Below are 112,159 nucleotides of genomic sequence, written 5' to 3'. Positions count from 1 at the left end.
AGTTGGCTTTCAGGGAAGTCGGCGGACCCGACGATGATGCTGTCACCCGAGGAGCCGGCGGCGGTGTTGGACGTGCTCATGGGGTCCCCGCCGCCACAGGCGCTCAGGGTGATGGCAGCGACGGCTGCCAGGGTGAATCCGGTGAGGTACTTCTTCATGTCAACTCTCCTGTGATGGGTGCTGCAAGGCATGCAGCGGCCAGATGGGGTGGGTGGAGGTGAATCTTGTGCGCCGAATCCACGGCGCTGGTGTTGTTTAGACCGTGACGGGGGTCTTCACGGGTTCAGCCACAGTGGCCGACTTGATGGTGCGCCGGGTCAATCCGGGTGAGACAACGCGGCGGGTGATGAAAGCGAGAAGCTGGTCGAAGAACAATGCCAGCAGGGCAACAAGAACGGCGCCGGCCACCATTTGTCCGTAATCGTTCTGGGCCTTGCCGTCGATGAGGAGGCGACCCAAGCCGCCAAGCGAAATGTATGCGGCGATGGTCGCGGTTGAGATGATCTGCAACAGTGCGCTGCGGACACCGGACAAAACCAGCGGAAGTGAGCATGGCAGCTGGACATCCGTGAGGATCTTCATGGTACGGAAGCCCATGCCTTTTGCGGCGTCGACGGCGGCGGCATCCACCGCGCGAACGCCGGCATAGGTGTTGGTCAGGATGGGCGGAACTGCCAGGAGTACCAGCACGATGAGACTCGGAAGGACGTAGCCCATGCGGGAGGGGAAGGCTGGCGAAATGAGCAGGACCAGCAGGATCAACAAGCCTACGCTGGGAAGTGCCCGGAGGGCGTTGGCAAGGCCGGCGATCATGAACACGCCCTTGCCTGTCACGCCAATGTAGATACCCAGCGGCACGGCAACGATGGCCGCAATTACCAAGGCAATGAGGGAGTACAGGAGATGCTCAGCGATCAGGGTCGGGATGCCGTCTGCGCCGCTCCAGTGTGCGGGGTCGAACAAGTAGTTCACGATGCCACCACCTTGGGGGTCCACGGTGTCAGCCACCGGTTGATGAGGATGATCAGCCCGTCAAGGATCATGGCCAGGACCACGCAAAGCACAATGCCGGCGATGATCGGGGTGTAGAAACGGAGCTGGAAGCCCTGCGTGAAGAGTGAGCCGAGCTGCGGTATACCCAGCAGGGCGGCGACGGATACGAGGCTGACGTTGGAGACGGCGGCGACGCGCAAGCCTGCGCAAATCACCGGGACACCCACGGGAAGTTCAACTTTCAGGAGGCTCTGGTAGCCGCGATAACCCATGGCCTTGGCTGCTTGGACTGTGTCCTCGGGAACGGAATCGAGGGCATCCGCCACCACACGGACCAATAGGGCCACTGTGTAGATGGTCAGTGCGGCCACAATGTTGAGCGGGTCCAGGATTTTGGTACCCAGGACCAGGGGAAGGAGCACGAAGAGCGCCAGGGAGGGGACGGTGTAGAGCAGCCCTGCAACACCCACCAAAAGCGGGTAGATCCGTCGGCTGCGGTGCGCCCACCAGCCAAGGGGCAGCGCGATGAGCAGCCCCAGGATCAGCGGGGTAACGGCCAGCAGAACGTGCCAGCCGAGCAGGAACACAATGTTGTCGAATTGACGGCCCAGCCACTCGAAGTTCATCAGATCGTCTCCAGGTGTGGTTCGGCCTCGATGGCCTTGACCACGTCCGTTGCAGACACAGTCCCAATCAGTTCGCCATGCTCGTTGACAACCACACCGCGGCGGCTGGGCGAGGAGAGGGCAGCATCAAGCAGTTGCCGCATGGTTCCTGAAGCTGCTGCCGGGATCCCGCTGAGATTCAGGTTCTCCCGCTTCACCTCACCATTGAGAAGCTGTGTCTGAGCCCAACCGAGAGGCTTCCGGCCGCCGTCGACCACCAACACCCAAGCACCCAGCGCCTTGGCACGAGCCTCATCCGCAGAAGCACCGAGGTGAACCACAGCTTCTTCGCCGATAGCCACCGCGCCAGCTGTTTTCGTAAAGCCGAGCGAGCGGTAGCCGCGGTCACGGCCCACGAAATCGGCCACGAACTCGTCGGCGGGCGCAGTGAGTAGCTCTGAGGGGGACGCCATCTGCGCAAGCTTGCCGCCCACGCGCATCACGGCAACCTGGTCCCCGAGCTTAAGGGCTTCGTCAATGTCATGGGTGACCATAATGATGGTCTTGCCGATTTCGCGCTGAAGGCGAAGGAACTCCTCCTGAAGCTGCGCGCGTACTACGGGGTCCACGGCGCTGAAAGGCTCATCCATCAGCATGAACGCCGGATCAGATGCCAGCGCACGGGCAACACCAACGCGCTGCTGCTGGCCACCGGAAAGCTGCCAGGGATAACGTTTGGCGAAGCTCGCGGGCAATCCGACGCGCTCCATCAGTTCGAGTGCCTTGGTCCGGGCCTTCTGCCGGCTTTCCCCGAGCAGGAGCGGCATGGTGGAGACGTTGTCCACGATGGTCTTGTGCGGGAAGAGTCCCGCGTGCTGGATGACGTATCCGATCCTGCGGCGGAGCAACGCTGCGTCCATACCGGAGGTGGGCTGATCATCCAGGTAGATGGTGCCACTGGTGGGTTCGATGAGGCGGTTGATCATCCTCAGGGAAGTAGTCTTGCCGCAGCCGGAAGGACCAACAAGGATGGTCAGCTTTCCGGTGGGGGCTTCCAGGTTGAGGCCGTCGACTGCCACCGTCCCGTCAGGGTAGGCCTTGGTGACATTTTCAAATTTGATCATTACTTTTCCATGCTTTCCTGGGGCACATCATGGTTTCCGTCGGGTTCCACGAGGATGTTGCCGGCTACCTTCACCAGTTCCTCGCCAAATGTGTGGGCCTTCGCCTCGTCCAAGCGGTAGCTGGGCACCACGATGCTGAGGGCTGCCACTGTTCGGCCGCCGATCACAATGGGTGCGGCGACGGCCGTTATGTCGTCTTCAACGCCGCTGCGCACAATGGCGTAACCGCGGCCATTCTGTCCGCCTGTCAGCACCTTGCCAGCGGCGGACCCTTCCAGCGGGATGCTCCTGCCGACCCAACTGGTGTGCCGGACAGAGCGGGTACCTTCGACGATGGCGATGTAGATTCCGGTTTCCCCGGGACCGGGAATACTCAAGTAGCAGGACTCGCCTGTCTCAGCCACAAGCCGCTTCATGTGCGGCGTGCAAAGCGACACCAAGGATTCCTGTCCCAAGGCCAGCGCTCCCAGCTGAATGACACTAGCGCCGGGGCGGAAGTTGCCCCCGGGATCTCGCGTCACGAAGCCGCTGCCTTCGAGGGTGCGAAGGAGGCGGAGCGCGGTGCTGGCGGACAGGTCCACCACCCGTGCTGCGTCGCTGAGGCTGATGGAGCCGTCAGTACAGACTGCACTGAGGAGGGCCAGCGCCCTCTCGACTGTTCGGGTGGAAGAATCAGCTGCCACTGCCTGACCTGCTTTCAAGTGGTCTACATCACCATGTCTTGCCACTTAGTAAAAATCAATTTTCATCAAATGGCAAGAGATTTCTGAAGATTGCGGGGAGTTGCGGTTATGAGACACGCTGACCCTCACTGGGGACCATGCATGTTTCCACCATGTAAATACTCCTCCAGACCCTTGCCATGTAGTGGCATCTGGTTTTTACTTGGTGGCAGTCTTCAAACGGAGGAAAACGTGGAAACCGTCAATCAGCTCCTAGCCTCAATCCAGGATGTGGGCCGCGACGCGGTGCGCGGAGGCTACTCCAGGGCCGTCTATACAACTCCCGAACTCGACCTCAGGCAGTGGTTCATCGAGCAAGCCACACAGCGCGGCCTCGACGTGGAAACGGACCGGAACGGGATTATTTGGGCGTGGTGGGGAAAGCCCCAAGACGGCGCCCTGGTCACCGGAAGCCACCTCGACTCGGTGCCCGGCGGGGGTGCCTTCGACGGTCCGCTCGGCGTCGCTTCCGCGCTGGCCGCCGTCGACATCCTCAAGGCCCGCGGAGTCAAACCGCCGCGGTCCCTGGCTGTCACCGTCTTTCCGGAGGAGGAAGGCTCGCGCTTTGGCGTCGCCTGCCTGGGTTCGCGGCTCCTCACGGGTGCGATCGACGTCGGGAAGGCCCTGAATCTGCGCGACGTCAACGGCGACTCCTTCGCCGACGTCTCCAGTTCCAATGGGCTGGATCCCCGCCATATAGGCCCGGATCCGGAAGCCATGGCGCGCATCGGCGACTTCGTCGAACTGCACGTCGAACAGGGCAAGGGACTAGGGCAGGATGGTCCTGCCATCGCCGTCGGAAGTTCGATCCTGGGCCACGGCCGCTGGAAGATCAGCATCAACGGCCAAGGCAACCATGCCGGCACCACACTCATGGCAGACCGCGCCGATCCAATGGTCGCTGCCGCACAGATCGTCTTGGCCGTTCGGAACACAGCCGCCAAACAGCCCGACGCCCGTGCAACCGTGGGGCGCCTGACGCCCGTTCCGGGTGGGACCAACGTCATCGCCTCGCGCGTGGACCTTTGGCTGGACGCCCGACATCCCGACGACGCCGTGACCGCTCAACTCATCGAAGCAATTTACCGCGCAGCCAAGGACGTCGCCGCGGCGGAAGGTTGCACCGCGACCCTCACTGAGGAGTCCTACAGCGACACGGTGCACTTTGATGCCGGCCTGAGTCGTCGCATCACCAACCTTCTGCCGGGAGCTCCAGTGCTGGCAACCGGCGCAGGGCATGATGCCGGTGTACTGTCCGGCCACGTCCCCTCAGCGATGCTCTTTGTCCGTAACCCCAGCGGCATCTCACACTCACCCGAGGAGTACGTAGCCGACGAGGACGCCTCCGCGGGTGCTGTTGCGTTGGCCGATGTTCTGGAGGGACTCCTATGAGCACGTTCTGGTGTGAGACCGCCATCATCGCAGGCGGTCACGACGGCGGCACCGCCCTTCCGGAGGTAGCTACGGGCGTGCGCGTGAAAACTATCGATGGACGCATCTCGGCAATGGAAAGTGGTGCACAGGCCCAACCCGGCGACACGAAACTGATGGGCGTCGTCTTCCCCGCGGCTGCCAACGCCCATTCGCACGCCTTCCACAGGATCCTCCGCGGCAGAACGCATGACGGGCGCGGAGATTTCTGGGTGTGGCGGGAGCAGATGTACCGGAGCGCGTCGGAACTGACTCCGGAGAAGTACGAGAAGCTCGCCGCTGCAGTGTTCGCTGAGATGGTAGTGACAGGTTTCAGCAGCGTGGCCGAGTTCCACTACGTCCACCACCAACCCGGTGGAGCGGTGTACCCAGAGCCGCATGCCATGGAGTTGGCCCTTGCCCGGGCGGCAATGTCAGCTGGGATCCGCCTTACGCTTCTGGACACCTTGTATTTGACCGGTGGAATTGGCACCTCGCTCAGCCCGGAGCAGGCAAGGTTCGGGGACTCGGACGTGGAGGCCTGGCTGGCCCGGTTAAACTCACTCCGGACCGCCGTAGCAGAGGAGTTTCCACCAGACAAGGTGGCCGTAGGAGCCGCCCTGCATTCCGTCCGTGCCGTGCCCGAAGAGGCCCTGAAGGTTGTTGCCAAGCAACTCCCTGGCGACATTCCCCTTCACATCCACCTGAGCGAACAACCTGCCGAGAACCAAGCGTGCTTGGAGGCCTACGGCACCACTCCCGCGGGTCTTTTGGAACGCCACGGCCTCCTGTCTTCCAGGCTTTCCGCAGTCCATTCCACGCACCTGACGCAGCAGGATATTTCCTTGCTGGGGGCAGCATCAACCACCATCGTGATGTGTCCCAGCACCGAAGCCGACCTCGCAGACGGGATCGGCCCCGCTCGTGAACTTTCCGATGCCGGAGCCACGATCGCCTTGGGCACCGACCAACATGCCGTGATTGACCCTTGGATTGAAATGCGCACCTTGGAACACGGAGAACGGCTGGGTAGTGGGCAACGCGGAAGGTTCTCACCGGGGGAACTGCTGCAGGCCGCGACGGAAGGAGCATCTCGCTCCATGGCAACACCAGTCGCCTCGTCAGCACTGAGGGTTGGCGCGATTTGCGACCTCATGGTGGTCGATCCCGCTTCCACCCGGACCGCCGGATCCCGGCCCCTGCAATTGGCTTTCAGTGCGACGGCCAGCGATGTAACGGAGGTAGTCATCGCCGGTGAATTATTTGCGTCCCACGGGGTGCACAAGCGCCTCGGCGCGCCGGGAGACCTTCTGACTGCAGCACTCAGGGAATTCTCCTAGCGGCACCTTCAGCGCCCGCAGCTTGACGACGGCGGCACTCGACTTGGGTACAAGGGGCGCCGCCTGTCGTCGTGCTATGCGTTCAACTAATGGACTCAACAGCCCCGCCTAACGGACTCAGAGGGCATTCGGAGGCCTCCAGCAAACTCCCAGACGGCAGGCAGGCGGTACTGCGTTAATGATCTGAATACATGTCACGTCCGTCACTTGACTGGAACTTGGCGGATATGACGTGCCACACTGTGTAGCGCGAGTGCACCGGCGTCCCCGTCGGACAGCCGACGACGACCCGTACTTCGCTTCCCAAACCCCATTCCCCAAGGGAGACCCATGTCCAGTTCCAGCACCGAAGGCGCGCCCCCTGTTTCACGGAAGGTGATCGGCCTGGCCGTCGCCGGTGCAGTGGGCGGGTTCCTCTTCGGTTTCGATTCGTCCGTGGTCAACGGTGCCGTGGATGCGATGGCGGACGAGTTCGTCATGAGCGAGGCACTAACAGGCTTCGCGGTGGCCGTTGCCCTGTTGGGCTGTGCCGCCGGCGCCTACTTCGCCGGCAAGATTGCTGACCGGTACGGCCGCATCCCCGCCATGAAGATCGGCGCACTGCTCTTCCTGGTGAGCGCGGTGGGAACCGGGCTTGCGTTCGGCGTCTGGGACCTCATTCTCTGGCGGCTGGTGGGCGGCCTGGGTATCGGGCTTGCCTCGGTTATTGCCCCGGCTTACATCTCAGAAATTTCCCCACGGCATGTACGCGGGCGATTGGCATCGCTTCAGCAGCTCGCCATCACCACCGGCATCTTCGCAGCCCTGCTCTCCGATGCGGTGCTGGCCAATTCGGCCGGTGGTGCGGACGGGACGTTGTGGCTGGGAATTGAAGCCTGGCGCTGGATGTTCATCGCTTGTGCCTTGCCCGCCGCGGTGTACGGCTGGATCGCTTTCCGCCTGCCGGAGTCCCCACATTTCCTTGTGCTCAACGGCAAAGAAGACCAAGCCCGCACCATCTTCAACAAGCTCATCCCGGGCGATGACATCGAACGCCACATCCGCGAGATTCAGGAATCCATCCAGCAGGAAAAGCTCTCCACCAAGAAGGGCTCGCTCCGGGGTAACAGGTTCGGCCTGCTACCAGTGGTCTGGATCGGCATCATCCTGTCCGTGCTGCAGCAGTTCGTTGGCATCAACGTGATCTTCTACTACTCCACCACGCTGTGGAAGGCCGTCGGGTTCCAGGAAAAGGACTCCCTGACGATCTCCGTCGCCACATCCGTCACGAACATCCTGGTGACTTTGGTGGCCATCGCTTTGGTGGATAGGATCGGACGTCGCCCCATTCTTCTGACCGGCTCCATCGGCATGGCCGCGTCCCTCGGCGTTATGGCGTTAGCCTTCTCCTCCGCTGTTGGTACCGGCTCCGAGATCAGCCTTCCGGGCGCTTGGGGTCCGGTGGCCCTCGTGGCTGCCAACGTCTTTGTCATCAGCTTTGGTGCCTCATGGGGCCCGCTCGTATGGGTGCTGCTGGGCGAGATCTTCCCGTCGCGCATCCGTGCCCGGGCCCTCGGCCTGGCAGCCGCCGCGCAGTGGATCGCGAACTTTGCCATCACGCTCAGCTTCCCCATCATGGCGGCAGGTTCTTTGCCTTTGACGTACGCCATGTACGCAGCCTTCGCTGCGGCGTCGTTCTTCTTTGTCATGTTCAAGGTTCCCGAGACGAACGGCATGTCCCTGGAGCAGGCTGAAACGCTGTTCGTTCCCAAGGGCGCACCAGTAGCACCGCTGCCTGTGACTTCCGACGAAGCGAGGTAGCTCAAGAAAAGCCCGGCGGACTGGAACTGGTCCAAATTCGCCGGGCTTTTTTGTGGTTCGTCGGAGGGTTACACCAAGTGTGGTTCTTGGGATTTTAGGTAACCTCGTCCTCCGAAAGCGACCAAGATAGCGATAACCATGGCAACGGCACCAGCGAAAAATGGGACCTGCGGGCCAAAGTGCTCACCTAGCTGGGCTGCTGCGAACGGTGCAAGCGCGCCTCCCATCCAGCGCACAAAGTTGTAGCCGGCGGATGCAACGGGGCGCGGTGAATCAGAGACACCCATGGCCAGTTCCGTGTAAACCGTGTTGTTGATGCCCAGAAGGGCACCTGCCGCAATGACAAGCACGACGACGGCTGTCACCGAGTGCCCAGCGGCCAGCCCCAAGCCAATCAGGTCGAGCATCAGCGCCGCTAATGTTCCGGTCAGGACTTTGACGGCCCCGAACCGCTTCTGCAGCACGGGAGCCACGAACACAGAGAATACGGCAACAGCTATACCCCAGCCGAAGAACACTCCCCCGATGCCGTAGGCGTCCATGCCCAGGATGAAGGGGGTAAAGGCGAGAATGGTGAAGAAGCCGTAGTTGTAGAACAGTGCGCTGGCTGCTGTAGTGCGAAGGCCCTTATGCCCGAGAGCCAGCAGCGGATCCCTGAGGCTGGACTTCTTAGCGGGAGCCGGCGTTTTGGGCAACAATGCGAGCAGCGCGATGAAGGCCGCGGCCATGAGCACTGCGGTGCCGAAGAACGGCGCCCGCCACTGCCAGCCACCCAAAAGGGCCCCCAGCAAGGGGCCGAGCGAGATGCCCAAACCAAGGGCTGCTTCATAAAGGATGATGGCCGTCCCGGTACCGCCACTGGCCACGCCCACGATCACTGCCAAGGCGGTAGCAACGAACAAAGCGTTACCAAGACCCCAGCCCGCCCGGAACCCCACCAGTTGTTCAACGCTGCCGGAAAGGCCGGACAAAGACGCAAACGCCACGATGATCGCCAACCCGATCAGCAGGGTCTTCTTCCCACCGATCCTTGAGGACACGAATCCACTGATCAACATGGCGATCGCCGTCACCAGGAAGTAGCTAGTGAACAGCAGCGAGACTTCACTGGTGGATGCCTCAAGGTTCTTGGCTATAGCCGGAAGAATCGGATCGACGAGCCCGATGCCCATAAAGGCGAAAACGGCCGCAAGCGCGGTGGCCCACACCGCCTTGGGCTGCTTGAGGAAGGAAGCTCTTTCAGCTTCCAAGACGGTTTCAGTGGTTGTTTCGGCGCTTGCTGAAGCGTCAGCCAACTGGCGTGACATTCAATTGCTCCTGTAGGTGCTGGTTTGGTTAGTCGGTGCTGGTTTTCTTAGTTCTGGAACGAGTTGTTGAGCTTGGCGATCACGGGCAAAGCTGCGGCGAGCTGTTCAATCTCGTCGTTGCTGAGGTCCTGAAGCAACTCGGCCACCATCGCGTTGCGTCGCTGATTGGCGGAGTCGAGGGCAGACGTCCCGGCTTCGGTGATGACCACCTGTACGGCTCGTGAATCGTCGGGATCCTGCTGGCGGGTGACCAAGCCTGAACGCTCAAGCTTGATGATTTGCTCCGTAGCGCTGGGGACTTTGATGCCGAGGTTCTTGGCGATATCGCCCACGCGTAGACCGCCGTCGGAAATCATGGACAGCAGGCTTAATTGCGCGGCGGTAAGGTCACCTTCAGGATCAAGTCGCCGGAACATGTACACGCCGAGTCGTAGTGACTCACGAAATTCCTGTGCGATGTCAAGTAAGCGGGGATCATGGGAGCTCATATTTAGGAAGCCTAATAATTAGGGTGCCTAATAGTCAAGCCCTGGCGGACGAAGGGGTCTCCGCACGTGCCCAGGCAAGGGTGGTGCGGACGATCGGTAGCTATGCCCTGTTGGTGTGCTGACTTCCAGCGTGTGGACATCTTCGGCCAACTGCTTTGCCGTCCAGCCCGGGTTTTCCTTGGTGTGGTTGCATGCTTCGCAGAGCCCTGCGCTGTTGCTCACGGTTGTGGTTCCACCTGAATGCCACGGGACAACGTGATCGAGATGCCTGATGGGCGCGTCGCAATAGGGCGTGCGGCAGGTATCGTCCCGGACTTCGATAAAACGCCTCAACCTCGGTGGGAAGAGCCGCGCCTTGGAGTCCATAGTGATGAGTTCGCCCGTGGACGGCGCTGTATAGAGCCGGCGAAGCCACACGGTGAACTCCTCGTCCTGCTTTGGCGCCGGACCACCGCCCGTCGCGGACTCCCGTCCTCCTCCGGATGGGGCAGCCCCTCCAGCGCCAACAAGGGCTCTTGCCCACGCCGCCGGGACTATCCCGTAGCCCTTGAGTCGCGCCGGCTCGCTGTCCCCCTGCAGCAGCGTGCGGTCCGTCATGATGACCTCGAGGCCTACACCGCTAATCCCGCCGCGCCTCCCGGTGATGCGTTCGACGAGGGTATCTGCCATAACTTGTCCGCGAATCCGGGAGTCCCCACCAGAACGTGCCGAGTCTGCCTTGCGGGAAAGCGCGGCATAGACGGCAACCCCGTGAGCTACAGGAAGCAATGCAGTCAGGTATGTCATAGTGTCCGGCGCAGGGCGCAGGGTCACTGTTCGCTCCGTGGCAGCATGACTGGCACGCTGGGCAACGGAACGGGGATCGCGCCGGTAGGTGGCGGCTTTCGCGGCGTCGATGACTGCCTTGTCGCCGGCGCCCTCGAAGGTACCCGTGTCAGGTGCGAGTTCCTGGTCCACTGCCCACCGATCTTCCGAGGAGAGGCACGCTGTCTCTCTCACGAGCAACGAGGCGCGCCATTCGTTGAGCTGGCCCGATTCCAAAGCGGCCATAGTGCGAGGCATCTCAGTTACCAACGCCTTCGCCAGCCCAAGGAGACGGGATCCGCGGTTCGGTGATTCACGCCGGGCCAGTGCAAGCTGAGCGGCGACACCTTGCCCTTGCTCAGAATCGGGAACACCGGCAACTGCCTGCTCCTGCCGTTGCGCAAGATCCAAAGCCACCGCGGCACGGGCCTGGAGGCCGACAGCGGCCGACTTCAAGTTTTCGAGCCCACGGATTTGGTCGATCAGCTCACCGCTGCCGATACCGAGAGGGATGGCAGCAAGAAGTGTGCTGAGTTGAGAAACGCAAGGTACGGAGCCACCATCAGACCCAGCCCTCTCCCCGAGGGCAACTGCGGACGGATCAATCGCTGACTGCTCCCAAATCTTCTCCATGGCCCAACTCTTCCAGCAGCCCAGAGGCACAGTAAGGCGGGAACCTTCCTATGTGGAAAACGGCGAGAAGTCATCGTCCTACAGCGTGAGCTTCATGCCCTCGTGGCTCGCGACAAAGCCCAGCCGCTCATAGAAACGATGAGCCGAAACGCGGGACTTGTCCGTGGTGAGCTGCACCAGCGAGCAGCCACGCTCCCGGGCCTGGTCAATAGCCCATCGGATCATGAGCGCACCCACACCCCTGCCCCCGCGACACCTCAGAAACCCTAACCGCCTCGATCTGCGCCCGCCAGGACCCCTTGCGCGAGAGGCCCGGGATGTAGCTGAGCTGGAAGGTAGCCACAACATCGCCGTCGAGTTCGCCCACCACCAGAAGGTGTGAAGGGTCGGCGTCGATCGCGTCAAAAGCCCGCTCGTAGGGCGATAAATCGTCGGCACTTTCGCGGGTGGCGCCCAGCTGGTCGTCGGCGAGCAACGCGAGGATCTGCGGCAGGTCACCCTTCCGGGCGCGCCTAAGGGTGAAGTTCCCGCGCTCGACGGCGGCGGTGAACAAAGCGGGCACGGCACCGGATTGAGTACTCACCACCCCAGCTTGCCATCCGATAGAACACATCTAGAACTCAGTATTGCTAAGTACCGGTACCTAGTTTTACTATGTAGTGGTAGCTAGTAATACTGAGTAGCGAGGGAGGTGTCCGATGGGCAAACAAATGACGGAGATGCTCAAAGGCACATTGGAGGGCATTGTTCTGGCCCTCCTGACCGGAAAGGCAGCGTACGGGTACGAGATCACCACGCTGCTCCGGGAGCAAGGATTCACCGAGATCGCTGAAGGCACCGTGTACGCACTGCTGGTCAGGATCGAGCAAAAGGGGCTGGTGGATGTTGAAAAGCGTCCGTCCGAAAAGGGGCCGCCCCGCAAGGTGTACACGCTCAATGCGCAAGGCAAAAAGGAACTGAACGAATTCTGGAACACCTGGAGTTTCTTGTCCGGACGGATTGAAGAGCTCCGCAAGGAAGGAAATTAGCATGGCAGCGAAATGGATCGAACTCGTCACCGGATCACTTGAGCAGAAGAAGCAGTACAAGCAAGCCAAGGCCAGGATTAATGCCCTGCCTGAGCCCTACCTGACAGTGGCCACGGCCTTCAACCGGTATCTGATGTACTACGGCGGCGTCACTGAGGGCGACACCATGGTGCAGATGTTCACCGACCTGGCCGACCTATGGGAACGGGCCGCAATTGACGGTACGCCTGTGGGCGAAATCGTCGGCGAAGACCCCATCGAATTCGCCGAAAGCTTCGCCCAGGCCTACGGCGGTAAGCGATGGATCGACAAGGAACGCGAGCGCCTTACCAAGGCAATCGACAAAGCGAAGGAGGCGGGATAATGGCTACTTCGGCAATCCGCGTAAAGGGCATCGAGAAGTCTTACAAGGATCTTCACGTGCTCCGGGGAGTGGATTTTGAAGTAGAGCCCGGCACCGTCTTTGCCCTACTTGGCTCCAATGGTTCGGGCAAGACCACTATGGTGAAACTCCTGTCGACGCTGCTGAAAGCGGACGCCGGCTCGGCCGCCGTCGAAGGCTTTGATGTTGCAACAGAGTCACTCCAAGTGAGGCAGTCCATCAGCCTTACCGGACAGTTCGCCGCAGTGGATGAAGTCCTGACTGGCAAGGAGAACCTGGTCCTGGTGGCGAAGCTGCGTCACCTGAAGAACCCGGGCGGAATCGCAGACGAGCTGCTGGCGCAGTTCGGCCTCACCGAAGCAGGCTCCCGCAAGGTGGCCATGTACTCCGGAGGTATGCGTCGGCGCCTGGACATTGCCATGAGCCTGATCGGCGACCCGAAGGTGATCTTTCTGGACGAACCAACTACCGGCCTCGACCCGGAGGCCCGGCTGGAGGTATGGCAGATCGTCAAGAACCTCGCCAAGAAAGGAACCACGGTCCTGCTCACCACGCAGTACCTCGACGAAGCCGAGCAACTCGCGGACCGGATTGCCATCTTGCATGAGGGTCGCATCATCGCCAATGGCACCCTCGCCGAGCTCAAGCAGCTGCTGCCGCCGGCCAAGGTGGAATACGTGGAGAAGCAGCCGAGCCTGGAGGACATCTTCCTGGCCCTCGTGGGCACCGGCACCAATAACGGCGCCGAAGCGGCTAACAACGAGTCAGTAAAGGACAGGTCATGAGTACCCATTTCTTTGCAGATACCTCGGTCCTGCTGGGCCGTTCCATGCGGCACATCTTCCGGAGCGTGGACACCATCATCACCACTGCGATCACGCCGATCGCCCTGATGCTGCTGTTCGTCTACGTGTTCGGCGGAGCCATCAGGACCGACACCGAGAACTACGTGAACTACCTGCTCCCGGGCATTATGTTGATTGCGATCGCCTCCGGCATCGCTTACACGGCAGTCCGACTCTTCACCGACTTGCAGAGCGGCATCTTCGAGCGGTTCCAGTCCATGCCCATAGCACGCTCATCCGTTCTATGGGCCCACGTGCTGACGTCGCTGGTGGCCAACGGACTCTCGTTGTTGATCATCGTCCTGGTGGCTCTCCTCATGGGCTTCCGCACTTCGGCCAACGTGCTGGACTGGCTGGCCGTCGCAGGCATCCTGGCGCTGTTCACCTTGGCGCTCACGTGGATTGCGATCGTCGCGGGCCTCTCAGCCAAATCGGTGGATGGCGCCGGCGGGTTCTCCTACCCGCTGATCTTCCTGCCGTTCATCAGCTCGGCCTTCGTCCCCACGGAGACCATGCCGGGGCCGGTCCGCTGGTTCGCCGAAAACCAGCCGGTGACGTCAATCGTGAACACCATCCAGGACCTGTTCGCGCAACGCCCAGAGGGCGGCGATATTTGGGTGGCCTTGGCTTGGTGCCTGGGGATCCTCGCCGTCTCCTACGCGGTTGCCACAGCGGCCTACAAGCGCCAGATCGCCTAGCGATCAGAGCGGGCCAGAGACCCTTCATTGCCATGTTCTCTCTCCAGCAGATGTCCGAGGCTGAAACCGCGGCAGCGCGCTAACTCTGGAACACGCAGAGACTACGACGACGGCACCCGGGATTGGGTGCCGACGTCGGCGTTAATTCACATCACCCTCTGCCCCATGTCACCGCGGCTGTGACGGATTGGTGGGAACGCCCTGGGACGGCGGGTTGATCGGCGGGCCGGACGTTGCCGGGCTGACTGGTGAACCCGTACTGGTCCGGCTGACCTCGGGAGTGCTGGGCGACGTGGTCCCGCTGGGCTCAGCGCCGTTCTTGAGCGCATCAAGCCGGTGCTCCAGAATTTGGACGACCGGCAGCCTGTTGCCATGGGCTCGCTCGTAGCTGAGGAGTTGCTCGATCCCACCCTGGTCCAGACCTGAGATCCTGGACGGCAAGGTTCCACTGGGGATGTGATCGTAATCAGCCAAAGGCAGTTCATTGTGCTGAGGGGTGTCGTTCACTGAAGATACCTCCTGTTTTCCGCTGCCGGGCCACGGTCCGGTCCGGCGATCCACATCAGCGATGCTGCCAAGTTAGCAGCGTTTTCCCTCGAAAGTAAGGTTGCTGACCTTACCGAAGCAGGCGGGCAGGGACGTCAGGCGAAGTACACGCCGATACGGTTGCCGTCGATCTCCTCAATGCGGATGTCGATGTCGTAGACGTCGCGCAGCATCTCCGCACGCATGATGTTCGAGGGCGTGCCTTGATGGATGAGCCGGCCGTTTTTCATAGCCAGGATGGTGTCCGAGTAACAGGACGCGAAGTTGATGTCGTGGACCACCAGCACGATTGTCTTTCCGAGTTCATCGGCCAAGCGCCGCAGCAGCCGCATCATTTCCACGGAGTGCTTCATGTCCAGGTTGTTGAGCGGTTCATCAAGCAACAGGTATTCAGTGTCCTGAGCCAGCACCATCGCAATGTAGGCACGCTGACGCTGACCGCCGGAGAGCTCGTCCACGAACTTGTCCGCCATGGATGTGAGGTCCAACTGACGGATGGCCTCGTCAACGTGCTCGAGATCCTCAACCGTTGGCCGGCCACCGCTGTGCGGAAAGCGCCCGAACGCCACGAGGTCACGGACAGTCAGCCGCATGGTCAGATGGTTTTCCTGCCGGAGGATTGCCATGGTCTTGGCCAGTTCCTTGCTGGGCGTCGCCGTGACGCCCAGGCCGGCAACGGACACTCCCCCGGCATCCATGGGCTGCAGGCGGCTGATCAGGGAGAGCAGCGTGGACTTGCCCGCACCGTTGGGACCAATGATGGACGTGATGCCGCCGCGGGGAATTTCGCAGGACACGTCATCCAGCACGGTGGCTCCGCCGTAGCGCTTGGTCACGTTGCGGACGGTAATCATGGATAGACCTCAGCGATCATTTCAGCGAGCCTTTCAGCAACAAGTAGAGGAAGAGGATGCCGCCGGTGAACTCAATGATCACGCTCAAAGCAGTGGCGAAGCCGAACACCCGTTCCAGTAACAACTGGCCGCCCACCAGTGCGATCGCACCAATAAGGACCACGATCGGCAGCAGCCACGCATGCCGGAATCCACGGCAGAGCTGGTAACCGAGGCTGACAACCAAGAGCCCGAAGAACGTCACCGGCCCCACAAGAGCAGTGGAAATCGCCACCAGCAGCGAGCACGCGAGCAGCACCCGCATCACCACGCGTTTGTGATCGACGCCCACGTTGATGGCCACTTCACGGCCCAGCGCCAGCACGTCCAAAGTGTGCCGCATGCGCCACACAGCAACGCATACAAGGGCAATCAGCACAGCGGAAACTCCCAGCAACCCTGGATCCACGTTGTTGAAACTGGCAAAGAACAAGTCCTGCAGGATGATGAATTCGCTCGGTTCCATCAGCCGCTGCAGGAGCGAGGAGAAACCACGGAACAAGGTACCGAGCACGATTCCCACGAGCAACAGCAGGTGCAGCGATCGCGTGGCACCCGTGAACATCCACCGGTACAGGAATGCGCTGAACCCCACCATCAGCAGGATCTCCACCCCGAACTTGAGCGTGGATGGAGCGGTCGCCAGCGTCGCGGCACCGGCAACGAACGCCAAGGCGGTCTGCACCAGGATGTACAGGGAATCGAAACCCATGATGGACGGCGTCAGGATCCGGTTGGCCGTCACGGTCTGGAACAGCAGCGTAGACACGCCCACCGCTACGGCCACCAGCAGCATCGCGGACACTTTGATAGCCCGGCGCGGCAGCACGTATGCGATGTTGCCCTTGAGGTCGATCGTCAGGAAAACGGCAACAAGCACGACGGCGGCAATCGCCAAGATGGCGATCACCAGTCCCGGCGGGGTGCTCCGGATGGCTTCCCGCCACCGCATGCGGGCAGGAGCAGAGGGCGCCGGCGCCATGGACACGGGGTTTTCAGGCATTGCGTTTCCTCAAGAGCAGGAAGAGGAAGAGAATGGCGCCAAGGACTGACATGACCATGCCCACTGGCACCTCATAGGGGAATCGGATGGTCCTGCCGATGATATCGCAGACCAGAACGAATGCCGCTCCAAAAAGGGCTGTCCAAGGAACCGCACGGCGGAGGTTGTCGCCGAACAGCAAGGAGACGATATTGGGGACCACCAGGCCGAGGAATGGCACGGCACCCACCGTGGTAACCACAACAGCCGAGATCAACGAGACGATCATCAAGCCGAGCCGCATGGTGCGGGCGTAGTTGAGGCCCAGGTTGGTGGTGAAGTCCTGGCCCATTCCGGCAACAGTGAAGCGGTCAGCAGCAAAGAGGCCCACCAAGACCAGCACAGCCACGATCCACAGCAGTTCATACCGCCCACGGAGCACGCCGGAGAAGTCACCGATCATCCAGTTGCTGAGGGTTTGGAGGAGGTCGAAGCGGTAGGCGAAGAAAGTAGTGACGGCCGCAATGACGCCGCCAAGCATGATGCCCACCAACGGAATCAGCAGGGTATTGCGTGCCGGAAGCCTGCGGAGAATGGCCAGGAAGAGCGCCGTGCCCAGCACGGCGAACACAGAAGCCACCAGCATCTTGGTGAGGATGGGAGAGTCCGGGGCCAGCACCGTGACCACCAGGATGCCCAGTGTCGCAGACTCCACAGTGCCAACGGTGGACGGCTCAACAAAGCGGTTCCGGGCCATGAGTTGCATGATCAATCCGGCAACGGCGACGGCCATGCCGGCCAGGACCACAGCCAAGGTGCGCGGCACCCTGGAGACCTGGAAGATTTCCCAAGCACCGGCGTCGTTCGCCAACAAGGCGGGCAGTGAGACGTCACTGACCCCAACGAAGATACTGCCGACCGCGATCACAAGCACAACGGCAGCAGCCGCAACCAGGCGGGCGTTCTCGCCAGTCCGGTTGCGGCTTGCTGGTGCCGTGGGGCGCACGGCTGTAGTTGTCACGTCAGGATTTCAGGTGATGCGGTATCAGGCGACGGAGTCGGACACTGCCGTGACCATGGCCTGAACGTTGTTCAAGCCGTAGCCAACGATGTACCAGCCGGCAGGATCGAGGTTGACGATCTTGTTGTTCTTGGCGGCGTTGGTGGACTTCACGAGCTCGTTGTCCAGGATCGGGTTGGCGGTGGAGCCAGCAGTGCCGATCGCGGTGTCGCGGTTGATGACGTACAGGATGTCCGGGTTGGTTTCCTTGATGTATTCGAAGGAAACGGCCTCGCCGTGGGAGCCCTCGGTCTTGACGTCGGCGGCGGTCGGAACGCCCAGGACGTCATGGATGATGCCGAAGCGGGAGCCAGCGCCGTAGGCGGTGACTTCGCCGCCTGAGGTGAGGACGATCAAGCCTTTGCCGGCCGATGCGGCCTTGCCCTTGGTGTCCGCGACGGTCTTGTCTACCTCTGCGAGCCTGGAAGCGACTTCGCCTTCCTTCGTGAAGATCTTGCCGAGCTTCTCCGCCTGGGCCTTGAAGCTTTCCATGGGATTGGCAGCGTCAACCGAGAGGTCGATGGTCGGTGCGATCTTGCTCAGTTCCTCATAGGCGCCGGCGGTGCGGCCGGAGACGATGATGAGGTCCGGCGCGGCAGAGCTGACGGCTTCGAAGTCCGGCTCCTTGAGCGAGCCAACCTTGGCGTACTTGGCCTCGGAGAATTTCTTCAGTGCCTCCGGGTAGCTCGCTACGGGAACGCCAGAGGGTTCGACCCCGAGCGCGTTCATGGTGTCCAACACGCCGAGGTCGAAGGTGACAACCTTGGCCGGGTTCACGGGAACGTTGGAGGTGGAGCCCTGGGCGTGCTCGATGGTGATGGTGCCGGCTTCCCCGGGCTGCGAGGAAGCCGTTGCCCCGCCTCCACACGCCGTAACAGCCAGCAAGGCAGCGCCTGCAGCCAATGCCCCGATGTAGCTCGACAGCCTCTTTTTCACGCCAGCACTCCGCTCACTAATAAGTCATAGATCTGTTGCCTAATTGCTTTTTGACTCTATTAGTAAGGTGAGGCTAACTTCAAAACCGAAAGGCTCTCCAGTGGTTAAAAGTGACAGAACTCACTTGTTTTTCTACCACTGGAGAGCCTTTATGACTTTGCGTCGGAGTGTTTACGCTTCGGCCTGACGATCCTCCACGATCTTTTGGACCGCCGGGAACAGCGGGTGCGACGGCGTCAGTTCCGTGATGCGCTCGACGGCGGCAGTCGCGTCCAGTTCGGACAGCAAGTTGGCGAGCTCCACGGCTTCGTCGTCGCTACCGTCGTCGAAACGGAGGGCAGCCGACATCGCCTCGAGGAGGGCCACCGGCGTCACGCCACGCTCAGCCAACTCCGCGGCAGGGCCCACAAACCTGTCATGCCGGCTTAGCTTCCGCAGAGGCGCCCGACCTACACGATTCACCGTGTCCGGCAGATGCGGGTTGGTGAAACGGGACAGGATCTTCTGCACATACGCTTCCTGCTCGGCCTCCACGAACCCGTGCTTCGCAACCAACAGTTCCTTGGTTTCCTCCAGCACCGCCCGGACCCTCGCACCCACAGCCGGATCAGCCATGGCATCGGAGATCTTCTCCAAGCCTGCTGCGTAACCAAAGTAGGCCGCCGAGGCGTGCCCCGTGTTCACGGTGAACAGCTTGCGCTCGATGTACGGGCCAAGCTCGTCCACGAATGTGGCACCAGGGATCACCGGTGCGTCGCCATCAAACGGCGTGCGGTCAATGACCCACTCGTAGAAGGTCTCCACCGTGACATCCAGACCTTGGCCTGGCGCCTGATTGGGGACGATACGGTCAACCGCCGTGTTGGCGAAAACCGCGACGGCGTCCAACTCCCCGGCGGAATCGTCCCAAGCGGCCCGGATCTCCGTGTGGAGGAGATCCGTGGCGTTGATGGCGTTCTCGCAAGCCATGACCTGCAGAGGTGGCAAGTCTGCGGGCCGGGCAGCCAGCCCGCGGGCAATCACCGGTGCCACGAACTTCAGAATGTGCGGCCCCACAGCAGTGGTGACAACCTCCGCCGTCGAGATTTCCTCCACAACAGCGGCTTCCTGCGAACCCGAGTTGAAAGCGCGGAAACCGGTCACGGTCTTGACCGCCGGGTTCTCGCCCACCTCATGAACGTTGTAGCTGCTGGCCGACGCGAGCTGGCTGATCAGCGCATCCGCAACATCCGCGAATACCACCTCATAGCCGGCCTCGTGAAGCAGCAACCCCACGAAGCCGCGCCCGATGTTGCCTGCCCCAAAATGGACTGCCTTCACTATGCGTTGACCTTTCCGAACAGCTCCAAAACTTCGTCAACCGTGGTCGCTTCCTCCAGCTGGGCCACCTGAGCCTTGTTGGTGAAGATCTTTGCGATGGAGGAAAGGATGTGGAGGTGCTCATTGTTGATGCCAGCGACGCCCACCACGAACTTCACTTGCTTGCCGCCCCAGTCGATGCCCTCCGGGTAGCGGATGATGGACACCGCCGAGTGGTTGATGTGCTCCTTGGCATCATTGGTGCCGTGCGGGATGGCGAGGAAGCTGCCCATATATGTGGACACGGATTCCTCGCGCTCGTGCATGGCGTGGACATAGCTGACGTCCACGGCGCCGCGATCCAGCAGGAGCTTTCCGGCCTCGTCGATCGCTGCGTCACGATCGGTTGCAGTGCCGTTCAGGACAACGCTTTCGCGGAGCAGGACGCCTTTGCCTTCGGCGGCGGCAGCCGGCTCAGCGGCATGCGCCCCGTGCGTGGCGGCTACTGCCGCCTCGACCGCGCTGTCTGCGTGGGCGGCAGCAGGGCCTTCGGTGTTGCTGGTCTTCACCAGTTCCACGATTTCGTCGTACTTGGGGCTGTTCATGAAATTGTCCACCGAGTAATGCACCGCGCTGGACGTGCGTGGCTGTGCACGTTCGGTCAGGTCCTGGTGCGTGACCACAACGTCGAACGTGTCGCTGAGGTTCGCGATGGCAGAGTTTGTGACCTTCACATCCGGGAAGCCAGCGGCCTTGATTTTGTTGCGCAGCACCGAGGCACCCATGGCACTGGAACCCATGCCTGCGTCGCAAGCGAACACGATGTTCTGCACAGGGCGGGTGAGGACGGCGCCGCCTTGGGCACCGGCGTTGGTACCGGTGAGCGCCGAGGAGACGGAGCTCTTCTTGCCCTTCATGGACTCCATACGGGATGTAGCTGCGGAGAGGTCGTCCTCGCCCTTGTTCTTTGAGGTCCGCAGGATGACCGCGGCAATGAGGAAGGACACTGCCGTGGCCAGGACGACAGCGAGAATCACGCCAACGTAGCTGTCTCGGGACGTCTGTGCCAAAACCGCGATGATGGAACCCGGCGCGGCAGGTGCAACCAGGCCGGAATTGGTGATGGCCAGGGTAGCGATGCCCGTCATGCCACCGCCGATGGCAGCCAGGATGATAATCGGCTTCATCAGGACGTACGGGAAGTAGATTTCGTGAATACCACCGAGGAAGTGGATGATCGCGGCACCTGGAGCCGAAGCCTTCGCGGCGCCACGGCCAAAGAACATGTACGCCAACAGGATGCCCAGGCCCGGGCCGGGGTTGGCTTCAAGCAGGAACAGGATGGACTTGCCCTGTTCCAGCGACTGCTGGATGCCCAGCGGAGTCAGCACGCCGTGGTTGATGGCGTTGTTGAGGAACAGGACCTTGGCCGGCTCGATGAATATGCTGGTCAGTGGCAGCAGGCCGTTGTTGACCAGGAACCCGACAACTGCGCCGGCGCCGTCCGTGAAGCGCTGGACTACCCAGGAAAGGCCGTAGAAGCCACCCAGCGCCAACAGCGCGCCCCAGATACCGGCCGAGAAGTTGTTGACCAGCATCTCGAAACCGGGGCGGATCTTGCCGTCCCACAGGGCATCGATCTTCTTCATGGTCCAGGCACCCAGCGGGCCCATGATCATGGCCCCGATGAACATCGGCGCGTCAGTACCTGCGATGACTCCCATGGTTGCAATGGCGCCGACCACGCCGCCGCGGACGTCGTAGACCATCCGGCCACCTGTGTAGGCGATCAGGATCGGAAGGAGATACGTGACCATGGGGCCGACGATGCCCACGTTGGGATCACCCTCGGCGTTCGTGCCGAAACCACCCAGTTCCGCAACTGGAATCCAGCCCTTCTCGATGAACAGGGCCGTGATGAGGCCCCAGGCGATGAAGGCGCCGATGTTGGGCATGATCATGCCGGACAGGAATGTTCCGAACTTTTGGACACCAACGCGCACGCTGGTGCGGGGCTTCGCAACTGTCTCTGTTGCCATGTGAATTCCTAACGTGTGTCCCGCGGCGGCGCGGGGTCAGTCGATATAGATCGAGAGAGCGCAGCCTTTAGGAGCTGCTGGAAATGCGGTGAAGCCATTCAAGGAAGAGCTTCAGTTCAGAGCTGGAAAGTTGGTCCGAATGCGAGGCCTGCAGTGCCGCATTCAGGGCGATTGCCGCAACAACTACGGACGACTTGCCGGAGTCGTCCCCTGCGGCGCCACGGGCGGTGTCCGTGGAGACGGCGAAAATCATGGAATCCCGGGTCATGGTTGAGAGCTCGAGATTCCGTTCCTCCACCGGTTCTGCGATCAGCATGAGCGTGACGCCCACGTTGGCCGCCAGGATGCTCCGCGCCGCTTCCCGGGGCGGCACATTGATCTGTCCGGCGATAGCGGCTTTGTTCAGCATTTCTTCCAGAAGCGCTTCAGCATCGGCCACGATTGCCGGGCGACTTTCCGGCCTGATATTGCCGAACATGACCAAATAAAGATGGGGTTGGCTCAGCCCGAACTGGACGTGGTTGTCCCACATCCGCCGGACGTCTTCCAAGGGCTCCCCGGACGGTGCAAAGTCCCGCTCCCCCGCCACGTACTCTTCAAAGCCGGCTGATACGACGGCGTCGAACAGGCCTTCTTTGTCGCCAAAGTGGTGGTAGAGCGTTGGCGCCGTGACCCCGGCAAGCTTGGTGATCTGGCGCGTCGAGACCGCTGACCCCTCCGAATTCGCCAGCAATTCGGCAGCTGCGCGAAGCAACCGAATTTTAGGCGGAAGCTGGTCATCGAAACTCATAACCGCTACCCTAGCATCTATAGCGTTGCTATATGAAGTGGCTCACAAAGGAATTTTGTAGGCTAGTTTTCGAGGCTCCCGGTGCCGTCGCCGGCGGGCCTGAACCAACAAGCAGGAACAGAGGATTCAGTGCAGAATTTCCAAGGAGTAGGGGTAAGCCCTGGCCGCATCATTGGTTCCGTCCGCCAGATGCCCAAGCCGGTGAGTGAACCGCCGTCGGGAGAGCGATTGGCTGCGGACGTGAGCCCGGAAGACGCCGTCGCGGGCTTGAAAGCGGCTGCGCAGGCCGTCCATGACGAACTCAAGGGACGCGCGGACAGTGCTTCCGGCGACGGCAAAGCCGTCCTCGAAGCCACGGCCCTCATGGCCAAAGACACCATGCTCCTGAAGTCCGCGAGCAAGCTCATCGCTGCCGGATCCTCGGCAGAGCGCGCTATTTGGGAGGCCGGTGCGTCCGTTTCCGAAATGCTGCACAACCTGGGCGGCTACATGGCCGAGCGCGCCACCGACGTCCTGGATGTACGCGCCCGCATCGTGGCCGAACTTCGCGGCGTGTCCGCTCCCGGCATCCCTGCCTCCGACACACCCTTCATCCTGGTGGCCGAGGACCTCGCTCCCGCCGACACCGCAACACTGAATCCCGCGGTGGTGCAGGCACTGGTGACCTCAGGTGGTGGCCCGCAGTCCCACACGGCCATCATCGCCCGCTCGCTCGGCCTGCCGGCCGTGGTTGCCGCGCATGGTGTTGACGACATTGCTGATGGAACCGAGGTCTATGTGGACGGCGCGGCTGGTTTTGTGGCCGTTTCACCCGCTGACGAGCACCGCGCTGCCGCTACGGCCTGGGCGGAAACCTCCGCCACCCTCGCCGAATTCGACGGAAACGGCACGACGGCGGACGGCCACCTGGTGCCGCTCCTCGCCAATGTGGGCGGTGCCAAGGACGCCGTGGCTGCTGCCGCTTTGGGCGCCCAAGGCGTCGGCCTGTTCCGCACGGAATTCTGCTTCCTGGAGCGCGACACCGAGCCCTCCGTGGACGAGCAAGCCGCAGCCTACAAAGCCGTGTTTGACGCATTCCCGGGTAAGAAGGTTGTCCTGCGCACTCTTGACGCTGGCGCCGACAAGCCCCTCCCGTTCCTCACGGACGCCACCGAACCCAACCCTGCACTGGGTGTTCGCGGCTACCGCACCGACTTCACCACGCCTGGTGTCCTGGAGCGTCAGCTCGAAGCCATCGCCCGGGCAGCTTCGGAGTCCGAAGCAGACGTTTGGGTCATGGCCCCCATGATCTCCACGGCCGCGGAAGCCGGACGATTCGCCTCACTGTGCGCCGCCGCCGGAATCCAGACACCTGGTGTCATGGTGGAAGTTCCTTCCGCGGCTTTGACCGCTGCCACGGTGCTGCGCGAAGTCGGGTTCGCCTCCCTTGGCACCAACGACCTCACTCAGTACGCCATGGCCGCGGACCGCCAGCTCGGACCCCTCGCGGAACTCAACACTCCGTGGCAGCCCGCCGTGCTGAGGCTCGTGCAGCTCACCGTTGAAGGTGCGGAGCAGGAAAGCTCTGGCCGCGAAGGTAGTGCCAAGCCCGTGGGCGTCTGTGGTGAGGCAGCAGCTGACCCGGCACTCGCCGTCGTACTGACCGGCTTGGGCGTCACCACGCTGTCCATGACCGCGCGCTCGCTGGCCGCCGTCGGGACTGTCCTGAAAACCGTGACGCTTGAACAGGCCCAGGAGCTGGCCACGCTGGCCCTGTCCGCTCCCAGCGCCACCGAAGCCCGCGACTGGGTTCGCGCCAAGCTGCCCGTGCTCGAAGAGCTCGGCCTCTAACGTCCGTTTCCGACCTTTAGGAGAACCATGCCCGAACGCACAGCAACCATCGCCAGCCGGTCCGGCCTGCACGCCCGCCCTGCCGCCCTGTTCGCGGAAGCCGCTGGCGAGCAGCCCGTGGAAGTCAGCATTGCCATGCAAGGCGAACCTGCCGATGACGCGCTCGACGCCGCCAGCATCCTTTCGCTCATGACGCTCGGCGCCGCTAAGGGCGACGTCGTTGTGCTGCGGGCTGAGGGGGACGGCGCCGACGCTGCGCTGGACGCGCTGGTGAAGCTGCTGGAGACGGACCTGGACGCGGAGTAGCTGAAGCGGGCGGGCTTCTTCTCCTTCTGCACGGGTTGCCCCCGTTTCGGGGGTTCCCTGCCAACCGTGCCGTGCGCACGGCATTGCCCGCAGGGAACCCCCGAATCGGGTAGCTCGCTGCGTGGACGCCCTTGCCCTGAACGCTGGTGAAGGGTTGGCTGCAGAGCTGGCCAATGCCGCCGAGCTTCGGGCATCGCTGTAGGCTGCCCGGATCGGCCGCCCTCACCCGTTTCGTGGCCAGGCCGCACACCGTGCCGTGCGCACGGCACTGCCCGCAGGGAACCATCGAAATGGGCAGCTCACTCAGGCCCCCGGCTCCCACAGGCTAGGCTTCTGCCATGGCATTGATAGCTCCCCGCGTCACGGCCGGTCTCCCCGCCGACGACGCCCGGAATCTGGCGCGCTCCCTCGAGGACAGCAACGACATCACCGTGTTCGTGGATGGCACGGTCCACCGCCTACCGAATGAGGCGAGGGACGCCGTCGTCGACCTCCTCGCGAGACTGAGCCGTGGCGAAACGGTGACGGTGAGCAGCGTCGAGGAAATGCTCACCACATCGCAGGCCGCAGATCTCGCGGGCATCTCTCACACCTATCTGCGCAACATGACCGACCGCGGCGAAATACCGGTGGAGTACCGGGGGACGCATCGTCGGATCCGGCAGGCCGCCATCATGGCGTGGCTTGAAACGCAGAAGAAAAGGCAGCAGGCGGAACTGAGTGCAGGCGATGACGCCGGCTAAAAGAACGAAGCGACCACTTAACCGCCCTCGAATCCCGGCATGCTGTTGAATAGCGGTATGGCTTCAAGTTCCCCTTCGACCGTCTGGCCCGTGGTGCACCATGAACGCCGTGCCCTGCTGCAGGATTTGGAGCCGCTTCCAACAGCTCAATGGCAGACGCCGTCGTTGTGTGCCGGTTGGGATGTGCACGACGTCCTGGCCCACGTCATCGACAGCGCTAAGACGACGCGGCTCAACTTCATCCGCCGGCTGATAGCTTCCCGCATGGACTTTGACCGCGATAACGCCGAGGGTGTGGAGCGCGAAAACACAGGAGAACCCTCGCAGACGCTGAACGGGCTGCGCGCTGTGCTCTCACGGACCTCAGGCCCGCCGGCGAGCTTAGCCACCCGCTTGGTTGAGGCGTTCGTGCACGGAGAGGACATCCGGCGTCCCCTGGGGATCCGCCGCGAATACCCTGCCGAGCATGTGGCCACCGCTCTGAGCTATCAAGTGAAGACCACCACCAAAATGGGTGGCGGCAAGGAAATCGCCGGGGGCTGGCGCTTGGTAGCCACTGACACTCCGTTCGATCATGGCAACGGTCCCACAGTTGAAGGTCCGGCCATAGCCCTGCTGCTTGCTGTGTCCGGTCGGCCGATCAGGCACGACGAAGTGAGCGGGCCGGGGGCTCCGGTGTTCCTGCAGAGCCTGGAAAACCAGTGAACGCGCGGGGCAAGGCGCAGAACAAGGCGGCAACATTCCTGTCCGCCGACGTCGACGTCAGGGGCCTGACCGGACGGATTCTCTGGACGGAGGGCACGCCCCGGCCGGAACCGGGCGCAGAGCCCCTGACTGAGCCCGCCTACATCCTGATTCATGGCATTGGCGTATCGCATCGGTACTTGGCGCGGCTTCACGCAGTCCTGGCCGCGGGCGCGCCCACTTATTCCCTGGACCTGCCCGGTTTTGGCGGAACACCCAAGCCCGGCCGTCAGCTTTCAGTGGAGGATTACGGAGCCTTCATTGCTGAGGCGCTTAAGACCTGTGGCATCGACTCCTACGTGTTGGTGGGGCACTCGATGGGAGTGCAGTTTGCCATCGAAGCGGCTTTGCATGCCCCGGATCAGATCAAACAGTTGGTGCTGATGGGGCCGGTGGTGGATTCCCGGCACAAGAACGTTCGCCGCCAGTCTTTGGCGCTCTTCCTGGACGGGCTGCTCCGCGAAAGCCCGTCGTCCAACTGGATCGTCATCTCGGACTACTTCCGGTGCGGCCCGCGCTGGTACCTCACTGAACTTCCCCTCATGATGAGTTACCGGACCGAGGAACGGCTGGCGGGCGTTGGGGTGCCGGTGCTGATCCTGCGGGGCAGCCGCGACCATGTGGCGGGACCGGACTGGGCGCTGCGGCTATCAAGGGCAGTCGCGCAGGGGCGTTTGGTGGAGATTCCGGGGGTCGGGCACGTGGCGCAACACATGCGTCCCAAGGCCGTGGCGGATGCCATCCGGAGCTTCGTCACCGCCACGACGACTCACCTCTGAGCGCTGACGCACGACGCCGGCGCCTGAGTTGAGTGCCCCCTATTGGGTTGGTTGCGGGCTCGGCTTGTTGAGTTGGCTTGTTGAATTGGCTTGTTGGGTTAGCTGGTCCCGGCTAGGCTGGCGGAGCAAGCACATTAGTAAGTTTGCTTACGAAAGGGCCGATCGTGACTGACAAAACCTCGAATGAAGAAACCCAGGGCTTCGGCGCAACCGGCGCCACAGGGCCGTTTGACACTACGTCCGATGCCGACAGCATCCACGAGGATCCCGATATGCGCCAGGACGAGGATGAGGACCCCGCCGCATCCGCCAACCCGGATCCCCTCGACGGCAACGTCACTGGCCTGGAGCCTGGCGGCGGAGTCCCCCCGGGAGAAACCCCGCCCGCCGAAGGCAGCATGAGCAGCGACCAAGGCCACGAGGAGTAACACAGTCGCCAACCCGCGGCTCCGTTGGTACCAGCGACGTAGCAGCGGGTTGGCAACGTCCTAGCTGTTCGGCAGCTGCAGGATTTCCCCGAGATCGTATTCAGCGGGCTCCTCAAGCTGGGAGTACGTGCAGCTCTCGGGGGTCCTGTCCGGCCGCCAGCGGCGAAACTGCGTGGTGTGCCGGAACCTGTCGCCTTCCATGTAGTCGTACGCCACTTCGATCACGAGCTCGGGGCGCAGCGGCACGAACGAGAAATCCTTGCCGCCGCTCCACCGGCTTTGGGCGCCGGGCATGCGTGATCCCCCGCTAGCTTCGTCCTGGTTGGCCCATTCACCCCACGGGTGCTCGCCGAGTTCGACTTGATACGGCTCAAGCTCGGCTACCAAGGCCTCCCTGCGGGCCATGGGGAACGATGCCACCACTCCCACGTGATGCAGCCGGCCCGTGTCATCGTGAAGGCCGAGCAACATCGAGCCCACAACTTTCGCGGTCTTGTGCCAGCGGAATCCGGCCACTACACAATCCGCCGTGCGCTCGTGCTTGGTCTTGAACATCACGCGCTTGTTGGGCTGATAGGTCCCGGTCAGCGGCTTGGACAGCACGCCGTCCAGTCCTGCACCTTCCAGCTGCACGAACCATTCCTGCGCCCGTTCGAGGTCCGTCACAGCGGGGGTCACGTGGATAGGCGGCTCGGCCTTGGCGAGCGCGCGTTCCAGGATGGCGCGGCGCTCGGAGAACGGCTTGTCCATAAGATTCTCATCGCCCAAGGCAAGGATGTCGAACACAATCATGGAAGCCGGAGTCTTCTCGGCGAGCATCCTCACGCGACTGTCGGCGGGGTGGATCCTCTGCTGGAGTACCTCGAATTCGAGCCTCTTGCCCTCGATCAGGACGATCTCGCCGTCGATTACGCATTTGTCCGGCAGGTTCTTCCTGAGCGCCTCCACCACTTCGGGGAAGTAGCGGGTCATTGGCTTCTCATTGCGGCTGCCCAGGATGATCTCTTCACCGTCCTTGAAAACAATGGTCCGGAACCCGTCCCATTTGGGCTCGTAGTGCCCAACATCGGGGATGGCCGGAACGGATTTGGCGAGCATGGGCGAGACGGGTGGCATCACAGGCAGGTCCATAGACAATGTCTACCTGCCGGTACACCGCGAAGCTAGTGTTGGGCCATGGATATCTTGCTCGCCCGCCCGGAAACTCCAGCATGACTTAGGCTCCCGCGACAGCCCCGAAGCCTAAGTCATAGAACCGCCTCGCTTGGGCAGGCCTACCGCCCGTTACATTAATGTGACTTTACTTTCCTGCTCATGTACCGTCGTAGGGCGACCCGTATCTCCGCTGGGCCGCTTCCGGATTGACGCCGAGCTCTGCCGCAATCCGGGATCCGCCAGACCCGCGGCAGAGGCGGGGGACCCACAGTTCCCGGGCTTGGTTTCCAAGCCCTCGGGGTGAAGCCGCTTAGGCGGCCGGACGGCCTCGTCCGAACCCGACAGCTAACCTCGAAGGCGTTGAGAGGCAACAACCATGTCCCCAACCATGGATCAGCCGCGCCGCGCCCACATTGAAGGCGAGCGCACCAAGCCAACCGGACGCCGTCGGGCCCAACCCAGCGGATTCCCCACCGGAGCACCGGCCGACTCCGCCGCTGCGCCCACAAACCCAGATGACGCAGGCCTGACTAATACAGGCACGACGCCGGAACCCGCCACCGCGGCCATGCCCGCCGTGGCGGCGCCTGCCACTCGTGCGGAAATTCGTGCGGCTGAGCGGGAGCGTGCGGCCCTTGCGGTGATTGCGCCTGAGGCGTCGGCGTCACAGTCGACACCTGAGCCGTCCGAGCAGGCGGAACCCGCTACTGCTGCGATACCTACTGTTGATACAGCGGCCCGGAGGTCGACCACACCGGGACCCCCTACCGCGGCGATCCCCATTGTGACCCCGGCAAGTGCACCCTCGGCCGGCTTGGAGCCGGATTCGCAGGAGTTCCGTGCCCAGGAACCTGCAACCGCAGCCATTCCAGTGGTCCAGCCTTCAGCGCCGGAACCCACCACGACAGCCATTCCCGTGGTGTCTGCCCGCGAAGAATCCACGAACACAACCGAAGCCGCCGGGTTACCCCGCGCTGAGTCACCTCGGGGCAAGTCCCCCGCGCAGGTTGCTGCCGCGGCAACGGCGTCGGCAGCATTGGCAAGCCGCAAGGATGTCCGAACCCAGGCTGCCGCACCCTCTGCTGCCAGGTCCAGCTTGGGGTCCACGTCTTCATTTGGTCGCGAACCACACGCCGCTCTTCGGAAAGCAGCGTCGGTCAGGCACATGAGCCAGCGCATGGCCGTGGTTGCAGGTGCGCTTGGGCTCGTGCTGACGGCCGGGACTTTGGGGCAAGCCCTCGAGCTTCCGTTCTTCGGCCAGGAAACCCCTGCGCAGGAAGCAAGCGCTGGCGACAGGAACTCTGGCTCCGCGTCTCCCGCGCCCAGTGCCTCGTATTCCAAGGCTTCAGCACCATCAGCGTCGCCATCAGCCTCGTCAGTTGCCACAGCGTCCTCGGAAGCCGGCCAGCCCGCGACGTTAGCGGAGGCACCCACGGCCGGGTCGTCGTCGTCGACTCCGACCCCGAAGGTATCCCTCGCGGACCCGGTTTGGGTTCCATCGGCTGTCCCCTCCTCAGTCCCGGCCGTCCCTGGGGTGACAAGCCCAGCCCCCACCCAGCCTTCCCCCGCGCCGAGCGAGGTGCCGTCGGACACAGTCACCACGCCGCCCACCACTCCGACGCCCACAACCTCGCCGACGCCGACGGTCACTCCCACGCCGACGCCAACACCGACTCCAACAGAAACGGCAACGCCGACGTCCAAGCCGCGGCCGAGCAAGCCGCAGGCCGCCTCGGCACCCGAGCCCAGCGAATCCGCGCTTCAGGACATCCTGGATGCAGCCCAGAAAGTTCTCGGTTGAGCACCCGCCTGCCCCGTACCTCCGCCCACGCGGGGTGGCATAGCCGGTACTGCAGCAGCAGCCGGACTGCCACCTTCCGTCGCCGGATGGGACGGTGGAGCTGCCAGCGTTTGCGGCGCTCGTAAGCTCAGATCCGCGGCCGCTTGGCCCAGCGCCGCGCCTTCAGGGCCGAATGCAACTCGAGCCGGATCGCGCCACTCAACGGATCAGCGCCGATGAGTTGGCGGATCCGGCCGAGCCGGTTGTAGATGCTGCTCCGGTGGAGGTGAAGTTTGGCGGCGACGTCCTGTACCGAGCCGTCATTGTCATAGAGCAGTTCCAGGACAGGCAGGAGTTCGCCGTTTTTGCCCTGCTCCTCAAGGGCCTGAAAATGCACCGATCCTGTGTCATCCCAGCCGCCGGGTGCCACCAAGCGATCGAAAAGTTGATAGACACCAACGGTCCGGCTGTCCACGAGTTCTCCTAGTGGCAGGTCCACGGCAGCCGCCTGCGCAGCGACCTTGGATTGACGGTAGGCGCCTGATAGCTGCCGGATGACTTGGAAGGGTTCACTGATGCCCAGGATCACCCTGTCCACCTTGCGGCCAGCGCGCTTCGCAAGCTCCAGTTGATAGTGCACCAGCACCTGGGCATGGTCTGCCCGGCCGCCCGACTCGCGGAACAGGACCACCGAATGCGTCTCCGTTCCGGCGCTGAACAAGGCGGCGTTGACTCCGATAGTGGACTGCAGCGCCGCTGAACGATGCGTCAGGGTAGCTGCAATGGGATCGACGTCGGACCTCGCACCATCCGGGTCGAGAATGGTCACCAACTGCCACGGACCGCGCCCCTGAACTTCCTTCCAACCTGCGACGGCGGCCACAGCGTTCGATTCGCCGCCGCAGGCTGACAGGAACTCCTGCTCACGTCTTCGCCGGAACTCCGATTCGGCGGTATTGGAATCCAGGAGCAAGCCTGCCAACAGGTCCAGTTCGTCCCGCACGCCGGGCAATTCGGCGAGTATCGCCGTCGCACTCTGTTCTTCAAGGTCCAGCTGCACCCACAAGTACCCCACACGGAAACCGCGGACCAAAAGTGGCACGCAGACGCGGCCCAGCATGCCGAGTTCGTCGTTGGCGGGCACCACTACGGGTCGTACGGCCGTAGCGATGCCATGTGCGAGCTGCCAGGCGCTGACATCGCTGGGGACCCGCTTGCTGAGGAGGAAATTTACGCGAACGCGGTCGGCGTGGGACTGGTTGGAGCTATAGGCGAGAAGAACGCCGTCGAGATCTTCCAAGGACAGTCCCCGGCCCAGCTTCAACGCAACGCGTTCAACGATCTGTTCCACGTCCTGCTGCATCTGGCAAGCGTACCAACAGCAGGCGACACTTGACGCTTGGGTGCTCGACAAATGTCGAGCTGAGTTGCAGAAGATCCTTGGCTTTGCGGGCTTTCCTCCTGAGGGCGGCTCCTGGTTCATGTCGCCTGCCTCACAACCGGATTTATTCTGGAATCACAGCCCGCAACACATTTTTCGGCCGAAGTGGCCGCTAACGATGGAGCCCACAAATGATCATCGGTGTCCCCAAAGAAATCAAGAACAACGAGTTCCGCGTAGCCATTACAGCTGCCGGTGTCCACGAGTTCCGCACCCACGGACACACCGTTCTGGTTGAGCGCGGCGCAGGCCTCGGCTCGGGCATCACCGACGAGGAATACTCGATCGCCGGCGCCGAAATCGTCAACGAAGCAGATGACGTGTGGGGCCGTGCGGACATGGTCATGAAGGTCAAGGAACCCATCGCGGCCGAGTACCACCGCTTCCGCAAGGGCCTCATTCTCTTCACGTACCTGCACCTGGCCGCCGAGCCCGAGCTCACCGCTGAGCTCATCAACTCCGGCGTCACCGCTATCGCCTACGAAACCGTCCAAGAAGGCCGCACCCTGCCGCTGCTGGCCCCGATGTCCGAGGTAGCAGGCCGCCTGTCCGTAGTAGTGGGCGCTTCCTCGCTGATGGCTCCGGCCGGCGGCAAGGGCGTTCTCCTGGGCGGCGTACCCGGCGTCCGTCCGGCGAAGGTTGTTGTCCTCGGCGCCGGCGTTGCGGGAACCAACGCTGCCGCCATGGCGCTGGGACTCGGTGCTGATGTCACCATCATGGACATCAACATCAACCGGTTGCGCGAACTCGACGCCCTTTACCAGGGCCGCCTGAAGACCGTTGCCTCCAACGCCTACGAGATCGAGAAGTCAGTTATCGACGCAGATCTGGTGATCGGGTCCGTGCTGATCCCGGGCGCCAAGGCTCCCAAGCTGGTCACCAACGAACTGGTTGCCCGCATGAAGCCGGGCTCGGTGCTGGTGGACATCGCCGTTGACCAGGGCGGCTGCTTCGAAGACACACACCCCACCACCCACCAGGAACCGACGTACAAGGTCCACAACTCGATCTTCTACTGCGTTGCCAACATGCCCGGCGCTGTTCCGAACACCTCCACGTACGCACTGACCAACGTCACCCTGCGCTACGCGGTGGCACTGGCCAATTTGGGAGTCAAGGCCGCCTTCGACCGCGACCCCGCCCTGGCTGCCGGCCTCAACATCGCCGCTGGCCACGTGGCACACCACTCCGTTTCCGAGGCGCACAACCTGCCCCTCGTCAACGACTGGCACACGCTGGTCTCCGCGTAGCTTGAAGCTCGACGGCGGGGTGCGGCTTCCACGCGAAGCCGCACCCCGCCGTCGTGGTTTAACCCCGCGCGAGTTGGGGCTGGACCCTAGGGCTTTCCGGGGAGCGACGGGATCAGCTCCGAGGGAACCGGGACGGGGACGCCGGAGGGGCCGAGCTTCGAGGGATCGATCTTGGAAGGGTCGATCTCCGGCGGGGTCACGGGCAACGCTGGAGGCGTGGGGATGACCCCATTACCGGGCTCTTTGTGGGACGGCGCCTTGGGGGTGTGCGGCGACGCTCCGCCAGGCTGTGGCTCAGGAGCAGGAACGACCGGGTTGCCCGGTGCGGCGGGCGTCGGCTGAGGTACGACCGTGGCAGGAGCTTGCTGCGGCTCTTCCCGGACAGGCAACGGCTCAGGAGTGGTACCGGCCGGGGCATCGGGCTGGGGAGCACTGCCCGAACCGGGGTTTAATTGCGAGACCACCGAACCGATTGCTGCCCCGAGGTGCTGGAAAGCGCCCGGCAGGCCGCCCTCGGAAGCGACGGCAGCGGTTGCGCCGCCAGCCAAGGACACAGCTACGGCGAGGCCTGCGATGGCCGTCCGACGCTTCTTCCGACGCCGGGCGGCAAGTTCGTCCGCGGGCACGCCGTCAGCTGGCAGGTCGTTCACGGGGGCGGATTCAGCAGCAACAGTGGCGAGTACCGCCGTCGGCGCACCCGTCGATGCGGCCGGGCTGCCGACCATGAGGGCGCGGACTGCGTCGGACGGCAAGGGAGCAGCGTTGGCTAGTGAACGGAGCTCAAGGAGTTCAGTGCGCAGCTCGGCATCGTCGGTGAAACCGGAGTCGGCCAGCAGGTGGTCGATTGCATGCCGGTCATGACGTCCGCGCGGCGTGAATTGTTCGCTCATGATGTGCCGTTCCTTAGTAGTGCACGCTTCTTCAGTGCACTCAATGCCCTGCGTTGTAGCTGTTTGACGGCTCCCTGGGACTTACCCATGATCGCCGCCGTATCTTCCACCGACACGTCGGCGACGACCCTGAGGGCCAGGACCTCCCGATAATCATCAGGGAGGTCGTCCAAAATTTCAGTAACGCCCAGGCCGGCAACCCGTCCGAAGGCCTGGTCTTCGGCCGACGGCGACCGCCGCGCGTCCAGGTCCGGTTCGTAGGGTGTCGTCTCGGGCGTTCGTTCGCGTTTGCGATAGTGGTCCACCATCCGCGCATGCGCTATGGAGAACAACAGGGTTTTGGCCCCTGAAAGCCCGCCGTGGAGCGTTTCCAGCTTCGGATACAGGGCAAGGAAGACGTCCTGCGTCACGGCTTCGGGGTCGTCCACGCCCCTTGCCCGGAGGTAGCCAAACACCGGTCCGGCGAAGTTGTTGTAGGCAGCCGTGAAGAGCAGGGCGGGATCGTCCTGATCCGCCTGCACGTATTCATCAGCCAAAGGGTCAAGCACCCGTGGATGCCTCCGTCCCACACACTACGTAGCGGGGCTCCTTGTCCTAAGCCAAGGAGCCCCGCCCTTAAACCGTAACCGCTGCTTGCTTAGCGGACAGAATCGAGCGGTGCGGCCGGAACGTCGGCGGGAACCTGTGCCGGCAGCTCAGGCGTCGCAGGGACGGCAGGCACTGCGGGGACAGCAGGTGTGGCGGGAACTCCCGGCACAGCGGGCACTGCAGGAACGGCGGGAACTGCAGGCGTTACCGGCAGTTCGGACGTCACGGCAGCGTCGACGTCGGCCTCTGCCGTCACCGAGCCGTCAGTCTTCAGGCCGGCAGCTTTACCTGCCTCCACCACGGCCTCGCAGTGCGCCTCCACCTTGGCTTCGCCGCCGGCAGCAATGGTCAAGGACTCGAAACCGGGGACCTTGGCGTCAGACTTCAGGCCGCCATTGAGGAGCGCGGTGCAGAGGCCGAAAGCCTCCGGGGACGTGGCGTCTTCCACCGTTGCTTTGGCATCGGATACGGCGTCGGCGGCCTTGGCCTGGCCGGCTTCGGCGGCCTCAGTTGCAGTTGCCTGCGCGGTCTCGACGGCGTCAGTCGCCTTGGTCTTGGCGGTTTCGGCGGCGTCGGCTGCTTCGGCGGCCTTCTCAGCAACAGGGGCCGGAGCGCCAACGAGGTCATGCGCGGTCTGCTGGATTCCGGTGGGAAGCGCGCCATTGAAGGCAGCGACGCCGGTTCCACCGGCAGCTACGGCTCCGGCAGCCAGGACGCCTGCGGCGACTTTGCTGGTGGCAAGGATAGTGAACAAGGACATGAAACCCTCCGACAAACGATTTTGGGATTGCCCCGGCCGCGGTTGGGTCGCGACCGGATGATCAGCGTGCGGACGTGGCCCGCACTCCCCTTACATCGTTCGGGGCCTCGGTGAGGTTACGCGTTGTCCGAAATTCTTTTTCAGGGCTTGGCGTGCTGCACTTTATCCACATTGGTTAGATGTCCCCATGGCCGCGTCCACTGCAGGCAACTATGCTCAGGAAACGCCTGGCCCGTTGGATGCCCGGCGATCGACAGATCACTACGTCAGGGGATACGTAATGGGGTTGGGTACCTAGTGGGACACGGATTGGTGGGCGCTGACGTCGGGGATCTCCGACGACTTTCGGCAGTGATGGACTCCGAGGCGGAGAAGATCACCAAGCTTCAACAACAGCTCACTGCGCTGATTCAGAACGGCAACTTCTGGCGGGGAAATGATGCTGAACAGTTCCGAAGCCGGTGGCAGAGCGATCTCCATGGACGGTTGGGAGCGGCAGCTGCTTGCCTGCGCACCAACGCCCGCGCCCTGAAACTCAACGCCGAGCAGCAGGAACAAGCTTCCTCGGGCAGTCCGGGACGCGAACCCAAGGGTGGACCTTCAACAGGGCATGGAAAGAGCATTCCCGATGCCCTCGGGTTCACTTTTGATCCCACCAGCTATGGCCCGGTCACGGTCGAGGGCAGCGGCTCGATTGACAGCCAAGCAACCGGCGAAGCCCATGGCTCCGTTGGTCCCGGAGGCATCGCGTTCGGAGGATCCGGCGAGGCTTCCAGCGGAGGTGACATGACCTGGAAGGCGGAGACTGAGTACGGGCCCGTCAAGACCACCGTCACCAACGAAACGTTCGTCGGCGCCCGCGCCAATGGCGAGTTCGGGGCCAGTGTGCCATTCGGACTCGGACTTCCCAATGCCCACGCCAACGGTGAAGCATTCGCTGGCGCGGAAAACATCACCACCATAAAGTCAGAGTTCTTTGACGGCTGGGTCAGCAATACCGCCACGACGCGTGCCATGACAGGAGTCGAGGCGAGCGCCCACGCCAACGCAAGCAGCCCCTTCCTGTTTTCGGCTGGTGGTGAGGGCTTCGCGGGTCAAAAAATCACCATGGACAACAAGACCGAGTTCGCTGGTGGGCTGTTCGCCTTGGGACAAGGCGGAGAATTGCGCGCCGGGGCTTGGGCCAGCGCCGGTGAAGGCGAAATCAGTGTCAAGGGCCGCGATGTCTCAGGTACTGCGTTCAGCGCAGGAGCGGGCGCTGAGCTGACAGGGAGCCGATATGTCGAAGTCCTGGGCCAAACACTGACACTCAACGCGACGGTGGCCGCCGGAGCGGGTGAGGGGCACTTCTTTACTGCTTCCATGGATGAAGACGGGCTCACTCTGGGCGCGGGAGCCAAGCTCACCGCCGAACTGGGTCTGGGCGCGGGTGGCCAGATCACCCTCAGTCCCAAAGGACTTGTGGATTCCGTAACCGGGTTCGTCGACTTCCTGAACAACTGACCGTCGCCACCACACCACCGCCCGAAAGGCTCCAATGTCGCAACAGGTTTTCCCGTCCGCATCCTTCCCCGCCTACCCCACCATCAAACTCAACCCACCGGCCGGGTGGACGCATCAAGTAGTCCCTGATGCCGTGGGGGCGCTGATGGCCCCGGCCTCAGAAGGTCGCTACACGGCAAACGTGGTGATCTCGGTGTCCCGCCGCTTGCCCGATTACCAGCTGAGGGACATCGCTGCATCCGTGGACTCGTTCCTGGACGCCCTGCCGGACGCGGTCCTGCTCGCCACAGAGCCAGTGGTTATCAATGGTCGGGATTGGCACGTGCGCGAGGCACGCTACACGCACCCGCAAGCAGGTTCGCTGGCACAGTTCACAGCAGTGACGGTGGTCCACCAGGACGCCGCAGCGGATGTCGTCCAGTTGACCGGCAGCTGCCAGCCGATTGAAGGCAACCACGACCTCCAGGCCATCTATTCGCTGGTTGCCAGCGCGGACGTTACGCCAGCGCCCTAGCCTGCTCAATCAGCTTCAGCACCGCAACGGAGTCCGCCGGATCCACTGGCGCCGGAAGCGGAGAGGAAGTGCCGCCGTCGTCGAGCTTTTCCGCCAGGATGCGGTAGAACTCGGGGTAGGCGCCGCGCTCCGTGGGGATGGTGGTGCGCTGCCCGTTCCGTTCCAGCGTGCCACTGTTTTGGGGAGGCTCGACGCCGTATTCCGCGTCTGTAGGCAAGCCCCCGCCCAGTACGTAGGGCTCCTGCGGATCGGCGCCGAACTTCACGAAGCCACCTTCGGTACCGAGGATGCGGAATCGCGGGCCGTGGAGGTGGCTGTTGAGGTTGATGGTGACGTGGCTGACCACGCCCGACTCATGTTGGAGTGCCAGGAAAACGTCGTCATCGGCGCTTTCCTGGGGGCGGCGGGCCGTGATCTCTGCGAAGGTAACGGTGGCCGGCCCAAAGAACCGGAGAGTGAGATCGAGGACGTGGGTGCCGAGATCGAACAGGACGCCGCCGCCGTCTTCCGCCGTGGCACTGGCTTTCCAGGCCTTGGCGATCTCCGGCGCCCAGCGCTCCATGCCCACCTCGAACCTGGTCACGGCACCCAACGTTCCGGCGTCGAGCAGTTTTTTCACGGTGAGTGAATCACCGTCCCAGCGCCGGTTTTGGTACACGGTGAGGACACGGCCCAGCTTCGCAGCTATTTGAATCAGTTCCTCGCCCTCAGCGCTGCGGACCGTGAACGGTTTATCGACGACGACGTCCAGCCCCGCTTCCAGCGCAGCTTTCGCGAGTGGGAAGTGGGTTGCGGGCGGTGTGCCCAGGACGACGAGATCCAGTTGGTCAGCCCGCGACAGGATGTCCTGCGGGGTGTTGACGATGTGTGCTTCCGGGTAGCGGGCCTGGGCCTTTGCCTGCCTTGCGGCGTCAGATGTTGCAATGACGGCGAGTTCGTAGGCGGGATTACTGGCGATGAAGGGCGCGTGGAAGACGCTGCCCGACAGGCCAAAACCTGCGACGGCGGTACGGATCGGCTGGGAAGTCATGACCCTAGGCTAGATCAGTAGACCTCGCGGCGGTGGGCGGCGCGGAAGATGATGATGACGAGTTCACCATCATGGATCTCGTAGAGGACCCTGAAGTCACCAACACGAATTCGCCATGCATTCGACTCTGCGGAAAGCTTCCTGACTCCGACCGGACGTGGGTTCAGTTCCAACTCGGCGATGGCCAGCAGTATCTTCCGGCGTACTGGAGCGTCTAGCTTTCGAATCTGCTTGGCAGCCGCGGTACTGAACTCCGCGCGGTATCGGCTCACCGGGTGATGCCGTTTTCCTCCAGAAGATCATTGAGACTGACCCTGGCACCATCATCTTCCGCTTTAGCGGTCCGAAGCGCCTTAAGGTCCGCCTCATCTTCGAGACGTTCAAGCCTCTCGAGGTCCTCAGCACTGATGAGCACCGCGGCGACCTTGCCTCTCCGGGTGATGCTGATCCGTTCATGGCCGTAAGCAGCACGATTGATTGTGTCTGAAAGATGAACTCGGAGGTCAGCGACACTCACGACATAGTCGGCGGTACCCATGAGTCCACCATAGCCGCATCTGTACTTTATGTACATAAAGTACAGATGCGACGCGGGATGTGAGCGAGCATCGGGCTCAAGCACGCGGGAGGTGAGCGAGCGTCGGGCTGAAGCACGCGGGAGGTGAGCGAGCGTCGGAGACGGCGAAAGGCCGGGAACCTCCCGAACCCGTTACAGGTTCAAGGAAGTTCCCGGCCTTCAGGAGACTACTGCCGAGGGGCTACTTCTTGGCGCCCTTTTCCCAGCCGATGGTGGTCCAGTCCGGAACGTTGGAGAGGCTCTTGAACAGGGACGGGCCGTAATTGGCCAGACCTGTTCGCACGAACTGGATCTCCGGACCGTTCATGACCGTGCCCATGGAGAAGTACTTCTCCATGTGCTTCTTCTCTACCTCCACGGCAGCCTTGTTGCGTTCAGTGTCATCGGCGATGGTTGCCAGACGCTTGATCTCGGCGTCGAGCTCAGCGTCGCCAAGGCCGTTCTCGTTGGTGGTGGAGTCGTAGTACTGCTTCACGGCATCAGTGGCGTCCGGGCCCACGGTGTAACCGGAGATAGTCACATCGAACTCACGTCCGCCTACAACCTTGCCGAAGTCGGCGTCACCGCGCTGGTCGATGGAAACGTCCATGCCAGCAGCCTGCAGTTGCTTTTGCAGCGTCTGGGACGTTGCTGCCGTGGTGGGGTCGTCACCGAAGTTGGTGATCTTGAAGGAGACAGGGACGCCATCCTTCTCCATGATGCCGTTGCCGTTGGCCGTGTAGCCGGCGTCCGTCAGGACCTTCTTGGCCGCCTCAGCACCGGTGTCCTTCACGGGGTAGTTGTCCTGGTAATACTCGGAGAACGGCATGAGCATCATGGAGCCCGAGCTCTCTTCGGACCAGTTCAGACCGTTGAAGCGGACATCGCGGATGGCTTTGCGGTCTACGGCGGTGAAGATCGCCTTGCGTACGGCAACGTCGGTCAGGGCCGGCCTCTTGGCATTCAGGTTCAGGCCACCGGCGAACAGTCGCTGGCCGCGACGGATCTCGGAGTTGTTTGTGCCTTCGAGCTGCTTGTAGCGGCCAAGCGTACGACCATTGGCGGCGTCAATCTCGCCGTTCTTGAACGCAGCGATGGTTGCACTCGGCTCCATCTGACGCCAAATGACCTTTTCAAGGACCGGCTTCTGGCCCCACCACTTGTCGTTGGGAACCATCGTTACGGTCTTGGCGGTGGTGTCGTAGTTTTCCACCTTGAACGGACCCGCCATCCATTCCGGATGCATGTTGCCGGCAAAGCCTGTGTTGAAGATTTCAGGCGTGTTGATGGCCGGGTGGATGAGGCCGAAGAAGAGCCCCTCCAGCGGGAAAACCGGCTGGGTGGTGGTGACAATGACTTCTTTGTCGTTGGCCCCGGCCTTAACCGAATCCACGAAAGCGTAGGCGCCCGCGGTCACGATGTCGATGGACTTGTCTTCACCCTTGAGCATGTTCCAGGTGTTTTCGAAGGTCTTTACGTCGATGGGAGTGCCATCATTCCAGGTCGCCTTGTCATTGACCTTGATGGTGATGGTCTGTTTGCCATCCTTGACTTCGCTCCTGACTTCCTCGCAGAAGTCCTTGTTTGGCTCTGCTTTGCCGTCGAAGTCCAGCTTCCAGCAGCCACCGATTCCGCCGCTGTTAATTGACGCGGTGTTTACGGGTGTCATCAGCGCTGAAGTATCTGCGCTGTTGCCCACATTGGAGAAACCGTTGAAGTCCGGACCTATGCTGCCTACTGCCAGGGTGACCGTGCCGCCCTGTTCCAGATCCTTTGCTTCCTTGGCGTTGACGCTAATCAGCTTGCTGATGTCACCGCCACTCTCTTCGGCCTTCTGCGAGGCCGGACCCGACGGCGTTCCCCCGCCGCAAGCGGTCAGCATGAGCGTTGCTGCGAGCGCTACGCCACCGATCGTCGTGTATTTCTTCATGGTTTGCCCTTCATGTTTACGACTGGAAATCTTTGCGAGTTGAATAACAGGGTTTCAATCGATGTGTCATATGTCGTCAGGCATGCACCACCAGCATGTCGGCATCTATCTCTCCGTCCGGGAAGAAGCATGCGAAGTCCTGTGTGTCCTCCTTCTCCGAAGCCAGTGGCGGCTCCAGAGTAAGGCACTTCTCCTGCTTTGCGGCAGGTAATGCGGCAAACACCGGACAACGGGTCGCAAAATTACATCCCTTGGGAGCATCAAGCGGGCTGGGAAGGTCGCCCTGCAGGATGATGCGTTCACGGGTCCGTTCCAGGTTGGGATCAGGAACCGGGATCGCTGACAACAAGGCCCGTGTGTAAGGGTGGCGCGGGTTGTCGAAGACGTCGTCCACGTGGCCGGTTTCCACAATCTTGCCGAGGTACATCACGGCAACGCGGTCCGAGATGTGCCGGACAACGGAGAGGTCGTGGGCCACCATCAGGTAGCTCAAGCCCAGCTCGGCGCGGAGCTTGTCCAGGAGGTTGATGACTCCGGCCTGCACGGACACGTCCAACGCAGAGACCGGTTCGTCCAGCACCACGAGCTTCGGATTGACCGCAAGTGCCCGGGCAATGCCGATGCGCTGACGCTGGCCGCCGGAGAACTGGTTTGGGAAGCGGTTCACGTGGTCCGGCTGCAGGCCCACCAGCTTCATGAGTTCCATGATGCGTTTCCTGATGGCAGCCTTGGGCATCCCGAGGTTTTCCAGCGGTTCAGCAAGGACCTCGTACACAGTGAAACGCGGATCCAGGGCACCCGTGGGGTCTTGGAACACCATCTGCATTTCCTTGCGCATGGCCATCTTGGTCTTGTGGTCTGTGGCTACTTTGTTGCTGACGCCGCCAATCACCACTTCGCCCACCTGGTCCGGGTGGAACTCCATGATTTCCAGGAGGGTGGTGGTCTTGCCACAACCGGACTCGCCCACAATCGAGACGCACTCACCTTCGCGGATATCGAAGCTCAGACCATCCACGGCCTTGACCGTGCCTATCCGTCGCTTGATCAAGGCACCCTTGAGCAGCGGGAAGTGCTTTTTCACGTCCTTGAGTTCCAGGACCTTTTCGCGCTCGACGCGTGGGACGCCGTCGAACTTTGAAACGGGCTTGGGCGGCGCGTGGAAAATCTTGTGGGCGTCAGCGTTACCGGACAGTTCGTCTGCTTTGATGCAGGCTGCCTTGTGTCCAAGCATCTGGCGCTCAACGCCGGGGACGGGGATGAGCTCCGGCTCGCCGTGGAGGCAGGCATCGCTGACCAGCGGGCAGCGGGCCGCAAAGGAGCATCCTGTCACCGGCAACGCGAGGTTGGGCGGTGTTCCCTCGATGGGCACCAGCGACTGCCTGGTGGCGGTATCCACTCGAGGAACAGCGCCGAGCAAGCCCAGCGTGTACGGCATCCGCGGGTTGTAGTAGATGTCCTCCACAGTGCCGGTCTCCACCGGCTTGCCGGCGTACATGACCATGATGTCGTCAGCCATGCCCGCTACGACGCCGAGGTCGTGCGTGATCATGACGACGGCGGCACCGGTCTCCTCCTGCGCGGTGTGCAGGACTTCCAGCACCTGCGCCTGGATGGTGACGTCCAACGCCGTCGTAGGTTCATCAGCGATGAGTACCCGCGGATCGTTGGCGATGGCGATGGCGATCATGACGCGTTGGCGCATGCCGCCGGAGAACTCGTGCGGGAAGGCCTTCAGACGGTCCTTGGGGCTGGGGATGCCCACCATACGCAAGAGGTCGACGGCGCGGGCTTCTTTGGCCTGCTTGCTCATGGTGGGGTTGTGGACCGTGAGCGCCTCGATGATCTGGTTGCCCACGGTATAAACCGGGGTCAAGGACGACAGCGGGTCCTGGAAGACCATGGCGATGTCATTGCCGCGATGCTTGCACATGGCTTTGTCGCTGAGGCCCAGGAGTTCCTTGCCCTTGAAGCGCACGGAGCCCGTGATGTCCGCCGTTTCCGGGAGGAGTCCCATGATGGCCATGGACGTGACGGACTTGCCGGAACCGGACTCGCCCACGATGCCCAGTGTTTTGCCGGGCATGAGGTCGAAGTCGACGCCGCGGACCGCATGGACCACACCATTCTCGGAGTTGAAGCGGACATTGAGGTCGCGGACGCTCAGGACGGCGTCGCCTGGAGCGTAGAGTCCTGCGTCGCGAAGACGTTCGGCGGGAGTGGTGTTGGTGCTCATTTGCCAGCCTTTGCGGTCTTGGTCTTGGCCCGTCCAATGGAGCTGGAGCTGGGGTCGAAGGCGTCACGGAGGCCGTCGTTCATCATGGCCAGCGAACCGGTCAACAGGAACATGACAGTCAGCGGAACCCAGAACATCCATGGGAAGGAGGACACCTGGCCCGTCGCCTGGCCGATCAGGACACCAAGGCTGACGTCCGGGAGTTTGATGCCGATGCCGATGAAGGAGAATGCCACTTCGGCGAGGATCGCACCGGTGATCCCACGGGTGAAGTCCAGGACCAACAGCGAGCCGATGTTCGGGACGAGGTGGCGCCACACGATGCGGCGGGATGGGACACCCATGTACTTGGCGGCTTTGACGTAGTCCCGCTGCATCAGGGACATGGACAGTGAGCGCACCAAGCGGGCGGTGCCCATCCAGCTGAAGAAGAGCAGCACGACGACCAGCAGGAGCCAGCTGGGGAGATCTTTCAGTCCGCCGCTTCCGCTGGTGGCGACCGCGACCACCAGAATGGCGGGCATCATGATGAGCGCTTCAAGGATGAACAGCATGGTCGCGTCCACCTTGCCGCCAAAGAATGCCATGGTGCAGCCGTAGACCGCGGAGATCAGGACGGAAACTCCGCCAACGATCAGGCCGATGAGAATGGAAGTTCGGGTGCCGTCCACAATGAGCGCCATGAGGTCGATGCCGGCCTGCGTCGTACCCAGCAAGTGGTCCGGTGACGGCGGCATACCAATGTTCAAGGGATCAAGGGTGTCCTTGTCCCACGAGGTCAGGAACCCGCCAAAGATCGAGAAGAGGAACAGCGCGAGGAAGATGAACAAGCCGGCGACGGCGGTCCGGTTCCGCATGAAACGACGGAAGATGATCCGCGACTTCCCAATGACGACGTCCTGGTCCGCGACGCGTGACTCGTCGATTTCCGCAATGGGATCGATGATGTTGGTCATTACTGGACCCTCACTCGTGGATCGACCAGCGTGGTGGCGAAGTCGGCAAGGATGGCACCGATCGCGAAGATTACTGAGCCGTAGGCCAGCGTGGCGGTGGCGACGTTGACGTCCTGAAGGCTGATGGCCTGGATGCTCCAGAGGCCGATGCCTGGCCAGGCGAAGATGGCCTCCGCGAAGAAGCCGCCCGTGAAGATGGCCGGGATGGTGAAGGCGATACTCTGCGCTACCGGAATGAAGGAGACGCGCAGGGCGTGCTTCCTGATGGCCTGGTTTCGGGTGAGTCCCTTGGCCCGGGCAGTGCGGACGAAGTCAGCGTTCACGTTATCCAAGAGGTACTGCCGTTGGGCGATCTGGTAACCGGCCCAACCGAAGACGGTCATCGCGAAGGTGGGCACGGCGTAGTGGGCCAGAAGGTCAACGAAAGCCGGCCAGCCCGGCTCAATTCCCGGCGTCGAAATCCCCGTCACGAAGAAGATGCGCTCGCCAACGGCCTCATTGATGCTGATGGCACCGAGCTGCACCAGGAAGTATGCGATGGGAGCGGGGAGGATGTGCACCAAGTAGCTGTAGGACGTGATGACGCGGTCCTGGTACTTGTACTGGCGGGCGGCCGAGTAGACGCCGAGGGCGACGCCAATGACCAGGGTGAGGATGATCGAGGCGATGAACAACCGGGTGGAGACCATCACGCGGTCCGCGAATTCGGCATTCACGAACGCGCCGTTCGGGCTGCGGCCCCAGTCCCAGCGGGTGACGATGCCCCAGAGCCAATCAAGGTAACGCTCCCAGGCGTTTTTGTCCGGATCCAGTCCGAGTCCCCGGAAAGAAGCAGCTACTTGTTCGGGGGTTGGCCGCGGGATCTTTTCCTGCTCGAGGACTGCGGGTTTCAGCGACGAGACCGCCAGGAAGTAACCCGCACTTGTGGTCAGGAAGATCATGATCAGGTAGATGCCCGACCGCTTCATCAGATATTTCAGCATGTCGGGCGGCTGCCCCGAATCGTGGCAAAACTCAATGCTCGTCCTTCCGCGGTTCCCGGCTGTGGCCGGCGTCAGCTACGAATTGGCGCAGCGGGTTCTTGGGCCCCCGCACCCCTTCAGTGATCACCAGCCCTATATGGCATGCGTCACATTCAAGAGGAAACTACCACAATAACTGCTTCACGTTTTGCTTCGAGGCGTCCAGTTTCGCGCCTGCAGCCAGATTGTTATGTGCAGGTTGCGTCATGTTTACGACGTCGGTGCCACTGCCGTGCTCACAGCGACGCCAATGGGGGCGCTAACAGTGGACTCCGCCCTGACTGCGCGCTGTTTGCGGTTGCCCTTAGGCGGCCCTCAAGAGCCGCGTGACCAGTTCTCGCCACGAGTCCGCGAGCCGCGTGGGGGAAATGCCTCGAACTCGAACATCGTCCACTATTCGCTCAGGGTCCAGCGCGTAGGTCAGAGACATCGCCATCACCCAAGGATCCGCGATTCCCGCCTCCCGCAGCAGGACCTCCATATGTCGATGCGAAAGCTTGGTTGCAGGGACGTCGAAGCGGTTGCGGGTAGCAGCGCCCGCCGCTTTCAAGAGTTCGCCGTTTTCCAGGACGAAGTAAATTCGCCCCTCACCGAAGGCCACCAAACGATCCTTGGGGGCGGCACCCGGGCCGAGTGGTGGAGGACCGAACATGAATCCGTGCTGAAATTCGGACTCCGAGTCGCTCAACAGGGTCATCATGAGTCCGGCGCGGCTACCAAAGCGGCGGAAGACTGTCCCTTTGCCAACCTTGGCCTTACAAGCGAGTGCGTCCATGGTCAGTGCTTCAGCGCCGAGCTCGGCCACCAAGTCCCGGGCAGCGCTGAGAAGGCGCTCGCGATTCCTCGCTGCGTCACTGCGCTCGTGGGGCGCACCCAGGGGCACGTCCGGTCGAATGGGGATCGAGCTCACAGAAATATTCTAGACCCCGGGAATAGAAAGCGGACCATAGTCCGTTTAGTATCGATGAAGGCTCCAAGCCCAGACATCGAACGGCCGGCACCTCACCCGGCCAGACAAAAGGAGACACCATGTCCAAGAGCACCGTTCTTACCCTCGTCGGTAGCCTGCGCGCCGATTCCCACAACAAGAAACTCGCCGAAGCCATCCAGCTGAACGCTCCCGAGAACGTTAATGTGCAGATCCACGGCTCACTTGGCAGCATTCCTTTCTACAACGAAGACATCGACGTCGAAGGCCAGGTTCCCGCCGAAGCCGCCGCCCTCCGTGCTGCAGCAGCCGACGCCGACACCATCCTCCTCGTCACGCCCGAGCACAACGGCACCATGCCCGCCTCCCTGAAGAACGCCATCGACTGGCTGTCCCGCCCGTTCGGTGCCGGCGCCCTCTCCGGCAAGCCGACCGCCGTCGTCGGAACCGCCTTCGGCCAGTTCGGTGGCGTGTGGGCCCAGGACGAAGCCCGCAAGGCTGCCGGCATCGCCGGCGCCAAGGTACTTGAAGACGTCAAGCTGGCCGTTCCAGGTTCCATGATCCGTTTCGCTGAACTGCACCCGAAGGACGACGCTGAGGTTGTTGAGCAGATCAAGGGCATCTTTGAGCCCTTGACCACCGTTCACGACGAAGAAGCAGCAGCGTAGTCTTTAACGCTTTCGATGCCCCCGTTCCGCATTTCGCGGGGCGGGGCATTCGCGTTCCTACAGCTTTGAAAGGGGCGTGATCAACTCTTGTCCGAACCGTCACCGTAACGGCATGTTGTGTTCCGCAGTCCCGTCCTAACGTTGGAGAAACAGGTGGACGGACAGGAGCGCGGGGCTGTCATGCATGCCGGACGGGGACCAAAAAGCACGACGGCGATCACGGCTGCCTGCCTCATCTTCGGCCTGTGGGTGGGTGGCTGCACTACTGTCCCGACCGAATCTTCCGGACCTGAGTCCGCAGGGTCCTTGCCGACAGTTTCCGTGGCTTCGCCTGCCCCTACACCTTCGACCATTGCTTCCGTGCCAGCTGCCTCGGCTCCCTCCCCTTCGAGCCCGGGTACGCCGTCCGTCGCCGTCCCAGCCGCGTCACCCCCGGCAGCAACGCCAACTCCAGCACCGTCCGCAAGTACTCCCGCTTCGCCCGTGGCCTCTCCCACCCAAACGGCGCCCGTCGTCGAGCCTTCACCCCAACCAGGCACCAGCGCACCCGAACCAACAGCCACCGCATCGATCATTCCCGTGGATTCGGAGAACTCCGGACCAGCGGTCTACTACGTGGCAATCGACGACGGCGGCGCCCGCGGCGTGCGGTTCGGCTGTAACGACAGCCTGGTACCTGTCAGGGGCGTTGCCGTGCCCGGAGATCCGTTGTCCGTGGCTCTCGGCCGGCTCTTGGAGGCCGGAATGCCAGTGGACAGCGATGCGGCCCTCTACGACGCATTGGCTGATTCCTCGCTGCGCTACCTCTCCGGTTACATGAGCGGTGCAACGGTGGTGGTTAACCTCAGCGGGTCACTGCGGCCCGGGGGCGTGTGTGACATCCCACGGATCCAGGCACAACTGACGCAGACCATAGTGTCCGCCAGTGGCGCGTCGAGGGCCGAGATCTATGTGAACGGCAGGACCCTGACGGAGGCCCTGAGCGTTCGGTGAGTGCTGATGCGGGGCGCGATGTTCCGTGGGTTCCCCGCTGCCACGTTGCCGAGCCGCTATCCCGTGGTTGCCCCGCAACGGAATAGCGGCTCGACAACGTAATAGCGGGGCGGGCGGGGTTAGGGTCTGGCAGGGCTAGCTTGACGGCTCATGACGTGGCGATGGCCAGCACCCTCCTCAGTGCCCACGCCACACGCAACAGGGCAAGGACTGAGGCGAAAGTCAGCACGAAGACCAGTGCTTCAGGGATCCACAGGCCGGTGACGGCGTCTCCTTCCAGGACCACCGTGACCAAGGCAGCAACCACCAGCAGGCCCAGCCCAGGGATGGCAAAAAGGAAGACTTCGCCGATTTGGCGCCGATGAGTGGCGGACAGTTTCTCCAAGGGGAGTTCCCGTTGACCCGGCGCAGCTTTCTTTCCCAGCACGTTGATCAGCATGGACACACTGGTCAGTGTCAGGCCAGCCGTGGCCCCGGCCAGCGTCGCGAGTGTCTGGAACAGGGTCCGCCGGGCACCGGGGTCCACGCTTTCCAGCATCAGCGGTTGATGCGCAAGCAGCGCGATTCCCAGCCAGATCAGGACGACAAGCGCAGCCCATCCGAAGTCTGCGCTGGGATGCAACAGAAACCAACGCCACAGAGTCCTGCGGCGCCCGGTTCGCTCAACGTCAACCCCGTACAAGCTCATGATCTGCACCGCCTTGGTTCTCCTCGGATGCTTGACCGGCCTTGTCAGCGCTCTCCACGGCCGCCGCCATAGCTGCCCGAACAGTGGCCATTCCGCCCGCAACGATGTCCGGAACCAACGCGGAATCAGCCGAACCCTTGATGTCCGGCAGGGTCTTGGCGAAAAATGCCTCGTTGTCCCTGGCCTGTTTATTGAGGATGGCGATTGCCTCCGTTGTGGATTTTTGGGGATCGTTGAAGACATCCGGATCCACCTCGATGTGCGAGATGAACCGTTCCTTCAGCAGGTCCACCACCTCACGGTCTCCCGTCAGTGAGTCCTTGCCCTCGGCTACCACGTAATCGAAATGCTCCACGGATCCGGACCTGCGGAAAAGATCGATCAGCCGCTGGATCCGGTCCCGAATCCGCTGTTTGTCCTCGGCCTTGCCGGACCTGCCAACGCTCAGGGAGATCCGGAACGTACCCTCCTTCATGAGCCGCGAGGCGCTGTCCAAAACGTCAGCCCATTCACCCTCCATAAGCTTCCCGGACAGACGTTCGGCAGGAAGCGCGAACTCGAAACGGCTTACCTCCAGCCGGGTGAGGATTTCTTCGATGTCCTCGCGCACAACCGGCACCAGGCTTGACTCAAGCCCCAGCATTCCTTCGAGGTACTCGCCCATCCTGGATGCGCGCGGGCCATTGCCACTGGTCAGCACCGCAATGACATTCCGCTTCAGAAAGGCGAAGTAGGTGGTCTCCAACAGATGGTCACCGGGAGCCAACGGCAGGGGCTTACGCCGCCCGAGGGCGTCGCCGACGCTCGGTAGATTGGTGTCCCGCACCCGGTCCAAGAGCAGCACCGGATGCGGTGAAGATGCCGCCGCTTGGGCGAGTAACACAGTCCCGTCCACGCTGGTGAAGTGCCGGTCTATCCCGGAATCCTGGGCCTTCTTCAGCACCTCGGCAACACGGCGCGCTGGAAATGGTCGGTTGAGCTCGTCACCGTTCAGCTGCTCGATCCGCCAGAACTGTACACTGCGCCGTGCCATGGATGCTCCCCTCGTTTTCCATGACCCACGCTATCGGCGAGGTCTGACATTAAAGCCGGGTACCGCCGTCGTGCCCTAACCTGCGGGCAAGTACGGCGTTCAAAGGCTGTATTTGGGTCCTGGTTCAAACAGGGAGTCCATTTCGTCGTGGCTGCGTGTTCCGGCCAGCCCCGCCCAATTGCCGTCGCCAAGGATTTCCTTCGCCACCCGCGCCACCTTGGCATAGGCCGCTTTGGCCGTGTTGCCGCCAATGCTGACGCGACGAACCCCTGCATCGTGGAGTTCAAGGGGCGACGGCGCGCCAACCCCGGCCAACGCGTTGAGCGGTGCAGGAATCCTGTTGGCCAGCTCATGGAGGACATGTAGATCCACGACGCCCGGCACGAAGATTCCGTCCGCACCCGCAGTGAGGTAGGCCTCGGCACGCCGCAAAGTTTCGTCATAGGCGCTGTCCGCGAACTGGCCGGACAGGTAGGTGTCGGTACGGGCATTGATGAACAGGGGTATTCCACGATCGTCGGCAACTGCGCGGATCAAGGCGATCCGGCGCGACTGTTCGTCGATGTCCGCGAGCGGCTCGGTAGCGGAATCCTCAATGTTGATCCCCACAGCCCCCTCGTCCAAAACGGCATGGACAGTGGCACGAAGTTCATCGTCAGTGCGCCCGTAGCCCGTCTCAATGTCTGCCGAGACCGGCAACCGGGTTGCACGCGCCACGCGACCAAGCGCAGCCATTGCCAAGCCCCACGGCACGTGGTCGCCGTCCCGGAATCCCAAGCTCCAGGAGACGGCCGAGCTTGAGGTGGCAATCGCCGTAGCACCCGCTTCCTCAACAACCCGGGCGGAAGCCGCATCCCACACGTTCACGAGCACAAGAGGCGTTGGCCCTGCGTCGTGAAGTTTATGGAAGTGTTCTGCTTTGGTCACGGATCCCCGGTGCGCTGTCATAGCTACATTCCAGCCCTTCGCGATCGCTGCGTAAAGGACAGCCTGCGAAAATGAAAAGCACCGAAAACAACTGTTGCCTCATTAGCAACAACGAGGAGTATCCTGTCACTGTGACCCACGAAACATTGGATGCCGGCGCAACGTTGCCCGCTGAAGCCATCGACGCCATTGAGCGGGCCGCCACGGCCGCTCACCCGCACGAGGAATTGTTCTCCGCGCGGGCCGCCAATATCAAACAGTCCGCTGTCCGGGACGTCTTCGACATCTCGATGCAGCCAGGCCTTGTCTCCCTTGCCGGCGGAAACCCGTACCTGCAGTCGCTACCTCTCGAGAAGCTTGGCCAAACCGCGGCCCGCATCATCGCCGAAGAGGGTATGACCGCGCTGCAGTATGGCGGCGGCCAAGGCACGGAAGAACTACGCGAGCAGATCTGCACCATCATGGCCGCCGAGGGGATCACCGACGCCCGTCCCGAGAACGTGGTCATCACCGCTGGATCGCAGTCCGCGCAGGATGTTGCCACCAAGGTCTTCTGCAACCCGGGCGACGTTGTCCTGGTGGAGAACCCCACCTACGTAGGCGCCCTGAACACGTTTGAGGCGTACCAAGTCCAGGTAGAACCTGTGGAAATGGACGACGACGGGTTGGTACCCGAACTTCTTGAGGCCAGGATCGCGGCGCTCCAGTCCGAGGGCAAAAACATCAAGTTCCTCTACACGATCCCTAACTTCAACAACCCTTCCGGCATCACGCTGGCGGCGGAACGCAGGCAGCAAATCGTCGACATATGCCGTGGTGCGAATATTATTGTCCTCGAGGATAATCCCTACGGGCTTCTAAGGTTCGATGGCCACCCGATCGCCCCGATGCGAGCCACCAACCCTGATGACGTCATCTATCTGGGCTCGTTCTCCAAAATCTTTGCCCCCGGACTCCGTATCGGCTGGGCTCTGGTTCCCGCGCACTTGCAGCGTCGTTTCTACCTCGCCTCCGAGGCGGTGACCCTCTGCCCGCCTCCGCTGAACCAAATGCTCGTCTCGGCATACCTCCGTGAGTACGACTGGGAAGGGCAGATCGAAACCTACCGGGCACTCTACGCGGAACGCTGCCGGGCCCTGTTGTCCGCACTCGACGAGTACATGCCGGCAGGCCTCACGTGGACACGCCCGGACGGCGGCTTCTTCGTTTGGGTCACGCTGCCCGAGGGCGTGGATACTTATCCCCTGCTTGGAAAGGCAATTGACGCGGGGGTTGTCTTCATCCCGGGTGCTGCCTTCTCCCCTGCTGACGGACCCTCCAACAAGCTCCGTCTCGCTTTCAGCGCCGTACCGCCGGATACGATAGCCGAAGGTGTCCGCCGCTTGGCCCCTGTCCTGGCGGATGCCATTGAAGCTACCAATGAAGGAGCACCACAATGACCGGAGTTGTGATCGTCGGAGTAGACGGCAGCGAGACCGCAATGAGGGCAGCACAGGCCGCCCAGCAGTTGGCGATCGGCCTCGGAGCCAGCCTTCGCGTAGTCAGTGCCTTCGACAGCAACCGGACAGAGGTGGTTGAGATCGGCACCGACAAGTGGATCGTCTCCGACGCCGCCGAAGCTGAAGCTGTGGCTCGTGCAGTTGCGGAGCGCCTGACAGATGACCGCCTCGAGGTTACGTACTCCGCTGCCCGCGGCAAACCGGGTGAAGCATTGGTCAAGGAGGCTGAAGTGCACGATGCCCGCTTGATCGTGGTGGGCAACCGTCGCATGCAGGGGCTGGGTCGCGTGCTTGGAAGCGTAGCCAACACCGTTGCGCACACCGCGCCCTGCGACGTCTACATCGCCAAAACCGACCAGCCATAACGCGAGCTGAATCACGCCGCCGGGTGGGGAGCCTCACCCGGCATTTGGCGTCTTTTGGGCCAGCCCCCTGAAGTCATCGTTATAAAATCGAGATGCCCGCAATGGCGCGTGCCACCTCCACTTACTGACTTCAGGGGATCATTTACTTGCTTACTTTGCAGCCGCGCCAGCGCGTAGGACACGATATTCTTCTTGCCCGCCACGGCAACCACATCAGCACCATGCGCTACGACCGAACCAACGATTGCATCATCGCCATGCTCGACGACGGCTCATGGGACAGCGCCCCTAACATGATCGCCCCCAGCCTTGAGATGCCCGAGACGTTGGCCAGCGTCTTCCGCAAGGATTGGCGCTTCCTTTCCGTGGCATGTGTTGCCATGGTCACCGTAGCCGCCGTCGCCATGGGCATCAGTGTGGAGATGGCAAACCACATGTCGACGACGGAGCTCCAGGCGCTGCTGGTCAGTTACCCGGCGTTCTAGCTCCTAGAGCATCCACACCCGCAGCAGCCACCATAGGCCTGCGATCACAAGGCCTCCAAATAGCGAACCTGCAATAACCTGAGCAAGGGTGTGGGCGCGCAATACCAATCGCGACCAGCCAACCGCCGGAACGAGGAGCAACAAGGGAAGCCACTCCGGTCCGAACATCATCACGGAAATAACGGAGGCCGCCGCAAGAGCCGACGCATGCCCGCTCATTTTCCAGAACGCACTGACTACGGCCAGTACCCCGATTCCTCCGATGAGCGCGATGACCATCACCGTAACGCTCACCGGACCACTGAGCAGATGCAGCATGAGCAAACCAACCAGCACTGAGCCCAGCGTCATCAGAAGCAACGCGGGCCGCTGGCGTCGGTCGCTGACATGATGATCAGTGATCCTGCCCAGCTTCACCATCACCAGCACGTAGGCCAGCGGCAGGACACAGACGAACATGGCCGCGATAAACCCGAACCACATGGTCCCCGGGAACCCGGGTTCAATGGCAGGGCTAGTCAGCAGGAGGACCAGAACAACAACGGGTGGCTGGAAAACTTCCGTAAGCACCCGGGCAACCGTGCGCCATGGTCCCGTCAACAACTGAGGGGGCACATGACCTGATTCCTCAGTTATCGTCTCCGTGCCAGAGCCAGCGCTTGTGTCGGCTTGCTCGTCAGTCAAGCAGCAGCGCCGGTTCTTCGAGAATGGATGCGACGTCCGCCATGAAGCGCGCGGACAAATCCCCGTCCACCACGCGGTGGTCGAAGGAACCACCGAGTGTTGTAATCCAGCGCGGAATGACTTCGCCGTCCAGGACCCACGGCTTCTGCTTAATGGTTCCGAAGGCAAGGATGGCTACTTCACCCGGGTTGATAATAGGAGTTCCGGTATCAATGCCGAGCGCGCCGATGTTGGTGATGGTCAGGCTTCCACCCTGCATCTCAGCCGGCTGCGTCTTCCCTGCCCGTGCCTTGGTTGCCAACTCGTTGAGCGCAAGGGCCAGTTCCTTGAGTGAAAGGTCCTGGGCGTCCTTGATGTTGGGCACCATGAGGCCGCGCGGAGTTGCGGCCGCGATGCCAAGGTTCATGTAGTGCTTCACCAGGATCTCCGCGCCACCCTTACCGTCAGCGTCGTCCACCCAGGTTGCGTTGACGCTGGGGTTCCGGGCGGCGGCCCAGATCACTGCCTTTGCAAGGATGAGCAGCGGTGAGACCTTAATGCCTTCAAAGTCGCGGGAGACCTTTAGCCGCTTGACAAACTCCATGGTGCGGCTGGCGTCCACGTCGACGAAAATACTGACGTGGGGAGCCGAGAAAGCTGAATCAACCATGGCCTTGGCGGTCGCCTTACGAACCCCCTTGACGGGCATCCGTTCCACTCGCTGATCCTGCGGCTTCTTCGAGGCACCCCAGAAACTATCCGCTTGGTCATGCTCGGCGTCGCGCTGGGCTTGGTAGCTCACCAGATCCTCGCGGGTCACTTCACCGCGTTCCCCAGTAGCCACGACGTCAGCGAGATCGATGCCCAGATCGCGGGCAAACTTGCGGACGGGAGGCTTGGCCAGGACCTTGTTGACCAGGCCACTAATGGTTCCGCTGATGGCTGCACCGCGGGAAGCCGCCGCCTGCAGCGCTTGGGGTCCCGGCGTGACGGACTGCGTCGTCCGGTGTGAAACCGGCGATTCGGCTGCTTTGGCTTCCACCACCGCTTGGTGGTCCTGAACGGTACCTTCGGCGTTCTCGGCGACTGCAGCTGCCTCAACCACGGCACCGGACGGGCGTTTGCGTGCACGACGCTTCACGGCGTCGGCCTTGGGCCCTGAACCCACCAGCGGACCGCCGGACGGGCGGTTGTCGTCAGTGTCGTCGTCGGCAGGAAGCTTGCCATAAAGGGGCATCTCGACGGCGGGTACCTCCGGGGCCGCAGGCGTCACCGGCGCTGCATCACCTTCCTGGCCTTCCGAAACAGCGATGATCGCCGTGCCGACTTCAACCGTGATGCCTTCCTCAACCAACAGCTCCGTGACAGTGCCCGCAAAAGGCGAAGGGAGCTCGACGAGGGACTTGGCGGTCTCGATCTCGCACAAGACGTCGTTGATGGCTACGACGTCACCGGGCTTGACCTTCCAAGCCACTACCTCGGCCTCGGTCAGGCCTTCGCCAACGTCAGGCAGATTGAATTTCTTTACAGTCACAGTGGTCCTCGATTTCCGGTCACCCGGAAGCGAAGCCGGGCTGGATCAGGGCGGTTAGTAGGACGGTTTAGTAGGACAAGGAGCGGTCGAGCGCCTCAAGGATCTTGTCGATGTCCGGCAAGTAGTCCTCTTCCACCTTGGCCACGGGGTACGGCATATGGAACCCGCCAACGCGAATGACGGGTGCCTCCAAATGCAGGAATGCCCGCTCGCTGATGCGCGCGGCGATCTCGCCGCCGATGCCACCAAAGGTGGGGGCTTCATGGGCTACGATCAGGCGGCCCGTCTTCTTGACCGATGCTTCCACAGTGTCAAAGTCCAAAGGCGAGATGGAACGGAGGTCGATGACTTCAACGCTCCGTCCGTCCTCAGTGGCAGCATTGGCGGCCGCCAATGCAACCGGCACCAGCGGGCCATAGGCCACGATGGTGGCGTCCGTTCCTTCACGGACAACGTGCGCTTTGAAGGGGTCCTCGGAAAGACCTGCATTCTCGACGTCCACTTCACCCTTTAGCCAGTAACGGCGCTTGGGTTCGAAGAAGATGACAGGGTCCTGGCACTCGATGGCCTTTTGGATCATCCAGTAGGCGTCATGGGCGTTGGAAGGGGAGATGATGCGCAGGCCCGCAGTGTGGGCGAACAGCGCTTCGGGCGACTCTGAGTGATGCTCGATGGACCCGATGCCGCCGCCGTACGGAATGCGAATGACCACGGGAACGGTGAGCTTGCCGAGGCTGCGGGAGTGGATTTTGGCCAGCTGGGTGGTGATCTGGTTGAAGGCAGGGTAAACGAAGCCGTCGAACTGGATTTCGCACACTGGTGAGTATCCGCGAAGCGCCAGGCCTATGGCGGTTCCGACGATGCCGGACTCAGCCAAGGGGGTGTCCACGACGCGTTCGTCGCCGAACTCCTTGATGAGCCCGTCCGTGACGCGGTAAACACCGCCCAGATGTCCGATGTCCTCGCCCATCAGCAAGGACTTGGGGTTGTTCGTCAGCGATGCCCGCAGACCCTCATTGATGGCCTTCGCAATGGTCATTGTTGCCATCAGTTAGCAGCCTCCTGGTCGCTCTCGAAGCCGGCAGAGTATTCCTCGAACCAGGCCAGTTCCTCCGCGATCAGCGGGTGTTGTTCGGCGTAGACACTGGCAAAGGCTTCGCGGATATCCGGGACCTCAAGGCCATGCGTTGTGCTGCGGACGTACTTGGCGAGCTCATCGCCGTCGGCCTTGACCTGGTCGAAGAAAGCTTCATCCGCCAGCCCTTCGGCGCGTAGGTACTTCTCCAGGCGGTCCAACGGATCTTTCTCACGCCATGCAGCTTCTTCGGCGGATTCCCGATACTTGGTGGGGTCGTCGGCAGTGGTGTGTGCGCCCACCCGGTAGGTGTAGGCCTCAATGAGCACAGGGCCCCGGCCCTCACGAGCATGCTCGAGTGCCCATTCAGTGACGGCATGGACGGCGATGACATCGTTGCCGTCCACCCGGAGTCCCGGGAAACCATAGCCTTTGGCGCGGTTAGCCAGTGGAACCTTCGTCTGGACTTCAGTAGGCACGGAAATAGCCCAGTGGTTGTTCTGGCAGAAGAAAACAACCGGGGCGTTGTACGACGCCGCAAAGACCATCGACTCATGGACGTCGCCTTCGGAGCTGGCGCCGTCACCGAAGTAAGCGATGACTGCAGCCTTGGGGTCGGTGGAGTCTGAGGCCGCTGCGAACTTCTGGTCCCTTTGGATGCCCATGGCATAGCCAACAGCGTGAAGCGTCTGGGCCGCGAGCACCAATGTATAGAGGTGGAAATTGTTCTCCCGCGGATCCCAGCCGCCGTTGGACACGCCGCGGAACTGCTTGAGCAGCTCGGAGAGGTCTACATTGCGGACCAGCGCAACGCCGTGTTCGCGGTAGGTGGGGAAGATGTAGTCCTGGGACTGGCTCGCGTGGCCCGAACCAATCTGTGCGGCCTCCTGGCCAGTCAGCGGCACCCACAAGGCAAGCTCGCCTTGGCGCTGCAGTGCGGTGGCCTCCTGGTCAAAGCGACGGATCCTCGCCATGTCCGTGTAGAAAACACGGAGCTTTTCCGGATCGATCCGCTTGGCGTAGTCCGAAAAAACAGGATCGGATCCGAGTTTCCCGTCGGGCCCGAGCAACTGCACCATTTCCACTGGTTCGCCTGGTGCGGCTGCTGCCGCGGTGGTTGCCGCGAGACTTTCTTCCGTCCCGGGGGGCAGTTGTGTCGAGCCCATTCCGTCTCCTTGCTTGCCGTGGCGAGGCGCCGGGCAATGTCTGTCGCTGGGATATATGCCCGTTCCGGAATGCATTCCGGAACGGGCATATGTTTTGGCTTTCGTCCCTTACTTTATCGGCAGTAAGTAGCGATGGCGCATTTGTTAACCGCTAGGAACCTTGCGGAGCCTTTGTATAACCTGCACAGAGATCCAAGAACCGGGTGTTGGCTTCCACCTCGCCGATGCTCACCCGAACACCTTCATTCCCAAAGGCACGAACAGACAGGGCCTGCTCTGCCGCCAAAGCAGCAAAATCCCCGCTGTGCTGCCCGAGATTCAACCAAACGAAGTTGCCTTGAGCCTCGGGAACGAACCAGCCCAGTCCTCTCAGGCCGGCCGTCACTCGATCCCGTTCATCCACCAGGCTTTGTACCCTTTCCACAACCTGATCGAAATTCTCGAGTGAAGTAACAGCGGCACGTTCTGCAATTTGGGAAACGGCAAAAGGAGTGGCTGTCACCCGGAGATGTTGGGTAAGCAAAGGACCGGAGACACTGTAGCCAACGCGCAGGCCAGCCAGGCCGTGGGCTTTCGAGAAAGTCCTGAGCACCACCACATTGGGGTATTTGCTGTAGAGCTTGATGCCGTCCACAGCCTCCGCATCCCGCACGAATTCCTGGTAGGCCTCATCGATGACCACCACAACATTGGGCGGCACGGCTTGGAGGAACCGTTCCGTTTCCTCAGCAGTGAGGATCGGCCCGGTGGGGTTATTGGGCGTGCACAGGAGAATCACTTTGGTGCGTACGGTGACCGCGGCAGCCATGGTCTCGAGGTCGTGGCGTCCGTCTGACAGCAGGGGGATTTGCACACTGGCTGCCCCTGCGAGCCCCACGCATATGGGGTAGGCCTCGAAAGAACGCCAGGCGTAAATCACTTCGTCCTGCTTGCCGTCATCATTCTGGCCGGCGAACGTGGCCAAGATCTGGTTCAGTGCCCCAAGGCTTCCGGCGCCGGTGACGACATCGTCAGCGGGAACATCCAAGAAGCCGGCCAAAGCGTTCCGTAGCTTTGTGGCCAGGGGATCCGGGTATCGATTGATGTCGGTCTGGTCCGCAATTGCCTGCAACACTGCAGGAATCGGAGGCAGAGGATTTTCGTTGGACGACAATTTGTAGCTGGTAAGCCCCTCAATCGCAGCAGGGGGTTTTCCAGCCGCATACTTGGGGAGCCTGTCTACGACCGGACGAGGGAGTACGCCCTCCGGTACGTTGTCAGTAGTAGTCATGGCTTCAAGCCTACTTGCCGATCCACGGCTGACGCCGAGCTCTTTAACAGGCGCGTGTGAAAGCATGGGTCAATGGGTTCATTCATCATTCGTGTCCTGATCAACGGGCTTGCCCTGTGGGTTGCAACCTGGCTCCTGCAAGGCATGGACATCTCCACAAGTGCCACAGAGTCGGCCGCAGCCAACGCAGGACTGACGCAGGGGGCAGACACCGCCGGCATCATTCTGGCGTATCTGTTCATCGGCCTGATCTTTGGAGTGGTGAACGCCTTTGTCCGTCCGCTGGTCAGGCTGTTGTCCCTCCCTGTGACCATCCTGACGCTTGGCTTGTTCACCATCGTGATCAACGCAGCAATGCTGTATCTGACGGCTTGGCTAAGCACCTTCACGCCCGTGCACCTCACTATCGATTCCTTCTTCTGGACAGCCATCCTGGCGTCGATCATCATCAGCATCATCTCCATGGTGGCGGGCCTGATTCCGGGGGCCAGGAAGCGCTAGCACCCCTTGGCGCTCGTCGCCTCCTTCTTCAGGGCCTTACCTTGTTCCGGCTCCAGCCCTCGTATCCGGAAGGCGGTGGCGCCGCGGGACGGATCACCGATGCTTGAACCTGCATCGGCGCTCTTTCCAGCTTGAACCGCGTCACCTTGGCAACCCCGCCAGCCCCGACAACACCCGCAAATGCGGCAGTCGATGCTGCGAGTGACTCGTCACGGCTTGCTTCAACCAGTTCCGCTCCGGCAGCGTAGTTTTCCTGATCGTGCCCGGGGCCGATGCCCGGATCTTCCCCTTCGGGTGTCTTGACCTCATTGGTCAGTGTGACCGTCACCCTGTCCCTATTATCGGCGTTGACTCGGCCGTCTGTTCCTGGAACCCAGTCTTGGACGTGTTCCAGATGGAGCGAATTGATGCCGGGCTCAGCCGAGATGCTGCCGACGGGCGCCCCGGCCGTCAGCACATACTTGAGATCGAATTCGCTGAGAAACGCCTTGTCCCGGCTGAGGTTCATGGCGTGGATACCTCCCTGGCTGTGTCCCACTGCCACTACTTGATCGCCCGCCTCAGCCCCGGCTTCACGGAGTGCCGCGCCAACAGCCGGGACAACTTCTTCGGAGCCGTAACCCAGTGCTTCGCCAATTCCTTGAATGTCGAAAGGATTGGTAGGGGGTGAATCAGGCTGGGTTCCAGGGATCAGCACCATCCATGAAGCAGAGCCGTTGTTGTCAAAGCGAATCACTTCAATTTCTCCGCTGTTGCGGGCGTGGAGCCTCTCGAGACGACGGAGGCTTTCCGCCATGGACGGATCCACGTCCGCCACCGATTCGTCCACTCTTTCAACACTCACGGGTCTTGGCCGCAGGTCCGGACGGAGAGGCGATTCAAGGACGCCGCGAGCGACGCCCCCTGAACTCGTCCAATAAGGAAAAACTGCACCCGCCAAGTAATTGCTCATGTCCCGCGTCGGCGGCCAGGCCAATTTCATCTCGTCAAAGGTCGGGAGTCGCGGGAGGGCGTTCTTGGCCTCCGCTTCCACGTAATCCCTATGGCTGGCCCGCACGCTTCCACTGACCTCTAACAATTCCTGACGAACCCTTCCCACTTCCTTCCGGCTTTCGGCCACAGCGTTGATGGCGTTACAGCCGGTGTCATAGGAATCGTAGAGAAAGGGTTCCAGGCAGTCTTGAACCCGACGCGCTTCCTCTTCGATGTCCACGAGCTGTTGGACCAAGTCGTCCAGCTTGCCCGCACCCCTCAGGAGCTCCTCAAGCTGAAAAGACATTCCTCCCACCCCTCCCCTGATACTGAGGATCCCGTCACTGACGGGGCGAGAGGTTTGCGGTGCTGAGCCGGCCCCGGCGGGAGCCGCATCTGCCATTACGGACCCCGTTCGCCGGAGACGGAGACGTTTTGAGAATGTCGAAGAACGATGGCAACGGAGGCTTCCACCGACTCACGTGCACGCATCAGCGCTGAAGCATGCAGAGCAAGGGTGGTCCGGTAAGCCCGTCCCGCGGGAGAAAGCCAGTCATCCACCTGCGCTCTCCGTAGGGACGTGAGAACCAAGTCCACTTGGTCTACGCACGCTTGCATCCGCCAAGCGAGCCTTTGGACTTCGTGGCTTCGGGAGGCACACTCCAAGGGATCAAAAGTGGGCAGGTTGGGTGCAGGCATCAAGCCGACGCTCATTGTCTGTGTACTCCGTTGATTGTTCTGCTGATCGGTAGAGTCGACGCTACGCAGCGGCCGAACCCAACGGAAGTGCCGCCGTCGGCTATGTGGATAACCTGATTAGCCGTCCACATAGGCTCGTCATCGGCTCCCGACCCCTACGTCGAGCATGAAAGAATAGGCGACATGGCTGAATCCACCCGCGTGTCCCTCGCTTCCGAACCCCTCGCCCTTGGCGCCCTTGACGGCCGCTACCGTGCCGCCGTCGCGCCCCTCGTTGACTACTTGTCAGAGGCCGCGCTTAACCGCGATCGCGTTCACGTCGAAGTTGAATGGCTCATCCACCTGACCAGCCAGTCCGTGTTGCCCGGCGCGGAGCCGCTGTCCGACGAGCAGGTGGCCCAGCTGCGTGCCATCGTTAACGACTTCGATGCCGCCTCGGTCAATGAGCTCGCGGAGATCGAAGCCGTCACCGTCCACGACGTCAAGGCTGTTGAGTACTACATCGGCCGCCGGCTGCCGGCCATTGGCATCGAGAACCTCACCGCCATGGTGCATTTCGGATGCACGTCCGAGGACATCAACAACCTCTCCTACGCTGTGGGTATCAAGGGCGCGGTGGAGAACGTGTGGCTGCCCAACGCCACCGCCCTCGTGAAGCAGATCGAAGCCATGGCCGAAGCAAACCGCTCCGTGCCCATGCTGTCCCGCACCCACGGACAGCCTGCAACGCCCACCACGCTGGGCAAGGAGCTTGCTGTCATCGCTCACCGCTTGAACCGGCAGCTGGCGCGCATTGCAAAGACTGAGTACCTGGGCAAGATCAACGGCGCCACCGGCACCTACGCGGCGCACGTCGCTTCAGTTCCGAGTGCTGACTGGGAAGCTGTCGCCAAGACGTTCGTGGAAGGCTTGGGCCTTACCTGGAACCCGCTCACCACGCAGATCGAAAGCCACGACTGGCAGGCGGAGCTTTACGCTGACATCGCACGCTTCAACCGCATCCTGCACAACGTCTGCACGGACATCTGGAGCTACATCTCCATCGGTTACTTCCGCCAGATCCCGGTTGCCGGGGCAACGGGCTCCTCCACGATGCCGCACAAGGTCAACCCGATCCGCTTCGAGAACGCCGAAGCCAACCTGGAAATTTCCAACGGCCTCCTGGACACACTGGGCGCCACACTTGTTACCTCCCGCTGGCAGCGCGACCTCACGGACTCCTCCTCACAGCGGAACATCGGCGTTGCCTTCGGCCACTCGCTGCTCGCGATCTCCAACGTAGCCAAGGGTCTGAAGGCCCTGGACGTCGCAGAGGAAGTCCTCGCCGGCGACCTCAACACCAACTGGGAAGTCCTGGGTGAAGCCATCCAGATGGTCATGCGCGCCGAAGCCATCGCCGGCGTCGAAGGCATGGAAAACCCTTACGAACGCCTCAAGGACCTGACCCGCGGCCAGCGCGTGGACGGCGCCCGCATGCAGGAATTCGTTCAGGGTCTGGGCCTCTCCTCCGACGCCGAGGCACGCCTGCTTGCCCTGACCCCGGGTAAGTACACGGGCATCGCTGACAAACTGGTGGACCACCTGCGGTAAGGACCACTTGCAGTAATGCAGAACGCTCGACGACGGCGGGCCGGGGTTGGGTGCCTCGGTCCGCCGTCGGCGTTTAAGCTGGTGCACAGACTCGCGTTCCCTCACCCAGAATCCCGGAACAGTTACCAACGTAAGGAGCGGAGCACGCATGAAGCTCCTGTTGATCAGGCACGGACAGACACCCGGCAACGTCGCAGGCCAGTTGGACACAGCTTTCCCGGGGCCGGGGCTCACCGAGCTCGGCGAACGACAAGCGGCCGCACTGCCTGAAGCCTTGGCTGACGAAGCCATTGAAGCCCTTTACACCTCGACGTTACTGCGCACCCACAAGACCGCCGCGCCTCTGGCGAAGGCCACCGCATTGGAGCCGACAATTCTGGACGGCGTCCATGAAATTGAGGCCGGGGCGCTGGAGAAGAAGACCGACCACGAATCCCACCTTCGCTACATGAGTACAGTCTTCGCCTGGACAGACGGTGACTTGGATGTGCGCATGCCCGGAGCGTTCAGCGGGCACGACTTCTTCACCAGGTTTGATGCTTCGGTACGGGAAGTTGCCGAAGCTGGACACTCCACAGCAGCCATCGTGAGCCACGGTGCCGCAATCCGCTGCTGGGCAGGACGCAGGGCAGCGGACATAGATACGGTGTTCGCCGAAACCCATCAACTCCCTAACACCGGGATCGTGGCTTTGGAAGGCGACCCCGAAGGCGGATGGCGGATGCTGCATTGGGACCAGATCCCGGTTGGAGGCATGGCGCTGGCAGACCAAACCGCCGAGGACCCCACGGGCGAGGCCCTTCAGCCCTGATCCGTTTGGCTCCTTCAGGGACATTGCGCGATTCAGGGACGTTGCGCGATTCAGGGAAGTTGCGGGGTCCGCTTTGCGTCCCAAACCTACTCGGGAGGGCGCAGAGCAGGCCTCACAACGGGAGAAGGCCTGCATTTCTCCCGACGCTTACGCGCAGGAAACACCGCGGTAACCACAGTTCCCTAGACTTAAGACGCATAAACACCTCCCCGAAACCCGGCGAAATGAGGCAAGATGCAGACCAACCCACGGCTCAACATCCGGCAGGTAACTTGGGCGAACCCCGTGGGCGCAGACCTCCGCGCCGCACAGCAGGCGGAACTCGATGCGAGGTTCGGAACCAAGGATCACGAGCCCGGTCCCCCGCCCTCCGAGGCCGACACTGCCGTGTTTGTTGTGGCCTACGAGAAGTGCTCCGGCCAACCTCTCGGCTGCGGCGGCCTAAGAATGTTGGATGAGAAGACCGCCGAGATCAAGCGGCTTTACGTGGTCCCCTACGCCCGGGGTTCGGGAGTGGCGAGTTCCATCCTCGCAGCGCTCGAGGCGCAGGCTCATTCCCATGGATTCAGCGTGATCGCAGCTGAGGCAGGGTCGGCCCAGTCGGATGGACGGAGTTTCTATGAAAGTGCGGGCTTTGCCGCCGTACCAAATTTCGGCCCGTACATCGGTGCCAGTGAATCGTATTGCTATTCCAAGCGGATCGACTCTCACAGCGCCTCGCACACAGCGATGGCCTAGGTCACTGGTGCAATATCCAGCGAAGGTTGCGCCGGTTCGATAATCTCGGATTATGGAAAAAGCAGACATCACCTTTCGTACCCGCAAATGGGTGCGGCCCGAGGACCTTAACGCCAACGGCACACTCTTTGGTGGCAGCCTGCTGAAGTGGATCGATGAAGAGGCCGCGATCTATGCCATCCTCCAATTGGGCAACGGTCGCGCCGTCACCAAGTACATCTCCGAGATCAATTTTGTGAGCTCGGCCGTCCAGGGCGACCTCGTGGAAATGGGCCTGACGGCGAAGCGCTTCGGACGGACGTCCCTGACCATGCGGGCCGAGGTCCGCAATATGATCACCCGGGAGGCGATCCTTACCATCGAGGAAATCGTCTTCGTTAACCTCGGCGCAGACGGCCGCCCCCAGCCGCACGGTTACACGGAGATCACGTACGATCGCGACCGCATTCCCACGCACCACCTCACGGAAACCCTGGACGAGGACTGAACCACCCGGCGTCGCGCATTCCTGCAGGTTGGCGGCGTGTAACCAGCCCGCCAACCAGACAGGAACTTTGGGCAAACCCTGCGAACTACCGTTGAACCCGCCCGAGCGGCAGGGTAGAACGGATAAATGACCAACGACGTGAACTCTTGGATGGATCAGTACGTACGTGCGTGGAACTCGAATGAGCCCGAAGATATCCGCGCCCTGTTTACCGAAGATGCACTCTATTCCGATCGGCCGAACACTGAAAAACAATGGAACGGACACGACGAGATCGTCAAAGCCTGGGCAGACGCCGGCGACAAGCCCGAGGACTGGACTTTCGAATGGACGCTCCTGGGCCAGGATGGTGACACCGCCTTCGTCCAAGGTCTCACCACGTACCTGAACGGCGAGCCCACGTATGACAACCTCTGGGTTATCCGGTTCGCGGAGGACGGCCGGGCGCGGGAATTCACGGAGTGGTACATGGCCCGCAAGAAGTCAACGTCCAGCTAGCGCCGCAGCAGGCTCAGTAGCTTTCACGCTCTGCTGTTTCAGACACTGGAATGAACGTTGTCGCGAAGCCCTCCGAAGCACGGGCCAGCACAGCGACATCGGCGCCTACCAGCACAAAGGAGGCACCGGCGTCGAGATATGCGCGGGCAGTTGCCTCATTGAAGGCGTTCACGCCAGCCGGTTTCCCGGCGGCCTTCGCGGCTGCCAGGCAGTGCTCGACGACGGCCCTCACCAAGGGATTCTCCTGCTGTCCCAGCAGGCCCATGGAAGCCGCGAGGTCAGAGGGGCCCAGGAAGATGCCGTCAACGCCGTCGACGGCAAGGATCTCCTCAACGGCGGACGCCGCGGCCTCGGACTCGATCTGGACGGTGAGGCTGATCGATTCGGAAGCCACAGCCAGGTAGTCCGGGACACGGTTCCAGCGCGATGCCCGGGCCAGTGCCGAACCAACTCCGCGGACACCATGCGGTGGATAACGAACAGCGGCTACGGCGGCAGCGGCTTCGAAGGCCGAGTTCACCATGGGAATCAGCAGGTTCTGCACGCCGAGGTCCAAATACTGCTTGATGACCACGGTGTCGTTCACGGGAGGCCGAACCATGACCTGGAGCGGATAGCCGCTGACCGCATGAAGCTGCGCCACAATGGATTCCAACCCGTTGGGGCTGTGCTCGGCATCGATCAGCAGCCAGTCCAAACCCGAGCCGGCACAGATCTCGGCCACCAGCGGACTACCGGAACACACCCACATTCCGGCCAGCGGTCGGCCAGCATCAGAAAGGGCCGAGTAGAAGGTGGGGCTTAGTCGAAGTTGCATGTCACGACTCCCAACGGTCCGTAGTCCGCGTGCACGGTATCACCTTTGTACACCCATAAGGGGCGTGTAAACGAGCCCGCGAGGATGATATCTCCAGCTTTCATTGAGTCTCCGTGTGCAGCGATTTTGTTCGCCAGCCAATGGACTCCGTTGGCTGGGTGGTCGAGCACTCCGGCGGCCACTCCGGTCTCCTCGACGGTCTGGTTTTTGTACAGAATGGCGGACACCCAGCGGAGGTCGACGGCGTCCGGACGCACCGGGCGGCCACCTACCACCATGGCACCCATCGCGGCGTTGTCCGAGATGGTGTCCACGATGGTCCGGCCCTCCATTTCAATCCGGGAGTCCAGGATTTCGAGGGCCGGAACCACGTAGTCGGTAGCGTTGAGGACGTCGAAAATGGTGCAGCCTGGCCCCTTGAGACCTGATTTAAGCACGAATGCCAGCTCCACCTCCACCCGGGGATGGGTGTACTTGTCCCACTCCACGGAGCAGCCCGTTTCGAGGACCATGTCATCGAAAATGGCACCGTAGTCCGGCTCAGTGATGCCCGTGGCAGCCTGCATGGCCTTGGACGTGAGGCCGATCTTCCGCCCCACCAACGAGCGCCCGGCTTCCTCGTTCCGCTGTCTCCACAACTGCTGCACGGCGTAAGAGTCCTCCACCGTCATGTCCGGGAAGCGGGCGGTGAGGCGGGGTACCGGCTTGCGGTTTCGTCCGGCCTCGAGCAATTCGTCGGCTATGGCTTCGATCGTCTTCGCGTCCAGCATGGTTTTAGACCTGTGCTCCCAGTTTGAAGCCTTCGGCGGTCTCGCCGGTGGTGTTGTCGGGGCGGGTGTAGGAGAAGCCGTCGGCGCCGACGGTGACGGCCATTTCGGATTTGTCTTCGCGTTCAATGATTGGTTGCGGGTTGCCGTCGAGGTCCAGGACCAGGGAGGCTTCGGTGTACCAGGACGGGACCACGGGGTTGCCCCACCAGTCGCGGCGTTGGTTGTCGTGGACGTCCCAGGTGACGGTGGGGTTGTCCGGGTCGCCGGTGTAGTAGTCCTGGGTGTAGATCTCCACGCGGTGGCCGTCCGGGTCCAGGATGTAGAGGTAGAACGCGTTGGAGACACCGTGCCGTCCGGGGCCGCGTTCAATGCGGTCGGAAATGCGCAGGGCACCCATTTTGTCGCAGATCTGGATGATGTTGTGTTTCTCGTGGGTGGAGAAGGCGATGTGGTGCAGGCGGGGTCCGTTGCCGCCGGTCAGGGCGGTGTCGTGCACGGTCTGCTTGCGGTGCATCCACGCGGCGTACGTGACGCCGTCGGAATCCTTGATGTCTTCGGAGACGCGGAAGCCGAGGTCTTCGAGGTATTTGCGGCCGCGCGGGACGTCCGGGGTCACCTGGTTGAAGTGGTCCAGGCGGACCAGTTCACCGGCGGAGTAGAGGTCGTAGCGCTGGGTCAGGCGCTCGACGTGCTCTACGTCGTAGAAGAACTCGTAGGGGAAGCCCAGCGGATCCTCCACGCGGACGGAGTCGCCCACGCCCTTGGTGAAGCCTTCCTTGCGTCGCTCCACCCGGCAGCCGAGTTCGCGGTAGTAGGCCTCGGCTGCGTCTACTTCGGCCGGGGACTTCACCCGGTAGGCGAAGGCTGCGGCTGCGGCGACCGGTCCCTTGCGGAGGACCAGGTTGTGGTGGATGAACTCCTCGAAGGAGCGCAGGTAGATGGTGTTCTCGTCTTCTTCGGTGACGTGCAGGCCCAGGAGGTCCACGTAGAACGCACGGGATTTGGCCAGGTCAGTGACCACGAGTTCGAGGTAGGCGCAGCGGACGATGTCCGGTGCCGGAACGGTCGGGGTGGGGATGGGGCCGGTGAAGGGGTTGCTCATGGGATTCTCTCTTCGTTGAAAGGGGTCGGTGGGGAGTCTGTTTAGCCCTCGTTGGCAGCAGAAGCGTCGATGCTGCCGAATTTGGGGGTATGAACAGAGCCGAGGGTGATGTGAACGGCCTGCTGGTCGGTGTAGAAATCGATGGAACGGTAGCCGCCCTCATGGCCCAGGCCTGAGGCCTTGACCCCACCGAACGGGGTGCGGAGGTCGCGGACGTTGTGGCTGTTGAGCCACACCATGCCGGCCTCGACGTTCTGGGAGAAGTTGTGGGCCCGGGTCAGGTTCTGCGTCCAGATGTAGGCCGCCAGGCCGTACTTGGTGTTGTTGGCCAAGGCGAGGGCTTCGTCGTCGTTCTCGAAGGGCGTGATGGCCACGACGGGACCGAAGATTTCCTCCTGGAAGATCCGTGCGTCAGGTGCGACGTCGGCAAACACCGTGGGTGCGATGTAGTTGCCTTCGGGCAGGTGCTCGGGTCGGCCGCCGCCGGCCAGGAGACGGCCTTCAGACTTGCCGATCTCCACGTACGATGCCACCTTGTCGTAGTGCTCCGGGTGAACCAGCGCGCCGACTTGGGTCTTGGGATCGTGGGGATCGCCCACCACGATGTTCTTGGCCCGGGCGGCGTACTTTTCGCAGAATTCGTCGTAGATGGCCCGCTCCACCAGGATGCGGGAGCCGGCCGTGCAGCGTTCGCCGTTGAGCGAGAACACCCCGAACAGTGCCGAATCAATCGCGGCGTCCAAATCGGCGTCGGCGAACACGACGCACGGGGACTTGCCGCCAAGCTCCATGGACAGGCCCTTGAGGTTGGCTGCCGCGTTGCGGAAGATGGTCTGGCCCGTGGTGGTCTCTCCGGTGAAGGAGATCAGCGGCACGTCCGGGTGCTTCACCAGGGCGTCGCCAGCTTCTTCGCCCAGGCCATTGACCAGGTTGAACACTCCGTCGGGCAGGCCGGCGTCCTTGAAGATCTGCGCCCAGAGAGACGCGGACAACGGTGTGAACTCGGCCGGCTTCAGGACCACGGTGTTACCGGTGGCCAAAGCCGGGGCGAGCTTCCAGGACTCCAGCATGAACGGGGTGTTCCACGGGGTGATGAGGCCTGCGACGCCGATTGGCTTGCGGTTCACGTAATTGATCTGCGAACCCGGGACCTTCATGGCGTCGTCGAATTGGGCAACGATCAAGTCTGCAAAGAAGCGGAAGTTCTCGGCAGCGCGGAGGGCCTGGCCCTTGGCCTGGGTGATCGGCAGGCCGGTGTCGAAAGTTTCGAGCTCAGCGAGCCGGGCTTCCTGCGCCTCAACTGCATCGGCGATCTTGTTCAGCACCCGGGCGCGTTCGCGCGGCTTCATCTTCGGCCACGGACCATTGACGAATGCTTCGCGGGCAGCGGCGACGGCGAGGTCGATGTCTTCCTTCTGACCGGCCGCAGCGGTGGCGTAGTTGCCGTTGGATACCGGTTCCAGGACGTTGAAGGTCTTACCTGAAATGGAGTCGACGAACTCGCCGTTGATGTAGTGCTGGATGTGGGACGGCAGGTTCTCGGGGATGTAGTGCTTGGCGGTCTCTACTGAGGTCGTCATCGTTGAAGTCCTAACTAGCGATCAGTGGTTGGTAGTTATTGCTTGGCTTGGGCCAGGTACGCGTCCAGCGTGGCGGCGCGGTGTTGGCGGGCTGTCTTTTCGATGGTGTCGGCGTCCGCGGCGCCCTCAATAAGCTGCAGCAAGGCCTCGTGCTCACGCACTGATTCCTGGGCGCGGCCGGGGACGAACCGGAAAGTCGACGATCGAAGCGACGCCAGCCGGTTCCAGCCCCGGTGCACGAGGTCAAGAATGTGCGGGTTGGGGCAGTGTTCAAACAGGACGCTGTGGAAGTCCTGGTTCAGCGCAGTGAAGCGGACGGGATCAAAGTGCTCCAAGCACTCCCGCATTTCCTCGTTCACCGCTCGGGCCCGGGCGATGGAGACCGAGTCGATCAGCGGTGCGGACAAGGCGGTGGCCGCACCTTCCACGATGCTCAGGGTCTGCATGGTGTAGAGGTACTCGGTGGGGTCGATGCCGGCCACCGTGGCGCCCACGTTCCGCTCGAACTTCACCAGCCCTTCGGCTTCCAGGCGGCGGATCGCTTCGCGGACCGGGACCACGCTAAAGCCCAGGTCCTCGGCGATCTTGGCGAGCACCAACCGGTAACCCGGCGTGTAGGCGCCTTCAACGATGCGTGCCTTCACGGCAGCATACGCCTGCTGAGACTTGCTCTGGGCCGCGGCACTTTCGACGACTGTATTTCCGACGGCGGTTTCAGTCACCGGAGGCTCCTTCCGTGCTTTGGCTGGCCGACCATTCCGTGTAGCGCGCCTGCCATTCCTTGTTCATCGGGTACAGCCCATCAACGCTGTTGCCTTCCTGGACCATCTGGAAGATGAACGTCTCTTCCTTCTCCTGCTGAATACAGTCATCCACCAGTTCCTCGGCGATCGCTGGCGGGATCACCAGGATGCCGTCCGAGTCGGCCACGATGATGTCGCCCGGCTGAACGGTCGCGCCGCCACAGGCGATGGTGATGTCCGTGTCCCACGGGATGTGCCGGCGTCCCAGGACTGCCGGGTGCGGGTTGGCGAAGTAAGTGGGCATCTCCAGATCCGCCACGGCCGAATAGTCGCGGACGCCGCCGTCGGTAATGATCGCAGCGGCTCCGCGGACCTGGGCACGCAGCGCGAGGATGTCCCCCACTGTGCCGGTGCCCTTCTCGCCGCGGGCTTCCATCACCAGGATTTCGCCCTCGTTCACGGAATCGATGGCCCGCTTCTGGGCATTGAACCCACCGCCGTGGGTCTTGAAGAGATCCTCACGGTTGGGCACATACCGAAGGGTCCGGGCCAGGCCCACCACTTTACGGTCCGGGCGGGTGGCCTGAAGACCGTCGATGCTCACGTTGTTCAGCCCGCGCTTACGGAGCTGGGAAGACAAAGTGGCGGTGGCAACTGACTCAAGCTTCGCCTTCAGTTCAGGAGTCAACACACTCGCGGCAGCTGCCAGTCCGGCGGCTTCGCGCGATCCGTACGCCTCTTCCCGCTGGGTGTCATCAGTCTTGGGCAGGGCACCAAAGTCCGCGAACGGCGTCGTACCTTCCGTGACTTTGGTGGCCAAACGACCACTGCTGAACTCAACACCGGTGACCTCAATCTCGACGACGTCACCCGGCTTGGCCACGGACGCGCCGGCCGGGGTGCCGGTGAGGATGATGTCGCCCTCTTCGAGCGTGAGCAGCTGGGAAAGGTCCGCGACGAGCTGGGCGAAGGGGAAGAGCAAGTCCTCGGTGGTGTCGTCCTGGACGAGCTCGCCGTTGTGCCAGGTGCGGATCCGCAGCTGAGTGGGATCGACGGCGTCGGCCGGAATCAGCGCCGGGCCAACGGGAGTGAAACCGTCGCCGCCCTTGGACCGGACGTTGGAGCCCTTGTCGGCATAGCGGAGGTCGTAGACGCCGAGGTCGTTGGACGCGGTGACCCACTCGACGTGGCTCCAGGCATCATCCAATCCCACGCGGCGGGCAGACTTGCCGATCACCAACGCGATCTCGCCCTCATAGCCCAGCAACTCACAACCAGCAGGGCGTTCGACCGTGCCGGGAGCATCCGCAGAACCGAGCGCCAGCGACGAGGACGGCTTCAGGAAATACGACGGCTGCCCGGGGGTACGTCCGCGCTGCGCCGCGCGGCTGGGGTAGTTGATGTGGACGGCAATGACCTTGCGCGTCCGGGCCAGCATGTCCTGGCTGACTTCCTGGGTCCGGAACTCCAGTGTCACGGCGCCTCCTCCTGATCGAACATTTATCAAGTACGAAATCGTATACGATAACTATGGACCGGAAGCGTGACCTGCGTCAACCCCCTCCCTAAACCCAAGTGAGTAGCAGTTGAGGCCGTTCTGAGCCCCCAAAACGGCCTCAACTGCTACCTAGTTGGGTGAGACGGGCCAACGCCGTCAAGGAAGCCTTTGAACGTCTGGGCAAGACAGAGCGCTATCTCATCATCCTGCAGATAGTAAAAGCCCGTACCCCTCAGTCGCGCGCCAAGATCCTGGCGGAGGGAAGCTAGCGACTCTTACAAACTGTCGGTGGGCTCCCGTAGGGTACCGGCATGGACATCATCCTTGTACCCGGTTTCTGGTTGGACGCGTCGTCGTGGGAGGAGGTGACGCCGCCGCTGGAAGCAGCCGGCCACACGGTTCATCCGCTGACGCTGCCGGGACTGGAGTCGGTGGACGCATCACGCAAAGGCATCGGCCTTCGCACCCACATCGACGCCGTGGTGGCGAAGGTTGACTCCCTCGACGGCAAGGTCATCCTGGTGGGCCATTCAGGCGGCGGCGCCATCATCCATGGCGTGGCAGATGCCCGCCCGGACCGAGTGGCCCGTGCCATCTACGTTGACAGCGGACCACTCGGTGAGGGAGGGGTCATCAATGACGAACTGCCCGACGACGGCGACGACGTCCCGCTGCCGCCGTGGGAATTATTCGAGGACGAAGACCTTGTTGACCTGACTGACGACCTCAAGGAAGCCTTCCGGGCACGCGCTATCCCGGAGCCCAGGGGCGTTGCCTTCGACCAGCAACACCTGAGCGACGTCCGGCGCTACGACGTACCGGCCACGATCATCGCCTGCCAATTCCCGTCGTCGCTCCTCAAGGAGTGGATGGATGCCGGGCACCCGTTCACGGCGGAACTCGCCAGGATCCGGGACGTCGACTACATCGACCTCCCCACGGGTCACTGGCCACAGTTCAGCAAGCCCAAGGAACTGGGCCAAGCGATCCTGACGGCGCTCGAAGGCGCCAAGTAGACCCCGACGCCGGCAATCACCAGACGCCGCTGCCTTCAGTGACGGGACACTCTAGGCCTTGGGTGGCGTGTTGGTCGCCGGACCTTCCGGAGCAGCGCCTCCCTCGCCTGTCCAGTCACTTCCCGCGGCGTCGTCCAAGGCCGGATCGGACACCACATCAGACTTGATAGTGGGCACGGTGGTGACGGTGGGCTTGCTGCTGGAAGAGGAGTCAGTTTGCTGACCCGCTTTCGGGGAGGTAATGCCCGGGAACATCGCTTCTGCCTTCTCCAGCAGCTTCTTGCCGGCCTCATACAGGTTGTCCACAATGTCCGGCACGGACTCCTGGACTGCCTCCGTGGCCTGGTGCACGTTCTCCTGAACCTCAGGGTTCTTCCAGAGCTTCTCAGTGCCCCCGCGGACCCGCCGGTACACCTCCGGCCAGGACTTCGATCCCCATACGTAGCCGACAGCCACGCCAACGGCGAACAATGCTTTGCCTTTCACAGCAATCACTCCTTCCGAGGTGTTATTCCTCGACACTATCCCTGCCGGGCATGCCGTGTCACCTGCGCATTGATTGCGGGCCGGTTAATAGTGATTTGCCGAAATAAAACATTCGACTAAACTGTTATGCCAACCAGCGGATATCCGCAGGAAGTAACCGCATCAAAACCCGAGGAGTGAAAACCATGGGACTGGGTGACAAGATCAGTAATGCCGCCGAAGAAGCAGGCGGCAAGGTCAAGGAAAAGACCGGAGAAACCACTGGCGACAGGGACCTGCAGACTCAGGGCGTCGGCGAGCAATCGAAGGCAAACGTCAAGCAGTCGGGCGAGAAAGTCAAGGACGCCGCCAAGGGAGTCAGCGACTCCCTCAAGGGCCACTAGACCGCGGATCCGCGGCATTCCGGGCTCGCAAGCAAGGATCAACTAATAGTCAGGTTACTTGCTACTTGCCCCGGGAGCCGCTAGCGTTGCTGGTGTAGTACTGAGTCCGACCCAATCGGCAGGAGTGCTTTATTGGCTGCATTTCATAAATTCATCGGGGTTGCATAAATAGTTCCACTCCCCCACATTCCATAGGGCCCCCGAGGCCCCATTACGGTGCCTACACCTTGGAACAGGCACCCGATGAACATACTCGCTTCATCACGTTCATGGAATTTCCATCAACAAGAAAGTAGGAGCAAAAATGGGTTTCTTTGGTTTTCTTCTGCTCGGTCTTTTGGCCGGCGCTATCGCTAAGCTTATTCTTCCCGGCCGCCAGGGTGGCGGCTGGCTGGTAACCCTCCTTTTGGGCGTCGTCGGCGCTCTTCTGGGCGGTTGGATCGGCGGACTCATCTTCGGAACGGGCCTCCAGGAGTTCTTCTCTCTCACCACGTGGCTCTTGGCCATCGGCGGCTCCATCATCGTGCTGCTGATTTACGGCCTGGTCACCGGTCGTAAGGCACACCATGGCTAATAACGAGAACCGCGACGCCAACGGCGACGAACTGGAAGGCCAGTATTCCGAGGGCGACTACGGCGACACCGGAGTGTCTCCGGAAACCCTGAAAGATGACGCCGGAGGCGACTACACCGAGGGTGACTACGCCGAAAAGACGGTACCTTCGGCAGACGCCGAATTAGACGAAAAGAACACGGAAGACGTTCCCGAGGACCGGCCCTTCTCTTCCGAACCGGATGAAGAAGCGTCTGGCTCCAGTCGACCGTAACATCTGAATCCAGCCAAGAACCCGGAGAACTGCAGATGCAGTCTCCGGGTTCTTGCGTTGTCGGGCCTGATATTTTCGGGCATGGATTGTTGGGGCATCCATGCGGTGGTCCGCGTAGCGTCGATGGAAAGAAGGGAGAACACGGTGCAAGAGGGAGGCATGATGCAGGGGTGGAACCGGGCCATAGAGCTCATCGAGAAAGACCTCACTGCGGAGATCGAGGTGGGTGTCTTGGCTCGCGCTGCCCTGACCTCCGAGTACCACTTCCGGCGGATGTTTTCCTCCCTGGCCGGCCTGCCAATCTCTGACTACATCCGCAGGCGGCGCCTGACGGCAGCCACTGCGGAAATCCTGGAGGGCGGGACAGTGCTGGACGTTGCCGTTCGCTACGGATACGGATCAGCTGAGGCATTCACCCGTGCGTTCAGGTCCCTGCACGGGCTAAGCCCCTCTGAGGCACGACAACCGGGGGCGGTTCTCCATTCCCAACCTCAATTGAGGTTCCACCTCCGAGTCGAAGGAAACACCGACATGAAGCACCGCATTGAAGATCAACCCGCTTTCCGCCTCATCGGCCTGAAAGCCCGTGTCCCGTTGGTCCATGAGGGACCCAATCAAGCCATCATTGATTTCCAGCGCGGAGTGGACCCCGCGGTCACCAAGTCCTTGCTGGAGCTTGCGGACATGGAACCGGCCGGCCCGCTCTCAGTCACTGACAACATCGATGAGCAACGCACCGAGGGAAGCGAACTGGACTACTGGCACGCAGTAGCCTCCACCAAACCAGCGCCGGAAGGTTTCGAGTCCCTTGAGGTCCCCGCTGGCCTGTGGGTTGTCTTTGAAACCGAGGGAAAGTTCCCGGAAGTCCTGCAAGGTATGTGGGCAGACGCCGCTACCGAGTGGTTTCCCGCAAACCCTTACAGATGGGCGCCGGGACCGGAGATGCTCAGCGTCCAAGTGGAACCGGGCGGCATGCATGGCCGCGGGCAGCTGTGGATTCCCGTTGAAAGGGAAGAACTAGGCTGAAGGAGCTGAGCCCAGAAGCTGACGTATCTCTTCCAAGGGCAATACGTTCTGCCGGTATTCACGCGTGAGGACGCGGAGTACGGACTCTGCGGCCTCCGCGTTCTCCGTTCCAATGGCCTCCGCTGCGTAGATCACTTTGATGTTGTGCGCGAAGGCATCTGCGGCCGTTTGGGCGATGCAGTTATGGGCCGAAATGCCGGCAAGAATGACGGTGTCCACGTCCCAGTTCCTCAAGCGCATTGCAAGATCTGTGCCAAAAAAGGCGCTGTCCCTGGTCTTGATCAGCCGTGGATAGTCTTCAGTGAGCAGGCCGGGAACGAACTCGGCCTGCTCACTGCCCCTGAAGATGAACCCCTGGTCATCGTCCAGCATGTTCAGGCTCCACGTGGATTTGTCCCGTTCATGAACAGTTCCTATCAGGAGCACTTTGGCCCCGGTTTGGAGCGCGCTGCTGGTCAACGAGTTGCAGGCAGCAACAATTTCTTCCTGGCGCCCCTTCAGAGCAGGGTCTTCGAAGTAGGCGTTCTGCATGTCGATCACCAACACAGCGAACATTCTTTCTCCCCTTACACGTGAACTTCAACAGACCGGCCGGGCAGTGATCAGAGTCCCTTACCACCCGTTACGGGAAGGACTGCCCCTGAAATGTAGGATCCTTCGTCTGATGCCAGCAACACGTAGGCCGGTGCCAGCTCAGCAGGCTGGCCGGCACGGCCCAGCGGCGTGTCCTGTCCAAAGGTGGGCAGCTTGTCCGGCCATTCGGTGGCGGGAATCAGCGGGGTCCAAATGGGACCAGGTGCCACGGCGTTGACACGGATTCCCTTGGGCCCAAGTTCCTCGGCCATGGCCTTGGTGAAGGCCACTTGGGCCGCTTTGGTCATGGCATAGTCGATCAACTGGGCGGAAGGATTAAACGCCTGGATGGACGCTGTGACAATGACCGAGGCGCCCGGACGGAGATGTGGGATGGCTGCTTGTGCCGTCCAGATGAGTGAGTACAGGTTGGTCTTGAAGACACGGTCGAACTCCTCGGTGGGGATGGTCTCCAAGCCTTCGCGGTTCTTCTGGTAAGCCGCGTTCAACACCACTACATTGAGCCCGCCAAGCTCCTGCACGGTGCGTTCCACAATTTCAGCTGCGAAGCCTTCGTCCCTCGCATCACCGGGCAACAGCAGTGCTTGCGCTCCGCACTCACGGATCCATTCCGCCGTCGACTGAGCGTCTTCCTCTTCCTCCGGAAGATAGCTAATGGCCACGTTGGCGCCCTCGCGCGCGTAGGCAATGGCCACCGCAGCGCCGATGCCGGAGTCGCCGCCGGTAATGAGGGCGGTTTTTCCCTGCAAGCGCCCATGCCCCACATAGCTCTTCTCGCCATGGTCCGGTTGCGGATCCAGTGGTTGCGTGAGGCCCGGCTGTTCCTGCTCCTGCTGAGGGAATTCGCCCGAGTGGTACCCGCTGCGAGGGTCTGATGGCGCGGAGGTGAGGCGGTTCCCGTCGGTTAGTGGCTTGTCAGGCTGGTTCGGATCACGTTGAGTCATGTTCTGCCCCTTTTCGGATTTCACTGCCGGTACTTATTCACTGCCGGTACTTTTGCCCTGTACCCCGGCTCCCAAGCTCCTAAACGCAGCTGGAACTAGGTCCGGAGAGTCCTCGCCTTAACCATCAGGAAAAGGCCATAGGCGATGAGCCCTAACGCCACGGCAGCCAACAAGTACGGACCGTAGGGCTGCTCCTTCAAGGCTTTCAAACTTCCGTCAAGGCCCGTTGATTGTTCGGGCTGCGCGCGAACGGCGGCAATGACCACCAGCAATCCCACAAGGAACAGGGCGATCCCCTTTGCGATGTAACCCACCACGCCAACCCACAGCTGGAACTGGTGCACGGTCCGGTTGGATGACAAGGAAAGGTCCTTGGTGAATTTCCGACGGAAGCCCCTAACAGCAAACACGATGCCGGTAATGGCGATACCGATGCCGACGGCGATCAGCAGGAATACCCCGAAGGGTGCCTTCATGAGCGTGACAGTGAAGTCGCTGCTGGACTCCCGACTGTTCTGGCCCTGTCCAACGAGGAAGGACATGATGGTGGCCGCCAATGCAGCGAACACCAAGGCCTGGCCCAAGGCCGATAACCGCTTGGTCAGTTTGTTGTCAGACGCGAGGCGATAGCCAAGGATGGCATTTCCCAGCTGCCACAGGACAAGCGCTGCACAGGCTGTAAAGCAGGCCCAGAGCAGGAGGGGTCCTGCTGGCTTGTTGGCCAACTCGGTCACCGCGCCGCTGACATCAGCCTCGCCGCCGCGGCCCACCGCGAGTTGGACTGCGATGACGCCAATGAGTATGTGCAGCAGCCCGCTCACGGCATAGCCGACCCGGGCAACAGCTGCGAAAGCCTGCGAATTCGCGGCTTCCCCGGCCACATCAGCGGCCTTTCTCATCTCTTCCTTAATGGCAAGCCTCCTTATTTTCGCGCTGGACTCCATCGTCCCTTAAACAGCGTCAGGCAGGTACTTGCCCGAATAACGAGGTGCCGGCCCCAATAAAGCTTGGCGCGCTAGAACCCGACGACCGACTGCGGCCAGATGCTCCGGAGCCCGGCCCCAAGGGGGTTGAATTGCTCACGGACGGTCACCACTGCACGGGTCTGGCCAACGGATTCTCCAGCTGAACCCGCAGGTTCCGCAGTGCCAGCCAGGGCGTCGGAATTCGTGGGGGCGGCGCCGGCAGTCACGGACTTAGCGGAGATCTGGTCAGTCATTTCGGTGGTCCTTCCTGGAAGTTCCCGTCAGCTGATTGGCTGATGATTCAACCATCGGACGGGGTCCTCAAGAAGGGCGCCGGGGCATCTCAAGATTCCCTCAAGATTCAAGCCCGGACGTCGAATCCGGCCGGGTGAAGGAAAAGGATCTTAGCGGGCGTCCTTTTTCGCTTGTCGCTGGGCGCCTTGCGAACGGCTGGAGGCGTCCCGTTTCACTCCCCCGGTGGTTTTCTGGTGCGAACGGGCCCGGCCCGAACTGCTGGTGGATTTGGTACCGGTCCCGGCGCTCTCCGGTCCAGCGGACTTGCCGGCACTGGCGCGTTCCAGCCGCTCATCCTTGAGTTCTTCTGCCGCCTCATGGGCCACACGGGCAAGTTCCGTGCTCACGATGGAAAGGGCTTCCTCGAACACGAAAGCCCGGGCACGCGCTTTGTCCGACTTGTTGGCTGCGGCTCCGCGACCGCCGGCTTCCAGTACTTCGTCTGCCGCTTTGCGCCGATAGTTGGTGGTGTACTTGTTCCTGGCCTTCCGCACCCGTTTATGGAGCTGGAGCAAGCCTTCCTCGTCGAGGAGCTCAAGTCTGGCTGGCTCCAATTCGCGAATCAAATCAAGTTGATCTTGTTTCAACACCCACAGATATTGGTCCATTCGCCGATGATTCCACACCTCCTGTTGGAGGTATAGAGCGTCATGGAGTTCTTACCCAGTTGCTGTGCGGCCCTGCTGCTCACCGGCCTGTTGCTCCGGCTCCAGAAGCCATGTCATTGCCTCGGCTTCGGAGGTAAAGAACCGCGTGGGGCAAGGCGCGGGTTGGGCGGCCAGCTGGTAGTCGACGAGTATGCGGTCAACAGGATTTTCACCCAGCAACGCGATTCTGGTGGCCGCACAGGGTTCGATGAAAACGTCACGTGCCGCGCGACTCAGATGGCTTGCATTAGCCATCCTGACCAGCAAGGGATAGCGATTACCGGCAGCGAACTCATTGACCGCGTCCACTGCCGCACGGGCGTTACCGGCTTCGATTCTGACACCAGGGTCCCAAGCCAGTATCAAGACATTGTCCGGCTCGAGCTGGATGGTGTAATCGACGTGGTCCGTCTCAGCCATAGAACCGTCTCCATCTCTGCAGGTTTGCAGGACTGCCCGCATGCCGCCGGCTGACTCCACCCTGCACTACGCAGCAATCACCACGTCTCATCCAAAAAGAGTGATCTTTGCTTTGGTTTCCGTGACGGCTTTCGGCAGTCATGCGGTAAAGCGGCGCCTGTAGTCCGTGGGTGAGGTGGAAAAGGCGCTGGCAAAGTTCTGCCTGAGAGTCACGGCGCTGCCGAACCCGCAGTCGGCCGCAACCTGGTCAACAGACAGGTCGGTGGTTTCCAACAGACGGCGGGCGGCATCGAGTCGGCGTGTACGTATCCAGGCCGACGGCGTGGTCCCGGTTGAGGCGCGGAAGGCGCGCACGAAAGTTCGACGGCTCATGTGGGCTTGGGTCGCGAGCCGGTCAATGCTGAGAGGTTCACCGAGCCGACCCATCGCCCACTCAAGCAAACGCGCCATCGGATCGCCCTCAGCTCGCGGGGGAAGAGGATGCTCGATGTACTGAGCCTGCCCACCTTCCCGGTGCGGAGCGATCACCAGGCTTCGCGCCACTTGGTTGGCCGCTTCCGCCCCCAAGCGCCCCCTCACAACGTGCAGGCATGCATCGAGTCCGGATGCTGTGCCGGCAGAAGTCAGGACGTCGCCGTGATCGATGTACAGCACTGTTTGGTCGAGGGAGACGTCCGGATGCCGGACAGCGAGGGAATCAAAGGCTTGCCAGTGGGTCACGGCAGATCGCCCGTTCAGGAGACCGGCGTCGGCAACGGGAATAGCTCCCAAGCACAGACCCACGATGGTTGCGCCCCTGCCATGGGCCAGCCGGAGGACGTTGCTGAGGGCTTCGCCGGTCTCGCGTTCGTCGTCGAACCAGGACGGCACCACTACGACGTCGGCGTGTTCCGCCGTCGACAGTCCTTGGACCTGCCCCAATGTGTACCCCTCGGCCGTTTGGATGTGGCCCGCCCGGTCTGAGAACAGGACAGTGTTCCACTCAGCTAGTGCCTGGCGTGAGACCTCGTCGAAAACCATTTGTGGCACGGCAAGGTGAAACATCGTGACCCCGTTGAACGCGTACACCGCGATCCTCATACTGCCCTCCACTGTTGGCCTGAATCAATCGTATATGGGCATTCGTGCCACTGGCGCACCAGGGGCAAGGGACGAATGATGGAGGGAGCCGCCAAAAGGCGCCCCAATAACCACCACGGGAGAACACTATGAGCACACCCCACCGCGCCCTGGTCCTCGTCGATGTCCAGCAGCAGTACTTCAGCGGGCCGCTGGAAATCCAGTACCCGCCCCACCAAGAGTCGCTCCCCCTGATCGCCAACGCCATCGACGCCGCAACTGCCGCGGGCATCCCCATCGCAGCAATCCAGCACAGCGAAGGAGAAGGCGCACCCGTCTTCGCCCCGGGAACAGCGGAATATGAGCTGCACCCCGAGGTGGAAACCCGCAGGACCGGTTCCTGGAAAAAGGTAGTCAAGCAGTATGGATCCGTGTACGCCGGCACGGACATTGCCGCCTGGCTGCGGGAGCACGACGTCGACACCGTCACTTTGGTGGGCTACATGACCAACAACTGCATCCTGGCCTCGGCGGTGGAAGCAGAATTTCTTGGCTTCACCACCGAAGTACTTTCAGATGCCACGGGAGCCATCAACCTCAGCAACGCGGCAGGAACCGCTGACGCGAAGACAGTGCACACCACGTTGATGGCACTGCTGAACTCCAACTGGGCCGCCGTTGCACCCACCGAAACATGGGCCAAGGCCGTTGAATCCGGACATACCCTGGAAAAGAGCGATCTGGGCAGCTCCGCCATGGCAGGAGCCGCCTTGCAGGCAGCTTCCTGATCAACCCGGATCAGTTCCGAATCAGTGTGACGAAGGCGAGTCCGCATCCTGGCTTTCCCGTTCTTCCGCCGCTGTCTGCGCATACGAAGCGGACACGCGGCGATAGACCGGAGTCAGGAAGGCGATCAATGCCACCACGATCATGATGATGCCGGCGGCCAGGAACACCAGGGCGATGCCCCGGGAGATGCCCTGGCCCAAGAGCGGATCCAGGGTGGCCGCTCCGTCCTCGGAACGGGCGTACGGGATGATCCAGAACTGGGCGATAGGCGCAATGAGGAAGGCGGTAATGGGCGCCGCCGCGGATTCGAAGGCCATGGCAAAACCAAACACCCTGCCCTGCCGAGGTAGTGGCACTACTTTTTGGATGACGGTCTGTTCGGCGGCTTCAACCACAGGCACCAGCGCCATGTAGAGCCAGATTCCTGCTATGTAGAGCCAGGCCCACTCTCGGAGCGTGAACACCGCGCCGATGAACCCCATCAGCACCACAGCGATGAGCATGGTCCGCAAGGGATTGGACCCGAGACCGAACTTTCCGATCAGCGCGCCGCCCACGATGAACCCTGTGGCACCAATGGCGAAGACAACTCCCCACATTTCCACAGTGAACATCTCCAGGCCGTAGGGGTCCATCAACGCCATATAGACGCCACCGATGAAGTTGTTGAAGGTGGAGAAAAGAATCAGAGCGAACAGGCCGGATATTGCCATGACGGCAGCCCACGACCCCCGCATGTCGAATCCGCCTTGTGCATCAGAGGGCGCTGCCTTTACTTCCTCCGGCAGGCGCAGCATGAGCAAGTGCCCGAAGGCCAATGCGGTCAGCACCAAGGCGACAACTACCGTCCACCCCATGCCCAGCAGTCCTACCGATAGCCCGGAAAGGACCGAAGTGACGATGAACATGAGCCCCTGCACCATACCAACGAGCCCGTTCGCATTGGCGCGCCGATCAGGTTCGATCAGTATGGTGACGGTGGTGGACAGGGCAATATTCCGCATGTTCTCCACCACGGCGCCGATCAGGATGATCATGGTGAAGATCCAGAACCATGGCTGGGTCAGGTCGAGTAGCGCCCGCTCGGGTGTCAGCAGGAACATGACGCCCGAGAGGACGAACATCACCATGGTGAAGGCTGCGGCGAAACGCATCACTGCAAGTTTGCGGTAACGGTCCACGAAGGTTCCGAAACTGATGCTGGAGAGGGCGATCAGCAGCATGTACGCACCGCCAATCACCCCTGTAGCGATCACATTCCGCGTCTCCAGGTACACCCAGAACGTCAGGGCGAACCAGAGATAGCTTGTGGTGATGTTCGCCAGGGCGGTGTTCACCAGGATCCCGGTAAAGGTCCGGGCTCTTTGCGCGGGAGTGCGTATGGAGAGATCGATACTGTCGGTAGACGCGGCGGAGGCCGGTTCCTGCTCGGTCATGCGTCCCAGTAAACCACCGCCGCCAGCGTCCCGGTAGTATCGGCAAGGAATCCTAAAAACGCTTGGGGGAGTAATAACATGACGGAAGTTCAGGGGCAGCTGTCCTTCACTGAAGACATCAGCCGGGATCTGGAATTACGGGAATATGGCCTGGACCCTGCAGTGGATTCCACCCTCCTTCCCAATGCCGCCGTCATGAGCGCCCTGCAGAACCTTGTGCGGCTGGCTACCGAGCTATGCGGTGCGCCCTTTGGCGTGGTCAACATCATCAGCGCGGAATACCAGCACCAGATCGGAGCTTGGGGTGTTGACCCCGGAGTCTGCTCCCGCGAGGATTCCATGTGCGCCAAGGTGTTCCTTACCCGTGAGAGAACAGTAGTGGCCGACGCGTCCAAGGACCCGCGTTTCGCGGACAATCCCTTTGTCACGGGCGAAATCGGCAACGTCCGCTTTTACGCTTCGGTGCCGCTGCAGACAGAATCGGGTTTCGTACCGGGAACCTTGTGCGTGTTCTCGGATAAGACCAATGACCTGCGCCCCGAACAGGTGAGTATGCTGGAGGTCCTGGCGAAACAGGTTGTTGAGCTTCTGGAGCTTCAGCACCGCACGGTACAGCTTGACCGCACCTACGCCGAGTTGAGGGACAGCAACGCCAAGCTGGCCGGATTCGCCGGACGCGTCAGCCACGATCTCCGCATTCCCCTCACCACCATCCTCGGCTATGTGGAACTGGTGGAAGACGATCCCGACGTAGAACCGAACAGCACCGCCGCGCGCTATCTGGACCGAATCGGCTCTAGTGGACGGCGGATGCTCGGCATGCTCGAAGATGTGCTGAGCTACTCCCGCGTGGGCGGCGCCATCCAGCCGGTGCAAGTTTCGCTGCACGAAATTGCCGAAGAAGTGGCCCGCGATTTGGGCATCGAAAACGACGGCATCGTGGACGTTGAAGACCTGACTCTCCACGCCGACCGCGGACAACTCCGCACGCTGTTGCAAAACCTGCTGTCCAACGCCATGAATTACCGCAGCCCCGATCGCGATCTCCGCGTCCGCATCAGCGGCGTTTCGAACTATCACGGCGCTACGATCTTCGTTGCGGACAACGGCAAGGGCATCAAGCCCGAGGACCGCGCCAAAGTCTTGGAACCATTGGTACGTCTCCGGCGGGAAGGTGACGGCCCCGGCTCCGGACTCGGCCTGGCCACCTGCAGCAGTATCGCGAAAGCACACGGCGGCGACCTCACCCTGGCCGAAACTCCCGACGGCGGAACCACCGTTACGGTTAGTTTTCCCGCCGAACTCTAAACGCTCCGGGGTGTCTCCGGGTTCTTAGGCGTTGCGCCTGTCATCATTCGAGGCATGACCACCTCGTACGCCCGGTAGAAGAAACCATGCAGCGGCCCGCCCCCGTCCGCTCACCGTTCACGATCCCGCTCGTAGTCATCGTGCTCTTCATAGCGGCCTGCGTCCCCGTGACCACCCAGCCAGCGCCCCAGGCACCAACCGCGGTCATCGGGAAGGCGCCGTCCAAGATCGCCCGGGAGACGTCCATCGTGGACATGACAACGCGCACGGCCGGGGCATCGCCCACCGTTGCGACGTGGCAGTACATCAGCGGGGCCGGGACTTTCAACAGCAAGCTCGATGCCCGACTGCTCAGCGTTTTCGATGCCCGGGCCGGCGGTCGTCACGAACCCGCGGCACTGCCGGCCACCCCCGCTGCACTCTTGGCCGACGGCGTTTCGGTCAACCATGAAATTGTTCTGGCCAGTGGAAGCGTTGTGGGATCCAGGTTCGTGCAAACAACCATGATCGGAGGCGTCCGCACCGATCGCATCGACGAGATCACCTACGAGGACCTCAGCACGGGTGTTGTTACCGGCAGTGCCAGCTTGATCAACCCGGCCATGACCAGCACCCTACGGACAATACTCGGGGATACCATCGGCACCGCTTTTCCAACGCAGGACCCGGCCCTGAACCCGACACCAAACTCCGTTTCCGACGCCGAGATGCTCACCGCTGTCGCGTTCACCTCCGCAGGGGATCTCAGCGTCACCGTCCACCGGGACCCTGTGTCCGGCGCCGCGTTGCCCGACGCCGTCACCGTGAACTTGAACGCCGAAGCCACGGATGAGGTCATTTCGCCCGCAGGCCGCGCCCTTCGCACGGCAGTCATCGCCGCGGTAGCGTTCAAGGCCCCCCGACCCGCGCCGGTGGGCAGGGCGCACATCAACTGTGACCTCGTTGCCTGCGCCGCCCTCACCTATGACGACGGGCCGAACGCCCAAACCACTCGTCTTTTGGCGATACTCGAAAGGCATAAAGTGTTCGCCACGTTCTTCCAGCAGGGAGGATACGTCGGGGCCAATCCGGGAGTGGCCAAGGCCGTTGCAGCAGCGGGCCACACCATCGCAAACCACACCATGAGCCACCCGTACCTGACCAAATTGTCGCCGGCAAGCATCGAGGGCGAGATTCAGGGGGCAACGAACACCATAGAAAAGGCGACAGGAGTGGTGCCCGCTTACATGCGGCCACCGTACGGAGCAACAAATAAGACAGTTGCCGCTTCCGTGGGGCTACCCCAAATAATCTGGGATGTGGACTCCATGGACTGGCAGTCCAAAAACAAATCGGTGTTCCTCCCCCGGATCATGAACCTGGTCAAGCCAGGATCGATCATCCTCCAACACGACGTCCATGCTTCCACCGTGGATGGCCAGGCCGAGCTCATTGCCCAACTCAAAGGAAAGGGCTTCTACTTGGTCACCCTTCCGCAGCTTTTCGCGGGGATCGACCTGAGACCCGGCGCGTCCTACAAGTGCCGCGGTACCGCGCCCGGGTGCGTTCCGGGACGCTGAACTTCCGGTACACAGCGCACGACGGCGGCAGGTCGCCGTCGTGCGTTGTGTACCGTGCGCTGGTTTACCGTGCGCTGGTTTACGATGCCAAGGCTATTTGCCTTCCCCGGGTCCCTTGGCCTTTTCAGGCTTCTTCTCACTCTTGCCCTGGCTCTTTTCCTTGGCGATCTCCGGGCCTGGCATCACCGCGGGCGCTGGAGCTGGTGCGGGTGGCGGCACCTGCGCGGGCTGCTGAACCGGCACTTGCGCGGGCTGCTGCAGATTGACCACCTCAGCGGGCGGGGCGTCCACCGGCACGGCTTCGGCGGGCACGGCTTCGGCGGTCGCTGGCGCAACAGGAAGAGCAGGCACCACCGGCGTCGTCGGCTGCGGCTCAGCTTGGGAAACCCCGGTGTCCCCAATTTGGGAGGGATCGGTCATGTTGCCCGTGGGCGTGAGCCCTTGGGAGAGGATCAGCAAAGCGAGCGGTATGGTTACGGCCGCCGCGGCGACGCCTCGAACGGTCCTGGGTCGTCGCTTATTGAAGTCCCTGAGGCTGGTGACGGTAGCTTGCCTCTTGGTTGGCGTGTGGAGTGGTGGCCTCGACGGCACGGCCGGCAGCAGCGCGGTCCTGCGCCCGGTCTGGATCCCTTCATCCCCGAGCGCCTGTTCGACGTGTTGTGCCGTTGGGCGCTTTTCGGGATCCATGTCCGTCATGGCTTCGAGGAGCTCCCGCAGCGGACCAGGCAATTCCAGGGGGACCTGCGGCGCGCGGTGCAGGCGGGCTGATGCCGTTTCAATTGGCGTCCCCGGGTACTCGGCCCTGCCGGTGAGGCATTCGAGGAGTACCAAGCCCAGCGAGTAGATGTCGCTCGCGGGAGTCAGTCCGAGCCCTTGCGCCTGTTCCGGGCTGAGGTATTGGGCGGTCCCCACGGTAAAGCCTGTTGCGGTGAGGCGGTTGTCGTTCATGACCAGTGCGACGCCAAAGTCCGCTAGCTTCACCGACTGTCCCACGCCGTCGTCGTCGGATACCAGGATGTTGGCCGGCTTGATATCGCGGTGGATAACTCCGTGTTCATGAACCTGGGACAGTGCCCCCGCGAGCCGGATCCCGATGCGCGCGGTCTCGGGAACCGTGAGCGGTCCGTCAGCCAGAATGGCGCGTAAATCCCGGCCATCAGCCAGTTCCATGACCAGGTACGCGCGCTCTTCGTCGTTGCGCGTATCGACGCCGGCGTCAAAGGCGGCCACCAACCCTGGGTGATCAAAGGCAGCCAGAAGCCGCATTTCATTTTCCTGGCGGGCACGGAACGATTCGTCGCCTGAACCGGGCAGGAAAATCTTGATAGCTACGTCGCGGCCAAGGAGCATGTCCGTCGCCTTGTAGACGGCAGACATGGCGCCCCTACCCAGCAGAGGCCCAAGCTGGTAGCGGCCTTCAAGTGTTTCAGTGGCGTCCGTTCCTTCATCGCCTGTTCCTGCGGTTTCGCTGGAGGCGGGGAGTTGGGGGTCCACGGCCTCGTCATTGTTGCCCACGAATGTCACGTCCTTCAGGCATACCTGGAGACACGGACCCAACCACTGTCCCTGCGTCACCAAGCAATGCCGTCAATCAAACTTTCACGATGGCCGCGCGGCCGACTGCTTCAGCCACGTGCGGCCCAGGCAATGAGCCCAAACAGCATCATCCGGTTTCACCAGATAAGTTATCAGGATACTGATTAAATCGCGGGAAGGGCAATGTGAAGGCCCTCCACCCAGAGGGTCAGGCAGCTTGCAACCGGTCCACGGCCGCGCGAAGTTCGCCCGCTTGAACGCCCAGCGACCATTCGGCGACGTCGGTGACAAACCGCTTGAAGGCGTCATATTCGAAAGCCTCGACGTTGTTAACGTAGGAGCCCACGCCGTCGATGGCCACCCATATCCGGATGCAAGCCGCGAAGGGGTCCTCCACCACGAAGTCGCCGGACGCGACTCCGTCCTCGATGAGCGCGGTCAGCCGGTTCCGATCAAGGTATTCCTGACCCAACAACGCCTCGGTGAGGGCCGGAATAAAGCGGCAAAGATGCCTGGCGTTGAGCCATAGCCTCGTGAGTTCGAAAGTGCCGTTGCCTTCGATGCGCGAGACCAAGTGAGCCATCCGCTCAAGGGGAGTTCCGTCGTCGGGAAACAACTCTTCCCGCTCCTCCGAAACGGCGCGCACAAACGCGGCGATCACCAAATCCTCGGCGGCCGGGTAGTAGTGGCTGATCAGGCCGGGACGCACACCAAGGCGGTCGGCGACGGCGCGGAGGGTGATCCGCTCAAGTCCCTCGATCAAGGCAATCGACGCGGCCTCGGAGAGAATCTCAGCGCGACGCTCGTCGGGTAATTTTCGAACGCGTTGGGATGCGGGGCTTGACACCATGCCGCTAAGTCTATTGGATTAGTGACCAATAGCTCATTGGTCATGCGACCAATAGTGTCGATGGGCCGGTTTCCCAATGTTGCGAACCGGACCTTGCCCGAGAGGAACAGCGTTGTCCCACCCCCACATGACCGACGCGGTCAGCTACCCGGAACCCCTCACCCACCCCGAAACCCGCGGCATCGAACTCATCGAAGCCTCCGAACGGCATGGCCGCGCCAGGGATCTCTTCCCGGTCTGGGCGGCCCCCAACGTCAGCGTCCTCAACTTGACGGTAGGTGCCTCCCTCATCCTGCTCGGCCTGGAACTCTGGCAGGCATTTGCCGTCATCATCGCCGGCAGCATCCCTTGGGTCCTCACCGGCATCGTGGCCACCAGTGGCCCGGCAGCGGGGACCTCAGGCTCGGTCATCACCCGCGCCATCTATGGAATCCGCGGCAACAGGGTTGTTGTTGCCTTCTTCGGATGGTTCATTTCCGCCGTCTTCCTGGCCCTGAACTGGCTCGCGTCCTCCTTCATGGGTGCTGAACTCCTGGGACAACTTGGTTTCACGGATCCCGTTCTGGTTCCGGTGCTCGTCACCTTGGTGGTCGCAGCGGTCACCGTATTGGTCGCCGTGTACGGCCACAGCCTGATCCTTCGCAGTTACCCCATTGTGGCCTCGGTGTTGCTGGCCATCTTCCTGCTGGTCACGGGCTTCATCCTGCCTCATGTGCAGTGGGGCTACGCTGCTCCGGCGCCGTTGGAGGGGGCGCCGCTATGGGCCGCGATGACCATCGGCTTCGCCATTCTGGCCTCCACTCCCCTGTCCTACTCGAACAGTCCGGACCTGGCCCGCTACCTCCCCGGGTCCACCAAACGTTCACACATCATCGCGGCCACAGCCTTTGGTGGCGCCCTGCCTTGCATGTTTTTCACTGCAGTGGGCGCGTTGTTGGCAACTGGAATTGACGCCGCAGCGATGGATCTTGGCATCGAATCAGCGCTCCTCGCCCTACTGCCAGCGTGGCTCGGACCCATCTTCGTGGTGGGCGTCATCATCAACACCATTTCGCTGAACGGCATGACCACGTACACGGCGAGCATGGCGTTTCAGTCCATCGGCGTCCCCATCCGCCGCATCCCTTCCGCGGTGGTGGTGGGAGCGATCGGCACAGCGCTGACCATCTACCTCGTCATGTCCACGAGCCTCCTGGAGGCCGTCAACATGATGCTGCAGCTCTTGGTCCTCATTTCGGGCCCCACCATGACCGTCTTCGCAACGGACGTCCTCCTTCGGCGGAACCGCTACAGCGGCGAAGACCTCTTCAAGGAGAAGCCCGGCAGCCCCTTCTGGTACAACGGAGGCTGGCACATCGCCGGCATACTCGCCGTCATCCTCGGCGCGGTTGTAGCCTCACTCTTCCTCAGCAACGCAGCGTGGACTGGTCCCCTCGCAGCCGCCATGGGCTCCATGGACCTTTCAGTGCCGGTATCCATGATCGTCTCCGCAGGCGTGTACACCGCCCTGAACCCGGCGCTACGCCGAGGTCTCAGCAAGACCCCTGTCATCGAAGGAGCCCCGGTATGACCACCGCCCGAGCCCAAACCCATCCCCCGCGTTACCGCGGCGCCGCCAGCCAACCAACAGTCGACACTTGGCAGGAGGGACCGCACAACCGTTGGACCTTTGTGCACTTGAGCGAATTACTCCCGACGGCGACAATCGCCCGCCGCTTCCCGACCGCCCCGGATGAGGCTACTGACCGTTTGAGCTCCTTGGCCGTCCCTGGTCTGAGGCAACGGCTGGAAGAGAGCTACACCGATGCCTTCCTGGTCCTGCACCGCAACGATGTCATCGCGGAGTACTACCGCCCGGGTTTTGCCCCTGATGACTTTCATCTGGTCATGAGCATTTCGAAGTCGATGTGCGGCCTGGTGATCGGGGCGTTGGTGGACTCCGGAGACATCGTTCCGACCGCCCGCGTTGTTGACTACGTCCCCGAACTCGCCGGATCCGCCTACGACGGGGCCACCGTCCAGCACGTGCTCGATATGGCCATTCATCTCAACTACAGCGAGGACTACCTCGATCCCGCTTCCGAAGTTCAGACGCATGATCGCTCCTCCGGCTGGCGCACCCGACAAGACGGCGATCCTGATGGCACGTACGCCTTCCTCACCACCCTCACGGGCAACGGCACTGTGGGCACGTTCCAGTACTGTTCCGCGAACACGGACGTCCTGGCCTGGATCATCGAGCGCGTGACCGGGCTCCGGTATTCGGACGCGCTTTCCAAGTACCTGTGGTCCAAGCTGGACGCAGATCGGGACGCCACCATCACCGTCGATTCCACAGGCTTCGGCTTCGCGAACGGCGGGGTTTCGTGCACCGCCCGCGACCTCGCGAGGGTGGGCCGTCTTATGCTCGACGGCGGCGAAGGTCCAGGCGGCAGGGTGGTGTCCGAGAGGTGGGTCCACAGCATCCTCGCTGGTGGAGACCCCGAAGCCATGGCCGGCTCCTCCTTCAGCGCCATTCACCCCCGCGGCTCGTACACCAGGCAGTGGTGGTGCACAGGCAATGAGCGCGGCAATGTCACCGGCATAGGCATCTACGGCCAGTACCTCTGGATCGATCCTGCCACCGATACCGTGATCGTGAAGATGTCCACCTGGCCGGAACCGGACAGCGAGCACCTGCACGAGCTTCAAAACCAGCTGTTCCTCGAAGTCAGCCACTCCCTGGATGAGCCCCCCGCAACAAAAGAAGTCCCAGAAGAAGAATCGACACCGGAAAGCAAGGAAACAGCAGCGTGACCACCCAGCTCTACACCAACGCCCGCATCTTCACCTCCGATACCCGCCGCTGGGCCGAGGCCATGCTCGTCCAGGGTGAACGCATCCTCTACGTCGGTGACGCCGACACGGCGGAACGCCTTCGCCCGGATGCCGAGAGGATTGACCTTGAAGACCGGCTGGTTGTCCCCGGCTTCGTCGACGGTCATGCCCACGTAGTCGGCACTGGAGAAGCCCTGGGGCAGGTCAGCCTGTGGGGTGCCAAGTCAGTGGCGGAAATCCAGCAACGAATCAAGGCAAGGGCAACCGAACGTCCGGATGCCGACCGGATCCTGGCTACCGGCTGGCTGCATGGCGCAGTTCCGGGTGGTGTACCCGACGCGGCGATGCTCGATGCCGTGGTCCGGGACAAACCCGTCTATGCCTTCGCCTACGACTTCCACTCAGTGTGGGTGAACTCGGCGGCGCTGGCTGAACTGGGGATCGATGACCACACGGAGAATCCGCACGGCGGCACCATCAAGCGGGATGCACACGGCCACGCCACCGGCTACATCGACGAGAACGCGTTCTACGACATGGTGCTCCCCTACCTCGATGCCCAAGTGGGTAAGGATGAGCACGAGGCCAGCATCGCCGCTGTGCAGCAGGCATACCGCGAAACCGGCGTGACCACTGCGTGCGACATGGGCTTCAACGAGACCGACCTCGAAGCCTTTGAGCGTGCCGACAAAGACGGCACGCTGACCAGCCGGCTCATCGCCTATTGGCGCGTCAACAACGCCGAATCGGCGGAGGAAAACATCGCCCAGGTCCAGCGGGCGGCAGCGCTCGCCGTCGAGCATGAATCGCCGTTCCTCCGCGTGGTGGGTATCAAGGTCATCATCGACGGCACCATCGACGGGTGCACCGCCACCCTCGGAACGCCGTACGCCGATGGTTCCAACGCGGAACCTATCTGGAGCCTCGAGCAACTCGCGCCAGTGGTTGCCGCAGCAGATGCCGTCGGACTGAAGGTGGCCATGCATGCCATCGGCGACGAATCGGTGCGGATCGCCATCGGCGCGGTGGAACATGCCGTTGCAGAGAACGGGCCCCGTGAACGCCGCCACCGCATCGAGCATCTCGAGTTGGTGGACAGGGCCGACGTCGATCGCCTCGCCGCGCTGGGCATCACCGCCAGCATGCAGCCGGTCCATGCCGATCCCGCCATCAGCGAAAACTGGGCGGCCAAGTTGGGCGATGACCGTGTGGAACGCGGCTTCCCTTGGCCGTGGATTACTGCGGCGGGGGCACGGCTGGCCTTCGGCACGGACTCCCCCACGTCCCCGCACGCGCCCTTGCCCAACATGTATGTAGCCACCACCCGGGCATCGGCCTTGGACGCGTCCGCTGGAACGAACGTCCCGGACTTCGCGCTGCCCCTCGCCGAGTCGATCGAACATGCAACGCGCGACTCCGCATGGACGTGCGGGGCCGAGCACCAAATTGGTCGGCTTGCTGCGGGCCTATATGCCGACTTCGTGGTCCTTGACACCGATGTGCTCGCTGCGGAGGACCCGGCCGTGCTCCTGGACGCAAAGGTTCTTCAGACTGTGGTGGGCGGGTGGACTGTGTACGCAAGGCACAATGGAAAGCATGACCATCACAACTTTCGCCCTCGTCCGCCACGGCCAGACCGATTGGAACGCGGAGCGCCGGTTGCAGGGGTCCACTGACATCCCGCTTAACGACGTCGGCCGGGGCCAGGCGCGTGACGCCGTCGCCTTCCTCTCCGGTCAGCAATGGGACACCGTGGTGTCCTCGCCCCTGAGCCGCGCCGCCGAGACGGCCGGGATCATCGCCGAAGGCCTGGGGCTCACGGTTGCGAGGCTTGTTCCGGAACTCACCGAGCGAAGCTTTGGCCCGGCCGAAGGTCTTCAAGCCGGCCCCGAGCTGGAGGCACTCCGGATTCCGGGAGGTTTCCAGGGTGGCGAATCGGACGAAGCCGCCGCTGACCGCGGTATCGCTGCCTTGGAAGAGCTGGCCGGGGAGTTTGCCGGCAAGCGCGTCCTGGTGGTGGCGCACGGCACTCTGATCCGGTTGACGTTGAGCCGGGCTATCGGGCGCACCTTGGATAGCGTGCAGAACGCCGTGCTCAATTTGGCCCATCACCACGTCACGGATGGCTGGCAGTTGGAGTACTTCAATGGCGAGCTCATCACGGCCGACGTCGACGCCTGAGCTGCCGCGCCTCCTCCAAATCGACGCATTGGGCAAGTGGAGGGCCTCGATGAGCACTTTACGAAGGTTCCTTTCCTGCCCTATGCATGCAACAACTAAGCGTGCTTAGTATGGTGGAGTGATCTGTCCGCAAAGTCGGCCGGAGGATTCCGGCGGGAAGAGGTAATCGTGGCCGCGACTCGAATTGCCACACCGAAGAGGGCGGGTGGAGCATGGGCTCAGTAGTGATTTTTGCCCCTTCACCGGTCTTGACCGTCACGATTGAGGACGTGGAAGGAGCTGCCGACATCCACCTCCACGCCGGGGGCCAAGGCGTCTGGCAGGCCCGGATGCTGAAGGTACTCGGGGCCGAGGTGACAATGTGCGCGGTGTTCTCCGGAGAAAGCGGAGGGGTTCTGCAGCACCTGATTGACGACGAAGGCGTGGAGCTGTTGTCGGTTTCCGGCGAGGGCAGCAGCGGCGCCTACGTGCACGATCGCCGAAAGGGCGAACGGGACGTGGTTGCGGAGTCGCCCGGCCACCGGCTCACGCGCCATGAACTGGACGAACTCTATGGTTTGACGTTGCAGGCCGGAATGAAGGCTGGGACGGTGATACTCAGTGGCACTGGCCGGGAGGACTCTGTGCCACCGGACATGTACCGGAGGCTGACTACGGACCTTCGCACTGCCGGATGCACTGTCATCGCCGATCTGTCCGGTGAGCGACTAAAAGGCATCCTGGAGGGCAAACCCTCAGTGGTCAAGATGTCCGATGAGGAGGTGGTGGGCAGTGGTCGCGCCGATGCCTCCGAGACAGATCTCCTTATCGAGGCCATGCACACCCTCGCCAAGGAGGGTGCGCAAGCTGTCATCGTCACGCGGGCACACGAGCCCTCCCTGTTCCTCAGTGACGGGGAGATCAGCGAAATCCATGTCCCCAGGTTTGAAGCGGTGGAAACCAGCGGTGCCGGTGATTCCCTGACTGCAGCGATAGCCGCTGTACTTGCCGACGGCGGAACGCTCCGCGACGCCGTAGTCCTGGGCACGGCAGCCGGCGCCCACAACGTCACTCGCCATGGGCTGGGCTCGGGTCAGGCCCCGGCCATTCACGAGGTGGCCAAGCTGGTCAAGATTGTTCCGCTGGATACCAGTGCAGCGGCACCGGCACAGCAGATGACTCCGGATGAACTGGCGCGAAAGGCCAGGACAACATGAGCCAGTCCATCCGTGTCCTTATTACAAACGACGACGGCATCGCCTCCCCCGGCCTGCACGTACTGGCTGCCGCGGCTGTCCGGGCAGGATTCGATGTTGTGGTGGCGGCCCCGGCGTCGGAAGCCAGCGGCAGCAGCTCGTCGATCACCGCCGTAGAAGAGGACGGCAGGATTTCCGTTGAAGAGTGCGAACTGGAGGAATTGGACGGAGTGAAGGCCTTCGCCGTCCATGGCGCCCCGGCATTCATCACCATGATCGCCGCCCACGGCGCGTTCGGCCCTCCGCCCGACGTGGTCCTGTCCGGGGTGAACCGCGGGGCGAATGTAGGCCGGGCGATTCTGCATTCCGGCACGGTAGGCGCGGCATTGACCGCGGGCGTCAACGACCGCCGAGGGATGGCGGTCTCGCTGGACACCGGCCTTAACCCGGACGCGATCCACTGGGAAACAGCCGCGCAGCTGGCCACCGGACTACTGCCGTTCCTTCTGGAGCAGGAGCCCGGATCCGTACTTAACCTCAACGTCCCGAACAGTGCCGGGCCCGACCTACCTGAGTACCGGGCGGCCACACTCACCCGGTTCGGCATAGTGCAGACCACCCTGGCCGAACGGGGGCAGCAGCACGTGCGGCTGGCCATCGCCGACACGGCCGAGACGCCCGACCCGGACAGCGACGCTGCACTGTTGGCGGCAGGATACGCCAGCGTGACAGCCCTGCAACCGGTCACCGGGACGGCGCCGTCCCTGGAACGCCTGCCGGGCGCTGAGGCGCTGAGAGACCCCGGGCAGCAATAAGCTCAAGCAGGGCCCCTGCCTCAAGTCCAAGAAGGGCGGCCGCAAGGTTCCCCACCAAATCAAGCACATACTCACCAGTGGCGCTCCCGGCCAGCACATCCATGACAAGGCCGTCTTCCTGGGCCACAAGAGTGCGGGCGATCTTGGCTGGATCCAGCAGGGGAGAGAACTCACCTGAGCGCGTTCCGGCGTCGATGATCTCCCGGTAGACACGTTCCTGTGCGCTGGTGAGCTCTTCCTGGATCCGGCGCTGCTCTGCGTCGCGGAGCATATGGGGCCAGTACTCGTACAGAATCCGGGAGACGTCGTCTTCCAGTCCTGCAGTAGTGCCGGCGCTGATGACGGCGGCGAGCTTGGCGGTGGGAGTCATGTCCGCCTCCACAGCTTCCGCGAGCTTCTCCAGGAATCTACCGGAGGAAGCCTGTACGGCGGCCGCAATGATCTCGGCGTGGCTGCCGAAGTAATAGAGCACGGCATTGGCAGCCATGCCTGCCTCGGCGGCAATGGCACGGAGTGTGGCCCCTTCAGCGCCGTCGCGGGCTGCCACAGCCTGGGCTGCCGCAACGATTTCCTGCCGTCGAATTTCCTTCTTGTCTGCCTTGGCCACTGCCGCTCCCCCGTGGGCTCTTGAAGATTCCTGTTGACATTGACTCTAGACCGGTATTGAATGGCATTCAAATTTGAATGTGATTCAAATTACTGATTCAAGATACGACTTACCGATTCAACGAGGAGTCTCCGTGTCACATCCCCCTTCCCCCACCTCACTCGCGAGCGGCCCAACACCCAAAGACGCCACATCGGAGAACCCGGCATCCCGGAACCCGAAATCCAAAGGCCTGAAAGCCGGATCCATCGGTATCGGCCCAACAGTGGTCCTCGGGCTGGCCGCCGTCGCTCCTGCCTATAGCCTGGCCGTGACTCTCGGTTTCGTGGTCCTTGCCGTTGGAGCGAGCACCCCTGCCGCGTTCCTGCTGGGTTTCGTCCCCATCCTGTTCACCGCCCTCGCATTCAGGGACCTCAACAAGGAAATGCCCGACTGCGGTGGGGTCTTCGTCTGGATTACCCGTGTTTTCGGGCCGACCGCTGGCTGGTTCCTTGGCGGATGGGTGCCACAAGTGGCCACCTTCATTGCGAGCGCCGCACTGGCCCAAGTGGCCACCACCTATCTGCTCAACTTCTTTGGTCTGGCCTGGATCGCCGCGGAGCCTATCGCCGTAGCTGCCATCGCCTGCGGGCTGGTCGTCTTGAGTGCATGGATTGCGGCGAGGGGAATCGAACTCTCTGCCTGGGTACAGTACGCACTGATTGGCCTCCAGCTAGTGGCACTCGGCGGATTCTGCGTCGCGGCTTTCACCGCCATGGCCATGGGCAGCGCCGCCGAGGGCTCAGAAAAGCCTGGCCCGGAATGGTTCAATCCCTTTGCCTCCGGCGACATATCCGGCCTCGTGTCCGGCGTCATTCTGTGTCTGTTCATCTACTGGGGCTGGGATGCCTTGATCGCCGTCAATGAGGAAACCACGGACCGCAAGGGAACACCTGGCAAGGCAGTAGTCATCACCACAGTCATCCTGCTGCTCTTCTACGTAGTGACGGCTACGGCCGCCGTCGGATATGCCGGAACTGCAAGCATCACCAATCCGGAAACCGTCTCGGATGTCCTTTCAGTACTCGGCCCGCAGGCAACAGGAGACGTTTTTGGCCAGGTCATCATCCTTGCGGTGGGACTCTCTGCGTTGGCAGCACTGATGACTGTTGCTGTCAGCACGCCCCGGACCTGGCTCAGCATGGGCACCTATGGTGCACTGCCCAAGTCGACCACGAAGATGCATCCCAAGAGCGGCACGCCTACCTTCTCCATCACCTGGTGGGCAATCATCACCATGGCCATAACGATGGGGCTGACGGCAATAAGCGCGGACTTCATCGGACTTGCCATCCTGTCTGTGGGCCTGATGATCGCGGCCTACTACGCGACGACCGCCTTGGCCTCGGTGGTGTACTTCGCACCGCTGATGCGCACCTCTGCATCGGCCCTGATCCTGAAGGGTATCCTTCCCGGCCTCGGAGCACTCCTGATGATTGGAGCATTCGCATACAGCGCCGTCGACATGCTGTCCCCCGAATACGCGGGACTGTCCTGGCTGGGCATCGGCTCAGTGTTCTGGATCGGCATCGGTGCGCTGGTCTTGGGCCTGCTGGTCACCGCGATCCTCAGGACCAGGCTGCGCCGCTTCTTCTCAGGCGAAGCCATCCCCCGCGGAAACATCACCACCCGCCACCAACTTCCGTCCATTCTCAGCAACGAAACTCCCAGCAACGAAACCGAGGCATAAATGCGCATCCTGTCCATCGCAGCAATTCAGACCAATCCCGTCCCTCACGATCTCGAGGCCACGTGGGCCCGGTTCGAGGCCCAAGCCGAATCGGCTAAAAAGCTCGGCCCCGATGTGGACGTCATCGTGGTTCCGGAACTGCTGCTTTCCGCGCCGGGCGAGTTCCTGCTTCCTGACCCAGAGGGCGAAACCCGCTCCGCCGCACCTATCCCCAGCCCCCTCACCGACCGCATCTCCGCGCTGGCCCGCAGGCTGAACGTGTGGCTTGTGCCTGGCTCACTGCTGGAAACGGACAAGGGGCACACGTACAACACAGCCATTGCCGTCTCCCCGCAAGGCGAAATTGTGGCACGCTACAGGAAACTCTTCCCATGGCGCCCGTTCGAAACCACCACGCCCGGCGATTCCTTCGTCACTTTCGACATCCCCGGCTGTGGACGCATCGGCCTGGCCATCTGTTTCGACGGCAGCTTCCCCGAAGTAGCCCGCCAACTGGCGTGGCTCGGGGCCGAGGTGATCATCCAGCCCACCCTCACCACCACCCGTGACCGGGCCATGGAGATCGTCATGTCCCAGGCCAACGCCTTTGCCAACCAGGTGTACGTGGTGAACGTCAATGGAGCGTCCCCCTCAGGAGTTGGCGAGAGTGTCATCGTCGATCCCGAGGGCACCATCATGCAGCACGCGCGGGGCGGTGAAGAGATCCTGTTCGCAGTTTTGGATCTTGACCGTGTCACGCAACTACGCCGCTATGGAACGCATGGCATCAACCGCCCTTGGGCTCAGCTCCGGGATCAGGAAGGCCTGCTGCGCTTCCCGATGTTCGGCGGAGCTCACTTTCAATCGCCGGAGTGGAGTGCCAATTCCGTTCCGGCGCGGCAGGGCAGCGGACGGGGTTGACCACACGCCTAACCTGAGAAGCGTTCGACGGCGGGCTGCCGCCGTCGAACGCTTTTCCCTCACCCTAGAGAAGATCAGGTTACTTACTTCTATACTGGCGTTGTGATGGCATCACTTTGGTTTGGACTGATTGCCTCCAGCGCCCTGGTCATAGGCGCACTCATCGGCGTGCGTTTCGAGCTACCGAAGCGGCTTCTGGCCATCCTGCTGTCCTTCGCGGCCGGCTCACTCATCACCGCCTTGGCGTTCGAACTGTTCGAGGACGCCTACGAACAGGGCGGAATCGTGCGCGCGGCGATGGGGCTCCTTGCGGGGGCCATCGTATTTACGGCGCTAAGCGCATTGTTGGATCGCTGGGCGCAACCCGGGAGAACCTCGAAATCCAAACCTGCAGACGAAGTACAGGGCAGCCCCAAGCTGGACACTGACGCCGCCGCGTCCGATAAGGCTGCCACCTCCGCCTCAACACGCGGCGCCGCAGGCATGGCACTCTTGGCCGCGGTCACCTTGGACGGCGTGCCCGAGAACGTCGCCTTGGGCATCTCCCTGGAGGAAGGATCCGGCGGACTGGCACTGCTGGCGGCAATCTTCGTTTCCAACCTGCCCGAAGCGCTGGTTGGAGCCTCGTCCATGCGCAGCCAGGGTCGCAAGGCCGGGCCGATCATGTTGCTCTGGAGCGTCTGCGCAGTGCTGCTGGTTGCCGCCGTCATTCTCGGAGCGGGGCCACTCTCCTCAGCCCAGCCTGAGACGATCTCCCTACCGTTGGCATTTGCAGCAGGTGCCGTCATCGCATCACTCGCGGATACCCTCATGCCCGAGGCCTACGAACACGGCGGCCCAGCCGTTGCGTTGAGTACAGCTGCAGGCTTTGTCCTGTCGTTCACGCTCTCACTCGCCTGAGTCGCTGAGTTTGGACGCTGGCGAGCATTAAGGCTGGAAAGCGCACGACGGCGAGTACACGCCGTCGTGCGCTTCTTCTGTAAGTTGCGACTATCAGACCTCGGGGCGCCGCTCGACAACCGTCTGGGGATCGCCGCGGCGCTCAACAACGGTGCGGCGGGTCCGGTTGGACATGGCGATGGAGATGATGAGACCGACAACGCCGACCCCGATCAGAATGTAGCCGACCAGGACCTGGTCGAGGAAGGGGATGATACCGGGGGCGAGCGCGAAGGCCAGAATAGCTCCGATGGCAATCAGGGCGATGGAAGAACCAATTCTCATAACGTGCTCCTCATGTTTTTTCGGCGCAGTCAGGGTCTGCAGCCGAATCCGTATGATCAGGATACTTATGTTCCATCTCACCGACCAGCATCGACCAAGCGCGGCCGTCAGCGACCATAGTGAGAGTGCACTCAAAGTGCAGTATGATGCACTTATGGATGAAATCACCAGCACCCTGTCACTGGCCATAGGCGCCCGGGTGAAACAAGAGCGCCAAACCCGCGGATGGACCCTTGATCAGCTGGCAGAAGCCGCTGGCGTGAGCCGACGAATGATCGTCAACGTCGAACAGGGAGCGGCGAACCCCAGCGTCGGAACGCTGCTGCGCATCAGTGATGCCTTGGGCGTCGGGCTACCCGCACTGGTTGAGTCCCCGCGCCCCAAACCGATCAAGGTCACCCGCAGCGGCGAAGGTGCAACCTTGTGGACCAGCAAGCAAGGCGGACGCGGAGTCCTGATGGCCGGCACCGAATCTCCGGACGTCGTGGAACTGTGGGACTGGACGTTGGGCCCCGGAGACCAGCACGCCAGCGAAGCCCACGCCTCCGGGACCAAGGAACTCCTGCAGGTACTCCAAGGCACCCTCGCCGTGGACGTCGACGGCCAGGTAACCACCCTTGAAGTGGGCGATTCCCTGACCTTCCCCGGCGATGCCGCCCATTCCTATACAAACCCGGGCGCGGAACCCGCCCGATTCTCCCTGGCAGTATTTGAGCCGGGCGTAGGTTCAGGACACCTTCAGGATGCCGGCTCATGAAAACCCCAAAACTCATGGCTGTTCCACCATGGGGGCTCGCGGTTGCGGCCATGATTTCAGTCCAATTAAGTTCCGCGTTGTCGGTGGATCTCATTGCCGACGTGGGCCCGGCCGGTACGGCATGGTTGAGGTTGACCATGGGAGCCATCATCTTCATGGCCATAGCCCGGCCGCCGCTTCGCTCGATCCGCCGGCCCGACATCCTGCCCCTGCTGGGACTCGGCGTCGCCACCGGCCTCATGACTATCATGTTCCTCGCCGCCATCGAGCGCATTCCCCTGGGTACCACTGTGGCCATCGAGTTCCTGGGACCACTAACGGTGGCAGCAATCCGAAGCCACAACCGCAAAGCCCTTGCCTGGCCTGCGTTGGCGCTGGCCGGCGTCGTGCTCCTAACCGAACCCTGGCATGGCCGGATCGACGCCTTAGGCGTGATGTTCGCGGCTACCGCGGCCATCGGCTGGGGTGCCTACATCCTGCTGACCCAACGAATCGGCGACCGCTTCACGGGAACCGGAGCACTCTCACTCACCGTGCCGGTGGCTGCGGCCACGGCCGCGGTCTTCGGTATTCCACAGGCGACAGGACACCTCAGCCCCGAAGTCCTGCTGGCCGCACTCGGAGTCGCGGTACTGATGCCGGTACTCCCCTTCATCCTCGAGATGATGGCTTTGCGGCGCATGACTTCCACAGCCTTCGGCACGCTGATGTCCCTGGAACCGGCGTTCGGCGTGCTCCTTGGGCTGCTGGTGCTGCATCAGCAACCGTCCATCATCCAGTTCATTGGCATCACGCTGGTGGTGGTCGCGGGCGCCGCGGCGCAGCGCGGCGGGAAAAGAAACCCGCCACCTCCAGAGCCCGTCGCCGGCCTTGAACCGCCGCTTACCCAAGCCCTGCCTGCCACCAGCCCGCGTCATGACAGCTGAGAGCGGTCGCCACCATTGTGGAAAGTTGGAACCGGCCGGCGCAGCGGGCACGCCTCGCCAGGGTCATCGAGGAGCTTGGCCTGGGAAATTAGCAGATGGTGATGACTACCTTCCCGCGGGCTTTGCCGGCGTCGAGATATCGCATGGCTTCCGGGACCTGGGCCAGCGGATAGCTGCGGTCTATTGCAGGAGTGATGGTTCCCGCTTCGAGGAGACCTGCGAGGTATTCCAGGTCCCCGGCGGCCTGGGTGCCCACGATCATGGTGAGCCGTTGGCGAATAAGTGGAGAGAGCGCCACGGCCCGGAATTGGCGATCCAGGCTGCCCGTCCAGGACCCGCCCTCCTCACCACCGGTGATCACTGCTGTTCCCGAAGGGGTGAGCGCCCGGCGAAGACGGGAAATCGATGGGTTGCCTGCTATGTCGATGATGACGTCGTAGCGTTCGCTGCCATCGGCGAAGTCCCGTGAGGTGTAGTCGATGACATGGTGGGCACCGAGGGCGCGCACCAGCTCTACTTTTGCGGCACTGGCCACGCCGGTTACCTCGGCACCGGCCGCCTTGGCGAGCTGTACGGCATAGCTGCCCACACCACCCGAGGCGCCTGTAATCAGGACCTTGGGTCCCTTCGATGCCGAACCTTCGCTCGGATCGATACCGCCTGCACGTAACGCGATCAGCGCAGTGCAGGCGGACACCGGGACCGCCGCGGCTTGCTCGAAGCTGATGCCCGCCGGCTTGTGGGCGAGCTGGTTCTCACGGGCGGCGGCAAACTCTGCGAATGATCCCTTTCCTGATCCAAAGACCTGGTCCCCCACGGCGAACCGAGTCACTTTAGCTCCGACAGCCTCCACGGTGCCGGCGAGGTCCAACCCGGGAACGGGGTTCCTCGGGGCGCGCAAGCCGTAGGCGAGGCGCAATGCATACGGCAAGCCGGTGGCGACGTGCCATGTACCGCGGTCCAAACCGGCGGCATGGACTTTCACCAGCACCTCTTTCTCTTTGATGGCCGGGCGAGGAAGTTGTGCGTGGCGAAGGACGTCGGCGGAGCCGTATGCCACCTGGATGATGGCCCTCATGGTTCCGGGCGATGCCTGGTCCTTGCGTGTTTCCTTGGATTGCTGACCAGTAGTCATGGCCGGGCCTTTCAGTCCTGATGATGCTCGATGATGGTTTTCGTACGCTGTACTAATCACGTTACCGTACACTGTACTAAAGCGCTAGAGCCCCACACTCAACACAAGGAGTCCATGTGTCCACCGCCGCATCGCAGCGCCTGCCGCTCAGCAGGGAACGAGTGCTTGAATGCGCAGTGGCACTCGCTGACGAATCGGGACTGGCGGCGCTGACCATCCGTACGCTGGCCCAGAGCATGGGAACAAAGCCCATGTCGCTCTACTACTACGTAGCCAACAAGGACGAGATTCTTGATGGGATCGTGGACATGGTCTTTAGTGAAATCGAGCTGCCGGCACCGGGGCGGGAATGGCGCGAGGAAATGCGGCAGAGGGCCTACGGAGTGCGATCAGCGCTCAGACGCCACCCCTGGGCAGTCGGGCTGCTGGAAAGCCGGTCCGCGCCGGGACCGGCCACACTCCGGCACCATGAAGCAACACTGGCAACCCTGAGGGAAGCAGGATTCTCCATCCAGCTGACGGCCCACGCCTATGCCCTGCTGGACAGCTACATTTACGGCTTTGTCCTTCAGGAAGCAGCACTCCCCTTCGAGGGCAGGGATGCCGCGGCCGAGATCACCAACCCCATCCTGGAGCGCTTCGCCACCGGCGAGTACCCACGCATGGTGGAGATCGCCGTCGAACATGTCCTCAAACCCGGCTACGACTTTGGCGACGAGTTCGAGTTCGGCCTGGACCTGGTCCTCGATGGCCTCAACCGGCTGAAAGCCCGCGAAGAATAAGCACCTTTCGACTGGGAGGCGCGAGTCTCATTGGAGGCTCTCGGACCAACGCGGTACGGTCAGGCATAGCTGACGTCGCCTAGTGAGGGAGCATGGTTCATGGCCAGGATCGAGGACTATGCGATCATCGGGGACTTGAACACGGCTGCCCTGGTGGGGCGCAGCGGTTCCATCGATTGGATGTGCCTGCCGCGTTTCGACTCCCCTGCCTGCTTCGCCGCGCTGCTGCACACCCCCGACGCCGGCCGCTGGCTGCTGGCGCCCGCCGGGACACCGGACGGCGGCAACTGCACGCGACGTCAATACCGTGAGGACACCCTCATCCTGGAAACAGAATGGGAAGTTGACGGCGGATCCGTCCGGGTCATCGATTTCATGCCCGTCCGCGACGACGCCGTGGATCTGGTGCGGATAGTCGAAGGAGTGTCCGGCGAGGTCACCATGCAGATGGAACTGATCCTGCGCTTCGATTACGGCAGGGTGGTGCCCTGGGTTCGGCACGGCGAGCACGGCATCAGCGCGGTGGCCGGCCCCGACTCGGCCTACCTCACCACCCCGGCTACCTTGGAGGGCCGGGACAAGCGCACCGTCAGCGAATTCACCGTCCGTGCAGGCGAACACGTTCCCTTCGTGCTGCGTTGGGCACCAAGCCATGAACGGGAACCACGCCGGGTCAATCCGCTGCATGCTCTTGAGGCGACGGAATCATATTGGGTGGAATGGATCGGCCGCAGCGAAATGGAGGGGAAGTACAAGGAGCCCGTGGAGCGGTCGCTGATCACGCTCAAGGCGCTGACGTATCACCCGACCGGCGGTATTGTGGCCGCCGCAACAACGTCCCTGCCCGAGCAAATCGGCGGCTCACGCAATTGGGATTACCGGTTTTGCTGGTTGCGCGACGCCACCCTGACCCTGCAATCGCTCCTCGCCGCCGGCTACACGGAGGAGGCCGCCGCCTGGCGCGACTGGCTGCTGCGGGCTATAGCCGGCGACCCGTCAGAACTTCAGATTGTGTACGGGCTCGACGGCGCCAGGAGACTTCCGGAGACGGACATTCCGTGGCTATCGGGGTACGAAGGTTCATTGCCCGTCCGTACCGGAAATGCTGCCGCTCCGCAGCTTCAACTGGATGTGTGGGGCGAAGTCCTGGACGGACTTTCGCTGACCCGGGCGGCGTCTCCTAATGGCACCGTGGATAGCTCTTGGGATATTCAAGTGGCCTTGATGGAGTTCTTGGAAGGGGCCTGGGACCAGCCGGACAACGGGCTGTGGGAAATGCGCGGACCAAGGCAACACTTCACGCATTCCAAGGTGATGGCATGGGTAGCTGCGGACCGGATGGTCAAAGCCGTTCGAACCACCGGATTGCCAGGTCCTGCCGATAGGTGGGCTGCCCTCCGCAGCGAAATCCATACAGACGTCATGACCAAGGGTTTCGACGGGAAACTCAACAGTTTTGTCCAGTCGTACGGCAGCGAGGAATTGGACGCAAGCCTGCTCCTGATTCCGCGGGTCGGCTTCCTGCCACACCGGCATCCGCGGGTTACGGGAACTGTGGAGGCAATCCAGAAGGGACTTACCGACGACGGACTGGTCCTTCGCTACCGCACGCAGTCCGGGCATGACGGGCTGCCGGGTGACGAAGGTGTCTTCCTGGCATGTTCTTTTTGGCTGGTGGATGCGCTGCTGGGAATCGGTCGCTCCGGCGAGGCTACCGAGCTATTCGAGCGACTGCTCAGCTTGCGCAACGACGTAGGGCTGCTCAGCGAGGAATGGGATCCGCGGACCCAGCGTCATCTCGGGAACACCCCGCAGGCCTTCAGCCATTTCCCGCTGATTCACAGCGCTCTGCAACTGCACGAGGGCGAAGCCCATAGCAGCGACACCCCGCTCCACAAACCTAAGAATCCAGATCGTGCCAGCGGCTCTACCCTTCGGAATGATCCCCGCCTTCGGTAGCTGACGGTTCGCCCTTGTGGCTCGCTTCCTCCAAGTGGAGGTCCAGCTTACGTTCGGCTTCGCGCCGACGCTGGCCGACGGTCCGCATCTGCTGCGTTGTGGGGTCTCCCCTGTCTTCGGACGCCGCGCCCGGGGGCGCGGCGGGCTGCACATTCTCTTGTTCGCCCATACCCTTATGGTCCCATCACCAGTTCGTCAGCGATAGCTAAAACTGCCGTTGCGAGGCCCGCCCTGCGCGCTTACGCGAGCTCTTAGGGCGCACAGCGGGCCTCGCAACCAGCATTTAGCGGCGGGTTTCGCCCCCGCCCGTTCCTTCGGTTTCGATGCGCTCCTTGCGAACTTCTTCATCTACCTGGACGTCATCCCGCACCGTGTCCTTTTCGAGGCGGACGCGCTCATCAGGAACGGTTTCCTTCTCCACAACTGGACGTTCCTCGTGAAGGGTGACCTCGTGTTCGCGCTCAGTCAGATCCGGACCGGACATGGCGTCGCCGGCGTTGGCGTCCGTAATGGGCTCGCGCTCCAAGCGGACCTCTTCCCGCTCTACCGGCACCGTGGTGGTGACGTTCTCCGTGGTGACGTACTTGCGCAGCCGCGCCTTGCCGGTGGCTTGCCTTTCGGTGCCTACGTTGAGCTGTTCTTCCGATCTGGTCATGGCGTCGTCGCCACGGCGGGCGTCAGTATCGCGGGCGTAGTTGGCGTCAGTACCCGTTGCATCCCTGGTGCCCGTGGTTCCTGCATAGCCGCCCTGACCGGCCATGCCATTCCCGCCTTCAAGTCCGTAGTGGTTGTACAGGCGACTCTCCTCGCCCGGATCCAGATGCCCGTCTTCGGCAACGCGGGGGGCATCCTTGATGTGATCCTTGCTGAAAGGAACCACCACGTCGTCACCTTCCACCGTGGCGTCCTGCAGCGGAATAAACGATTCCGAACTCCCGAAAAGACCGGTCTTGACGGTCACCCACGTGGGTTCACCCGTGTCGTCGTCGGTGTAGAACGTGCCAATGGATCCGACCTTGTCACCTTCGGTGGTGCGGACGTTTCCGTTGAGCCCCATTAAACGGTCAATGTTTTCCCTCGCGAGCATGATGTCTCCTTGGAATGCGGTTCTCTTACTGTGGATTGCCAAGCGGGCTGCATCACCGGGCATGGTTTCCGGACGCCGGAACGGGGAATGAATTCAACCCGCCGGCCTTAAGGAACATCAATACAGTAAGCATGCTTAGTGTTTGTTTGGCAAGCCCTAATTGCAGAATCGGTGGTGCCTGCTTTTTGCAGGGCTTCAGGAGCTTGGGTCAGCCCGTGGTCCCCGGTAGCGTGAGCCGAAGACAGGTTGCGCCCCGCCGCGAGCGGACGATCCCAAGGAGTTGCCCCATGAGCAGATCCCACCGAGCGTCACAGCACGAACCGGACACCGCCGTCGAACTCAATCCCTTGTTCAGCAGGCCCGGCGAATCCACCATTTTCCCGCGCTACACCCTGCCGGATGGTGAATCGTTGCCGGCCACCGCCTACCAGATTGTCCACGACGAAGCGATGTTGGACGGTAATTCCCGGTTGAACCTGGCCACGTTCGTCGGGACATGGATGGAGACGGAAGCATCCAAACTTTATGCCGAGACGTTCGACAAGAACATGATCGACAAAGATGAGTACCCGCAAACGGCGCTCATCGAAACCCGGTGTTGGCGGATGCTTGGGGATCTATGGAATGCGCCTGATCCTGAGTAGAGCATCGGCACCTCCACCATCGGGTCCTCCGAGGCTTGCATGCTGGGCGGCTTGGCCTTGAAGCGACGCTGGCAGCATGCCCGGCGCGCTGCCGGCAAGTCCACGGAGAAACCAAACCTCGTCCTCAGCTCCGCCGTCCAAGTGTGCTGGGAGAAATTCTGCAATTACTGGGATGTGGAGCCCCGATTTGTTCCAGTATCGGCCGAGCACCCCACCCTGGATGGCCACGACCTGGACCAGTACGTGGACGAGAACACCAACGGCGTAGTCGCCATCCTGGGCGTCACCTACACGGGAAAGTACGAGCCGGTGGCGCTCATCTCCGAAGCCTTGGACGAGATCCAGGCACGCCGCGGACTGGACATTCCCATCCACGTGGACGGCGCTTCCGGAGCCATGGTGGCACCGTTCCTGCAACCGGAAACTGTTTGGGATTTCCGGCTCCCCCGCGTCGCTTCCATCAACACCTCCGGCCACAAGTACGGGCTGGTGTACCCGGGTTTGGGTTGGGTGGTGTGGCGGGACGCGGCGGCGCTCCCCGAGGACCTGATCTTCCACGTCAGCTACCTCGGCGGGGACATGCCAACGTTTGCGCTGAACTTCTCCCGGCCAGGCGCCCAGGTGTTGCTGCAGTATTACCTCTTTCTCCGCCTTGGCTTTGCCGGCTACAGGTCTGTCCAAGCTACGTCCCGGGATGTGGCGCTTTACCTCTCCAGCGAGATTGGTGCCATGGACGCGTTCACACTGTGGAGCGACGGGGCGGACATCCCGGTGTTCGCTTGGCAGCTCAGCGACGGCCACACGGAAAACTGGAACCTGCATCACCTCTCGGAACGGCTCAGAATGAACGGCTGGCTGGTTCCGGCCTACCCGTTGCCCGAAGGGTTGAGTGAGGTCACAGTCCAGAGGATCGTTGTCCGCAACGGTTTCACCAGGGACCTGGCCTCCAGCTTCCTGGCTGACCTCAGGAAGGAAGTCGACTACCTCGATGGCCTTACGGCACCGATGCCCACGAACGATCAATCAGAAGGCTTCCACCACTAATTCCTGGAAGGGATGTCCCATATGTGTCGCCTGTTCGGGCTCCATGCCGGTCCACGGTCGGTGCACGCCACGTTCTGGTTGTTGAATGCGCCGGACAGCCTCTCCGTGCAAAGCCGGCGGGAGCCCGACGGCGCCGGCATAGGTACGTTTGATACGGCAGGCAAGGCGCACGTAGCCAAACAGCCTTTGGCCGCCTGGGAGGATCACGCTTTCGCCCGCGAAGCCAGGGACCTGAAGAGCACCACGTTCCTGGCCCATGTGCGGTACGCCAGCCGGCGCGCTGACCATGGTCAATACGCACCCGTTCGAGCAGGACGGGCGGCTGTTTGCGCACAACGGCGTTCTCCACGGTTTGGATCATCTCGACCAGCGCCTCAACGAGCTGGGTGTGATGGACCTGGTGCTGGGACAGTCGGACAGCGAGCGCCTTTTCGCACTCATCACGGCGGAGACGCGTCTGGCCGGAGGGGACGTAGGGACCGGCATAGTGGAGGCCATCAACTGGGTTGCTCGGGAACTCCCCGTTTTCAGCCTCAACTTCATCCTGACCACCGCAACGGACATGTGGGCGCTGAGGTATCCGGCTACCCACGAGTTGTACGCCCTTGAACGGCAGGCCCCTGCATCTGCGCCGCTCGACGCCCGAAGTCATCGGATCCGTTCAAGGAGCACCGAGCTTTCCCGTTCCCCACACGTCCTCGTCGCCACCGAACCCATGGACTCCAACCCTGGCTGGCGGCCTATGGCATCCGGCGAACTGGTGCACGTTGGCCCGGATCTCGTTGTGACCTCCACTGTGTCGTTCCCGAATGCCCCTTCCCACGTACTCACCCTCGCCGACCTTGAGCCGACCGCGGCGGCGTCGCAGCAGCCTTGATCGTCTCTTCGGCAGCCCGTTCTCAACATGACTAACGCACGACGGCGACCCTTCCGCCGTCGTGCGTCTTCCGCCTTTCCGCAGCGTGAGGCCGCTTAGCCAACGTCCTGGCGAACCGGCTTCTTGAGGAAGACCGCCACGGCTGCGGCAGCCCCGAGGCAGAGGGCCGCATTGACCGCGATGGCCACCGTGACGGCAGTGAGCACCGCAGGCATGTCGCCCGCACCGAGGTTGAGCAGTTGAGCGGTGAATACCGCGCTCATCACGGGGATTCCCATGGTGATGCCGATCTGCTGGCTCATGGTGGCCAGCCCGGTTGCCATGCCTTGATCTGCGTCCGGCAGCCCTGAAGTGGCGGTAACCATGAAGCCCACAATGACCACCAGGTTGGCGACACCCCCAATGAAGGTCGCTACCAGGAGGAGCCCTATGGAAGCCGGGTCTGAGCTAAGCATGACCAATGCTCCGGTAGCCGCTGCCTGAACCACGAGCCCGTAGACAATTGCGTTCTTGCTACCAAACCTGCCGATAACTTTGGGCCCGAGCATCCCTCCGATGACGGTGCCCAAGCCGAGGACAGCGAACGAAAGACCCGCGCCAAGCGGCGTATAGCCGAGGACCTGCTGCAGGTAAAGGGTCAGCAGAAACACCAGCGACGTCTCCGTAAGGAATGCCAGCAGCCCGGCGAGGTTTCCCCACGCTATGTTCGACCGCTTGAGGATGCCCAGGGGCACCAACGGATGCGGCGCCCGGCTTTCAACCCTGGCAAACAAGGCAAAAAGGACGACGGCGGCCGCAAGCGCACCGAGCGTCAATGGATGGGTCCAGGAATGTTCGGCGGCATGGGTAAGGCCGAAGATCAGGGCGAGCAGGCCAAGAGTGACCGTGACGGCGCCGGGAACGTCAAGGCGGAGCTTGGACGTTGCCCGGCTCTCGGCGAGAACAACGGGTGCGATGAGGAGAACGGCTGCCGCAACGGGAACATTGACGAAGAACGCCCACCGCCAGCTCAGGAGGTCGGTCAGCAGCCCACCGAGGATTGCCCCGGTGGTGAATCCTGCAGCCATCAGGGACCCGTTGAGCCCAAGTGCTTTGTCCCGAAGAGGGCCTTCCGGGAACGAAACCAGCAACAGTGACAGGGCAGCCGGCACCACCATTGCCGTGGCGAGGCCTTGGCCCACCCTTGCCAGCAGCAGCAACGCCGGTTCGGCGGCGAGGCCACCAGCCAGTGATGCTGCCCCGAGCAGCGCCATGCCGATCAGGAACAGCCTTCGGCGTCCAGCCAGATCTGCCACTCGGCCGAACAGCAAGGTGAAGCCAGCGGCGCACAGTGCAAAAGCCGTTGCGACCCATTGGAGGTTTTCCAGCGAGAAGCCGACGTCGGACCCGATGGCAGGCAAGGCGACGTTGAGGATCGAGAAATCGACGGCCAGAGTGAAACTCGCTGTCAGGAGAACAATGAGCGCCAGACGCTGCTTGGTGGTCATGCTCTGTGGGGTCATGCTCTGTGGGGTCATGCTTTGTGCCGGGTCGACGTGGGGATGGCTGACGCTATTGGTTGTTGGTATGCGTTTGGTTGTTGGCATGCGTTCAGCGTGACCGTCTTCGCGAGCGGTAACCACACCCCGCCGTGGGTACCACTGGCAGTGACAGGACAACCGCGGCAATTAGCTGAACAATGAGTGCATGGGTACACACAGCGAACTTGGGGAGTTCCTTCGCGTCCGTCGGGCATCGTTGCAGCCGGAGGATGTAGGCGTCCTGAATTACGGCATCCGGCGCGTTCCTGGCCTGCGACGGGAGGAACTGGCGATGCTGGCCGGGGTCAGCACCACGTATTACACACGATTGGAGCAGGGCCTGAGCACAAATGCCTCAGAAGCTGTCATCGATGCAATCGCTCGTGCCTTGAACCTCGGCAAAGACGAACGCGTGCATCTCTTCAACCTTGCACGTCCGGGCAAGGCAAAACGGCGCATCCCGGTAAAGCCGGACAAAGTGCGGCCCGGAACGTTGCGGCTGATCCAGTCGATGCCCGGCACGCCGGCGGTGGTCTTGGGGCGTCGAAGTGAAGTGCTTGCGTGGAATGCCTTGGGGCACCGGCTCGTTGCCGGTCACGTGGACTTCGCAGCGCCTGAGGTTCCTTCTACTCGTCCCAACATGACCCGCCTGTTGTTCCTCGACGATCACACACGGGAGCTGTACGCCCGCTGGCCGGAGGAGGCGAGGCGAGCTGTCGCGTCATTGCGCCTCGTCGCGGGAAAATCCGCCGATGACCAGGAACTGGCGGCCCTGGTTGGTGAGCTGACATTGAAGAGCCCTGATTTTGCGAAGCTCTGGGCCCGGCATCCGGTGGAGAACTGCATGTCCGGCGTGAAATACCTGCATCATCCTGAAGTGGGATATCTGGAGTTGAACTTCGAGGTACTCACGCCGCCGGACGAATCCGGTCATCGTGTGCTTTTGTATGCTGCAGATCCGGGATCGGCGGCTGCGGGAGCCCTGCACCTGCTCCAGGCTTCAGATGACACCGAGAAGGTTCCGCGCGATTTGGCGAAGATAGACTCATGAGACATTGGGGGGTTTAGTAAGCATGCTTGCTAACTAGCCGAGGAAGGTGTTTTGCTTGAATAACCAAAGCCACCCGGCATAGGAGCTGACATGGTCTATGAAAATAGTGCGGGCTCAAGCACTCCCAAAGCCCGCAGGAACGACGTCGTCAGAGCTGAAAAGGATCGCTTCGGCGGTATCAAATGGGGCTCGGCCTTCTTTGGCTGGCTAACGGCCGTTGGGATGACCGTCCTGCTCAGCGCCTTGGCCACCGCCATTGGCGTGGGCGTAGGCGCAGCGAATACATCCGGCGCCGACCAAGCGGCGGACCAGGCCCGGCAGAATGTCGAAACCCTGGGCATCGTCAGTGGAATCATCCTTGCAGTGATCTTGTTCCTCGCTTACTACTGCGGAGGATACGTCGCCGGCCGTATGGCGCGTTTCGACGGCGCCAAGCAGGGGCTCGCAGTGTGGCTATGGGGCATCATCATCGCCATCATCGTGGCAGTCCTAGCGGCGGTGGCAGGGAGCCAGTTCAATATTCTCGACAATCTCAACGGCGCACCCCAGATCCCCGTCGACGGAAGCCTGACGACCACCAGCGGCATCATTGGTCTTGTCATCGCCCTGATCGTCCCCCTCCTCGGAGCCATCGTCGGCGGCAACGCCGGCATGCGCTTCCACAGAAAGGTCGACCAAGCGGGCATCGATCACCAAGACGGACTTGTCGGCTAGGCCTCGCCTAAAGATAGGGTCCGGCAAACGCGACAAGCGTCCGACGGCGGCCTCCCGCCGTGGGACGCTTTGGGCCACCGGACAGGGCCGGGATCAATAGTCTTATATGTACGGACTTTCTGCAGCCCGGATCTTTCGCCAAGCCTGAGCCTTGGACTGACGTTTTCCACATAGCGTCGATGAGGGCTGATAGGTGTCGCGCCATCCTGACAAGGTTGAGTTATGGAAGGCATAGGGCAGGTTCTGGCGCGGCGGACGGATCCGTCCGAAGCCAGTGAAGTGCCTAAACGCCTCTCTCCCCCCTCGCTCGATACGCTTTCCCGGCTTTCAACGCATGGCTGCCCGACGACGGCAGGCACCGACGCGGAAACCTCGCGGACCCCTGAGCTACTTCCTGGACTCGAGCCAGCGCCCAATGCCGGAGAATCCGCGCCTCTGGGGGCGCCCGCGTGCTCCACGCCCGAAAATGCGGCGCCTGAGGAATTGCCCGAGCAGGTGCCCTCATCAAGGGCCTCTACCGTCAAGCAGGCGTCGGAGTCGCTGTGGCCGGAGTCCTCGGCGCCGGGTTTTCCGGTACTGGAAGCGGCGCTCCTTGAGGGTGCTGCCGCAGCGGACGCGTTGAGATCAATGGCTTCCGATGCGGCGCGGTTGTTTGGGTTTGTTGAGGCTGCCGACTTTGCGGGCAGGATCGAAGAGATCTCCCGGTCAGTGGAGTACCTGCAAGTCGTCGCGGCGCAGGCAGTGGAACGGACCCGGGAAGAAGCACAACAAACGTCGCCGGGGCCGTCAGGGGCGGCGCCGGAATGGCGGA

At 62.3% G+C, this 112,159-nt stretch carries 115 protein-coding genes, 3 pseudogenes and 1 riboswitch (1 of these 119 cut by a window edge); of the genes and pseudogenes, 54 read left to right on the top strand and 64 right to left on the bottom strand.

Features of this window, described 5'->3' with window-relative positions:
- The 5 genes from RIF72_RS12205 to RIF72_RS12185 form a co-directional block, all read right to left on the bottom strand.
- A protein-coding gene (locus tag RIF72_RS12205; RefSeq protein ID WP_309075147.1) for an ABC transporter substrate-binding protein crosses the window boundary here: on the bottom strand, positions 1–158 show its 5' end (the start). 754 nt of this gene lie to the left of the window's left edge; 158 of the gene's 912 nt are visible here — the first part of the coding sequence; its start codon is at positions 156–158; its stop codon lies off the left edge, out of view.
- A 97-nt stretch (positions 159–255) separates the two neighbouring features.
- The gene (locus tag RIF72_RS12200; RefSeq protein ID WP_309075146.1) at positions 256–1,008 is read right to left on the bottom strand and encodes an ABC transporter permease; all 753 of its coding nucleotides are present in this window, start codon (positions 1,006–1,008) and stop codon (positions 256–258) included.
- Positions 969–1,619 (bottom strand): ABC transporter permease, encoded by a 651-nt coding sequence (locus tag RIF72_RS12195; protein WP_014923069.1) that lies wholly within the window; start codon positions 1,617–1,619, stop codon positions 969–971. The genes RIF72_RS12200 and RIF72_RS12195 overlap by 40 nt, the downstream gene beginning before the upstream one ends.
- Positions 1,619–2,722, bottom strand: a complete 1,104-nt coding sequence (locus RIF72_RS12190) for an ATP-binding cassette domain-containing protein (protein ID WP_091463662.1) — start codon at positions 2,720–2,722, stop codon at positions 1,619–1,621. Before RIF72_RS12190 ends, RIF72_RS12195 begins: the two co-directional genes overlap by 1 nt.
- The gene (locus tag RIF72_RS12185) at positions 2,722–3,450 is read right to left on the bottom strand and encodes an IclR family transcriptional regulator (RefSeq protein ID WP_375164220.1); all 729 of its coding nucleotides are present in this window, start codon (positions 3,448–3,450) and stop codon (positions 2,722–2,724) included. Before RIF72_RS12185 ends, RIF72_RS12190 begins: the two co-directional genes overlap by 1 nt.
- 186 nt (positions 3,451–3,636) lie before the next feature.
- Between RIF72_RS12185 and RIF72_RS12180 the strand changes: the two genes are divergently transcribed.
- The 3 genes from RIF72_RS12180 (at position 3,637) to RIF72_RS12170 (ending at position 7,994) form a co-directional block, all read left to right on the top strand.
- Positions 3,637–4,836, top strand: a complete 1,200-nt coding sequence (locus tag RIF72_RS12180) for an allantoate amidohydrolase (protein ID WP_309075144.1) — start codon at positions 3,637–3,639, stop codon at positions 4,834–4,836.
- Positions 4,833–6,194, top strand: coding sequence for a formimidoylglutamate deiminase (locus RIF72_RS12175; RefSeq protein ID WP_309075143.1), 1,362 nt, complete (start codon positions 4,833–4,835; stop codon positions 6,192–6,194). Before RIF72_RS12180 ends, RIF72_RS12175 begins: the two co-directional genes overlap by 4 nt.
- A 330-nt stretch (positions 6,195–6,524) precedes the next feature.
- Entirely contained in the window at positions 6,525–7,994 is a 1,470-nt protein-coding gene (locus RIF72_RS12170) for a sugar porter family MFS transporter (protein ID WP_309075142.1), read from the top strand.
- A gap of 68 nt (positions 7,995–8,062) precedes the next feature.
- Here the strand turns inward: RIF72_RS12170 and RIF72_RS12165 are convergent, their stop codons facing one another.
- The 4 genes and pseudogenes from RIF72_RS12165 to RIF72_RS12150 form a co-directional block, all read right to left on the bottom strand.
- Positions 8,063–9,301 (bottom strand): MFS transporter, encoded by a 1,239-nt coding sequence (locus RIF72_RS12165; protein ID WP_309075141.1) that lies wholly within the window; start codon positions 9,299–9,301, stop codon positions 8,063–8,065.
- 47 nt (positions 9,302–9,348) lie between these two features.
- On the bottom strand, positions 9,349–9,789 hold the full coding sequence (locus tag RIF72_RS12160; RefSeq protein ID WP_309075140.1) for a MarR family transcriptional regulator: 441 nt from the start codon (positions 9,787–9,789) through the stop codon (positions 9,349–9,351).
- A gap of 27 nt (positions 9,790–9,816) precedes the next feature.
- Complete coding sequence (locus RIF72_RS12155; protein WP_309075139.1) at positions 9,817–11,226, bottom strand: HNH endonuclease; 1,410 nt, start codon at positions 11,224–11,226, stop codon at positions 9,817–9,819.
- Between the two features lie 78 nt (positions 11,227–11,304).
- Positions 11,305–11,839, bottom strand: a pseudogene (locus RIF72_RS12150) (GNAT family N-acetyltransferase).
- Positions 11,840–11,924: 85 nt separating this feature from the next.
- On the opposite strand from RIF72_RS12150, the gene RIF72_RS12145 reads away from it, so the two are divergent.
- Genes RIF72_RS12145 through RIF72_RS12130 form a run of 4 tightly spaced genes read left to right on the top strand, consistent with a single transcriptional unit; the run spans position 11,925 to position 14,179 of the window.
- Positions 11,925–12,254, top strand: a complete 330-nt coding sequence (locus tag RIF72_RS12145; protein WP_309075138.1) for a PadR family transcriptional regulator — start codon at positions 11,925–11,927, stop codon at positions 12,252–12,254.
- A gap of 1 nt (position 12,255) precedes the next feature.
- Entirely contained in the window at positions 12,256–12,618 is a 363-nt protein-coding gene (locus RIF72_RS12140; protein WP_309075137.1) for a DUF1048 domain-containing protein, read from the top strand.
- Positions 12,618–13,421: an ABC transporter ATP-binding protein gene (locus RIF72_RS12135; protein ID WP_309075136.1), complete on the top strand. Its 804-nt coding sequence runs from the start codon at positions 12,618–12,620 to the stop codon at positions 13,419–13,421. Before RIF72_RS12140 ends, RIF72_RS12135 begins: the two co-directional genes overlap by 1 nt.
- Positions 13,418–14,179 carry an ABC transporter permease gene (locus RIF72_RS12130; protein ID WP_309075135.1) on the top strand — a complete coding sequence of 254 codons (762 nt, stop codon included), beginning with the start codon at positions 13,418–13,420 and terminating at the stop codon, positions 14,177–14,179. The genes RIF72_RS12135 and RIF72_RS12130 overlap by 4 nt, the downstream gene beginning before the upstream one ends.
- A 168-nt stretch (positions 14,180–14,347) precedes the next feature.
- On the opposite strand, the gene RIF72_RS12125 is transcribed toward RIF72_RS12130, so the two are convergent.
- The 8 genes from RIF72_RS12125 to RIF72_RS12090 form a co-directional block, all read right to left on the bottom strand.
- Positions 14,348–14,686 carry a hypothetical protein gene (locus tag RIF72_RS12125; RefSeq protein ID WP_309075134.1) on the bottom strand — a complete coding sequence of 113 codons (339 nt, stop codon included), beginning with the start codon at positions 14,684–14,686 and terminating at the stop codon, positions 14,348–14,350.
- A gap of 134 nt (positions 14,687–14,820) precedes the next feature.
- On the bottom strand, positions 14,821–15,579 hold the full coding sequence (locus RIF72_RS12120; RefSeq protein WP_309075133.1) for an ABC transporter ATP-binding protein: 759 nt from the start codon (positions 15,577–15,579) through the stop codon (positions 14,821–14,823).
- A gap of 16 nt (positions 15,580–15,595) precedes the next feature.
- On the bottom strand, positions 15,596–16,621 hold the full coding sequence (locus RIF72_RS12115; RefSeq protein ID WP_309075132.1) for an iron chelate uptake ABC transporter family permease subunit: 1,026 nt from the start codon (positions 16,619–16,621) through the stop codon (positions 15,596–15,598).
- Positions 16,614–17,621 (bottom strand): ABC transporter permease, encoded by a 1,008-nt coding sequence (locus tag RIF72_RS12110; protein ID WP_309075131.1) that lies wholly within the window; start codon positions 17,619–17,621, stop codon positions 16,614–16,616. Before RIF72_RS12110 ends, RIF72_RS12115 begins: the two co-directional genes overlap by 8 nt.
- 24 nt (positions 17,622–17,645) lie before the next feature.
- Entirely contained in the window at positions 17,646–18,596 is a 951-nt protein-coding gene (locus RIF72_RS12105) for a siderophore ABC transporter substrate-binding protein (RefSeq protein ID WP_309075130.1), read from the bottom strand.
- Between the two features lie 171 nt (positions 18,597–18,767).
- Complete coding sequence (locus tag RIF72_RS12100) at positions 18,768–19,916, bottom strand: mannitol-1-phosphate 5-dehydrogenase (RefSeq protein WP_309075129.1); 1,149 nt, start codon at positions 19,914–19,916, stop codon at positions 18,768–18,770.
- Positions 19,916–21,934, bottom strand: a complete 2,019-nt coding sequence (locus tag RIF72_RS12095; protein WP_309075128.1) for a PTS mannitol transporter subunit IICBA — start codon at positions 21,932–21,934, stop codon at positions 19,916–19,918. The genes RIF72_RS12100 and RIF72_RS12095 overlap by 1 nt, the downstream gene beginning before the upstream one ends.
- Positions 21,935–22,001: 67 nt before the next feature.
- The gene (locus RIF72_RS12090) at positions 22,002–22,724 is read right to left on the bottom strand and encodes a TetR/AcrR family transcriptional regulator (RefSeq protein ID WP_309075127.1); all 723 of its coding nucleotides are present in this window, start codon (positions 22,722–22,724) and stop codon (positions 22,002–22,004) included.
- A 129-nt stretch (positions 22,725–22,853) separates the two neighbouring features.
- Here RIF72_RS12090 and ptsP point away from each other — a divergent pair, with 129 nt between their 5' ends.
- From ptsP to RIF72_RS12060, 6 genes are all read left to right on the top strand, one after another.
- Entirely contained in the window at positions 22,854–24,554 is a 1,701-nt protein-coding gene (gene ptsP, locus RIF72_RS12085; protein ID WP_309075126.1) for a phosphoenolpyruvate--protein phosphotransferase, read from the top strand.
- A 27-nt stretch (positions 24,555–24,581) separates the two neighbouring features.
- The gene (locus RIF72_RS12080; RefSeq protein ID WP_309075125.1) at positions 24,582–24,860 is read left to right on the top strand and encodes an HPr family phosphocarrier protein; all 279 of its coding nucleotides are present in this window, start codon (positions 24,582–24,584) and stop codon (positions 24,858–24,860) included.
- Between the two features lie 338 nt (positions 24,861–25,198).
- Positions 25,199–25,603, top strand: a complete 405-nt coding sequence (locus RIF72_RS12075) for a helix-turn-helix domain-containing protein (protein WP_309075124.1) — start codon at positions 25,199–25,201, stop codon at positions 25,601–25,603.
- 39 nt (positions 25,604–25,642) lie between these two features.
- Positions 25,643–26,308 (top strand): maleylpyruvate isomerase family mycothiol-dependent enzyme, encoded by a 666-nt coding sequence (locus RIF72_RS12070; RefSeq protein ID WP_309075123.1) that lies wholly within the window; start codon positions 25,643–25,645, stop codon positions 26,306–26,308.
- Positions 26,305–27,126 (top strand): alpha/beta hydrolase, encoded by an 822-nt coding sequence (locus RIF72_RS12065; protein ID WP_309075122.1) that lies wholly within the window; start codon positions 26,305–26,307, stop codon positions 27,124–27,126. Before RIF72_RS12070 ends, RIF72_RS12065 begins: the two co-directional genes overlap by 4 nt.
- A gap of 164 nt (positions 27,127–27,290) precedes the next feature.
- Entirely contained in the window at positions 27,291–27,554 is a 264-nt protein-coding gene (locus tag RIF72_RS12060) for a DUF6480 family protein (RefSeq protein WP_309075121.1), read from the top strand.
- Positions 27,555–27,614: 60 nt separating this feature from the next.
- On the opposite strand, the gene RIF72_RS12055 is transcribed toward RIF72_RS12060, so the two are convergent.
- From RIF72_RS12055 to RIF72_RS12045, 3 genes are all read right to left on the bottom strand, one after another.
- Positions 27,615–28,685 (bottom strand): ATP-dependent DNA ligase, encoded by a 1,071-nt coding sequence (locus RIF72_RS12055; protein ID WP_309075120.1) that lies wholly within the window; start codon positions 28,683–28,685, stop codon positions 27,615–27,617.
- A 251-nt stretch (positions 28,686–28,936) separates the two neighbouring features.
- A riboswitch (cyclic di-AMP (ydaO/yuaA leader) is annotated at positions 28,937–29,083 on the top strand.
- A 19-nt stretch (positions 29,084–29,102) separates the two neighbouring features.
- On the bottom strand, positions 29,103–30,428 hold the full coding sequence (locus RIF72_RS12050) for a hypothetical protein (protein ID WP_309075119.1): 1,326 nt from the start codon (positions 30,426–30,428) through the stop codon (positions 29,103–29,105).
- A gap of 209 nt (positions 30,429–30,637) precedes the next feature.
- Positions 30,638–31,852 carry a helix-turn-helix domain-containing protein gene (locus RIF72_RS12045; protein ID WP_309075118.1) on the bottom strand — a complete coding sequence of 405 codons (1,215 nt, stop codon included), beginning with the start codon at positions 31,850–31,852 and terminating at the stop codon, positions 30,638–30,640.
- Positions 31,853–32,061: 209 nt separating this feature from the next.
- Between RIF72_RS12045 and ald the strand changes: the two genes are divergently transcribed.
- Positions 32,062–33,180, top strand: a complete 1,119-nt coding sequence (ald, locus tag RIF72_RS12040) for an alanine dehydrogenase (protein ID WP_091463716.1) — start codon at positions 32,062–32,064, stop codon at positions 33,178–33,180.
- Between the two features lie 86 nt (positions 33,181–33,266).
- Here ald and RIF72_RS12035 read toward each other — a convergent pair whose 3' ends face one another.
- From RIF72_RS12035 to RIF72_RS12025, 3 genes are all read right to left on the bottom strand, one after another.
- A complete protein-coding gene (locus RIF72_RS12035) occupies positions 33,267–34,070 on the bottom strand; it encodes a hypothetical protein (protein ID WP_309075117.1) in 804 nt (267 codons plus the stop codon).
- Complete coding sequence (locus RIF72_RS12030) at positions 34,067–34,618, bottom strand: sigma-70 family RNA polymerase sigma factor (protein ID WP_309075116.1); 552 nt, start codon at positions 34,616–34,618, stop codon at positions 34,067–34,069. The genes RIF72_RS12035 and RIF72_RS12030 overlap by 4 nt, the downstream gene beginning before the upstream one ends.
- A gap of 89 nt (positions 34,619–34,707) precedes the next feature.
- Complete coding sequence (locus RIF72_RS12025) at positions 34,708–35,418, bottom strand: hypothetical protein (protein WP_309075115.1); 711 nt, start codon at positions 35,416–35,418, stop codon at positions 34,708–34,710.
- 297 nt (positions 35,419–35,715) lie between these two features.
- On the opposite strand from RIF72_RS12025, the gene RIF72_RS12020 reads away from it, so the two are divergent.
- A complete protein-coding gene (locus tag RIF72_RS12020; protein WP_309075114.1) occupies positions 35,716–36,921 on the top strand; it encodes a hypothetical protein in 1,206 nt (401 codons plus the stop codon).
- A gap of 34 nt (positions 36,922–36,955) precedes the next feature.
- Positions 36,956–37,435, top strand: a complete 480-nt coding sequence (locus RIF72_RS12015; protein WP_309075113.1) for a hypothetical protein — start codon at positions 36,956–36,958, stop codon at positions 37,433–37,435.
- Here RIF72_RS12015 and RIF72_RS12010 read toward each other — a convergent pair.
- The 8 genes from RIF72_RS12010 to RIF72_RS11975 form a co-directional block, all read right to left on the bottom strand.
- Positions 37,419–38,465, bottom strand: coding sequence for a Gfo/Idh/MocA family oxidoreductase (locus RIF72_RS12010; protein WP_309075112.1), 1,047 nt, complete (start codon positions 38,463–38,465; stop codon positions 37,419–37,421). The genes RIF72_RS12015 and RIF72_RS12010 overlap by 17 nt on opposite strands.
- Positions 38,466–38,479: 14 nt before the next feature.
- The gene (locus RIF72_RS12005) at positions 38,480–38,737 is read right to left on the bottom strand and encodes a type II toxin-antitoxin system RelE/ParE family toxin (protein ID WP_309075111.1); all 258 of its coding nucleotides are present in this window, start codon (positions 38,735–38,737) and stop codon (positions 38,480–38,482) included.
- Positions 38,734–39,003: a type II toxin-antitoxin system Phd/YefM family antitoxin gene (locus RIF72_RS12000; protein ID WP_309075110.1), complete on the bottom strand. Its 270-nt coding sequence runs from the start codon at positions 39,001–39,003 to the stop codon at positions 38,734–38,736. The genes RIF72_RS12005 and RIF72_RS12000 overlap by 4 nt, the downstream gene beginning before the upstream one ends.
- Positions 39,004–39,223: 220 nt before the next feature.
- Positions 39,224–40,951, bottom strand: a complete 1,728-nt coding sequence (locus RIF72_RS11995) for an ABC transporter family substrate-binding protein (RefSeq protein WP_309075109.1) — start codon at positions 40,949–40,951, stop codon at positions 39,224–39,226.
- 76 nt (positions 40,952–41,027) lie between these two features.
- The gene (locus RIF72_RS11990; protein WP_309075108.1) at positions 41,028–43,187 is read right to left on the bottom strand and encodes an ABC transporter ATP-binding protein; all 2,160 of its coding nucleotides are present in this window, start codon (positions 43,185–43,187) and stop codon (positions 41,028–41,030) included.
- Positions 43,184–44,143, bottom strand: coding sequence for an ABC transporter permease (locus RIF72_RS11985; RefSeq protein ID WP_309075107.1), 960 nt, complete (start codon positions 44,141–44,143; stop codon positions 43,184–43,186). The genes RIF72_RS11990 and RIF72_RS11985 overlap by 4 nt, the downstream gene beginning before the upstream one ends.
- Positions 44,143–45,126, bottom strand: a complete 984-nt coding sequence (locus RIF72_RS11980; protein ID WP_309075106.1) for an ABC transporter permease — start codon at positions 45,124–45,126, stop codon at positions 44,143–44,145. Before RIF72_RS11980 ends, RIF72_RS11985 begins: the two co-directional genes overlap by 1 nt.
- Before the next feature lie 343 nt (positions 45,127–45,469).
- Entirely contained in the window at positions 45,470–46,075 is a 606-nt protein-coding gene (locus tag RIF72_RS11975; protein ID WP_309075105.1) for a helix-turn-helix domain-containing protein, read from the bottom strand.
- 119 nt (positions 46,076–46,194) lie between these two features.
- On the opposite strand from RIF72_RS11975, the gene RIF72_RS11970 reads away from it, so the two are divergent.
- Complete coding sequence (locus RIF72_RS11970; protein WP_309075104.1) at positions 46,195–46,761, top strand: NADPH-dependent FMN reductase; 567 nt, start codon at positions 46,195–46,197, stop codon at positions 46,759–46,761.
- Between the two features lie 483 nt (positions 46,762–47,244).
- On the top strand, positions 47,245–47,754 hold the full coding sequence (locus RIF72_RS11965) for a GerMN domain-containing protein (protein ID WP_309075103.1): 510 nt from the start codon (positions 47,245–47,247) through the stop codon (positions 47,752–47,754).
- Positions 47,755–47,902: 148 nt separating this feature from the next.
- Here RIF72_RS11965 and RIF72_RS11960 read toward each other — a convergent pair whose 3' ends face one another.
- The 3 genes from RIF72_RS11960 to RIF72_RS11950 all read right to left on the bottom strand — a co-directional run bounded on the left by RIF72_RS11960 (position 47,903) and on the right by RIF72_RS11950 (position 50,423).
- On the bottom strand, positions 47,903–48,442 hold the full coding sequence (locus tag RIF72_RS11960; protein WP_309075102.1) for a hypothetical protein: 540 nt from the start codon (positions 48,440–48,442) through the stop codon (positions 47,903–47,905).
- Positions 48,423–49,475: a hypothetical protein gene (locus RIF72_RS11955; RefSeq protein WP_309075101.1), complete on the bottom strand. Its 1,053-nt coding sequence runs from the start codon at positions 49,473–49,475 to the stop codon at positions 48,423–48,425. The genes RIF72_RS11960 and RIF72_RS11955 overlap by 20 nt, the downstream gene beginning before the upstream one ends.
- A gap of 99 nt (positions 49,476–49,574) precedes the next feature.
- Positions 49,575–50,423 carry an isocitrate lyase/phosphoenolpyruvate mutase family protein gene (locus RIF72_RS11950; RefSeq protein WP_309075100.1) on the bottom strand — a complete coding sequence of 283 codons (849 nt, stop codon included), beginning with the start codon at positions 50,421–50,423 and terminating at the stop codon, positions 49,575–49,577.
- A 110-nt stretch (positions 50,424–50,533) separates the two neighbouring features.
- Between RIF72_RS11950 and RIF72_RS11945 the strand changes: the two genes are divergently transcribed.
- From RIF72_RS11945 to RIF72_RS11935, 3 genes are all read left to right on the top strand, one after another.
- The gene (locus RIF72_RS11945; protein WP_309075099.1) at positions 50,534–51,841 is read left to right on the top strand and encodes a PLP-dependent aminotransferase family protein; all 1,308 of its coding nucleotides are present in this window, start codon (positions 50,534–50,536) and stop codon (positions 51,839–51,841) included.
- A complete protein-coding gene (locus tag RIF72_RS11940; RefSeq protein ID WP_309075098.1) occupies positions 51,838–52,266 on the top strand; it encodes a universal stress protein in 429 nt (142 codons plus the stop codon). The genes RIF72_RS11945 and RIF72_RS11940 overlap by 4 nt, the downstream gene beginning before the upstream one ends.
- A 146-nt stretch (positions 52,267–52,412) precedes the next feature.
- The gene (locus RIF72_RS11935; RefSeq protein WP_309075097.1) at positions 52,413–52,751 is read left to right on the top strand and encodes a hypothetical protein; all 339 of its coding nucleotides are present in this window, start codon (positions 52,413–52,415) and stop codon (positions 52,749–52,751) included.
- 3 nt (positions 52,752–52,754) lie between these two features.
- On the opposite strand, the gene RIF72_RS11930 is transcribed toward RIF72_RS11935, so the two are convergent.
- The 5 genes from RIF72_RS11930 to RIF72_RS11910 all read right to left on the bottom strand — a co-directional run bounded on the left by RIF72_RS11930 (position 52,755) and on the right by RIF72_RS11910 (position 58,525).
- Positions 52,755–53,351 (bottom strand): phosphatase PAP2 family protein, encoded by a 597-nt coding sequence (locus tag RIF72_RS11930; RefSeq protein ID WP_309075150.1) that lies wholly within the window; start codon positions 53,349–53,351, stop codon positions 52,755–52,757.
- A 76-nt stretch (positions 53,352–53,427) separates the two neighbouring features.
- Positions 53,428–54,948 carry a dihydrolipoamide acetyltransferase family protein gene (locus RIF72_RS11925; RefSeq protein ID WP_309075096.1) on the bottom strand — a complete coding sequence of 507 codons (1,521 nt, stop codon included), beginning with the start codon at positions 54,946–54,948 and terminating at the stop codon, positions 53,428–53,430.
- A gap of 67 nt (positions 54,949–55,015) precedes the next feature.
- Positions 55,016–55,996: an alpha-ketoacid dehydrogenase subunit beta gene (locus tag RIF72_RS11920; RefSeq protein WP_017198817.1), complete on the bottom strand. Its 981-nt coding sequence runs from the start codon at positions 55,994–55,996 to the stop codon at positions 55,016–55,018.
- A complete protein-coding gene (gene pdhA, locus RIF72_RS11915; RefSeq protein ID WP_309075095.1) occupies positions 55,996–57,189 on the bottom strand; it encodes a pyruvate dehydrogenase (acetyl-transferring) E1 component subunit alpha in 1,194 nt (397 codons plus the stop codon). The genes RIF72_RS11920 and pdhA overlap by 1 nt, the downstream gene beginning before the upstream one ends.
- A gap of 151 nt (positions 57,190–57,340) precedes the next feature.
- Entirely contained in the window at positions 57,341–58,525 is a 1,185-nt protein-coding gene (locus RIF72_RS11910) for a histidinol-phosphate transaminase (RefSeq protein ID WP_375164219.1), read from the bottom strand.
- A 6-nt stretch (positions 58,526–58,531) separates the two neighbouring features.
- Here RIF72_RS11910 and RIF72_RS11905 point away from each other — a divergent pair, with 6 nt between their 5' ends.
- The gene (locus tag RIF72_RS11905) at positions 58,532–58,960 is read left to right on the top strand and encodes a phage holin family protein (protein ID WP_017198820.1); all 429 of its coding nucleotides are present in this window, start codon (positions 58,532–58,534) and stop codon (positions 58,958–58,960) included.
- Positions 58,961–58,988: 28 nt separating this feature from the next.
- Here the strand turns inward: RIF72_RS11905 and RIF72_RS11900 are convergent, their stop codons facing one another.
- Entirely contained in the window at positions 58,989–60,239 is a 1,251-nt protein-coding gene (locus RIF72_RS11900) for a hypothetical protein (RefSeq protein ID WP_309075093.1), read from the bottom strand.
- Between the two features lie 575 nt (positions 60,240–60,814).
- Between RIF72_RS11900 and purB the strand changes: the two genes are divergently transcribed.
- The 5 genes from purB to RIF72_RS11875 all read left to right on the top strand — a co-directional run bounded on the left by purB (position 60,815) and on the right by RIF72_RS11875 (position 64,755).
- A complete protein-coding gene (purB, locus tag RIF72_RS11895) occupies positions 60,815–62,221 on the top strand; it encodes an adenylosuccinate lyase (RefSeq protein ID WP_309075092.1) in 1,407 nt (468 codons plus the stop codon).
- Between the two features lie 148 nt (positions 62,222–62,369).
- Positions 62,370–63,032 carry a histidine phosphatase family protein gene (locus RIF72_RS11890; RefSeq protein WP_309075091.1) on the top strand — a complete coding sequence of 221 codons (663 nt, stop codon included), beginning with the start codon at positions 62,370–62,372 and terminating at the stop codon, positions 63,030–63,032.
- Positions 63,033–63,266: 234 nt separating this feature from the next.
- Complete coding sequence (locus RIF72_RS11885; RefSeq protein ID WP_309075090.1) at positions 63,267–63,770, top strand: GNAT family N-acetyltransferase; 504 nt, start codon at positions 63,267–63,269, stop codon at positions 63,768–63,770.
- A 52-nt stretch (positions 63,771–63,822) separates the two neighbouring features.
- Positions 63,823–64,257 (top strand): acyl-CoA thioesterase, encoded by a 435-nt coding sequence (locus RIF72_RS11880; protein ID WP_017198826.1) that lies wholly within the window; start codon positions 63,823–63,825, stop codon positions 64,255–64,257.
- 126 nt (positions 64,258–64,383) lie between these two features.
- Positions 64,384–64,755, top strand: coding sequence for a nuclear transport factor 2 family protein (locus RIF72_RS11875; RefSeq protein WP_309075089.1), 372 nt, complete (start codon positions 64,384–64,386; stop codon positions 64,753–64,755).
- Between the two features lie 13 nt (positions 64,756–64,768).
- Here the strand turns inward: RIF72_RS11875 and RIF72_RS11870 are convergent, their stop codons facing one another.
- The 6 genes from RIF72_RS11870 to RIF72_RS11845 are packed head-to-tail and all read right to left on the bottom strand — an operon-like array spanning position 64,769 to position 71,205.
- Positions 64,769–65,572, bottom strand: a complete 804-nt coding sequence (locus tag RIF72_RS11870; protein ID WP_309075088.1) for an HpcH/HpaI aldolase/citrate lyase family protein — start codon at positions 65,570–65,572, stop codon at positions 64,769–64,771.
- Complete coding sequence (gene hpaH, locus RIF72_RS11865) at positions 65,557–66,342, bottom strand: 2-oxo-hept-4-ene-1,7-dioate hydratase (RefSeq protein WP_309075087.1); 786 nt, start codon at positions 66,340–66,342, stop codon at positions 65,557–65,559. The genes RIF72_RS11870 and hpaH overlap by 16 nt, the downstream gene beginning before the upstream one ends.
- Positions 66,343–66,346: 4 nt before the next feature.
- The gene (hpaD, locus tag RIF72_RS11860; protein ID WP_309075086.1) at positions 66,347–67,444 is read right to left on the bottom strand and encodes a 3,4-dihydroxyphenylacetate 2,3-dioxygenase; all 1,098 of its coding nucleotides are present in this window, start codon (positions 67,442–67,444) and stop codon (positions 66,347–66,349) included.
- Positions 67,445–67,485: 41 nt separating this feature from the next.
- On the bottom strand, positions 67,486–69,024 hold the full coding sequence (gene hpaE, locus RIF72_RS11855; RefSeq protein ID WP_309075085.1) for a 5-carboxymethyl-2-hydroxymuconate semialdehyde dehydrogenase: 1,539 nt from the start codon (positions 69,022–69,024) through the stop codon (positions 67,486–67,488).
- 35 nt (positions 69,025–69,059) lie between these two features.
- Positions 69,060–69,746, bottom strand: a complete 687-nt coding sequence (locus RIF72_RS11850) for a GntR family transcriptional regulator (RefSeq protein ID WP_309075084.1) — start codon at positions 69,744–69,746, stop codon at positions 69,060–69,062.
- The gene (locus RIF72_RS11845) at positions 69,739–71,205 is read right to left on the bottom strand and encodes a fumarylacetoacetate hydrolase family protein (RefSeq protein ID WP_375164222.1); all 1,467 of its coding nucleotides are present in this window, start codon (positions 71,203–71,205) and stop codon (positions 69,739–69,741) included. Before RIF72_RS11845 ends, RIF72_RS11850 begins: the two co-directional genes overlap by 8 nt.
- A gap of 197 nt (positions 71,206–71,402) precedes the next feature.
- Here RIF72_RS11845 and RIF72_RS11840 point away from each other — a divergent pair, with 197 nt between their 5' ends.
- Entirely contained in the window at positions 71,403–71,534 is a 132-nt protein-coding gene (locus RIF72_RS11840) for a YdeI/OmpD-associated family protein (protein WP_309075082.1), read from the top strand.
- 42 nt (positions 71,535–71,576) lie between these two features.
- Positions 71,577–72,281 (top strand): alpha/beta hydrolase, encoded by a 705-nt coding sequence (locus tag RIF72_RS11835; protein WP_309075081.1) that lies wholly within the window; start codon positions 71,577–71,579, stop codon positions 72,279–72,281.
- A gap of 51 nt (positions 72,282–72,332) precedes the next feature.
- Here the strand turns inward: RIF72_RS11835 and RIF72_RS11830 are convergent, their stop codons facing one another.
- A complete protein-coding gene (locus tag RIF72_RS11830) occupies positions 72,333–72,767 on the bottom strand; it encodes a hypothetical protein (protein WP_309075080.1) in 435 nt (144 codons plus the stop codon).
- Positions 72,768–72,952: 185 nt separating this feature from the next.
- Here RIF72_RS11830 and RIF72_RS11825 point away from each other — a divergent pair, with 185 nt between their 5' ends.
- The 4 genes from RIF72_RS11825 to RIF72_RS11810 all read left to right on the top strand — a co-directional run bounded on the left by RIF72_RS11825 (position 72,953) and on the right by RIF72_RS11810 (position 75,003).
- Entirely contained in the window at positions 72,953–73,150 is a 198-nt protein-coding gene (locus RIF72_RS11825) for a CsbD family protein (RefSeq protein ID WP_309075079.1), read from the top strand.
- Positions 73,151–73,454: 304 nt separating this feature from the next.
- Positions 73,455–73,724, top strand: coding sequence for a GlsB/YeaQ/YmgE family stress response membrane protein (locus tag RIF72_RS11820; protein WP_309075078.1), 270 nt, complete (start codon positions 73,455–73,457; stop codon positions 73,722–73,724).
- Entirely contained in the window at positions 73,717–73,977 is a 261-nt protein-coding gene (locus RIF72_RS11815; RefSeq protein ID WP_309075077.1) for a hypothetical protein, read from the top strand. Before RIF72_RS11820 ends, RIF72_RS11815 begins: the two co-directional genes overlap by 8 nt.
- A 162-nt stretch (positions 73,978–74,139) precedes the next feature.
- Positions 74,140–75,003: a helix-turn-helix domain-containing protein gene (locus RIF72_RS11810; RefSeq protein ID WP_375164221.1), complete on the top strand. Its 864-nt coding sequence runs from the start codon at positions 74,140–74,142 to the stop codon at positions 75,001–75,003.
- Here the strand turns inward: RIF72_RS11810 and RIF72_RS11805 are convergent.
- From RIF72_RS11805 to RIF72_RS11775, 7 genes are all read right to left on the bottom strand, one after another.
- Positions 74,995–75,558 carry an isochorismatase family cysteine hydrolase gene (locus tag RIF72_RS11805; protein WP_309075075.1) on the bottom strand — a complete coding sequence of 188 codons (564 nt, stop codon included), beginning with the start codon at positions 75,556–75,558 and terminating at the stop codon, positions 74,995–74,997. The genes RIF72_RS11810 and RIF72_RS11805 overlap by 9 nt on opposite strands.
- Before the next feature lie 47 nt (positions 75,559–75,605).
- On the bottom strand, positions 75,606–76,541 hold the full coding sequence (locus RIF72_RS11800; RefSeq protein WP_309075074.1) for an SDR family oxidoreductase: 936 nt from the start codon (positions 76,539–76,541) through the stop codon (positions 75,606–75,608).
- Between the two features lie 95 nt (positions 76,542–76,636).
- Positions 76,637–77,440 carry a DUF1206 domain-containing protein gene (locus tag RIF72_RS11795; RefSeq protein WP_309075073.1) on the bottom strand — a complete coding sequence of 268 codons (804 nt, stop codon included), beginning with the start codon at positions 77,438–77,440 and terminating at the stop codon, positions 76,637–76,639.
- Between the two features lie 116 nt (positions 77,441–77,556).
- On the bottom strand, positions 77,557–77,760 hold the full coding sequence (locus tag RIF72_RS11790) for a hypothetical protein (RefSeq protein ID WP_309075072.1): 204 nt from the start codon (positions 77,758–77,760) through the stop codon (positions 77,557–77,559).
- Positions 77,761–77,910: 150 nt separating this feature from the next.
- Positions 77,911–78,390: a hypothetical protein gene (locus RIF72_RS11785; protein WP_309075071.1), complete on the bottom strand. Its 480-nt coding sequence runs from the start codon at positions 78,388–78,390 to the stop codon at positions 77,911–77,913.
- A 69-nt stretch (positions 78,391–78,459) separates the two neighbouring features.
- Complete coding sequence (locus tag RIF72_RS11780) at positions 78,460–78,867, bottom strand: STAS/SEC14 domain-containing protein (RefSeq protein ID WP_309075070.1); 408 nt, start codon at positions 78,865–78,867, stop codon at positions 78,460–78,462.
- A 138-nt stretch (positions 78,868–79,005) separates the two neighbouring features.
- The gene (locus tag RIF72_RS11775) at positions 79,006–79,947 is read right to left on the bottom strand and encodes a helix-turn-helix domain-containing protein (protein WP_309075069.1); all 942 of its coding nucleotides are present in this window, start codon (positions 79,945–79,947) and stop codon (positions 79,006–79,008) included.
- Between the two features lie 128 nt (positions 79,948–80,075).
- On the opposite strand from RIF72_RS11775, the gene RIF72_RS11770 reads away from it, so the two are divergent.
- Positions 80,076–80,714: an isochorismatase family protein gene (locus RIF72_RS11770; protein ID WP_309075068.1), complete on the top strand. Its 639-nt coding sequence runs from the start codon at positions 80,076–80,078 to the stop codon at positions 80,712–80,714.
- Positions 80,715–80,735: 21 nt separating this feature from the next.
- On the opposite strand, the gene RIF72_RS11765 is transcribed toward RIF72_RS11770, so the two are convergent.
- Positions 80,736–82,151, bottom strand: a complete 1,416-nt coding sequence (locus tag RIF72_RS11765; protein ID WP_309075067.1) for an MFS transporter — start codon at positions 82,149–82,151, stop codon at positions 80,736–80,738.
- 78 nt (positions 82,152–82,229) lie between these two features.
- On the opposite strand from RIF72_RS11765, the gene RIF72_RS11760 reads away from it, so the two are divergent.
- Together RIF72_RS11760 and RIF72_RS11755 are read left to right on the top strand one after the other, a co-directional pair.
- Positions 82,230–83,459, top strand: a complete 1,230-nt coding sequence (locus RIF72_RS11760) for a GAF domain-containing sensor histidine kinase (protein WP_309075066.1) — start codon at positions 82,230–82,232, stop codon at positions 83,457–83,459.
- Positions 83,460–83,545: 86 nt separating this feature from the next.
- A complete protein-coding gene (locus RIF72_RS11755; RefSeq protein ID WP_309075065.1) occupies positions 83,546–85,018 on the top strand; it encodes a polysaccharide deacetylase family protein in 1,473 nt (490 codons plus the stop codon).
- A 93-nt stretch (positions 85,019–85,111) separates the two neighbouring features.
- On the opposite strand, the gene RIF72_RS11750 is transcribed toward RIF72_RS11755, so the two are convergent.
- Together RIF72_RS11750 and RIF72_RS11745 are read right to left on the bottom strand one after the other, a co-directional pair.
- A complete protein-coding gene (locus RIF72_RS11750; RefSeq protein ID WP_309075064.1) occupies positions 85,112–86,533 on the bottom strand; it encodes a serine/threonine-protein kinase in 1,422 nt (473 codons plus the stop codon).
- A 229-nt stretch (positions 86,534–86,762) separates the two neighbouring features.
- Positions 86,763–87,404 carry a TetR family transcriptional regulator gene (locus RIF72_RS11745; RefSeq protein WP_309075063.1) on the bottom strand — a complete coding sequence of 214 codons (642 nt, stop codon included), beginning with the start codon at positions 87,402–87,404 and terminating at the stop codon, positions 86,763–86,765.
- Positions 87,405–87,531: 127 nt separating this feature from the next.
- Between RIF72_RS11745 and RIF72_RS11740 the strand changes: the two genes are divergently transcribed.
- The 6 genes from RIF72_RS11740 to surE all read left to right on the top strand — a co-directional run bounded on the left by RIF72_RS11740 (position 87,532) and on the right by surE (position 94,392).
- Positions 87,532–88,974 carry a cytosine permease gene (locus RIF72_RS11740; RefSeq protein WP_309075149.1) on the top strand — a complete coding sequence of 481 codons (1,443 nt, stop codon included), beginning with the start codon at positions 87,532–87,534 and terminating at the stop codon, positions 88,972–88,974.
- Complete coding sequence (locus RIF72_RS11735; protein WP_309075062.1) at positions 88,971–90,200, top strand: serine hydrolase; 1,230 nt, start codon at positions 88,971–88,973, stop codon at positions 90,198–90,200. Before RIF72_RS11740 ends, RIF72_RS11735 begins: the two co-directional genes overlap by 4 nt.
- Entirely contained in the window at positions 90,197–91,897 is a 1,701-nt protein-coding gene (locus RIF72_RS11730) for an amidohydrolase (protein ID WP_309075061.1), read from the top strand. Before RIF72_RS11735 ends, RIF72_RS11730 begins: the two co-directional genes overlap by 4 nt.
- Positions 91,809–92,402, top strand: coding sequence for a histidine phosphatase family protein (locus RIF72_RS11725; protein WP_309075060.1), 594 nt, complete (start codon positions 91,809–91,811; stop codon positions 92,400–92,402). The genes RIF72_RS11730 and RIF72_RS11725 overlap by 89 nt, the downstream gene beginning before the upstream one ends.
- A 212-nt stretch (positions 92,403–92,614) precedes the next feature.
- Positions 92,615–93,598, top strand: coding sequence for a PfkB family carbohydrate kinase (locus RIF72_RS11720; RefSeq protein WP_309075059.1), 984 nt, complete (start codon positions 92,615–92,617; stop codon positions 93,596–93,598).
- The gene (surE, locus tag RIF72_RS11715; RefSeq protein WP_309075058.1) at positions 93,595–94,392 is read left to right on the top strand and encodes a 5'/3'-nucleotidase SurE; all 798 of its coding nucleotides are present in this window, start codon (positions 93,595–93,597) and stop codon (positions 94,390–94,392) included. The genes RIF72_RS11720 and surE overlap by 4 nt, the downstream gene beginning before the upstream one ends.
- Here surE and RIF72_RS11710 read toward each other — a convergent pair.
- On the bottom strand, positions 94,322–94,999 hold the full coding sequence (locus tag RIF72_RS11710) for a TetR family transcriptional regulator (protein WP_309075057.1): 678 nt from the start codon (positions 94,997–94,999) through the stop codon (positions 94,322–94,324). The genes surE and RIF72_RS11710 overlap by 71 nt on opposite strands.
- A 133-nt stretch (positions 95,000–95,132) precedes the next feature.
- Between RIF72_RS11710 and RIF72_RS11705 the strand changes: the two genes are divergently transcribed.
- The 3 genes from RIF72_RS11705 (at position 95,133) to RIF72_RS11695 (ending at position 98,528) form a co-directional block, all read left to right on the top strand.
- Positions 95,133–96,728, top strand: a complete 1,596-nt coding sequence (locus tag RIF72_RS11705; RefSeq protein WP_309075056.1) for an APC family permease — start codon at positions 95,133–95,135, stop codon at positions 96,726–96,728.
- Positions 96,729–97,628 carry a carbon-nitrogen hydrolase family protein gene (locus tag RIF72_RS11700; RefSeq protein ID WP_309075055.1) on the top strand — a complete coding sequence of 300 codons (900 nt, stop codon included), beginning with the start codon at positions 96,729–96,731 and terminating at the stop codon, positions 97,626–97,628. It abuts the gene before it with no gap.
- A gap of 102 nt (positions 97,629–97,730) precedes the next feature.
- Entirely contained in the window at positions 97,731–98,528 is a 798-nt protein-coding gene (locus RIF72_RS11695; protein ID WP_309075054.1) for a ZIP family metal transporter, read from the top strand.
- Between the two features lie 93 nt (positions 98,529–98,621).
- On the opposite strand, the gene RIF72_RS11690 is transcribed toward RIF72_RS11695, so the two are convergent.
- Entirely contained in the window at positions 98,622–98,852 is a 231-nt protein-coding gene (locus RIF72_RS11690) for a DUF6458 family protein (RefSeq protein ID WP_309075053.1), read from the bottom strand.
- Between the two features lie 154 nt (positions 98,853–99,006).
- Between RIF72_RS11690 and RIF72_RS11685 the strand changes: the two genes are divergently transcribed.
- Together RIF72_RS11685 and RIF72_RS11680 are read left to right on the top strand one after the other, a co-directional pair.
- Positions 99,007–99,609 carry an XRE family transcriptional regulator gene (locus tag RIF72_RS11685; RefSeq protein WP_309075052.1) on the top strand — a complete coding sequence of 201 codons (603 nt, stop codon included), beginning with the start codon at positions 99,007–99,009 and terminating at the stop codon, positions 99,607–99,609.
- Positions 99,606–100,535, top strand: coding sequence for an EamA family transporter (locus tag RIF72_RS11680; protein WP_309075051.1), 930 nt, complete (start codon positions 99,606–99,608; stop codon positions 100,533–100,535). Before RIF72_RS11685 ends, RIF72_RS11680 begins: the two co-directional genes overlap by 4 nt.
- A gap of 88 nt (positions 100,536–100,623) precedes the next feature.
- Here the strand turns inward: RIF72_RS11680 and RIF72_RS11675 are convergent, their stop codons facing one another.
- Positions 100,624–101,670: an NAD(P)-dependent alcohol dehydrogenase gene (locus RIF72_RS11675; protein WP_309075050.1), complete on the bottom strand. Its 1,047-nt coding sequence runs from the start codon at positions 101,668–101,670 to the stop codon at positions 100,624–100,626.
- 116 nt (positions 101,671–101,786) lie between these two features.
- Between RIF72_RS11675 and RIF72_RS11670 the strand changes: the two genes are divergently transcribed.
- Together RIF72_RS11670 and RIF72_RS11665 are read left to right on the top strand one after the other, a co-directional pair.
- On the top strand, positions 101,787–102,452 hold the full coding sequence (locus tag RIF72_RS11670; protein ID WP_309075049.1) for a TetR/AcrR family transcriptional regulator C-terminal domain-containing protein: 666 nt from the start codon (positions 101,787–101,789) through the stop codon (positions 102,450–102,452).
- A gap of 99 nt (positions 102,453–102,551) precedes the next feature.
- On the top strand, positions 102,552–104,411 hold the full coding sequence (locus RIF72_RS11665) for a glycoside hydrolase family 15 protein (RefSeq protein ID WP_309075048.1): 1,860 nt from the start codon (positions 102,552–102,554) through the stop codon (positions 104,409–104,411).
- Here RIF72_RS11665 and RIF72_RS11660 read toward each other — a convergent pair.
- Positions 104,380–104,580, bottom strand: coding sequence for a hypothetical protein (locus tag RIF72_RS11660; RefSeq protein ID WP_309075047.1), 201 nt, complete (start codon positions 104,578–104,580; stop codon positions 104,380–104,382). The genes RIF72_RS11665 and RIF72_RS11660 overlap by 32 nt on opposite strands.
- Positions 104,581–104,694: 114 nt before the next feature.
- The gene (locus RIF72_RS11655) at positions 104,695–105,498 is read right to left on the bottom strand and encodes a PRC and DUF2382 domain-containing protein (protein WP_309075046.1); all 804 of its coding nucleotides are present in this window, start codon (positions 105,496–105,498) and stop codon (positions 104,695–104,697) included.
- Between the two features lie 287 nt (positions 105,499–105,785).
- Between RIF72_RS11655 and RIF72_RS11650 the strand changes: the two are divergent.
- Positions 105,786–107,186 (top strand): annotated as a pseudogene (locus RIF72_RS11650) (glutamate decarboxylase).
- Here RIF72_RS11650 and RIF72_RS11645 read toward each other — a convergent pair.
- Positions 107,166–107,444 carry a hypothetical protein gene (locus tag RIF72_RS11645; RefSeq protein ID WP_309075045.1) on the bottom strand — a complete coding sequence of 93 codons (279 nt, stop codon included), beginning with the start codon at positions 107,442–107,444 and terminating at the stop codon, positions 107,166–107,168. The pseudogene RIF72_RS11650 and the gene RIF72_RS11645 sit on opposite strands and share 21 nt — an antisense overlap.
- Here RIF72_RS11645 and RIF72_RS11640 point away from each other — a divergent pair.
- Complete coding sequence (locus RIF72_RS11640; protein ID WP_309075044.1) at positions 107,443–108,063, top strand: class II glutamine amidotransferase; 621 nt, start codon at positions 107,443–107,445, stop codon at positions 108,061–108,063. The genes RIF72_RS11645 and RIF72_RS11640 overlap by 2 nt on opposite strands.
- A 95-nt stretch (positions 108,064–108,158) precedes the next feature.
- Here RIF72_RS11640 and RIF72_RS11635 read toward each other — a convergent pair whose 3' ends face one another.
- Positions 108,159–109,550, bottom strand: a complete 1,392-nt coding sequence (locus tag RIF72_RS11635; RefSeq protein WP_309075148.1) for an MFS transporter — start codon at positions 109,548–109,550, stop codon at positions 108,159–108,161.
- Between the two features lie 199 nt (positions 109,551–109,749).
- Between RIF72_RS11635 and RIF72_RS11630 the strand changes: the two genes are divergently transcribed.
- The 3 genes and pseudogenes from RIF72_RS11630 to RIF72_RS11620 all read left to right on the top strand — a co-directional run.
- Entirely contained in the window at positions 109,750–110,634 is an 885-nt protein-coding gene (locus tag RIF72_RS11630; RefSeq protein WP_309075043.1) for a helix-turn-helix transcriptional regulator, read from the top strand.
- A 90-nt stretch (positions 110,635–110,724) separates the two neighbouring features.
- Positions 110,725–111,348: a hypothetical protein gene (locus RIF72_RS11625; RefSeq protein ID WP_309075042.1), complete on the top strand. Its 624-nt coding sequence runs from the start codon at positions 110,725–110,727 to the stop codon at positions 111,346–111,348.
- Positions 111,349–111,570: 222 nt separating this feature from the next.
- Positions 111,571–112,159 (top strand): annotated as a pseudogene (locus tag RIF72_RS11620) (HNH endonuclease); the annotation flags it as partial.

Origin of the sequence: Paenarthrobacter sp. (assembly GCF_031180005.1) — a bacterium.
Classification (GTDB): domain Bacteria; phylum Actinomycetota; class Actinomycetes; order Actinomycetales; family Micrococcaceae; genus Arthrobacter.
The sequence above is the reverse complement of the archived record's forward strand: the minus strand, read 5'-3'. Positions and strand labels throughout refer to the sequence as shown.

Coding starts and splice junctions, on each gene's coding strand:
- RIF72_RS12195 (WP_014923069.1), bottom strand. CDS start 1,619: ATGAACTTCGAGTGGCTGGGCCGTCAATTCGACAACATTGTGTTCCTG.
- RIF72_RS12190 (WP_091463662.1), bottom strand. CDS start 2,722: ATGATCAAATTTGAAAATGTCACCAAGGCCTACCCTGACGGGACGGTG.
- RIF72_RS12175 (WP_309075143.1), top strand. CDS start 4,833: ATGAGCACGTTCTGGTGTGAGACCGCCATCATCGCAGGCGGTCACGAC.
- RIF72_RS12170 (WP_309075142.1), top strand. CDS start 6,525: ATGTCCAGTTCCAGCACCGAAGGCGCGCCCCCTGTTTCACGGAAGGTG.
- RIF72_RS12165 (WP_309075141.1), bottom strand. CDS start 9,301: ATGTCACGCCAGTTGGCTGACGCTTCAGCAAGCGCCGAAACAACCACT.
- RIF72_RS12160 (WP_309075140.1), bottom strand. CDS start 9,789: ATGAGCTCCCATGATCCCCGCTTACTTGACATCGCACAGGAATTTCGT.
- RIF72_RS12155 (WP_309075139.1), bottom strand. CDS start 11,226: ATGGAGAAGATTTGGGAGCAGTCAGCGATTGATCCGTCCGCAGTTGCC.
- RIF72_RS12145 (WP_309075138.1), top strand. CDS start 11,925: ATGGGCAAACAAATGACGGAGATGCTCAAAGGCACATTGGAGGGCATT.
- RIF72_RS12140 (WP_309075137.1), top strand. CDS start 12,256: ATGGCAGCGAAATGGATCGAACTCGTCACCGGATCACTTGAGCAGAAG.
- RIF72_RS12135 (WP_309075136.1), top strand. CDS start 12,618: ATGGCTACTTCGGCAATCCGCGTAAAGGGCATCGAGAAGTCTTACAAG.
- RIF72_RS12130 (WP_309075135.1), top strand. CDS start 13,418: ATGAGTACCCATTTCTTTGCAGATACCTCGGTCCTGCTGGGCCGTTCC.
- RIF72_RS12120 (WP_309075133.1), bottom strand. CDS start 15,579: ATGATTACCGTCCGCAACGTGACCAAGCGCTACGGCGGAGCCACCGTG.
- RIF72_RS12115 (WP_309075132.1), bottom strand. CDS start 16,621: ATGCCTGAAAACCCCGTGTCCATGGCGCCGGCGCCCTCTGCTCCTGCC.
- RIF72_RS12095 (WP_309075128.1), bottom strand. CDS start 21,934: ATGGCAACAGAGACAGTTGCGAAGCCCCGCACCAGCGTGCGCGTTGGT.
- RIF72_RS12090 (WP_309075127.1), bottom strand. CDS start 22,724: ATGAGTTTCGATGACCAGCTTCCGCCTAAAATTCGGTTGCTTCGCGCA.
- RIF72_RS12080 (WP_309075125.1), top strand. CDS start 24,582: ATGCCCGAACGCACAGCAACCATCGCCAGCCGGTCCGGCCTGCACGCC.
- RIF72_RS12075 (WP_309075124.1), top strand. CDS start 25,199: ATGGCATTGATAGCTCCCCGCGTCACGGCCGGTCTCCCCGCCGACGAC.
- RIF72_RS12070 (WP_309075123.1), top strand. CDS start 25,643: ATGCTGTTGAATAGCGGTATGGCTTCAAGTTCCCCTTCGACCGTCTGG.
- RIF72_RS12055 (WP_309075120.1), bottom strand. CDS start 28,685: ATGGACCTGCCTGTGATGCCACCCGTCTCGCCCATGCTCGCCAAATCC.
- RIF72_RS12045 (WP_309075118.1), bottom strand. CDS start 31,852: ATGCAGCAGGACGTGGAACAGATCGTTGAACGCGTTGCGTTGAAGCTG.
- ald (WP_091463716.1), top strand. CDS start 32,062: ATGATCATCGGTGTCCCCAAAGAAATCAAGAACAACGAGTTCCGCGTA.
- RIF72_RS12035 (WP_309075117.1), bottom strand. CDS start 34,070: ATGAGCGAACAATTCACGCCGCGCGGACGTCATGACCGGCATGCAATC.
- RIF72_RS12025 (WP_309075115.1), bottom strand. CDS start 35,418: ATGTCCTTGTTCACTATCCTTGCCACCAGCAAAGTCGCCGCAGGCGTC.
- RIF72_RS12015 (WP_309075113.1), top strand. CDS start 36,956: ATGTCGCAACAGGTTTTCCCGTCCGCATCCTTCCCCGCCTACCCCACC.
- RIF72_RS12010 (WP_309075112.1), bottom strand. CDS start 38,465: ATGACTTCCCAGCCGATCCGTACCGCCGTCGCAGGTTTTGGCCTGTCG.
- RIF72_RS12000 (WP_309075110.1), bottom strand. CDS start 39,003: ATGGGTACCGCCGACTATGTCGTGAGTGTCGCTGACCTCCGAGTTCAT.
- RIF72_RS11995 (WP_309075109.1), bottom strand. CDS start 40,951: ATGAAGAAATACACGACGATCGGTGGCGTAGCGCTCGCAGCAACGCTC.
- RIF72_RS11990 (WP_309075108.1), bottom strand. CDS start 43,187: ATGAGCACCAACACCACTCCCGCCGAACGTCTTCGCGACGCAGGACTC.
- RIF72_RS11985 (WP_309075107.1), bottom strand. CDS start 44,143: ATGACCAACATCATCGATCCCATTGCGGAAATCGACGAGTCACGCGTC.
- RIF72_RS11980 (WP_309075106.1), bottom strand. CDS start 45,126: ATGCTGAAATATCTGATGAAGCGGTCGGGCATCTACCTGATCATGATC.
- RIF72_RS11970 (WP_309075104.1), top strand. CDS start 46,195: ATGTCCAAGAGCACCGTTCTTACCCTCGTCGGTAGCCTGCGCGCCGAT.
- RIF72_RS11960 (WP_309075102.1), bottom strand. CDS start 48,442: ATGAGCTTGTACGGGGTTGACGTTGAGCGAACCGGGCGCCGCAGGACT.
- RIF72_RS11955 (WP_309075101.1), bottom strand. CDS start 49,475: ATGGCACGGCGCAGTGTACAGTTCTGGCGGATCGAGCAGCTGAACGGT.
- RIF72_RS11950 (WP_309075100.1), bottom strand. CDS start 50,423: ATGACAGCGCACCGGGGATCCGTGACCAAAGCAGAACACTTCCATAAA.
- RIF72_RS11940 (WP_309075098.1), top strand. CDS start 51,838: ATGACCGGAGTTGTGATCGTCGGAGTAGACGGCAGCGAGACCGCAATG.
- RIF72_RS11920 (WP_017198817.1), bottom strand. CDS start 55,996: ATGGCAACAATGACCATTGCGAAGGCCATCAATGAGGGTCTGCGGGCA.
- pdhA (WP_309075095.1), bottom strand. CDS start 57,189: ATGGGCTCGACACAACTGCCCCCCGGGACGGAAGAAAGTCTCGCGGCA.
- RIF72_RS11910 (WP_375164219.1), bottom strand. CDS start 58,525: ATGCTTTCACACGCGCCTGTTAAAGAGCTCGGCGTCAGCCGTGGATCG.
- RIF72_RS11905 (WP_017198820.1), top strand. CDS start 58,532: ATGGGTTCATTCATCATTCGTGTCCTGATCAACGGGCTTGCCCTGTGG.
- RIF72_RS11900 (WP_309075093.1), bottom strand. CDS start 60,239: ATGTCTTTTCAGCTTGAGGAGCTCCTGAGGGGTGCGGGCAAGCTGGAC.
- purB (WP_309075092.1), top strand. CDS start 60,815: ATGGCTGAATCCACCCGCGTGTCCCTCGCTTCCGAACCCCTCGCCCTT.
- RIF72_RS11890 (WP_309075091.1), top strand. CDS start 62,370: ATGAAGCTCCTGTTGATCAGGCACGGACAGACACCCGGCAACGTCGCA.
- RIF72_RS11885 (WP_309075090.1), top strand. CDS start 63,267: ATGCAGACCAACCCACGGCTCAACATCCGGCAGGTAACTTGGGCGAAC.
- RIF72_RS11880 (WP_017198826.1), top strand. CDS start 63,823: ATGGAAAAAGCAGACATCACCTTTCGTACCCGCAAATGGGTGCGGCCC.
- RIF72_RS11875 (WP_309075089.1), top strand. CDS start 64,384: ATGACCAACGACGTGAACTCTTGGATGGATCAGTACGTACGTGCGTGG.
- RIF72_RS11870 (WP_309075088.1), bottom strand. CDS start 65,572: ATGCAACTTCGACTAAGCCCCACCTTCTACTCGGCCCTTTCTGATGCT.
- hpaH (WP_309075087.1), bottom strand. CDS start 66,342: ATGCTGGACGCGAAGACGATCGAAGCCATAGCCGACGAATTGCTCGAG.
- hpaD (WP_309075086.1), bottom strand. CDS start 67,444: ATGAGCAACCCCTTCACCGGCCCCATCCCCACCCCGACCGTTCCGGCA.
- hpaE (WP_309075085.1), bottom strand. CDS start 69,024: ATGACGACCTCAGTAGAGACCGCCAAGCACTACATCCCCGAGAACCTG.
- RIF72_RS11845 (WP_375164222.1), bottom strand. CDS start 71,205: ATGCTGGCCCGGACGCGCAAGGTCATTGCCGTCCACATCAACTACCCC.
- RIF72_RS11835 (WP_309075081.1), top strand. CDS start 71,577: ATGGACATCATCCTTGTACCCGGTTTCTGGTTGGACGCGTCGTCGTGG.
- RIF72_RS11825 (WP_309075079.1), top strand. CDS start 72,953: ATGGGACTGGGTGACAAGATCAGTAATGCCGCCGAAGAAGCAGGCGGC.
- RIF72_RS11820 (WP_309075078.1), top strand. CDS start 73,455: ATGGGTTTCTTTGGTTTTCTTCTGCTCGGTCTTTTGGCCGGCGCTATC.
- RIF72_RS11815 (WP_309075077.1), top strand. CDS start 73,717: ATGGCTAATAACGAGAACCGCGACGCCAACGGCGACGAACTGGAAGGC.
- RIF72_RS11810 (WP_375164221.1), top strand. CDS start 74,140: ATGCAGGGGTGGAACCGGGCCATAGAGCTCATCGAGAAAGACCTCACT.
- RIF72_RS11805 (WP_309075075.1), bottom strand. CDS start 75,558: ATGTTCGCTGTGTTGGTGATCGACATGCAGAACGCCTACTTCGAAGAC.
- RIF72_RS11800 (WP_309075074.1), bottom strand. CDS start 76,541: ATGACTCAACGTGATCCGAACCAGCCTGACAAGCCACTAACCGACGGG.
- RIF72_RS11795 (WP_309075073.1), bottom strand. CDS start 77,440: ATGAGAAAGGCCGCTGATGTGGCCGGGGAAGCCGCGAATTCGCAGGCT.
- RIF72_RS11790 (WP_309075072.1), bottom strand. CDS start 77,760: ATGACTGACCAGATCTCCGCTAAGTCCGTGACTGCCGGCGCCGCCCCC.
- RIF72_RS11780 (WP_309075070.1), bottom strand. CDS start 78,867: ATGGCTGAGACGGACCACGTCGATTACACCATCCAGCTCGAGCCGGAC.
- RIF72_RS11775 (WP_309075069.1), bottom strand. CDS start 79,947: ATGAGGATCGCGGTGTACGCGTTCAACGGGGTCACGATGTTTCACCTT.
- RIF72_RS11770 (WP_309075068.1), top strand. CDS start 80,076: ATGAGCACACCCCACCGCGCCCTGGTCCTCGTCGATGTCCAGCAGCAG.
- RIF72_RS11765 (WP_309075067.1), bottom strand. CDS start 82,151: ATGACCGAGCAGGAACCGGCCTCCGCCGCGTCTACCGACAGTATCGAT.
- RIF72_RS11760 (WP_309075066.1), top strand. CDS start 82,230: ATGACGGAAGTTCAGGGGCAGCTGTCCTTCACTGAAGACATCAGCCGG.
- RIF72_RS11755 (WP_309075065.1), top strand. CDS start 83,546: ATGCAGCGGCCCGCCCCCGTCCGCTCACCGTTCACGATCCCGCTCGTA.
- RIF72_RS11745 (WP_309075063.1), bottom strand. CDS start 87,404: ATGGTGTCAAGCCCCGCATCCCAACGCGTTCGAAAATTACCCGACGAG.
- RIF72_RS11740 (WP_309075149.1), top strand. CDS start 87,532: ATGACCGACGCGGTCAGCTACCCGGAACCCCTCACCCACCCCGAAACC.
- RIF72_RS11735 (WP_309075062.1), top strand. CDS start 88,971: ATGACCACCGCCCGAGCCCAAACCCATCCCCCGCGTTACCGCGGCGCC.
- RIF72_RS11725 (WP_309075060.1), top strand. CDS start 91,809: ATGGAAAGCATGACCATCACAACTTTCGCCCTCGTCCGCCACGGCCAG.
- RIF72_RS11720 (WP_309075059.1), top strand. CDS start 92,615: ATGGGCTCAGTAGTGATTTTTGCCCCTTCACCGGTCTTGACCGTCACG.
- surE (WP_309075058.1), top strand. CDS start 93,595: ATGAGCCAGTCCATCCGTGTCCTTATTACAAACGACGACGGCATCGCC.
- RIF72_RS11700 (WP_309075055.1), top strand. CDS start 96,729: ATGCGCATCCTGTCCATCGCAGCAATTCAGACCAATCCCGTCCCTCAC.
- RIF72_RS11690 (WP_309075053.1), bottom strand. CDS start 98,852: ATGAGAATTGGTTCTTCCATCGCCCTGATTGCCATCGGAGCTATTCTG.
- RIF72_RS11685 (WP_309075052.1), top strand. CDS start 99,007: ATGGATGAAATCACCAGCACCCTGTCACTGGCCATAGGCGCCCGGGTG.
- RIF72_RS11680 (WP_309075051.1), top strand. CDS start 99,606: ATGAAAACCCCAAAACTCATGGCTGTTCCACCATGGGGGCTCGCGGTT.
- RIF72_RS11675 (WP_309075050.1), bottom strand. CDS start 101,670: ATGACTACTGGTCAGCAATCCAAGGAAACACGCAAGGACCAGGCATCG.
- RIF72_RS11665 (WP_309075048.1), top strand. CDS start 102,552: ATGGCCAGGATCGAGGACTATGCGATCATCGGGGACTTGAACACGGCT.
- RIF72_RS11660 (WP_309075047.1), bottom strand. CDS start 104,580: ATGGGCGAACAAGAGAATGTGCAGCCCGCCGCGCCCCCGGGCGCGGCG.
- RIF72_RS11655 (WP_309075046.1), bottom strand. CDS start 105,498: ATGCTCGCGAGGGAAAACATTGACCGTTTAATGGGGCTCAACGGAAAC.
- RIF72_RS11640 (WP_309075044.1), top strand. CDS start 107,443: ATGTGCGGTACGCCAGCCGGCGCGCTGACCATGGTCAATACGCACCCG.
- RIF72_RS11645 (WP_309075045.1), bottom strand. CDS start 107,444: ATGGGCCAGGAACGTGGTGCTCTTCAGGTCCCTGGCTTCGCGGGCGAA.
- RIF72_RS11635 (WP_309075148.1), bottom strand. CDS start 109,550: ATGACCACCAAGCAGCGTCTGGCGCTCATTGTTCTCCTGACAGCGAGT.
- RIF72_RS11630 (WP_309075043.1), top strand. CDS start 109,750: ATGGGTACACACAGCGAACTTGGGGAGTTCCTTCGCGTCCGTCGGGCA.
- RIF72_RS11625 (WP_309075042.1), top strand. CDS start 110,725: ATGGTCTATGAAAATAGTGCGGGCTCAAGCACTCCCAAAGCCCGCAGG.